Origin of the sequence: Streptosporangium nondiastaticum (assembly GCF_003011965.1) — a bacterium.
In the GTDB taxonomy this organism is placed as follows: domain Bacteria; phylum Actinomycetota; class Actinomycetes; order Streptomycetales; family Streptomycetaceae; genus Streptomyces; species Streptomyces nondiastaticus.
The window spans coordinates 1-89,419 of sequence record NZ_PXWG01000016.1; the positions used below are offsets into that span (position 1 = coordinate 1).

At 71.6% G+C, this 89,419-nt stretch carries 85 protein-coding genes; 44 read left to right on the top strand and 41 right to left on the bottom strand.

Features of this window, described 5'->3' with window-relative positions; all coding sequences use genetic code 11:
* Positions 1-736, top strand: a 736-nt coding sequence (locus tag B7P34_RS09660) for an XdhC family protein (RefSeq protein WP_189382629.1), incomplete at its 5' end; no start/stop codon positions are given.
* A gap of 86 nt (positions 737-822) precedes the next feature.
* Entirely contained in the window at positions 823-2,718 is a 1,896-nt protein-coding gene (locus B7P34_RS37405; protein WP_189382631.1) for a trypsin-like serine peptidase, read from the top strand.
* 71 nt (positions 2,719-2,789) lie between these two features.
* Here the strand turns inward: B7P34_RS37405 and B7P34_RS09670 are convergent, their stop codons facing one another.
* Positions 2,790-3,329 carry a GNAT family N-acetyltransferase gene (locus B7P34_RS09670; protein WP_106675420.1) on the bottom strand — a complete coding sequence of 180 codons (540 nt, stop codon included), beginning with the start codon at positions 3,327-3,329 and terminating at the stop codon, positions 2,790-2,792.
* 15 nt (positions 3,330-3,344) lie between these two features.
* Complete coding sequence (locus B7P34_RS09675) at positions 3,345-4,622, bottom strand: hypothetical protein (protein ID WP_146166782.1); 1,278 nt, start codon at positions 4,620-4,622, stop codon at positions 3,345-3,347.
* A 197-nt stretch (positions 4,623-4,819) separates the two neighbouring features.
* Here B7P34_RS09675 and B7P34_RS09680 point away from each other — a divergent pair, with 197 nt between their 5' ends.
* Positions 4,820-5,209 carry a DUF6415 family natural product biosynthesis protein gene (locus B7P34_RS09680; protein WP_106675422.1) on the top strand — a complete coding sequence of 130 codons (390 nt, stop codon included), beginning with the start codon at positions 4,820-4,822 and terminating at the stop codon, positions 5,207-5,209.
* 9 nt (positions 5,210-5,218) lie between these two features.
* Here B7P34_RS09680 and B7P34_RS09685 read toward each other — a convergent pair whose 3' ends face one another.
* A complete protein-coding gene (locus tag B7P34_RS09685) occupies positions 5,219-6,217 on the bottom strand; it encodes an endonuclease/exonuclease/phosphatase family protein (protein ID WP_106675423.1) in 999 nt (332 codons plus the stop codon).
* A 524-nt stretch (positions 6,218-6,741) separates the two neighbouring features.
* Here B7P34_RS09685 and mgtA point away from each other — a divergent pair.
* Complete coding sequence (gene mgtA, locus B7P34_RS09690; protein ID WP_106675424.1) at positions 6,742-9,528, top strand: magnesium-translocating P-type ATPase; 2,787 nt, start codon at positions 6,742-6,744, stop codon at positions 9,526-9,528.
* Between the two features lie 35 nt (positions 9,529-9,563).
* Entirely contained in the window at positions 9,564-10,358 is a 795-nt protein-coding gene (locus B7P34_RS09695; RefSeq protein ID WP_223267685.1) for an MgtC/SapB family protein, read from the top strand.
* A 24-nt stretch (positions 10,359-10,382) separates the two neighbouring features.
* On the opposite strand, the gene B7P34_RS09700 is transcribed toward B7P34_RS09695, so the two are convergent.
* Positions 10,383-11,276 (bottom strand): NAD(P)-dependent oxidoreductase, encoded by an 894-nt coding sequence (locus B7P34_RS09700; RefSeq protein ID WP_106675426.1) that lies wholly within the window; start codon positions 11,274-11,276, stop codon positions 10,383-10,385.
* A gap of 511 nt (positions 11,277-11,787) precedes the next feature.
* On the opposite strand from B7P34_RS09700, the gene B7P34_RS09705 reads away from it, so the two are divergent.
* The 4 genes from B7P34_RS09705 to B7P34_RS09720 all read left to right on the top strand — a co-directional run bounded on the left by B7P34_RS09705 (position 11,788) and on the right by B7P34_RS09720 (position 18,121).
* Positions 11,788-12,006 (top strand): hypothetical protein, encoded by a 219-nt coding sequence (locus B7P34_RS09705; protein ID WP_030367949.1) that lies wholly within the window; start codon positions 11,788-11,790, stop codon positions 12,004-12,006.
* Between the two features lie 166 nt (positions 12,007-12,172).
* Positions 12,173-12,979, top strand: coding sequence for an HlyD family efflux transporter periplasmic adaptor subunit (locus B7P34_RS09710; protein ID WP_106675427.1), 807 nt, complete (start codon positions 12,173-12,175; stop codon positions 12,977-12,979).
* A complete protein-coding gene (locus B7P34_RS09715; protein WP_223267686.1) occupies positions 12,976-15,210 on the top strand; it encodes an NHLP family bacteriocin export ABC transporter peptidase/permease/ATPase subunit in 2,235 nt (744 codons plus the stop codon). The genes B7P34_RS09710 and B7P34_RS09715 overlap by 4 nt, the downstream gene beginning before the upstream one ends.
* Before the next feature lies 1 nt (position 15,211).
* Positions 15,212-18,121: an NHLP bacteriocin export ABC transporter permease/ATPase subunit gene (locus B7P34_RS09720; RefSeq protein WP_106675428.1), complete on the top strand. Its 2,910-nt coding sequence runs from the start codon at positions 15,212-15,214 to the stop codon at positions 18,119-18,121.
* 69 nt (positions 18,122-18,190) lie between these two features.
* Here B7P34_RS09720 and B7P34_RS09725 read toward each other — a convergent pair whose 3' ends face one another.
* Together B7P34_RS09725 and B7P34_RS09730 are read right to left on the bottom strand one after the other, a co-directional pair.
* Positions 18,191-18,469 (bottom strand): DUF2180 family protein, encoded by a 279-nt coding sequence (locus tag B7P34_RS09725; RefSeq protein WP_106675429.1) that lies wholly within the window; start codon positions 18,467-18,469, stop codon positions 18,191-18,193.
* Between the two features lie 139 nt (positions 18,470-18,608).
* On the bottom strand, positions 18,609-19,709 hold the full coding sequence (locus B7P34_RS09730) for a LysR family transcriptional regulator (protein ID WP_353620239.1): 1,101 nt from the start codon (positions 19,707-19,709) through the stop codon (positions 18,609-18,611).
* Positions 19,710-20,029: 320 nt separating this feature from the next.
* On the opposite strand from B7P34_RS09730, the gene B7P34_RS09735 reads away from it, so the two are divergent.
* From B7P34_RS09735 to B7P34_RS09775, 9 genes are all read left to right on the top strand, one after another.
* A complete protein-coding gene (locus B7P34_RS09735; protein WP_106675431.1) occupies positions 20,030-20,950 on the top strand; it encodes a diiron oxygenase in 921 nt (306 codons plus the stop codon).
* On the top strand, positions 20,947-21,780 hold the full coding sequence (locus tag B7P34_RS09740) for a hypothetical protein (protein WP_106675432.1): 834 nt from the start codon (positions 20,947-20,949) through the stop codon (positions 21,778-21,780). Before B7P34_RS09735 ends, B7P34_RS09740 begins: the two co-directional genes overlap by 4 nt.
* Complete coding sequence (locus B7P34_RS09745) at positions 21,777-22,313, top strand: holo-ACP synthase (RefSeq protein WP_106675433.1); 537 nt, start codon at positions 21,777-21,779, stop codon at positions 22,311-22,313. The genes B7P34_RS09740 and B7P34_RS09745 overlap by 4 nt, the downstream gene beginning before the upstream one ends.
* Positions 22,285-22,524 (top strand): phosphopantetheine-binding protein, encoded by a 240-nt coding sequence (locus B7P34_RS09750; protein WP_106675434.1) that lies wholly within the window; start codon positions 22,285-22,287, stop codon positions 22,522-22,524. The genes B7P34_RS09745 and B7P34_RS09750 overlap by 29 nt, the downstream gene beginning before the upstream one ends.
* Positions 22,524-22,994: a MaoC family dehydratase gene (locus B7P34_RS09755; RefSeq protein WP_106675435.1), complete on the top strand. Its 471-nt coding sequence runs from the start codon at positions 22,524-22,526 to the stop codon at positions 22,992-22,994. The genes B7P34_RS09750 and B7P34_RS09755 overlap by 1 nt, the downstream gene beginning before the upstream one ends.
* A 35-nt stretch (positions 22,995-23,029) precedes the next feature.
* On the top strand, positions 23,030-23,848 hold the full coding sequence (locus B7P34_RS09760) for a class I SAM-dependent methyltransferase (RefSeq protein ID WP_106675436.1): 819 nt from the start codon (positions 23,030-23,032) through the stop codon (positions 23,846-23,848).
* A gap of 153 nt (positions 23,849-24,001) precedes the next feature.
* A complete protein-coding gene (locus tag B7P34_RS09765) occupies positions 24,002-25,459 on the top strand; it encodes a catalase (RefSeq protein ID WP_106675437.1) in 1,458 nt (485 codons plus the stop codon).
* 28 nt (positions 25,460-25,487) lie between these two features.
* Positions 25,488-26,273 carry an MBL fold metallo-hydrolase gene (locus B7P34_RS09770; protein ID WP_106675438.1) on the top strand — a complete coding sequence of 262 codons (786 nt, stop codon included), beginning with the start codon at positions 25,488-25,490 and terminating at the stop codon, positions 26,271-26,273.
* 41 nt (positions 26,274-26,314) lie between these two features.
* Entirely contained in the window at positions 26,315-27,568 is a 1,254-nt protein-coding gene (locus B7P34_RS09775; protein ID WP_146166784.1) for a CynX/NimT family MFS transporter, read from the top strand.
* 134 nt (positions 27,569-27,702) lie between these two features.
* Here B7P34_RS09775 and B7P34_RS09780 read toward each other — a convergent pair whose 3' ends face one another.
* From B7P34_RS09780 to B7P34_RS09815, 8 genes are all read right to left on the bottom strand, one after another.
* Positions 27,703-28,101 (bottom strand): PIN domain-containing protein, encoded by a 399-nt coding sequence (locus tag B7P34_RS09780; protein ID WP_106675440.1) that lies wholly within the window; start codon positions 28,099-28,101, stop codon positions 27,703-27,705.
* Positions 28,098-28,382, bottom strand: coding sequence for a hypothetical protein (locus B7P34_RS09785; RefSeq protein WP_106675441.1), 285 nt, complete (start codon positions 28,380-28,382; stop codon positions 28,098-28,100). The genes B7P34_RS09780 and B7P34_RS09785 overlap by 4 nt, the downstream gene beginning before the upstream one ends.
* 225 nt (positions 28,383-28,607) lie before the next feature.
* Positions 28,608-28,823, bottom strand: a complete 216-nt coding sequence (locus tag B7P34_RS09790; protein ID WP_106675442.1) for a DUF6243 family protein — start codon at positions 28,821-28,823, stop codon at positions 28,608-28,610.
* Between the two features lie 417 nt (positions 28,824-29,240).
* Positions 29,241-29,855: a restriction endonuclease gene (locus B7P34_RS09795; protein ID WP_223267687.1), complete on the bottom strand. Its 615-nt coding sequence runs from the start codon at positions 29,853-29,855 to the stop codon at positions 29,241-29,243.
* Positions 29,856-29,923: 68 nt separating this feature from the next.
* Complete coding sequence (locus B7P34_RS09800; protein ID WP_106675443.1) at positions 29,924-30,136, bottom strand: hypothetical protein; 213 nt, start codon at positions 30,134-30,136, stop codon at positions 29,924-29,926.
* A gap of 392 nt (positions 30,137-30,528) precedes the next feature.
* The gene (locus B7P34_RS09805) at positions 30,529-30,810 is read right to left on the bottom strand and encodes a CorA family divalent cation transporter (protein WP_353620240.1); all 282 of its coding nucleotides are present in this window, start codon (positions 30,808-30,810) and stop codon (positions 30,529-30,531) included.
* Between the two features lie 34 nt (positions 30,811-30,844).
* A complete protein-coding gene (locus B7P34_RS09810; RefSeq protein ID WP_058042407.1) occupies positions 30,845-31,111 on the bottom strand; it encodes a hypothetical protein in 267 nt (88 codons plus the stop codon).
* A gap of 68 nt (positions 31,112-31,179) precedes the next feature.
* The gene (locus tag B7P34_RS09815; protein WP_106675444.1) at positions 31,180-33,072 is read right to left on the bottom strand and encodes a hypothetical protein; all 1,893 of its coding nucleotides are present in this window, start codon (positions 33,070-33,072) and stop codon (positions 31,180-31,182) included.
* Positions 33,073-33,668: 596 nt separating this feature from the next.
* Here B7P34_RS09815 and B7P34_RS09820 point away from each other — a divergent pair.
* From B7P34_RS09820 to B7P34_RS09830, 3 genes are all read left to right on the top strand, one after another.
* Positions 33,669-35,255 carry a hypothetical protein gene (locus B7P34_RS09820; protein ID WP_223267688.1) on the top strand — a complete coding sequence of 529 codons (1,587 nt, stop codon included), beginning with the start codon at positions 33,669-33,671 and terminating at the stop codon, positions 35,253-35,255.
* Complete coding sequence (locus B7P34_RS09825) at positions 35,255-35,653, top strand: hypothetical protein (protein WP_106675446.1); 399 nt, start codon at positions 35,255-35,257, stop codon at positions 35,651-35,653. Before B7P34_RS09820 ends, B7P34_RS09825 begins: the two co-directional genes overlap by 1 nt.
* A 202-nt stretch (positions 35,654-35,855) precedes the next feature.
* On the top strand, positions 35,856-36,116 hold the full coding sequence (locus B7P34_RS09830; protein ID WP_106675447.1) for a tyrosine-type recombinase/integrase: 261 nt from the start codon (positions 35,856-35,858) through the stop codon (positions 36,114-36,116).
* Positions 36,117-36,186: 70 nt separating this feature from the next.
* Here B7P34_RS09830 and B7P34_RS38395 read toward each other — a convergent pair whose 3' ends face one another.
* The 14 genes from B7P34_RS38395 to B7P34_RS09905 form a co-directional block, all read right to left on the bottom strand.
* On the bottom strand, positions 36,187-36,507 hold the full coding sequence (locus B7P34_RS38395; protein ID WP_223267689.1) for a hypothetical protein: 321 nt from the start codon (positions 36,505-36,507) through the stop codon (positions 36,187-36,189).
* A 568-nt stretch (positions 36,508-37,075) separates the two neighbouring features.
* A complete protein-coding gene (locus B7P34_RS09840; protein ID WP_106675448.1) occupies positions 37,076-39,190 on the bottom strand; it encodes a hypothetical protein in 2,115 nt (704 codons plus the stop codon).
* 291 nt (positions 39,191-39,481) lie between these two features.
* Positions 39,482-41,572 (bottom strand): hypothetical protein, encoded by a 2,091-nt coding sequence (locus B7P34_RS09845; protein WP_146166785.1) that lies wholly within the window; start codon positions 41,570-41,572, stop codon positions 39,482-39,484.
* 500 nt (positions 41,573-42,072) lie between these two features.
* Positions 42,073-42,543 carry an NUDIX domain-containing protein gene (locus B7P34_RS09855; protein WP_106675451.1) on the bottom strand — a complete coding sequence of 157 codons (471 nt, stop codon included), beginning with the start codon at positions 42,541-42,543 and terminating at the stop codon, positions 42,073-42,075.
* The gene (locus B7P34_RS09860; protein ID WP_223267690.1) at positions 42,540-42,974 is read right to left on the bottom strand and encodes a MazG-like family protein; all 435 of its coding nucleotides are present in this window, start codon (positions 42,972-42,974) and stop codon (positions 42,540-42,542) included. Before B7P34_RS09860 ends, B7P34_RS09855 begins: the two co-directional genes overlap by 4 nt.
* Positions 42,975-43,028: 54 nt before the next feature.
* A complete protein-coding gene (locus B7P34_RS09865; RefSeq protein ID WP_106675452.1) occupies positions 43,029-44,351 on the bottom strand; it encodes a UDP-glucose dehydrogenase family protein in 1,323 nt (440 codons plus the stop codon).
* Positions 44,352-44,455: 104 nt separating this feature from the next.
* The gene (locus B7P34_RS09870; protein ID WP_106675453.1) at positions 44,456-45,688 is read right to left on the bottom strand and encodes a hypothetical protein; all 1,233 of its coding nucleotides are present in this window, start codon (positions 45,686-45,688) and stop codon (positions 44,456-44,458) included.
* Between the two features lie 249 nt (positions 45,689-45,937).
* The gene (locus tag B7P34_RS09875) at positions 45,938-46,141 is read right to left on the bottom strand and encodes a hypothetical protein (protein WP_106675454.1); all 204 of its coding nucleotides are present in this window, start codon (positions 46,139-46,141) and stop codon (positions 45,938-45,940) included.
* The gene (locus B7P34_RS38400; protein WP_223267691.1) at positions 46,141-46,581 is read right to left on the bottom strand and encodes a hypothetical protein; all 441 of its coding nucleotides are present in this window, start codon (positions 46,579-46,581) and stop codon (positions 46,141-46,143) included. The genes B7P34_RS09875 and B7P34_RS38400 overlap by 1 nt, the downstream gene beginning before the upstream one ends.
* 56 nt (positions 46,582-46,637) lie before the next feature.
* Entirely contained in the window at positions 46,638-47,867 is a 1,230-nt protein-coding gene (locus tag B7P34_RS09885; RefSeq protein ID WP_106675484.1) for a helix-turn-helix domain-containing protein, read from the bottom strand.
* Between the two features lie 211 nt (positions 47,868-48,078).
* Positions 48,079-49,257, bottom strand: coding sequence for a magnesium and cobalt transport protein CorA (locus B7P34_RS09890; protein ID WP_106675455.1), 1,179 nt, complete (start codon positions 49,255-49,257; stop codon positions 48,079-48,081).
* Positions 49,258-49,375: 118 nt separating this feature from the next.
* Positions 49,376-50,713, bottom strand: coding sequence for a diaminopimelate decarboxylase (gene lysA / locus B7P34_RS09895; RefSeq protein ID WP_106675485.1), 1,338 nt, complete (start codon positions 50,711-50,713; stop codon positions 49,376-49,378).
* A gap of 377 nt (positions 50,714-51,090) precedes the next feature.
* A complete protein-coding gene (locus B7P34_RS09900) occupies positions 51,091-51,489 on the bottom strand; it encodes an SAV_915 family protein (RefSeq protein WP_223267692.1) in 399 nt (132 codons plus the stop codon).
* A gap of 232 nt (positions 51,490-51,721) precedes the next feature.
* The gene (locus B7P34_RS09905) at positions 51,722-52,564 is read right to left on the bottom strand and encodes a helix-turn-helix transcriptional regulator (protein ID WP_106675456.1); all 843 of its coding nucleotides are present in this window, start codon (positions 52,562-52,564) and stop codon (positions 51,722-51,724) included.
* Between the two features lie 149 nt (positions 52,565-52,713).
* On the opposite strand from B7P34_RS09905, the gene B7P34_RS09910 reads away from it, so the two are divergent.
* Together B7P34_RS09910 and B7P34_RS09915 are read left to right on the top strand one after the other, a co-directional pair.
* The gene (locus B7P34_RS09910) at positions 52,714-54,459 is read left to right on the top strand and encodes an AMP-binding protein (protein ID WP_106675457.1); all 1,746 of its coding nucleotides are present in this window, start codon (positions 52,714-52,716) and stop codon (positions 54,457-54,459) included.
* A complete protein-coding gene (locus B7P34_RS09915) occupies positions 54,456-56,084 on the top strand; it encodes an AMP-binding protein (protein ID WP_106675458.1) in 1,629 nt (542 codons plus the stop codon). The genes B7P34_RS09910 and B7P34_RS09915 overlap by 4 nt, the downstream gene beginning before the upstream one ends.
* A 162-nt stretch (positions 56,085-56,246) precedes the next feature.
* On the opposite strand, the gene B7P34_RS09920 is transcribed toward B7P34_RS09915, so the two are convergent.
* The 4 genes from B7P34_RS09920 to B7P34_RS09935 form a co-directional block, all read right to left on the bottom strand.
* Positions 56,247-56,954: a hypothetical protein gene (locus B7P34_RS09920; protein ID WP_106675459.1), complete on the bottom strand. Its 708-nt coding sequence runs from the start codon at positions 56,952-56,954 to the stop codon at positions 56,247-56,249.
* Positions 56,955-57,107: 153 nt separating this feature from the next.
* Positions 57,108-58,829, bottom strand: coding sequence for a glyoxylate carboligase (gene gcl, locus B7P34_RS09925; protein ID WP_106675460.1), 1,722 nt, complete (start codon positions 58,827-58,829; stop codon positions 57,108-57,110).
* Positions 58,826-59,740 carry a 2-hydroxy-3-oxopropionate reductase gene (locus tag B7P34_RS09930; protein WP_106675461.1) on the bottom strand — a complete coding sequence of 305 codons (915 nt, stop codon included), beginning with the start codon at positions 59,738-59,740 and terminating at the stop codon, positions 58,826-58,828. Before B7P34_RS09930 ends, gcl begins: the two co-directional genes overlap by 4 nt.
* Before the next feature lie 9 nt (positions 59,741-59,749).
* Positions 59,750-60,637, bottom strand: a complete 888-nt coding sequence (locus B7P34_RS09935; protein WP_223267693.1) for a TIM barrel protein — start codon at positions 60,635-60,637, stop codon at positions 59,750-59,752.
* Between the two features lie 97 nt (positions 60,638-60,734).
* Here B7P34_RS09935 and B7P34_RS09940 point away from each other — a divergent pair, with 97 nt between their 5' ends.
* The 8 genes from B7P34_RS09940 (at position 60,735) to B7P34_RS09970 (ending at position 67,848) form a co-directional block, all read left to right on the top strand.
* Entirely contained in the window at positions 60,735-61,007 is a 273-nt protein-coding gene (locus tag B7P34_RS09940; RefSeq protein ID WP_106675462.1) for a hypothetical protein, read from the top strand.
* Positions 61,004-61,384 (top strand): helix-turn-helix domain-containing protein, encoded by a 381-nt coding sequence (locus B7P34_RS09945; protein ID WP_223267694.1) that lies wholly within the window; start codon positions 61,004-61,006, stop codon positions 61,382-61,384. The genes B7P34_RS09940 and B7P34_RS09945 overlap by 4 nt, the downstream gene beginning before the upstream one ends.
* Before the next feature lie 67 nt (positions 61,385-61,451).
* Positions 61,452-62,069, top strand: a complete 618-nt coding sequence (gene uraD / locus B7P34_RS37410) for a 2-oxo-4-hydroxy-4-carboxy-5-ureidoimidazoline decarboxylase (RefSeq protein WP_189382635.1) — start codon at positions 61,452-61,454, stop codon at positions 62,067-62,069.
* Positions 62,066-62,395: a hydroxyisourate hydrolase gene (gene uraH, locus B7P34_RS37415; protein ID WP_189382637.1), complete on the top strand. Its 330-nt coding sequence runs from the start codon at positions 62,066-62,068 to the stop codon at positions 62,393-62,395. Before uraD ends, uraH begins: the two co-directional genes overlap by 4 nt.
* Positions 62,396-62,403: 8 nt before the next feature.
* Positions 62,404-63,306, top strand: coding sequence for a factor-independent urate hydroxylase (gene pucL / locus B7P34_RS09955; RefSeq protein WP_106675463.1), 903 nt, complete (start codon positions 62,404-62,406; stop codon positions 63,304-63,306).
* Between the two features lie 56 nt (positions 63,307-63,362).
* On the top strand, positions 63,363-64,757 hold the full coding sequence (locus B7P34_RS09960; RefSeq protein WP_106675490.1) for an 8-oxoguanine deaminase: 1,395 nt from the start codon (positions 63,363-63,365) through the stop codon (positions 64,755-64,757).
* Between the two features lie 91 nt (positions 64,758-64,848).
* Positions 64,849-66,240, top strand: coding sequence for a nucleobase:cation symporter-2 family protein (locus tag B7P34_RS09965; RefSeq protein ID WP_223267695.1), 1,392 nt, complete (start codon positions 64,849-64,851; stop codon positions 66,238-66,240).
* Between the two features lie 69 nt (positions 66,241-66,309).
* Positions 66,310-67,848 carry a YfcC family protein gene (locus B7P34_RS09970; RefSeq protein ID WP_106675464.1) on the top strand — a complete coding sequence of 513 codons (1,539 nt, stop codon included), beginning with the start codon at positions 66,310-66,312 and terminating at the stop codon, positions 67,846-67,848.
* Here the strand turns inward: B7P34_RS09970 and aceB are convergent, their stop codons facing one another.
* Positions 67,849-69,468: a malate synthase A gene (aceB, locus tag B7P34_RS09975; protein WP_106675465.1), complete on the bottom strand. Its 1,620-nt coding sequence runs from the start codon at positions 69,466-69,468 to the stop codon at positions 67,849-67,851. It lies immediately after the preceding gene.
* A gap of 106 nt (positions 69,469-69,574) precedes the next feature.
* On the bottom strand, positions 69,575-70,225 hold the full coding sequence (locus tag B7P34_RS09980) for a nucleotidyltransferase family protein (protein ID WP_223267696.1): 651 nt from the start codon (positions 70,223-70,225) through the stop codon (positions 69,575-69,577).
* A 154-nt stretch (positions 70,226-70,379) separates the two neighbouring features.
* Between B7P34_RS09980 and B7P34_RS09985 the strand changes: the two genes are divergently transcribed.
* The gene (locus tag B7P34_RS09985; RefSeq protein ID WP_189382641.1) at positions 70,380-70,730 is read left to right on the top strand and encodes a DUF5955 family protein; all 351 of its coding nucleotides are present in this window, start codon (positions 70,380-70,382) and stop codon (positions 70,728-70,730) included.
* A gap of 352 nt (positions 70,731-71,082) precedes the next feature.
* Here B7P34_RS09985 and B7P34_RS09990 read toward each other — a convergent pair whose 3' ends face one another.
* Positions 71,083-71,790: an IclR family transcriptional regulator gene (locus B7P34_RS09990; RefSeq protein WP_435693956.1), complete on the bottom strand. Its 708-nt coding sequence runs from the start codon at positions 71,788-71,790 to the stop codon at positions 71,083-71,085.
* A 238-nt stretch (positions 71,791-72,028) separates the two neighbouring features.
* On the opposite strand from B7P34_RS09990, the gene allB reads away from it, so the two are divergent.
* Together allB and alc are read left to right on the top strand one after the other, a co-directional pair.
* On the top strand, positions 72,029-73,375 hold the full coding sequence (allB, locus tag B7P34_RS09995; protein WP_106675492.1) for an allantoinase AllB: 1,347 nt from the start codon (positions 72,029-72,031) through the stop codon (positions 73,373-73,375).
* Positions 73,372-74,523 (top strand): allantoicase, encoded by a 1,152-nt coding sequence (alc, locus tag B7P34_RS10000; RefSeq protein ID WP_106675469.1) that lies wholly within the window; start codon positions 73,372-73,374, stop codon positions 74,521-74,523. Before allB ends, alc begins: the two co-directional genes overlap by 4 nt.
* A gap of 36 nt (positions 74,524-74,559) precedes the next feature.
* Here alc and B7P34_RS10005 read toward each other — a convergent pair whose 3' ends face one another.
* The 4 genes from B7P34_RS10005 to B7P34_RS10015 all read right to left on the bottom strand — a co-directional run bounded on the left by B7P34_RS10005 (position 74,560) and on the right by B7P34_RS10015 (position 76,737).
* Entirely contained in the window at positions 74,560-75,117 is a 558-nt protein-coding gene (locus tag B7P34_RS10005; protein WP_106675470.1) for a GNAT family N-acetyltransferase, read from the bottom strand.
* A 4-nt stretch (positions 75,118-75,121) separates the two neighbouring features.
* A complete protein-coding gene (locus B7P34_RS10010; RefSeq protein ID WP_106675471.1) occupies positions 75,122-75,781 on the bottom strand; it encodes a transcriptional regulator in 660 nt (219 codons plus the stop codon).
* 159 nt (positions 75,782-75,940) lie between these two features.
* Positions 75,941-76,114: a DUF6126 family protein gene (locus tag B7P34_RS37420; protein WP_189382651.1), complete on the bottom strand. Its 174-nt coding sequence runs from the start codon at positions 76,112-76,114 to the stop codon at positions 75,941-75,943.
* A complete protein-coding gene (locus tag B7P34_RS10015; RefSeq protein ID WP_106675472.1) occupies positions 76,111-76,737 on the bottom strand; it encodes a helix-turn-helix domain-containing protein in 627 nt (208 codons plus the stop codon). Before B7P34_RS10015 ends, B7P34_RS37420 begins: the two co-directional genes overlap by 4 nt.
* 172 nt (positions 76,738-76,909) lie before the next feature.
* On the opposite strand from B7P34_RS10015, the gene B7P34_RS10020 reads away from it, so the two are divergent.
* From B7P34_RS10020 to B7P34_RS10030, 3 genes are all read left to right on the top strand, one after another.
* A complete protein-coding gene (locus B7P34_RS10020; RefSeq protein ID WP_106675493.1) occupies positions 76,910-77,359 on the top strand; it encodes a ribonuclease domain-containing protein in 450 nt (149 codons plus the stop codon).
* Between the two features lie 116 nt (positions 77,360-77,475).
* Entirely contained in the window at positions 77,476-79,272 is a 1,797-nt protein-coding gene (locus tag B7P34_RS10025; protein WP_106675473.1) for a coagulation factor 5/8 type domain-containing protein, read from the top strand.
* Positions 79,273-79,396: 124 nt separating this feature from the next.
* Positions 79,397-80,602 (top strand): cytochrome P450 family protein, encoded by a 1,206-nt coding sequence (locus tag B7P34_RS10030; RefSeq protein WP_106675474.1) that lies wholly within the window; start codon positions 79,397-79,399, stop codon positions 80,600-80,602.
* A 126-nt stretch (positions 80,603-80,728) separates the two neighbouring features.
* Here B7P34_RS10030 and B7P34_RS10035 read toward each other — a convergent pair whose 3' ends face one another.
* Positions 80,729-81,406 carry a DUF6875 domain-containing protein gene (locus tag B7P34_RS10035; RefSeq protein ID WP_106675475.1) on the bottom strand — a complete coding sequence of 226 codons (678 nt, stop codon included), beginning with the start codon at positions 81,404-81,406 and terminating at the stop codon, positions 80,729-80,731.
* A 125-nt stretch (positions 81,407-81,531) separates the two neighbouring features.
* Complete coding sequence (locus B7P34_RS10040) at positions 81,532-82,161, bottom strand: LysE family translocator (protein ID WP_189382643.1); 630 nt, start codon at positions 82,159-82,161, stop codon at positions 81,532-81,534.
* Positions 82,162-82,401: 240 nt separating this feature from the next.
* Between B7P34_RS10040 and B7P34_RS10045 the strand changes: the two genes are divergently transcribed.
* The 7 genes from B7P34_RS10045 to B7P34_RS39315 all read left to right on the top strand — a co-directional run.
* Positions 82,402-83,151: a GntR family transcriptional regulator gene (locus B7P34_RS10045; protein ID WP_223267697.1), complete on the top strand. Its 750-nt coding sequence runs from the start codon at positions 82,402-82,404 to the stop codon at positions 83,149-83,151.
* A 274-nt stretch (positions 83,152-83,425) separates the two neighbouring features.
* Positions 83,426-84,406 carry a sugar ABC transporter substrate-binding protein gene (locus B7P34_RS10050; protein WP_189382645.1) on the top strand — a complete coding sequence of 327 codons (981 nt, stop codon included), beginning with the start codon at positions 83,426-83,428 and terminating at the stop codon, positions 84,404-84,406.
* Positions 84,403-85,455 (top strand): ABC transporter permease, encoded by a 1,053-nt coding sequence (locus B7P34_RS10055; RefSeq protein ID WP_106675478.1) that lies wholly within the window; start codon positions 84,403-84,405, stop codon positions 85,453-85,455. The genes B7P34_RS10050 and B7P34_RS10055 overlap by 4 nt, the downstream gene beginning before the upstream one ends.
* Positions 85,452-86,315: an ATP-binding cassette domain-containing protein gene (locus B7P34_RS10060; protein WP_106675479.1), complete on the top strand. Its 864-nt coding sequence runs from the start codon at positions 85,452-85,454 to the stop codon at positions 86,313-86,315. Before B7P34_RS10055 ends, B7P34_RS10060 begins: the two co-directional genes overlap by 4 nt.
* 202 nt (positions 86,316-86,517) lie before the next feature.
* The gene (locus B7P34_RS10065) at positions 86,518-87,636 is read left to right on the top strand and encodes an ROK family glucokinase (RefSeq protein ID WP_030367897.1); all 1,119 of its coding nucleotides are present in this window, start codon (positions 86,518-86,520) and stop codon (positions 87,634-87,636) included.
* A complete protein-coding gene (locus B7P34_RS10070) occupies positions 87,636-88,211 on the top strand; it encodes a hypothetical protein (RefSeq protein WP_223267698.1) in 576 nt (191 codons plus the stop codon). Before B7P34_RS10065 ends, B7P34_RS10070 begins: the two co-directional genes overlap by 1 nt.
* A 34-nt stretch (positions 88,212-88,245) precedes the next feature.
* Positions 88,246-89,419, top strand: a 1,174-nt coding sequence (locus B7P34_RS39315) for an alpha/beta fold hydrolase (protein WP_146166786.1), incomplete at its 3' end; no start/stop codon positions are given.

Sequence of the window (89,419 nt, forward strand, 5' to 3'; positions counted from 1 at the left end):
CGGCGGCGGGGGTCCCGCCGGATCCGGGAAGGACGCCGGGACGGCCACGGGGCCCGGGCCGCTGGAGCGTGCGATCGCGGCCGAAGCCGCCGCCCTGCTGGCCGTCGGCCGGACCGGTTCCGTGTCGGTCGGCCTCGACGGGGCGCGCTGCGGCGACCCAGTGACGGTCCTCGTGGAGTCGTGCCTGCCGCCCCCGCGCATGATCGTCTTCGGGGCGGTGGACTTCGCCGCGGCGCTCGTACGGGCCGGCAAGTTCCTCGGCCACCACGTGACGGTGTGCGACGCGCGGCCCGTGTTCGCGACGCCGGGACGCTTCCCCGAAGCGGACGAGGTCGCCGTCGACTGGCCGCACCGCTACCTCGACGCCCAGGAGGCGGCGGGGGCGCTCGACGCCCGGACCGTCCTGTGCGTGCTGACCCACGACGCGAAGTTCGACGTGCCGCTGCTGACACGCGCCCTGCGGCTGCCCGTCGCCTACGTCGGCGCGATGGGCTCGCGCCGCACGCACGAGGCCCGGCTGGGGCGGCTGCGCGAGGCGGGCGTCGGCGAGCGCGCGCTGGGCCGGCTGCGCTCGCCGATCGGCCTCGACCTCGGGGCGCGGACCCCGGAGGAGACGGCCCTGTCCATCGCGGCGGAGATCGTCGCCGTCCGGCACGGAGGGACGGGCGCCCCGCTGACGGGTGCGCGCACGCCGATCCACCACGAGCCGCGGCGGGGGCTGGGGCCGGTGGCCTGACGCGCCGCTGTCAGGGGCCTCTGATAGAACATGAGTCGCATTTTTGAGCTGTTCATGTTCATGTCCCACCAGCACGATGAGGCCCTTTGTCTCCCTCGTCTCACTCCAGACGGATCTGGACCCTCGCCCTGGCCGTGGGTCTGACCACGTGCGGCACCGCCGCCACGGCGGTCGCCGCGCCTTCCCCGGCCGGACCGTCCCCCGCCCCCTCCGCGGCCGCCGCGGCCCGCTCCGCCGAGACGTACTGGACGGCCGAGCGCATGGCCGGGGCGAAGCCCCTCGACGCGGGCAAGGCCACGGCCGGCGCGGGGAAGACCCCGGCCGCCGGCAAGGCTCCGGCCCCGGCTCTGGTCGCGCCCCGTACGTCGGCGGCCTCGGGCCCGGCCCTGGTCGCGCCCCGTACGTCGGTCGCGTCGGTCGCCGCTCCGGCACCCGCCGGCACGCCCCAGGGCACGTACGGCGACGGCATACCCATGGTCGGCACGTTCTTCAGCAGCGACCCGACCGGGACCACGTACTGCACCGCGAGCGTCGTGCAGAGCCCCGGCCGCAACCTGGTCCTCACCGCCGGGCACTGCGCCCAGGGCCTCGCCGGGCGCACCCAGCAGATCTTCGTGCCGCAGTACCGCAAGGGCCTCGACGCGGCCCACCAGCCGTACGGCGTCTTCCCCGTCGAGCGGGTCTTCGGCGACCCGCGGTACACCCGCAACAGCACCGGCCCCGACTCCGACCTGGACGTCGGCTTCGCGCGCCTCGGCCCCAACTCCCGCGGCGAGCAGGCCGAGACCGTCACCGGCGGGCTCCGGCTGACCCCCACGCCCCGCTGGACGAGCACCGTCACCGTCGTCGGCTACCCCGGCTCGCACAACACCGACCAGCGGGCGCTCAGCTGCACCGTGCCGACCTCCCGGCTCTCCGGCCAGCACCAGCTCCAGATGAAGTGCGGCGGCTTCTACGGCGGCACGTCCGGCAGCCCGTGGATCGTGGGCTACGACGCCTCCGCCCGCACCGGCGACATCATCGGCAGCCTCGGCGGCTGGAACGGCGGCGGCACCCTCACCGGCGAGGACTGGATCAGCTACGCGCCCGTCTTCGGCAGCGAGGTCCGGGCCCTCTACCAGGACGCGATCGCCGACCGCACGCCCGTCCGCACGGCCTACCAGCGCCCCTCCGACAGCGCCCGCCTCCCCGGCGCCGCCTCCACCTGGACGCACGCCAAGCACCTCGTCTCCGCCGACTTCACCGGCGACGGGCGCGACGACCTCCTGACGATCTGGAGCGACGGCGAGGTCAGCCTCTACCCGGGCGACGGCCGCGGCGGCTTCGGCGCCGAGCAGCAGCTCGCGCGGTCCGACAGCTTCTGGAAGCGCGCCGTGACCGTCACGGCGGGCGAGTTCAGCGGCACCGGCAAGCCCGACCTCATGGTCCGCTGGGACACCGGCAAGCTCTCGTACTACGAGGACTTCCAGGCCGGCGGCTCCGGCCCCGAGTACACGCTCGGCGCGGGCGGCTCCTTCTGGAAGTACGCCTCCCAGATCACCGCCGGCCGTTACAACTCCACGGACAAGACGGCCGACCTGGCCGTGCGCTGGGTCGACGGCAGCCTCAGCGTGTACGCGGGCGCCGGCCCCTCCGGCCCCGGCACGGAGCGCCGCCTGATGGACGCCGGCTCGTACTGGAAGTACGCCACCGCCCTCAGCAGCCCCCGCCCGGCGGGCCAGGACCGCAGCACGCTCCTCGTCCGCTGGTCCGACGGCTCCCTCGGCTCGTACGCCACCACCGGCACGGACCTCGGCAAGGGAACCCGCCTCCAGGCCCCCGACCCGTCCTGGACGGACACCGCCATGACCACCGGCGACCTGAGCGGCTCGGGCCGCCCGGACGACCTCGTCGTCCGCTGGTCCGACGGCGAGACGTCCCTGTACGACGGGGTGGGCGGCGACGGACCGGGGGCGTGGACGCCGCTGGTGAACAACGGCTGAGACCCTTCAGCTTGCTGCTCGGCGGTTCGCGGCCCGGGGTCGCGGATCGCCGAGCGAGCCGGGCCGGCCGGTCAGATCCGCTTGACGAGCGACTCGAACACGGGGGAGTTGTCGAAGGGCTGGATATCGCCCAGCTTCTCCCAGCCCCACGCGTAGTAGGCGGAGCGGGCCGGGATGTTCTTCGGGTCGACCAGGATGGTCCCGAGCTCCTCAGCACGACTCGCGATCAGCCTGTCGTGCAGCAGACGGGCGATGCCCCGGCGGCGCCAAGCCGGCCGGACCATCAGCTCCGAGATCGCGAAGACCTTGCCCTGCCCGGTCAGACGGCGCACCTCTTCGGGGAGTTCCCCGCGGAAGCCGCCCCACCAGGACCCGGCGGGAGCGATGGCGAAGCCGAAGACGTACCCGACGAGTGCGCTGCCGTCCTCCGACGCCACCAGTTCGAAGCCCGGGCGCTGCACGTAGGCCGAGAGCCGGTCCAGGAAGGCCGGTCGTGAGCGGAAGGCGCCGTCCAGCTTCTCGGCGTAGGCCTCCTCGTAGACGTCGGCCAGCACCTCCCGCTCGCCGTCGGCTTCCTTTCCGCTCAGCCGGCGCAGCTTCAGGTCAGCCATGGCTCTCCTCTTCTCTCATGCCACGAGGGGCCGGGATTCCGTCAGGAAGTCCCGCACCGGAACGTCGTCCTTGTGCATGGCCACGCTGCTGCGGAACGCCGCGAGCCGGGCCGTGGTACGTGCCGAGGAGACATCCGCGATCAGCGGAAGCGCGCTCCGGGCCACCTCGCAGGCATCGTGGACATCGCCCTTCTGCACGTGCAACTCGGCCAGTACCACCGTGTACCAGGCCCGGTTGCGGCCGTACCTGTGGCTCATGGTCGCCAGCGTCCGCTCGGCCAGCCGCTGGGCCACGGCGGTTTCGCCGAGCTCGGCGTGGCACGTGGCGGCGAGCCCGTCCAGCTCCGCCAGCGAATAGAAGTCGATCCACGGAGGGTCTTCGTCCGAGGCGCCGTGGTCGAACGACCTGTACGCCCGCGCGAGCGCCGACCGGCACTCCTTGGAGTCCCCCAGCATGGCCCAGCCCCAGGCCTCGCGCAGCGTCAGGAGCGACATCAGCCGCGGCGGCACGTGGCGGGCGCTCACGCGCTGCCCCATCCTGGCCAGGTCCACGGCGTCACGAGGCATCCCGTTCCGCGCCGCGGCCATGGACATCTGTGCGTAGGCGTGGACTTCCACCTCGGGGTCTTCCGCCATGCGGGCCTGGTACAGCGACTGGTTGTAGTAGGCCCAGGCGTCCTCGACACGGCCGGCGTCATAGCTCAGCCACCCGGTGAGCACGGCCAAGTCGCCGTACACCGAGCGCAGTTTCCTGCCGGTCGACTCCGCATACCGGGCGGTGTTGATGAGCCGGTTGAGTGCCCCCAAGGCCCGGCGGGCGTCCACGCTGAGGTTGTCTCCGCCCATGCGTTCATCGAGCTGCTTGAGCTTGCGCACCGTCTGCCGGACGGTCCTCACCTCGGTCGATCCGATCTTCCGGGGCGTACCGCGCTCGGGGCAGAACCCCAGAGCCGCGAGCCCCGAGACGAAACTTCGCCGGTCCACTCCCTCCTCCTGGTCGTCGACCTGATCCGACGTGAAGACCGTACGCCGCACCGGGCTTCGCGGGGAAGAGAAGCCGAGGGCGAGGAGGCTCTCTCCGGTGAGCGCGGCCAGGATCCGCCGGTACACGGGGCGCGGGCAGCTCACATCACCGTCCTCCCACGTGGCGACTACGCGGGACGTGCATCCGGTGTTCTCGCCCATCCGTGCGCCCTGCTGGTTGACCAGGCGGGCGAACTCCGAGCGGCTCATATGGAACCGCTCCTCCCGGACAGCCCTGATCTTCGGGTTGGGCACCTTCTTACCGGCCATCCCCTCGCCCCCTGGCGTCGGTGACTGTTGCTCGCCGACCGTAGCGCCGACAGCCCGTCCTGGCGGTGCCGAACGGCCGACGAGATCTCCTGAGGCCGCGTAATTGCATCGGAGTTGCATCGCCGGGCCATCGAGCGTGCGCGCACGGCGCCCGTAGCGTCAGTGCCGCCTCAGCCACCCAGCACTCAGGGACTGCCATGCACACGAAGTCACCGGACGGCGACGTCAGCGCCTGCTCTCCTGCCGCGAGGCAGCCGGGCAGCCAGGAGATCGACGTGTCCCGGATCGGGCGCGACACCGAGCAGGCGTTCAACTGCCACGCCGTACTCCCCGCGCACCAGGACCTCGCCGTGCTGGAACAGCGACTGCGCGAGCACATCCGCCGCCTGACCCCCGTCGTCGAAGCGCAGGCCGCCGCCATGGACCCCGAGTGGGCCGGGCACGCCCTCCGCCGGTCCCTGCTCACCCGCGCGGAGCAGACGCTCGCGCAGGGGCCCGGCGACGGGCTGGTGTCCGCCGCGGAGCACGTGTGCGCGCTCGCGCGGGTGTGCCGGGCCCTGCTCGGTCACTGCTCCGGAAGCCCGTGACCCGGCCGCTCACCCGTGCAGCACCGCATCCACCACCAGCCCCCGGTGGTCCGTGCCCGCCAGGTCCAGGAAGCGGGCGTGGCGGGGTGCGAGGGCCGGGCTGAGGAGGACGTGGTCGATCTGGGCGCCCAGCGGGGGAGCGGTCAGGGACGGCCACGTGGGGGTGCGGGAGCGGCCCAGGGCGGCCGCGCTGTCGCGGACGCCCGTGTCCAGGACGGCCCGGAAGGCCGCGTGGTCCTGCGAGGCGTTGAAATCGCCCGCGATGACCGTGGGGGCCTCGCCGCGCGCCGCGGCCATGGCGCGGACGCGGCCCAGCTCCGTGCGCCACAGTTCCACCCCGCCCGCCACCGGCGGCATCGGGTGCACCACCTGGAACAGCAGCCGCGCTCCCGCCACCCGTACCAGCGCCCGGGGCATCGCCAGCGTCCCGGGCACGGACCCGTCCGGCTCCAGCGGGAACCGGCTGAGGAGCGCCGAGCCCTGCGCCCTGCCCCCGCCCACGACGATCCGGTACGGGTACGCGGCCCGCACCTGCGGGCGGTCCAGGGCCGGTGCGCACTCCTCCGGGGAGCACTCCTGCACCGAGACCAGGTCCGGCCGCTCGCGCCGCAGGGCCTCCAGCAGGGCCGGCGTGGCCTCGCCGAACTCCAGGTTCGCGGTCAGGATCCGCAGCCGGGCCACCTCCGGGCCGGTCGCCGCCGCGCCTCCCGCCGCGTACGGGGGCAGGAAGTACAGCGTCCCGAGCACCGCCGCCAGGCCCCACGCGCAGCCCGCCGCCCACCGCGTGCCCGCCGCGAGCACCAGCGCGGCCCCGGCGGGAGCGAGCAACCAGGGCAGGAACGCCAGCAGTTGGGGAACGGGCGTGACGCCGTCCACGTCGCAGGCGCGGCACAGCAGCGGCCCGCTGACCAGCGCCAGGAGCAGGCCCGCGGCCCAGCGGGCGGCCTTCCGGCGCACGCGCGGGGGCGGTCCGTCCGGGCCGGGCGGTGCCGGGATGGTCCCCTCCATGCTTTTGACCTTGGTATTACCTTCTGATTGCGGACGGCTTGACGTCATATGGCAAGCTAGACGCTGAAGGTGCCGCTCCGGCCGCATTTGGCGCGCTTTTCGCGCGGTGCCGCATCGTGTACGTACGAGCGAGGAGGTGATCGGGATGACCAGTCGGAGTCCCGAGGGAAGTCCTCGCCAGTGCGTATCCGCTCGCGCGGCGCTCTGATTCGCTGAGCACTCTGATTCGCTGAGCGGTCCGCCGAGCTGACCCATGGGGCCGTGCGCCCCGGCGCTGTGGCGAGCATTTCCCCCTTTTGCAGGCCTGTACCAGGCCTTTTCCCGGTCGCTGTCCGGGCTGTCCGCACCGCACCGTCGATTCCGGGCGTGCCCACGAGGCTTTCGCCTGCCCTGAGACAGCCGTAGCGACTCCATAGCGCCACCGAATAGCACCACCGACTTTTCCGTGCCCACGGCCCGGCCGCGCCGCCATGCCGCCATGCCGCTGCGCCGTCGCGCCGCCGTGCCCGGAGAGAGGTTCCGCCATGACCAACACCACCCTCACCCCCGGCAAGCTCGCCCCGCCGGGCCGCACCCGCCGCGAGCGCAAGGCCGCCGAGCTGGAGGCCCGTACGCGTGCCGCCGGCGACCGGCTGGCCCGGATCAGCGGCTGGCCGGCCGCGCAGGTCCTGCAGGACTCCCGCGCCACCCCGCACGGCCTGCGCCAGGACGACGCCGAGCTGCGGCTCGCCCGCGGCGGTGCGAACGTCGTCGCGCACGACACCGGCCCCCGCTGGTACGCGCAGCTCGCGAAGGCCTTCTGGAACCCGTTCATCGGCATCCTGGTCGCCCTCCTGGCGGTCATGTACGTGCAGTGGCTGCAGGCCGCCGATGAGGAGCCCTTCGACCCCAAGATCCCCATCATCGGAGCGATGGTGCTGGTCAGCGGCCTGCTGCGGTTCTGGCAGGAGCACCGCTCGGCGGGTGCCGCGGCCGCCCTGCGCGCCCTCGTGACCACGACCACCGCCGTCCAGCGCCGCGCCGACCGCAACGCGGCGCCGGCCACCGTCGAGATCCCCATGGACCGGGTCGTCGTGGGCGACATCGTCCGCCTCGCCGCGGGCGACCTCGCCCCGGCGGACCTGCGGCTGCTCACCGCCAAGGACCTGATGGTCAGTCAAGCTGCGCTGTCGGGCGAGTCGCTGCCCGTGGCCAAGGCCGACACCCGCACCCACGACTACGGCCAGTCGACGACCACGGACCCCGTAGAGGCCGACAACCTCTGCCTCATGGGCACCTCGGTGACCTCCGGCACGGCCACCGGCGTCGTCGTGGCCACCGGCGCGGACACCTACTTCGGTTCGATGGCGGGCTCGCTCGTGGGCGAGCGCCCGGAGACCAGCTTCGACGCGGGCGTGAAGAAGGTCAGCTTCCTGCTGATCCGGTTCATGCTCGTCATGGTGCCGCTCGTGTTCGCCGTCAACGGCTTCACCAAGGGCGACTGGGACGAGGCGTTCATGTTCGCCGTGGCCGTGGCCGTCGGCCTCACGCCCGAGATGCTGCCGATGGTCGTCACCACGAACCTCGCGCGCGGCGCCGTCGCCATGGCGAAGCGCAAGGTCGTCGTCAAGCGGCTCAACGCCATCCAGAACCTGGGCGCCATGGACGTGCTCTGCACGGACAAGACCGGCACGCTCACCGAGGACCGGATCGTCCTCGACCGCTACCTCGACGCGCACGGCCGGGAGGACACCGAGGTCCTCGAATACGCCTACCTCAACAGCCACTTCCAGACGGGGCTGCGCAACCTCATGGACCGGGCGGTCATCGACCGCGTGGCCGAGGCCGAGGAGGTTGTCGTCGACGCCCGCTTCACCAAGGTCGACGAGATCCCCTTCGACTTCGCCCGCCGCCGGATGTCGGTGGTCCTGAGCCGTAACGAGGTCGCCCGCAACGACGCCGGCGACACCGCCGCCACCACCGAGCACGTCCTCATCACCAAGGGCGCCGTCGAGGAAGTCCTCGCCCTGTGCACCCACATGACCGACAACGGCCGCCGCGTCCCGCTCGACGCCGCGCTGCGCCGCCGCGTGACCCGCACCGCCGAGGACAACAACCGGCAGGGCCTGCGCGTGCTGGCCGTCGCGACCCGCACCTTCCCCGCCGGCCTCCCCCATAGCCTGAACGGCATGGGCGGTACCCCCATCGCCTACACGGTCGCGGACGAGGACGGCCTGACCCTCGTCGGCTTCCTCGCCTTCCTCGACCCGCCGAAGGCGGACGCCGCGGCGGCCCTGCGGGCCCTCGCCGACAAGGGCGTGGCCGTCAAGGTCGTCACCGGCGACAACGAGCTCGTCGCGGCGCGCGTCTGCGCCGACGTCGGCATCGACGTGGGGGCCGTGGTCACCGGCGCCGAGGTCGACGCCCTGGACGACGGGGAGCTGCGCACCCTGGTCCGTGCCACCACGGTCTTCGCCAAGACCAACCCGGTCCAGAAGGCCCGCATCGTCCGGGCGCTCCGGGCCGAGGGGCACACGGTCGGCTTCCTGGGCGACGGCATCAACGACGCCGCCGCGCTGCGCGACGCCGACGTCGGCGTCTCCGTCGACACGGCCGTCGACATCGCCAAGGAGTCGGCCGACATCATCCTGCTGGAGAAGGACCTGATGGTCCTGGAGCAGGGCGTCGAGCAGGGCCGCACCACCTTCGGCAACACCATCAAGTACATCAAGATGACGGCGAGCTCGAACTTCGGGAACGTCTTCTCGGTCCTGGTGGCCAGCGCCTTCATCCCCTTCCAGCCGATGCTGGCGATCCACCTGCTGGTGCAGAACCTCGCCTACGACGTCTCGCAGCTCGCCACGCCCTGGGACCGGATGGACCCGGAGTACCTGCGGGGGCCGCGCACGTGGGACGCCAAGGGCATCGCCCGGTTCATGCTCTTCATCGGGCCGATCAGCTCGGTCTTCGACATCACCACCTTCCTCGTGCTGTGGAACGTGTTCGGGGCGGACAGCGACGCGAGCCAGACGCTGTTCCAGTCCGGGTGGTTCGTCGAGGGGCTGCTCTCCCAGACCCTCATCGTCCACATGATCCGCACCCGCAAGGTGCCGTTCATCGGCTCCCGGGCCTCGGCGCCGGTGATGGTGATGACCGCCGTGGTGATGGCGTTCGGCCTCCTCCTGCCGTTCTCGCCGCTGGCGCCGGCGCTGTCGATGGAGGCGCTGCCGATGAGCTACTTCCCGTGGCTGATCGCGATCCTGCTCGCGTACTGCGCCCTGACCCAGGCGGTGAAGACCTGGTACATCCGGCGATTCAACACCTGGCTGTGACCGGCCGATAGGGATACCGACGAGGAAGGTGGATCATGGTTGTGGTCAACGAGTGGCACATGGCGGGCAACATCGCGGCCGGCCTGGGCTTCGGTGCGGTCATCGGGCTGGAGCGGCAGTGGCGGGCCCGGATGGCGGGTCTGCGCACCAACGCGCTGGTCGCGGCCGGATCCGCCCTCTTCGTCCTGCTCTCGCAGTACGGTTTCGCCGCCGCGACGAGCACCACGGGCTACGACGGCTCCCGCGTCGCCGCGCAGATCGTCTCCGGCATCGGCTTCCTCGGCGCGGGCGTCATCATGCGGGACGGGCTGAGCGTGCGCGGCCTCAACACCGCGGCCACCCTGTGGTGCTCGGCCGCCGTCGGCGCCCTCGCCGGGACCGGGCTGTACGTGGTGGCCGGGCTCGGCACCGTGGGCGTCGTCGGCGCCAACACCCTCCTGCGGCCGCTGGCCCGCGGCCTCGACCGGGGCCCGCACGGCGGCGCGGAGGTGGCCACCGACTACCACTTCGAGGTCGTGTGCACCGAGCCCGAAGAGGCCCACGTCCGCACCCTCGTCGTCCAGGCCGTCGCCCGCCCCGGCTTCCGCCTGCGCTCGGTCTACAGCGCGGACGCCGAGGCCCCCGGCAAGGTCACCGTCTCGGCCGACCTCACCACGGAACGCCGCGACGACAGCCTGCTGGAGGAGGCCGTCAGCCGCCTGTCCCTCGAACCCGCCGTCTCCGCCGTCAGCTGGACGGTGCTGCAGGGCCCCGACGACGAGTCCGACGACGACTACACGGCCGAGCGCCGCAGCCGCCGCCGGGTCAGGGACTTCTTCACGGGGCGGTGAGCCCGGGCCGGCCGAGGACCACGGTCAGGCCGGAGCACCGGGCCGGCCGAGGACCTCGGTCAGGCGGGAGTAGCCGTCGGCGCCGTGGCCCTCCTCGACGGCGCGGCGGGCGGTGGCCCGGGCGGCCCTGAGGAGGGCGGCGTCGATCCCGTGGTGCTCGGCCGCCTCGATGACGTGGTCCATGCCGGCCGCGGCCGAGGCGATGCTGGAGACGTGGCCGGGGTAGGCGCCCGCGTCGACCTGCTCCGCGTAGTCGGACATCGTGCCGGCCAGCAGGTCGCCGATGCCGCGGGCGAACGGCGCCAGGTCCTTCGCCGCGATGTCCTCCGCCTTGGCGAGGGCGAAGGCGTGGGCGACGCCGCTCATCGCCGTCCAGAAGATGTCGAGCAGCGCCACGTCGTGGGCGGCGGCCCGGCCGGGGTCGGTGCCGAGGTGCACGCCGCTGCCGCCCAGGGCCGCCAGGGCGGGCCGGTGGTCGGCGTAGAGGGCCTCGGGGCCGCTGTAGAGCACGACGGCGGAGGGTCCGCCGATGCTGTAGGCCGGGGTCATGATCGCGCCGTCGAGGTAGCCGATGCCGTGCCCGGCGGCCCACGCGGCCGTCTCGCGCGCCTTCGCGGGGGTGTCGGCGGTGAGGTTCACCAGGGTCCGGCCCCGGAGGGCGTCCGCCGCCGGGCCGAGGATCGCGTGGACGGCGTCGTAGTCGATGACGCAGGCGACGACCAGGGGAGAGGCGGCGACGGCCTCGGCGGCTGTCGGGGCGAGCACGGCGCCCTGCTCCACCAGCCCGGTGGCCTTGCCGGCCGAGCGGTTCCAGACGGTCGTGGGGTGACCCGCCTTCAGGAAGGCGCCGGCCAGGGCCTGGCCCATGGGGCCCAGGCCTATGACGGTGACGGGTGTGCGTGCAGGGGTGCCGGTCATCGCGGTTCCGTTCGTTCGGGGTGGTCCTCACGAGCGTCGTCCGCGGACCGGGAGGTCCTCAAGTACGCACTTGGAAGTAAGTGGTTACCTGCAGGTCATCGCAGTCCGTGCCGTGTGCGTCACCCACCGTCGTTTCGGCAAATCTCCACAACCTCCGGGTACCCGCGGTAGCCCCTCCATGCGGCACCTCGATATGCCGGTTATGCCCGACGCGCTTGGTGGGCGTGTGTCCATTTATGTTCCGCGAGGATCTTGGTGCCCTTGTATCTGTTACTCGATCTTGTGAAGAACTTGTGATGATCCCGCGAAGGAATGAGAAAGCCGGCTCTTGTGAAAGGCGCCGGAGCGGCAACACGGTTGGCCCCACCACCCGTTCCCGTGCTTATATCTGCGGCACCGCGGCGGTTCTTTGAACGGTGGCCGGTGACGGCCGTGCCGGCGCGGAATGCCTGGGCGGCAATGCCGACGTGGCAATTGAGAAACATTCAGACGAACGAAGGGTGCGCACATCATGCGTGACAACCTCGAGACCCGTGAGATCGCCGACGCCGAGCTGGACGCCGTCTCCGGCGGTGTGAGCATTTCCGGTGGCCTGCTCGGCGCCGTGACCGGCGACGTTCACAACGTCCTCGGCACCGTGACCTCGCTGAACACCGTTCAGGCCGTCCCGGGCGTGGCCGGTCAGGTCGAGGGCATCGTCGGCGTGCACGCCGGCATCGCCGGTCTCTGAGGACCTCTGAGAATCTCCGAGATCCTCTGAGAATCTCCGACAACCTCTGAGAAATACGCCGCCTGTGAATCCCGGAACTCCTCCCCTGTTCCGGGGTTCACGGCTGCCCGCATTTCCGCGGCAGCTTTAGGTACTCGTTTCACGAGTGCAGTCGAAGGAATAGTCCGTGCAGTTCCGCCAGCAGGCGCTTTCCAAGCTGCAATCACCCGAAGAACTCGATCTGCCGGTACGGTTCGCGCGCCCGCAGGGGCGGCTCGTGCTGGCCGTCACCCTTGCCGTCGTCACCGCCGCGGCTTTCTGGGCGTTCACCGGTTCCGTGACGTCCAGGCTGACCGCGCCGGGCATGCTCACCCGCGCCGAGGGCAGTTATCTGCTGCAGAGCCCGTACGCGGGCCAGGTCACCGGAGTCCTCGCCCGGGAGGGCCAGCTGCTGGCCCCGGGCGCGCCCCTGCTGCGCGTCAGCACGGAGCGGGGCGAGCGGACCGTCAGCGTCGTGGCCGGGGGACGGGTGACGTCCCTGGTCGCCAGGACGGGCGCGGTCGTGACCACCGGCGCGGACGTGGCGACCGTGGAACGGGTGACGAACCCGGACGACCCGCTGGTGGCCATGCTGTACGTGCCGGGAGACAGCGGCGGCACGATCCCCGTGGGCGCCTCCGTCGACCTCAGCGTCGAATCCGTCCCCCGGGAGAAGTTCGGCGTGCTGCGCGGCCGCGTCCAGGCCGTCGGCCGGGCGCCCCAGTCCACGGCGCAGATCGCCGGCTTCCTCGGCGACAACAGGCTCGCCGACCGGTTCACCCGGCAGGGCAACCCCGTGGCCGTCCTCGTACGGCTGGAGCGCTCGTCCGCCACCGCGTCCGGCTACCGCTGGTCCGTCGCGAGCGGACCCCCGTACGCCGTCGACTCCCCGGCACCCGTCACCGGCGCCGTCCGCCTCGCCGACCAGCGGCCCGTCGACTGGCTGCTGCCGTGACCGCCGCGCGCCGCCGCCGGGCCGCGCCCGCACCCGCCGCCGGCCGCCGGAACGCCGCACGCGCCTCCAAGACGGCGCGCACGCCCAGGACCGTGCGCACCCCCACCGTCCTGCAGATGGAGGCCGTCGAGTGCGGCGCCGCCGCGCTCGCCATGGTGCTCGGCCACCACGGCCGCTTCGTCCCCCTCGAAGAGCTCCGCATCGCCTGCGGCGTCTCCCGCGACGGCTCCCGCGCCAGCAACCTCCTCAAGGCCGCCCGCAGCTACGGGCTGACGGCCAAGGGCATGCAGATGGACCTGGCCGCCCTCGCCGGGGTGCGCGCCCCGGCCGTGCTGTTCTGGGAGTTCAACCACTACGTCGTCTACGACGGCACGGGCCGCAGGTTCGGCCGCCGGGGCGTCTACGTCAATGACCCCGCCAAGGGCCGCCGGTTCGTCCCGATGGAGGAGTTCGACTCCGCCTTCACCGGCGTCGTCCTCACCTTCGAGCCCGGCCCGGACTTCCGCCGCGCCGGCCGCCGTCCCGGCGTCATGGGCGCGATGCCCTCCCGGCTGCGCGGCACGTCCGGCACCATGCTCGCCGCTGTCCTCTCCAGCCTCCTGCTGGTGGTCGTCGGGGCGGCCGTGCCCGCGCTCAGCCGCACGTACATCGACACGTTCCTGATCGGCGGCCGGACGTCGCTGCTGGGCGTGCTCTTCGCGTCGATGGCGACCGCCCTCGCGCTCACCGCCACGCTCACCGCACTGCAGCAGGCCAACCTGCTCCGCGGCCGCATCATCTCCTCCACCCTGGGCAGCGCCCACTTCCTGCGCCACCTGCTCAGGCTCCCGGTCACCTTTTACGCCCAGCGCAACCCGGCCGACCTGGTCCAGCGGCTGCGCTCCAACGACGCGGTCGCCGAGACCCTGGCACGCGACCTCGCCGCCGCGGGAGTCGACGCGGTCGTCGTCGTCCTCTACGCCGTGCTGCTGTGGACGTACGACCCGCAGCTCACCGTCGTCGGCATCGGCATCGCGCTGCTCAACGCCGTCGCCCTGCGCGTCGTGGTCCGCGTGCGGGCCACCGGCACCCAGAAGCTGCGCGCCGAGAGCGCCCGGCTCACCAACACCTCCTACAGCGGCCTGCAGCTCATCGAGACGATGAAGGCCACCGGTGGCGAGAACGGCTTCTTCCGCCGCTGGGCGGGCCGGCACGCCGTCACCCTCGACGTCCAGCAGCAACTCGGCGTGCCCAGCGCCTGGCTGGCCGTCGCCGCACCCGCCCTCGCCGCCCTCAACAGCGCGCTGATCCTCGCCATCGGCGGCCTGCGGGCCGTCGAGGGACACCTCTCCGTCGGCCTCCTCGTCGCCTTCCAGGCCCTCGTCACCGGCTTCACCGCACCGATCACCCGGCTCAACGGCGTGGCCGGCCGCATCCAGGACTTCGCCGCCGACGTCGCCCGCCTCAAGGACGTCGAGAACTTCCCCGTCGACCCGGTCCACGCGCGCCGCGACGGCGCCGCCACCCGCCGCCTCAAGGGCCACGTGGAGCTCGACGGCATCACCTTCGGCTACAGCCCCCTCGACGCCCCGCTGCTCAAGGACTTCTCGCTCTCCGCCGGCCCCGGGCAGCAGATCGCCCTCGTCGGCGGCTCCGGCAGCGGCAAGTCCACCGTCTCCCGGCTCATATCCGGCCTCTACGCCCCCTGGGAGGGCACCGTCCGCATCGACGGGATGCGCCTGGAGGACATCCCGCGCGGCGCGCTCGCCGCCTCCGTCTCCTTCGTCGACCAGGACGTCTTCCTCTTCGAGGGCACCGTCCGCGACAACGTCGCCCTGTGGGACCCCTCCGTCCCCGACGACGCCGTGGTCGCCGCCCTGAAGGACGCCGCCGTGTACGACGTGGTCGCCCGCCGCCCCGGCGGCATCCACAGCCGCGTCGAGCAGGACGGCCGCAACTTCTCCGGCGGCCAGCGCCAGCGCCTGGAGATCGCCCGCGCGCTGGTGCGCCGCCCCAGCGTCCTGGTCCTCGACGAGGTGACCAGCGCCCTCGACGCCGTCACCGAGCAGACCGTCATGGACAACCTGCGCCGCCGCGGCTGCGCCTGCGTCGTCATCGCCCACCGGCTGAGCACCGTGCGCGACAGCGACGAGATCCTCGTCCTCGACCGCGGCACGGTCGTCGAACGCGGGCGCCACGAGCACCTGGCCGCGGCGGGAGGCCCGTACGCCGAACTGGTCAGGGAGCACTGACGTGACCACCCCGTACCCCGTCTCCACCGTCACCGACCCGGTCGTGGCGGCCCTCGGCGCGCTCGGCACGGCCGTCGACTGCACGGGCCTGCGCAGCCTGGACCTGGAGGGCCCGCTCGTCCTGTGGCTCGTCGTGGACGGCGAGCTGGACCTGTTCGCCGTCGACGCCGCCCGGGCCGGGCACTGGCACTTCCTCGGCCGGCTTGCCCCGGGCACCCTGCTCCTCGGCCCGGCCGACGGCCCCGAGCACACCCTGCTCGGCCGGCCCCTGCAGGGCTGCGCGCTGCGCCGCATCGACCTGCACGAGCTGCACCGGCAGGAGCACGCGGGCACCTGGCACGGCGACACCTGGCAGCAGGACGACTCCTGGCAGTACGCGGACTCCTGGCGGCAGGATGACTCCTGGCAGTACGGCGAAGCGTGGCAGAACGCCGCCCCCGGCGCGGCGCTCGGCCCGCTGGAGAACGCCTTCGCCCTCGGCATCGGCCGCGGGCTGCGCGTCCTCTACCAGGCGCCCCTGGAGAACCGCGCGGCCCAGGGCCCGGGCGGGGCCGACGAGGACGTCCTGTGGATGCAGATCACCCCCGGCAGCGTGCAGTACGGCGCTCCGTACGAGGGCTGCACCGCCGGGAGCCTGCTCGTCGACCCGGCGATGTGGCAGGGCATGGTCGACCAGCAGTACCGGCTGCTGTACGCCCTCGACCGCTGGATCGAGCAGGCCGAGCGCGCCCACGAGGACCGCGCGACCGCCGGCATCGAGGCCGGTGAGGCCGCCCGCACCCGCGCGGACCAGGCGCTCCTGGCCTCCATCGGCCGCCCGGGCCGGGCACGGCGCCGCGGCGCGGAGGACGACGACGCGACGTTCGCCGCGTGCCGCCTGGTCGCCGAAGAGGCCCGCATCGCCCTGACCGAGCCGACCGGTCCGGGCCCGGCCGACGACCGGACGGACCCCGTCGAACGGATCGCGCTCGCCTCGCGCATCCGCACCCGCACCGTCGCGCTCAGCGGCCGCTGGTGGCGCGACAACAGCGGCCCCCTGATCGGCCGGCGGGCGGACGACGGGGCGCCCGTCGCGCTCCTGTGGCGGCGCGGACGCTACGAGGCCGTCGACCCCGCCACCGGCAGGCGCGAGCGCATCGGCAAGGACGGCGAGGACGCGTACGAACCGCGCGCCGTCATGCTCTACCGCCCCCTGCCCCCCGGGAAGCCGCGCCTGCTGCCCCTGCTGCGCTTCACCCTGCGCGGCACCGGTCAGGAGCTGCGCAGCCTCGCGCTGGGCGGGCTCGTCACGGTCGCCCTGGGCGCGCTCGTGCCCGTCGCCACCGGCAAGGTCCTCGGCCGGTACGTGCCCGAGGCCGAGAGCGGCCTCATCGTGCAGACGGCCGTGGCGCTCGTGGCCACGAGCGTCGTCTCGGCCGTCTTCATGCTGCTGCAGAACATCGCGATCCTGCGCCTGGAGGGCCGCATCGAGGCCACCCTGCAGCCCGCCGTGTGGGACCGGCTGCTGCGGCTGCCGGCGAAGTTCTTCACCGGCCGCTCCACGGGCGAACTGGCGGGCGCGGCCATGGGAGTCAGCGCCGTCCGCCGCGTCCTGTCCGGCACCGCCCCCGTGGTGCTGCAGGCGGGCACCGTCGGCGCCGTGAACCTGGTCCTGCTGCTCGTCTACAGCGTGCCCCTCGCCATGGCCGCGCTCGCCCTGCTGCTCGGCATCGCCGCGGTGTTCCTGGGCCTCGGGCTGTGGCAGCTGCGCTACCAGCGGCAGCTGGTCAGGCTCGGCAACAAGCTCGACAACCAGGCGTTCCAGACCCTGCGCGGGCTGCCCAAGCTGCGCGTCGCGGCGGCCGAGAGCTTCGCCTACGCCGCCTGGGCCCGGGAGTTCGCCCGCACGCGCGAACTGCAGCGGCGCATCGGCCGCATCAAGAACGTCGTCACCGTGCTCAACGCCGTCGCCCTGCCGCTGTGCACGCTCGTGATGTTCATGCTGCTGGCCGGGCCCGCCCGGGGCAGCATGTCCGCCGGCGACTTCCTCACCTTCAGCACCGCCGTGACGATGCTGCTGTCCTCCGTCACCCAGCTCACCGGCGCGCTCCTCTCGGCCGCCGCCGTGCAGCCGATGTTCGAACAGATCAAGCCGGTCCTGGAGGCCGCCCCGGAGGTGCGCGGCTCCGACGTCCAGCCGGGCGAACTCGGCGGCGCCGTCGAGGCCGCGGGCCTGTCCTACCGGTACGCCGACGACGGGCCGCTCGTCCTGGACGACGTGTCGTTCGCCGTGCGGCCGGGGGAGTTCGTCGCGGTCGTCGGAGCCAGCGGCTGCGGCAAGTCGACCCTGCTGCGCCTGCTCATCGGCTTCGACAAGCCGGCCTCCGGCAGCGTGCTCTACGACGGCCAGGACCTCGCGGCGCTCGACCAGGCGGCCGTCCGCCGGCAGTGCGGCGTCGTCCTGCAGAACGCCCAGCCGTTCTCCGGCTCCATCCTCGACTGCATCTGCGGCGCCGGGACCTTCACCCTGGAGGAGGCGTGGGAGGCCGCCGCCATGGCGGGCCTGGCCGAGGACATCAAGGCCATGCCCATGGGCATGCACACCATGCTGTCCGACGGCGGCGGCACCGTCTCCGGCGGCCAGCGCCAGCGGCTGATGATCGCCCAGGCCCTCGTCCGCAAGCCGCGCGTCCTCTTCCTGGACGAGGCCACCAGCGCGCTGGACAACGAGGCCCAGCGCGTGGTCATCGAGTCCACCCGCGCCCTGCGCGCCACCCGCATCGTGATCGCCCACCGGCTGTCCACCGTCATGGACGCCGACCGGGTGATCGTCATGACGGAGGGCCGGGTCGTGCAGCAGGGCCCGCCCGCCGCACTGCTCGCCGACACGGACGGGCTCTTCCACGACCTGGTCCGCCGCCAGATGAGGTGAACCGCCGGGTGAGGTGAAGCGCGCCGGCACCAGGTGAACCGCCCCGGCACCAGGCGATCCGGCGGCGGATCAGGTGACCGGGCTGCGCCGGGCCGTCCGTTCCGTCCGCTCCGCCCGCTCCGCCGACGGGGAGGGCAGGGCGACGCCCTGGGCGGCGGCGTGGCAGGTGGCGCACAGCACCTGCCGGGCCGGGGCGGGGCTGTGGGAGACACCCGTGCCGTTCACCCGGTGGACCACCGGGCGGGTGATGCGCAAGTGGCCCGGGCAGAGGCCGGAGTTGCAGCCGTGGCACACGGCGACGGCGGCGGTGTCCGCGCCTTCGGAGGCGTGGCAGTCGTAGCAGTTCATGCGGGTTCCCTTCGGGTCGGGGCGTGGCGGGCTGCTGCCCCGGACAGCGGGCTGCTGCACCAGAAGCGGGCTACTGCGTCACAAGGGCGGGTTGCTGCACCGGGTCGCAAGCGGGCTACGGCACGGGGTCACCAGCGGGCTACGGCACCAGGCAGCCGCATTCCGCTTCCATGCCGCCGGGTTGGCCGACCTCGCAGCACGCCGCGACGAACCGCGCCGCCAGGCCGGGGTCCTGGTCCTCGCGCCAGACCACGGCGACGTCCGTCCGCGGCCCGGGCACACCCAGCGGGCGCAAGCGCACGTCCAGGCTGAGGCTCATCCATTCGGCGATGTCGCGGTCCATGTACGACACGCCCGCGCCGGAGGCCACGGCAGCCGCCACGTTGATGTAGTCGGGCTCCTCCCACGCGACGTACGGGGACAGCCCCCGCGGGGACCGCTCCTGCCGGACGATGGTGAGGATCTTGTCGTGGAGCCCGGGGGCGTGCGTGCGCGGCCACATGATGAGCGGCAGGTCTCCGGCGCTCCGGTCCTCCGCCGTGCGGCCGGACGCGCCGTCGCCCGGGAGGCCGTCGCCCGGAAGGCCCTCGCCCGGGAGGAGTTCGACCAGCTCCACCTCTCCCACCACGGCCATCCGCAGGTCGTCCGCCTCGATGGGCGGTCTGACGAACGCGAAGTCGACCCGCCCGGCGCGCACTTGCTCGATGTTCCGCTCCGACCAGCCGGACTCGACGGAGACCGGGACGGCGTCGCGCGCGCGGAACTCCGCGACCATCTCCCGCTGGCGCAGGGCGTGTCCGGAGCGGCTGAACGCGACCCGCACCGGCCGGCCGGGGCCCGCTGCCGCCTCCTTGATCCGGGCCTTGATCGAGTACGTCCGCTGCAAGAGCTGCGGCGCCTCCTCCTGCAGGGCCCGGCCCGGCGGGGTCAGCGACATCCGGCGGCTGCCGCGGCTCAGCAACTGGGCCCCCAGCTCCTTTTCCAGCACCTTCAGCTGGTGCGAGAGGGTGGGCTGGCTCACCCCGCAACGCTGTGCCGCTCTTCCCAGATGGAGTTCGTCGGCCACGACGACGAAGTACTCCAGACGACGCAATAGACCGGAGAGGCTGAGTAAAGGCTCCTGGTCTCCCCGCACGTGTGACCTCCCGCCAGGGTTATTCCCATTACGAAAGTTTACTTTCCGGGTGCTTCGCGAGTGTAGCAACCTTAGACGAAGTCCAGTCAACGCCTCAGCAGGCACTTCGTCCGCCGGACACCCTCTCGGCCGACGGGCCGTCAAATAAAAGGCGGGCCATCCGGTTTGTGATCCGCGCCACGTCAAGGGGGGTATGGATCCCGTTTGACCTGCGGTGTTAGCGGTCGTCTATGCGTCCATAGATCAACTTTATTGGACGGCCGGGGTGGCGCATGGAAACGTCACTGTCGCAAACGGGCATCGAAAACCGGCGGGCGAATGCCGGCCAATTCGATGAGAGCAGTACTTCCTTTGTGTCCGGACTCTGAGCCGTCCTGTCCGTCCAGTCGCCCCCGGAGTGACCCCCCTCGGATGCAGGAGGTAGGATGATCAGCGAGCTGATCAGCAAGGACGATCGATTCCAGGAGATCCTGGAGCGCCTCAACCGCAAGTCGGTCGAGGACTACTACAACCCTTACCGGATGTTCGACTGGCCGGATTCCCTGCCGGAACACCGGTGGTGGATGAGCCCCGAGCTCACGACCACCTTCGGGACCGATATCGCCGCCGAACTGAGCGAGGAACAGCTCTACCGGCTCTCCCGGTTCGAGAGCATCAACTTCTACAGTCTGAATGTGGACGGCATTCGCGATCTCATTGTCGAAGTGACCCGGCGCATTCACACCCGGGGCTTCGAGGTACCGTCCGAGTTCTTCCACCACTTCATCGGTGAGGAGAACGAGCACATGTGGTTCTTCGCCGAGTTCTGCCTGCGGTACGGAAACAAGATCTACCGCCAGCTGGAGCCGGCCGGGGACGGGGAGACGTGGTCCGACGAGGCCGCGAGCTTCCTGGTGTTCCTCCGCATCCTCCTCTTCGAGGAGCTGGTCGACCACTTCAACAGCACGATGGCGGCCGACGAGCGGCTCCACGACACCATCCGGGCGGTCAACCGGATTCACCACCAGGACGAGTCCCGCCACATCGCCTTCGGCCGCGAACTGGTCTCCCTGCTCTTCCGGGACCTGACGGCCAACGGCTCGCAGGAGGAGCTCGAGCGGGTCCGCGCGTACATCAGGCGCTACCTGAACTACAGCTTCGAGTCCCTGTTCAACCCGCACGTCTACCGGGACGCCGGCATTCCCGAGCCGTTCGCCGTCCGGCGGCGCCTGCTCGCCCACCCGCGCAGCGCGGAGTTCCAGCAGCAGGTCTTCCGTAAGCCGCTCAACTACCTCGTCAAGACCGGGATCCTGCCCGACAGGGAGCTCGGTTTCGCCCGGACGCCCGTAGGACGGGGGAACGCGTGACCGCGACGCTCTCGACGGCCCAGGGCGGTGCGCTCACCATCCTCGGCCCCGACCAGACCGACCTGCTGCGCGACCTGGACCGCACCCTCACCGGCTGGGCCGCCGAGGCCGGCGCGCGGGAGATCATGCCGCCGCCCGTCTACCCGCTGCGCGACCTGGAGAAGTTCGACGTCTACGCCAACTTCCCGCACCTGCAGTTCGTCGGCGGCCCGCTGGACGTCACCGGAGCCCCGCCGGCCCCGGTGGGAGGCGCCTTCTCCAGCCGCGACGTCGACCCCCCGTTCCTCGGCCTGCCGCACTCCAGCTGCTACGGCGCCTACCTCTACTTCGAGGGGCAGTCGGTGGCGCCCGACACCACCATCACCCTCATCAACCGGTGCTTCCGCAACGAGCAGAAGTACGAGGGGCTGAGGCGGCTGCTCAGCTTCCAGATGCGCGAGATCGTGGCCATCGGAACGTACGAGCACACCCAGGACGTCATCGCCCGCTTCACCGACCGGATCGAGCACTTCGCCAAGGAACTCGGCCTGGAACTGCACAAGGAGGCGGCGTCCGACCCGTTCTTCGAACGGGACGGCGGCCGGGCCCTGCTGGCGCGGCTCAGCCCCGTCAAATACGAGTTCCAGGCCGACGGGCTGGCCATCGCCTCCGTCAACACCCACCGCAACTTCTTCGGCGAACGGTGCGCCATCACCGTCGGCGGCACCGGTGAGCACGCCTTCACCGGGTGCGTCGCCTTCGGCCTCGAACGGTGGCTGGCGGTCCTGGGCGACCGGTTCGGCGGCGACCTGCAGGAGGCCCGCGCCGCCGTCAACGCGGCCGCCGCGTGAGCGGGACCGCGATCCGGGTCGGCGTGGACCTCGTCCCCCTGACCCGGGTGCAGGCCATGACGGACGCCGGCGACGACGCCCGGCTGCACCGGATGCTCACCCCCGCGGAGATCGCCCTGAGCCGGTTCCCCTCCGGCTGGGACCTGCACGGAGTCGCCGGCCGGCTCGCCGCGAAGGAAGCGGTGTTCAAGCTGCTCCACGTCCCCGGCCGGCCGCTGCCCTGGCAGTCCATCGAGATCCTCAAGAGCCCCGGCGAGTGGCCCTGCGTCCGGCTCAGCGGGCCCGCGCACCGCTGGGCCGCCGACGCCGGCATCGAGGCCGTCGACGTCAGCATCTCCCACGAAGAACTCTTCGCCGTCGCCGTCGCAGCCACGGCGGCGGCACGCCCCGGGCACCCGCACATGCCCACGCACGCGCACGCGCATACGCACAAGTCCGTGCCCGTGCCCGTGCACACGCACACGCACACGAACCCGCACATGCACCCGCACAAGGAGGAAACCCATGCCGAGCACCACCTCGTCCAACCTTGACACCGTGCGGAACTGGCTGCTGGCCAAGCACCCCGAGCGCACCTCCATCGCCGCGGACGAGGACCTCATCAAGGCCCGTCTCGTCGACTCGCTCTCCTTCGTCGAGTTCGTCCTGACGGTCGAGGAGGCCAGCGGCGTGGAGATCGACCACGAGACCATCGACCTCGAGGACTTCCGCACCCTGGAGGCCATCGAGCGGAAGTACTTCTGATGGGCCGTCTGGTCCACGCCGAGGACTACACGATCGGCAGCACGTTCGACCTCGGGTCGCACAAGGTGACGGCCGAGGAGATCACCGCCTTCGGCCGCACCTACGACCCGCAGCCGTACCACCTCGACGAGGAGGCGGGGCGCGCCTCCGCCTTCGGCGGCCTCATCGCCAGCGGCTGGAACACCGCCGCGATCTGGATGCGCCTGTACGTGACGACGCTGCTGCCCGACGCCGCGGCCGAGGGCACGGTCGAGGGCTCCCCCGGCGTCGACGAGGTGCGCTTCCTGCAGCCGGTCCGCCCGGGCGACGTGCTCACCGGCACGTGCGAGATCGCCGGCGTCCTCCCCTCCCTCTCCGCGCCCGACTTCCGCATCGTCCGCAACCGCGGGCGGCTGGTGAACGCGGCCGGGGACGAGGTCCTGACGCTGATCCTCAACGCCCGCTTCCGGTGCCGGCCCAAGCACGCCTGACCAGACCCTTCCCGATCCCGAGAACGGAGCCCGTCATGGAGACCGTGTCCTACACGTCGCAGTGGACCGCGGCCGCCCGCGCCCTGGAGAGCGAGCGGAGCGACGCCCTCTTCGTCGACCCGCTGGCCCGCGCGCTCGCCGAACCCAAGGGGTTCGAGCTGCTCGACCACTACGGCGGCGGCGGACTCGTCGAGTTCGTGGCCGTCCGCACCCGCTACCTCGACGACGCCATCGGCGACGCGGTGCAAAAGGGCATCCGGCAGGTCGTGCTGATCGCGGCCGGCATGGACACCCGCGCCTACCGGCTGTCCCTCCCCGACGACGTCCGGGTGTACGAGGTCGATCACCAGGCCCTGATCGACGAGAAGGAGAAGCGCCTGGCCCAGCTGGGCTCCCCGGCGCCGACCGTGAACCTGCAGCGGGTCGGGGCGGACCTCGCCGGGGACTGGTCCGCGGCGCTGCGCGCCACCGACTTCGACCCCGCGCAGCCCACCCTGTGGATCCCCGAGGCCCTGCTCTTCTTCCTGACCGAGGAGCAGTCCGCCACGCTGATGCGCACCTTCGCGGCCAACTCCGTCCCCGGCAGCCAGGTAGCGGTGGACATCCTCAGCAAGGCGCTCCTGCGCAGCCCGGCCACCCAGATCTTCCTGTCCTCCCTCAACGAGGACGGGATCCCCTGGCTCTTCGGGACCGACGAGCCCGAGGAGTTCATGGCCGGCACCGGCTGGACCGTGCGCGAGCTCAAGGAGCCGGGCGAGCCCGGCGCCGGCGAGGGCCGCTGGCCGTACGCCGTCCAGCCCCGCGAGGTCAAGGGAGCGGCCCGCAACTGGCTGCTCCGCGCCGAACTCGCCTAGTCACGACGAGCGAAGCGGCACGGCCCCGGCGGGCCGTGCCGCTCTGCGGCGTCGTGCCGGTCCACCCGGCGTCGGACCGTCCGGCGTTTCCGATCCCCGGCCGTCCGGACCGCCCGTCGTCGTCCCATCACCCGTCAACGAAGGGAACGTGCCATGACCGACAGTCGTCCCGTGACGACCACGGACAGCGGTATCCCGGTACCGAGCGACGAGTTCTCCCAGTCCGTGGGGGCCGACGGCCCGCTGCTGCTGCAGGACCACTACCTCATCCAGAAGCTCGCGCACTTCGACCGCGAGCGCGTGCCCGAGCGGGTCGTGCACGCCAAGGGCGGCGGCGCCTACGGGACCCTGGAGATCACCGAGGACGTCAGCCAGTTCACCAAGGCCGACGTCTTCCGGCGCGGCAAGCGCACCGAGCTGTTCCTGCGCTTCTCCACCGTCGCCGGCGAGCTCGGCTTCGCGGACACCGCCCGCGACCCGCGCGGCTTCGCGGTCAAGCTCTACACCGAAGAGGGCAACTACGACATCGTCGGGAACAACACCCCGATCTTCTTCATCCGCGACCCGCAGAAGTTCCCCGACTTCATCCACTCGCAGAAGCGGCGCGCCGACAACCACCTGCACGACAACAACATGCAGTGGGACTTCTGGACGCTCTCGCCCGAGTCGGCGCACCAGGTCACGATCCTGATGTCGGACCGCGGCACCCCGTACTCCTGGCGGCACATGAACGGCTACGGCAGCCACACCTTCCTGTGGTACAACGCCGCCCGCGAGAAGTTCTGGGTGAAGTACCACTTCAAGACCGACCAGGGCATCAGGAACTTCACCGGGACCGAGGCCGCGGCCGCGGGCGCCGAGGACCCCGACTTCCACATCCGCGACCTCCACGAGGCGATCCGGAAGGGCGACCACCCGACCTGGACCCTCCAGGTGCAGGTCATGCCCTTCGAGGACGCGGCGGACTACCGCTTCAACCCGTTCGACCTGACCAAGATCTGGCCGCACGAGGACTACCCGCCCATCGACATCGGCACCCTCACCCTCAGCCGCAACCCGGAGAACTACTTCGCCGAGGTCGAGCAGGCCGCCTTCGAGCCGTCGAACCTCGTCCCGGGCGTCGGAGCCTCCCCGGACAAGATGCTGCAGGGGCGGCTGTTCAGCTACCCCGACACCCACCGCTACCGCATCGGTGCCAACTACCTGCAACTGCCGGTCAACCGGCCCAAGAACGCGGTCCACTCGTACAACCGCGACGGCTCCATGCGCTACGACAACCCCGGCGACCCCGTCTACGCGCCCAACAGCTTCGCCGGCCCGGTCGCCGACCCGCTCCTGCTCGCCGGCGAGCACTACGAGGTCACCGGCGAGATCGTGCGCAGCGCCCACCGGCTGCACGCCGAGGACGACGACTTCGGCCAGGCCCGCGCCCTGTGGGAGAAGGTCATGGCCGACACCGACCGCGATCACCTGGTGGCCAACATCGTCGCGCACGCCTCGGCGCCCGAGGTGCGCACGGAGACCAAGGAGCGCGTCGTCGACTACTGGCGCAGCGTCCACAAGGACCTGGGTGACCGGGTCTCCCGCGGCCTGGGCGTCACCGGGCAGTGACCACCGACAGCGGCACGAGGAGCACACCATGAGTTCGGCCGAGACCGTCACCCTGCGGCGTCTCGCCTGGGCCGGCGTCGAAGTGGCCTCCGGAGACGACCGGATCGTCATCGACGCCCTCAAGAACCCCGCGGACCTCGCGGGGTTCCAGGGCATGCCCCGGCGGCCCCTCCCCAGCATCGAGGCGTCCCCGGGCGTACGGACCCACGCCTTCGTCACCCACCTCCACCCCGACCACTGCGACCGGCTGCTGCTCGCGGAGTACGCCGCCACCGAGGGCTGCACCGTGGGCTGCCACACCCCGATCGTGGATGTCCTCGGCGGGATGGGGATCACCGCCGTCGCGCAGGACATGGGGGAGCGGCGGAAGATCGGGCCGTTCACCACCATCCCCGTGCCCTCCCACGACTGGCGCGGCGACGACCAGGTCGCGTGGATCGTGGAGGCGCCCGGGCTGCGCGTCATCCACTTCGGCGACACCATCTGGCACGGCAAGTGGTGGGAGATCGCGCGCGAATACGGGCCCTTCGACGTGGCGTTCCTGCCCATCGCCGGGGTGATGGCCCGCCGCGAGGGCATCACGCCCACCAACCAGCCCGCCACGCTCACCCCGGAGCAGGCCGTCGAGGCGGCGGTCGTGCTGGGGGCGTCGACCGCCTGCGCGATCCACTACGACCTCTTCAACAACCCGCCCTACTACACCGAACAGCACGACGTGCGCGGGCGATTCCTGCGGGCCGCCGAGGCCCGGGGCATCAACGGCATCGCCCCCGGCGACGGGAAGCCCGTGCCGTTCGCGGCCGCCGCTGCCTGACCGCGGCCGCCGCTGCCCGACCAGAACCGGAAGGATGGTTCGTGACCCCACCCCCTGAATCGGAGACCACGGTTTCACCGCCCCGCGGGACGGCGGCCGAGCCGGGGCCCGGTCCCGCCCGCAGCGCTCCGGGGAATCGCCGCCTGCTCTGGTACGCGCTGGCGGTGCTGCTGGTCGGGATCAACATGCGGCCCGCCATCGTTGCCGTCTCGCCGCTGCTGGACGAGATCCGGCACGTCACCGGCCTCTCCAACGGCGGCGCCGGCGCGCTGTCGACGCTGCCCCTGATCTGCTTCGGCATCTTCGCCCCGCTCGCGCCCCGGCTGGCCCGCCGCTGGGGCATGGAGCGGACCCTGGTCGCGGTGCTGGCGGTGCTGCTCGCCGGCAGCGCCGTGCGGCTCGTCCCGGAGCTGTTCCCGCTGTTCGCCGGGACGTTCCTGGTCGGCACCGCGGTGGCGATCGCCAACGTGGTCATCACCGCACTGATCAAACGGGACTTCCCGCAGCAGGTCGGGCTGATGTCCGGCCTGCACACCACCATGCTCGTCGGCGGCGGCGCCGTCACGGCCGCGGCCACCGTGCCGCTGCGCGACGCGCTGTCGCTCACCTGGGCCGGCGGCCTGGCCGTCTGGGGCGTCCTCGCCCTCGCGGCACTGCTGGTCTGGGCACCGAAGCTGCGCCGGGACCGTGCGCAGCCCCCGGTGGCGGCACAGGCGGGCGGCTCGATCTGGCGGAGCCGCCTGGCCTGGGCGGTCGCCCTCTTCTACGCCTTCCAGTCGCTGCTCTACTACACCGCGACCACCTGGCTGCCGTCGTTCTACATCGACCACGGCTGGAGCGAGGGCGGCGCCGGCGTCCTGCTCGCGGTCTGCATGGGCTCCGCCATGGTCACCTCACTGCTGGTCCCGGTATGGGCGCAGCGGTCCCGGAAGCAGAGCTACCTGGCGGTCATCGGCACCGTACTGTGCATGGCCGCCTTCGCCGGCCTGATCGCGGCCCCGACCGGGGCGGCGGTGCTGTGGGCCGCCGTCCTGGGCCTCGGCCTGGGCGCGGTGCTCTCCCTGGGCATCGCCTACATGTCCATGTGCGCCCGCACCACTCACGACGCGGGCCTGCTGTCCGCGATGTCCCAGTGCGTGGGCTACCTGCTGGCGGCCCTGGGCCCCACGGCCTTCGGCGCCGCCCGCGACCTGACCGGCGCCTGGACCACGGGCCTGATCGCCCTGGTGATCCTGGCGATCCCGATGGGCGTCACCGGCGCCCTGGCCGGCCGCGGCGGCCAGGTCACCCGCTAGGAACGGCGGGGTGCGGCGCGCCGCACCCCGCCGCTTGAAGATGAAGTACGGGCTCGTACACACCACGGCCATCAGCAGCATGGAGAACCGTAGATCGTGCCGACGAGGGTGGCCGTCCGGAGTGAGGGCGTGGATCAGATCTTCTCGACGGCCACACGGATGTGAGGGGCAGTGAGCATGGCGATGTCCTCCACATCGGACGTCAGGATCGTCACCCGGCCTGGCTGAGCCAGGGCCGTGGCGCAAAGCATCGCGTCGATGGCGTACTTGTGGCCGTGCAGCCCGGCCGTGCGGAGCAGGGTGGCGGCGGACTGGGCGACGGCCTGGGTGACCGGCTCGACCCGCAGCCGGGACAGCGTCCACTTCAGAGCGGCGTCGTTGATCCGGGGGTGGACCACCTCGACGAGAACCGCGGCCGAGGTGATCACGGGAAGGTCGGCGTCACGGGCGGCGGTGAGCCATTCGTGGACCTCGCGGTCGCGCTGCACGGCCTTGGCCAGGCCCTCGCTGTCCAGAATGAGCGCGCCACTCACGCCGCTGCCCCGGCCCCGGAGGAGGGGCCGCCGGTGAGCTTGGCCCGCTTGGCAGCCACGGCCTCCGGGTCGGCGGGGCCGTGGGTCTTGTCGAAGTCGGCGATCAGCTCGTCCAGGTTGTCGCGCTCGATCTGCCGCTGGGCGGCCCTCTCCAGGTACGCGGACACGCCACGCTTGCCGACCCGCTCGCGGATCGCTTGCAGGGTGCCGGCGGTCAGGGAGACGGAGATGCCGCTGCTGGGACCGTCGCCGGGTGGGAAGTCGGTGTCGTCGTCAGCCATGACAGGAGTATGGCATTTTGAATGCCATACGGTGAGCCTTGCCGACCGGAGGGCGTGCGGTAGGCACTGCCGGTGGTTACTCACTGTGATGTGAAGCGTCCTACTCCGCTGAGCGGGACCAGCTGCCCGGTGCGGCAGCGGAGCCCCGATACGGCGGCAGGGCCCGGACCGTGCGCCGCGGTCCGGGCCCTGCCTCGTGGGGTGCCGCCCTGCGGCGGCCGTGCGTCAGCTCTGTGCGGTGTCGTCGCTCGCCTGCCCGGCGGCCTCGGCTGCACGTGCCTTTTCGCGCATCTTGCGCACCAGCTCCGCCTTCTGGGCGGCGGCGTTCTGGCGGTCGAGGTTGCGGTGCGGACCGTTGTTCTGCCGCTCGGCGCGGGACAGCTTCTTGCGCTGGCCGCCGCCCTGGCCCACGGGGTTGTTGATGTTCTTGCTGTCGGTCACGGGTTCTCCCGGTGGTGATGTGAAGTGATCTACGGATTCATCGGTGGGGGACGGGCGCGGCGACATCGGGGGACGTCAGCGGGGGCCCGTCACGCTCTCACTCGTAAATCGGCGTCTGGAAGAACATGACAAGGACGTTACCTGGTTCCGTCCGCCCCGCGCACCAAACTTTTCGCCGCCCCGACGCCGGCCGGACCTTCGGCGAGCGCCCGGGGCCGCCTTCCCTCCAGGAATCTCGGCACTGCCCGCACCCGCTGATGGCCGCCGCACGCCCGGGACAGGCCCAGTCGTTCCCATGCGGGAGAAGGGGAAGCGCTGGAAGGCGTCCCGCAAGGACGGCCTGGTCGCGGCCTGAGGAACGGGTGGCACAGCGCATGCTGTGCCACCCGTTCTCGTTGGCGCGTCGCGGCGCATGTGTCACGCCGCTCGACGCCACGGCAAGCGGGAGCCTCTGGTGGGCAGCGAGAGCAGTTCGTGCAAGGGCCTGCCCTTGTGGGCCCAGCGGTCCAGCCGGTCGCGGTCCACCCACCGCACACCGTAACGGTCGCCCCAAGCCATGGCGTCGCGAGTGAACGAGCCGTTGGTAACGACGACCGCGTGGTCCGCCCTGTGCGCGGGACCTGCCGTGCCTTTCACCTGGTACATCACTGATGAGCCGACCTTGCCGCCGACGCGGGTGTGTTTTGCCTGCACCACGATCCGCCCGAGGGGTATTCGGACGCCGATCACGTCCGCGGCCTGGTCCCCGCCACGGCCCACCTTCCTGGCCGCCCAGCCGTCGCGGACGAGGAGGTCGCGCAGCGCGTGCTCGAACTGCTCGTCGTCCATCGCATCGAACTCCGCCAGGGTGATGCGCAGACGAGCCAGCCGTTCACTGTCCGCGCGATCCCGGCGGCGGCCCCGTATCCGGAGGCCGGCCACGGCGACGGCCGAGGCGAAGACGGTCAAGACCAGCAGCGGCCAGGCCGCAGCGGCCCTCGCGATCAGGTTCGATACGGCCTGCGCCAGGGCGACCATGACCGCGAGGGCCACGGCTGCCGCACCCAGGGCGTCCCCGGTGCTGCGCGGTCGCCACTGGAGCCTTCGCCGCGATCGGGCTGTCACTGCCCGCCCGCCGACGCGGAGACGGCAGGCTTCGGGGCGGGCTGCTGCTCGGCGTCGCTGTCGCCGAACCCGAAGATCTGACCCCAGAGCCATACCACCGCACACAAGCCGGCCACGGCCCAGACGCTCAGCCCCTTGGCGGACTTCGGCGTCGGCTTGCGGCGGAGGTGGCTTCGTACGCGCACGTATCCGTCCGGAACCTTCGGCATGCTGCATCCCCTCCCTATCGGTCCGCGCTGCGCAGACCTCCAGTTCGGTTGTAGCGGTGGCCACTGACAGAACCTGATGCCCCGTCATGATCGTGCGGGAGGCAAGAGTGCAAGTCGGCCATGCCTTCGCGAGTTTCTACCGACCCTCACGGTCCTCTGGCCTGCGCGGAGGCTTTCCGGCTGGGTGCCGTGCTACGGAATCGCAAGGCGTTCCGAATGGCCAGTTCTTGCGGAGTGCGGCGAGCAGCGCCTGCGCCGGGCGCCGCCTCTCAATGAGGTGGAGACACTGAACCCCGGGTCGGCCCGCTGGCGTGCGTTCTCCCCAGGGGGCCGGGAGTCGTCCTCGGTTTCTTTCGCGCACTGAAGTTGATCAGGGGGTCGTGCCCTCGCTGCTACAGCCAGTCGCGCCGCTTGAAGATGAAGTACAGGCTTGTGCACACCGCTGCCATCAGCAGGATCGCGAAGGGGTAGCCGAAGGCCCAGTGCAGCTCCGGCATGCGGTCGAAGTTCATGCCGTAGATCGTTCCCACCAGCGTGGGGGCAAACAGGATGGCCGCCCACGACGAGATCTTCTTGAAGTCGTCGCCCTTGGGGCGCTGACCTGCGGAGATCGAGTGGATAGGTGCCCTGACCTGCGGCGATCCGTCTTTCCGGCCCTTTCGTCGTGCTGCCACTTTGTGCGGCTGCCTCTCCCCAGCCAGGGTCGGCTCAGCCTATTCCCTCGCGTGCGGCCTTCAGGTCGTCCACGAAGAACACGTCTTGACGCCACTCCCCGGGCCATGCAGCGAGTACGAGATCTTTCGGTCCCGCCTGCGCCAGCAGGGCCCGCTTGTCAGTGATGCGGGTTGCTTGGGAGACGACCCCTTGGGCATCGATCCGGATCAGGGTCACGGTCTGTCCGCGCCAGGGGAACCCGGCTTCTACAGAGCTGGTGCGGCGGAGGCTCGAAGCGTTGAACTCGGCAAATCTCGGCATGATGTGCAGCTTACTGTTGCCGTTGAGGGGGTACGGGTTTTTGCGTACACCAGTGCGCGGCTCGCAGCTCATGCAGCAGGCCAGACATCGAACGTCTCGCTCGCGGGAATGCCTGAGAGCCATCGCGCGGCCCAGGTGTCGGCGCTGTCTCGTCTCTTGGCGTGCGCTGTTGCCTGGGACTCGCCTTCGAGCAGCGCACTGAGGCTGTCCATGAGGCCGGTGCCCGCCAGGAAATGGGCGAGCGGTGCGACCGACGCAGCCGCCTCAAGTGTGACGGGGCCGCCATGCGCGAGTGAATTACGTACAGATCTCAAGCGATTGAGGGCACGTGACCAGCGGTCATTGCACGCCTCGTACCAAGCGTGCATGCCTTCACCTCCCGCTACTCGCCTCGCCAGGCTCTCCGCACGCCGGCGCTGCTTGCTGTGTGTGGGGTAGACCAGCACAAGGTCTGGCAACCTGGAGATGACCTTGTGTATGTCGGTGCGGAAACCCATACCCTCGTACTGCACCATCTCCCTGCGCAGCGCCTCGGCGGCCTGGCCGACGTCCGGCGTGAAGTGCCCCAGGTCATCGCGGGCGTGCCAGGCCACACGCATCAGTGCGTGGGCGATCTGATGCTGGATCCAGGCGTTCTTATGGAAGTTGTCCAAGTAGACGTACCACTCCTGGCCCGAGACCCTGCTGGCGAGCAGTTCGAGGATCCTCACGTCCAGGACGACCGCCGGCAGGGAAGGCTGTGCGCTGGAGGCTTTCCACCAGCCGACCGCGTCGATGACATCGGACAGGTCCGAGCTTGCTCCGGGGAGATGCGGAGCAACACGAGGGGCCATACGGTTCAAGCGCTTTGCCGTGGCATCCATTTGGAGGTGTGGTGTCGCAAAGTCTTCCTCGGTCAGGCGGAATGCCTCGTTGGAAGTGCAGATGCCGTTGACAGCATGAATGTACCCCTCGTACATCTCCCAGCCGCGGAAGTCCTCCGGGAATGTCGCGGCTAGGACCATGGACCGTGCCTGTAGACGAGAGACGGCTGGAGCGTCTGCGGCTGCTACGACGCCGAGATCGACGCGTACGAGGACTACGTGAGGTCCCTCCGGAAGCCAGTCCGTGGGGAAGAAGGACTCGGCTCCGGTCACCTCGTGCGGCAGTTGGTCTCGGTGAGGGCCATCCCCGGTCGCATTGCCATGAAACCAGTCCCGGTCATACAGGGTGATAGATCCGAACGTCTGCACCATGCCCGCGATCCGCGCCTTCGCGAAGGCGTGCCACACTACGTGATGGGCCCGACGCGGAGGAATTGTCAGCAGTCGCACAGAGAGGTCGAGCCGGGCCTCTTCGGACAGGCCGGCTGATGCCTTGGCATCCTGACGCGGCAGCGTGCTCAGGTCCGCGATGTCCCCCAGACTGAGGTGAGCTACCCGCACGTCTATCGGCCGGTCGAGTAGGACCCCGGTGATGGAGCGCATCACTTCTGCGGATCCTCGCTGAGAACGCTTCAGGAGGGCGAGGAGCAAGCCAGTACGCATGCGGATGACCTCGTAGTCCTGGCCGCCTCTGACAGCGGATACGACGTCCCGCCAAGCGCGGATCAACTGGCCGTCTGAGCAGGCTTCCCGGGCGAGGGAGAGTAGCAGCTGACTCGCCCGTGCCACGTGCTCTTCGGCCCCTGCCGCAGGCAGGCCCTCCATTGCGGAACGGAAAGTGTCCACCTGGACGGTCAGCCCCTGTCTGTACTCCGGTCCCAGACGGCTGACGCCGTCGTCGAAGTCGTTCATGGCGGCCTGCCAGTAGAACCGGTGCCGCCTTTCGAAGTCGCGCGAGTCGTCAAGCCAAGACCGGAGCTGGTCCAGCGTCGCGGGGAACGTCAGGTCCACCTCTTCCTTCTCATACCAACGGTCGCGGAGGGCCTCCGCCAGCTCGAAGCTCCACGATGGGTCGACTACGACATCCCCGAAGAACATGTGCTTCAGTTTGCCCCCTTACAGCCCGGGCCGGTCGCACAGGCGGCTGACACGCAGCTGGAGGTTGCTGCACTCATGCCCGGAGCGGGACCTGCGTCGAGGGTGGACGAGTGTATGGACCACGTCGACGGCCTCATCTCCGCGCTCTACGCTGCGTCACCTCCGGGATGTGCAAGCACCTCGGGTCTTGCGTCGTAAGGATGCCGTGCCTTGAGGTACTGGAGCATGCCGAGAGATTCAGCCCTGAGGACTTCCGTGACGCCAAGGGCCGACCTTCATGCCAGGTAAGCCGGAGGCGGTTTCGGCCATTCCCGAGCCAACCAGCGCACTTGCGCACATTGTCGTGTTTGCGGTCTGGCGGTTCTTGCTGTCCGCAGTGAAGATGCCCGCTTGTCGGCGAACGGGGGAGTGGGATGGCAGTTGGGTGGGGCGTGCGCGCTCGGGGAAAGGGGCGTTCAGAGGAGGCCGAGTGGCCTGCGGTCCCGATTCACGCGAACCATGCTGCTCATGGGGCCAACCGACCTGCGGAGGTGGACCCTGCATCGTCCGAAGTGACGAGGTTGCTGTGTCAGGCAGTCTACGCGCGACCCGACCGGGTGAAGATGGTGAAGGCGTCGTGGCGCAAGATCCGGGGTAAAGGGGGGAAGGCCAAGAAGCCTCGGCGTAGTACCAGGCGGCCAATCTATCTGGAGGGCAGCGATGACTGTCCGCCCCTGGGTGAGCCGACTGCGCAGTGGGTTGTCGACCATGTGTTGCACGGTCCGCCGCTGCCTGTGCCGTCGTACGGATTCGATCTTGTTCCGGTGACGGCGCACAGCCTTCGTGCGCGGCGCCGCCGGTGGGCACGGCGCGCTTGCATCCTGATCCTCTGTGGGCTGGTCCCCTATGCGGTGCCGTGGGCTTTCACGATCTGGGCAGCGGCCGTCATCGTCGCTCTATTCCTACGGTGGGCTGCCTTCCGTGCGATCCGCAAGGACGGCCGGACGAGGTGGGCGCCTTCGCGGCGCGTGGCGTATGCGGTGCTTCTCATTCCGTGGTTGCTCGCACTCATACCGTACGGACCCGCTGGCGGCGACGTGCTCGAACTGCGACTCGAACTGGCCTTACTCCCCTTCGGGCTGGCAGCCATCGTCGCACTGGCGTACGTGGCTGACCGGCTTGTGGCACGGGCTGCGCTGGGCGCCCTGGCTCGGGAGGGTGTGTCGTCCGATGGCTTGCCGTGGGCCGCTGCGAAGGCCAGACACAGGATGGCGGAGATCGGCAAGGCCCAGTCACAGCTGGCGCTGCCTTACGACGCCTTGGAGCGGTTCGTCGGCGCCGGACGCGATGTCTGGGGACCTGCTCGCATCAGCATCCCCCTGCAGCCCAAGGACGCCGAGGAGTCGGTCAGGCCGTTCGGGGAGGCGGAACTCCTCCGGCGCGTGGGTATCGCCCTCAAGGAACTGGGCCGTGGCGCTCGGGAAATCACGGATCCACTCCCCGGTTTCTCGATGGAGCGCATACTCGGCCTTCCAGCGGCCCGATGGCTGCAGCGCACCCGCGAGACGAACGTGGAGCATTCTGACCTGACCGGTCTGGGGCGTAGGTCCCCTTCAGGCGTGCCGGACCGGCTGTATCTGCGAGCTCAGTGCATCAGCTGGGACGGACAAATCGTGGTGAGCGTCTTCGTGCATGCCGCGCTGGAGGCCGGAGAACTGCGCTTGACTATTCGCCCGCATGTGATTACGCCGCCCTACAACGAGCTGCGGGTAGCTGACTTACCGGCCCGGACACGCGGGGCTCGTCTACTCAGGTGGCTTGCTGCCCAGTCGCTCCTGGACACAGTCATGGGCCCTTTGGCCGTGTGGCGACTGGTCGCCCGCCTCGGTGAGAAAGCCGAGGGTCGTGTGGAGGAGGAAGACCCGGTGAGCCTGCGTGACCGGTACTCCACCGAGGAAGTCACCGACATGCACCAGGGCGACGATGCCAAGCGGCACGTTGTTCTGATGCAGTCTTGCGTATTCCGGACTGTGGCCGAGTACCTGAATGAGCAGGGAATCGACCTGGCTGCGTACGAACGGCAGGTTGCCACCGTGACCAACAACATCCTCGTATACGGAGACAACAACGCGCCCATCCAGAACGTCGCCGGCAGCGGGATCAGTGGCATCGGCCAGGACAACAAGAATCAGGGAGATAAATAATGGTTGTGAGCCGGCGTCGCCCCGATCCGGACCCGGGACATGGCTCGGGCATCAGCATCGGCGGTAACAACAACGCACCGTTGCAGAACGTGGTGGGACAGAACATCGCCAACATCCATCAGTCTGCCTCGTTGCAGGGCATGGTTGACGTCGATGCTGTGCGCGGTCTCCTTACCGCCTTCCGTTCGGACGTGGACCACAACGCGGCGGACCTGCAGAACGCGATGGTGCTGCGTGCGATGGCGGACACCGTTGACGCCTCGCTCGTGACCCCCGATGCGCCGCAGGTCGGAACACTGCGTGGAATCGCACAGGCGTTGCCTGCGCTTGTGGCGGGCACCGTTGTGCAGCAAGGAGGCGAAGCGCTCGCCAACGCCATCAGTGGACTGGTGAGCTAAATAGACGGCGCTCCGTGCTGGCAACGTCAATTGTGCTCTTCTACGGCAGCCCTCCGGGTCGAATTGCCGTGGGGGCGGGCCGGATCCGGGGCGGGAGAGGGGGACGTTCCCGCTCGTCCTGACGACGTACGGGAACGCGCTGCGGGCGAACAGCTTCAACTCGAGGTCTGAGGTCTGATTCACTGCAGCCGAGGTTATCCCCATGTGGGAGAAGGGGAAGCGCCGGAAGGCTTCCTGTAAGGACGGCTTCCACTTCCTCCGGCACACCTACGCCTCGATCATCCTCGAAGCCGGCGAATCCGTCGTCACCCTCGCCCGATGGCTCGGCCACTCCAGCCCGACCATCACCCTCGACCGCTACGCCCGCTTCATGCCGGAAGCTGGTGGCAAGGGGCGTGTGGCCGTCGACGCCCTGCTCGGTGCGGTCCCCAAGCGCATCCCAGACAACCTCGCCAGCGTGTAAAGGAACGGGTGGTACAGCACATGCTGTGCCACCCGTTTCGCTGCGCGGACTCCGTGGCGAGCTGCCGGGGTCACCTCGTGAGGCTCTTGCGGCGAACACACAGTGAGTACTTCTTCCTTCCCCCAGGGTTACCGCTGCTGCCCCAGCCGCCGCTGGTGGCTACGTCCCAACCCTGCTGTTCCTTCATCTGAGCAGCGAAGGTACGCAGGTCGTGAATCTCGCAGCCGCAGTCCAGCGTGATGTCGACACTGATGTAGGGGCTTCGAGGGCTGTCGTTCGCGTAGGGAGCCGGCTCCCATCGCACGTTGTAGACGTGCTCCTTGAGGCCGGTGCGCTCCTCGTCGTGCATGATCCCGTGCACCTTCGCGTACTCGTCCAGGTCGTCGATCACGAACAAGTGGTTCGACCACTCACCCGGGCCAGACCGCGAAGAGACGGGACTTGCCAGCCACGGCCCGTCCGTGGCAGCGCGGTCGTTTCCGTGCGTCACCGTGCCGTCCTCGTGAACCTCGATGTAGCAGGTCATACGTGCGGTGCAGGGGAAGTCCTTCCCTGTTGCCGCGGCATTCCTTGGTTCCAGTCAGCCCTCCTGGTGTGAGACTTCTCTGACTGCCCAGCCAACACTCTTAGTGATGCTCCGGAGGGGAATCGGTAGAACTGGGACGGTCGCGGGGCGTGGAACGACTGGTGACACGGGTGATGCCCTGCTCCCCAGCGTCGCGCGTTCTCCCTAGATCCTCCCCAGGGGGTCGGGGGTCGTTCTCGGTGTCATTCGCGTACGCGAAGTTAATCAAGGGGCCTCGCCCTCGTCTGCCATCAGCAGAATTGCGAACGGTATCCACCCGCCCAGTGCAGCTCCGGCATGTTGTCGAAGTTCATGCCGTGCGGAGGCTGTCTCCGAAGACAGATCACCACTGGCCAGGAGTGCGATAGCCGGAGCAACCCGGACTGATTCTGCCTCACTCCCGTGTGGTCAGGTCGACTGCTCTCAGACGTGCGTAAAAGGAGCCGGCTAGCCCTACGAGCAGGCACCCTCCCAGGATCCCGAGCAACGTACCTTCGGCGCGGAGCTCCCAGGGTGAGCCGAGAGCAGCGGGTGCCGGGGATGAGTACAGGGCCATGCATCCTAAACCGGCAATCCCCAGGTACCAGCGCGCTCGTACTGGGTAGCCAGCCGCTGATGCGCAGGCGATGATCAGCAGCCCGATGCCCATGGGCATGAGGAAGGGGTAGCCCTGCCAGATGCGAGTGTCCCCGTACTCGCGGGCGGCCAGGAAGTACCGGATCGTGCCGTACACGGCGAGCATCCCCCCGGTTGCTGCCGCAATCGTCGGCAGGAGTCGGGGCCTGGGTGGCACGATCCGCACACGCCAGCGCGTGCGCGGCGAAGGCGCGGCTCCTGACAGGGAAGCCGTGAAGTGGCGGGCCGCCTTGTGCGCCGACTGATGGGCCAACAGGCTGAACAGAACAGTGAGACTGAGCAGCAGGAGGGAGAGCGGTAGCCATGCGTGCAGGTAGGCGAGGAGTACGGAGGGCCTGTCAAAGAGCTGGGGTGCTGCGAGTAACGTGGCGAAGGTGCCGATCAACAGGCCATGGAGAGCACGTCGGCGTGCTCCGTGACGACGCCGGACGTCATCGAGCCAGGTGACGGCCTGGTCCCAGTCGTCCGCCTGACACTCTAGTCCGAGATCGCCCAGCAGATCCGCCGCGAGGCGGCGGGGGAGGACACCTGTGCGATGGAAGTACATCGTATGGTCGCTGAGAGGTTGACCGACGGGGGCGATCCATGGCTGTTCGACCTTGTCGGGAAGGTTGGGACCGAGCATCCGACCGACCATGTCGTGGGGGCTGCTGTACTCGCGCCACTCGATGCGGCAGCGGTGGTGGTCGAGCCCAAGGGGGTGTGGGGGGTGGGCTTGCAAGGCTGCACGGATCAGCCGAATGTGCAGGGAGGCTATGGCGATAGATGCGACAACGGCAACCTCGTGAGCGAGATCGAGATGCAGACTGGGGACGGTAGCGAGGGTCCGATGCCATTCTGTGGCAAAGGCTCCACGATAGAGCTCCGCGACGTGTGCGTCATCGAAGGCGCTCAACGGCGTCACCGTCATCTGCAGGACTAGGTATAGCCAGCGTAGGACGGTCTGAACCAGCCACCCTAAGGGCTGCCAAATCCAAGGGCCGAGCCCCCACAGTCCCGCGGGGGCGGTACCTATGAGGCCCCACAGGCTGGGTCTGATACCGCTGTCGTCGAAGGTCTTGAGCAGGCTGATCGGCTTGAGGCCGGAGCCCACCCCGATGAACCTTCGGACCTTCGGGTGCCGACGGTCAGCAGTGCGGGATAGTAATCGGTGCATGAGATAGCCGCCCTGCGAGTGGGCTACGACTATGACCTCGTCGCAGTGGCGTTCCATCCATTCCACCTTCTGGTGGAGGTGCATGAGGAGGCGCTGCGTACGGTCCTTGTCGATGGCGGCGACTCGGACATGCCAGAGGAGATTGCGGCGGGAGCGGACGAACCAAGCCAGCAGGGCCAGGAGGAGTACTGATACCAGCATATTGCGTGTTGCCAGCAGGATGCCGTAGACGAGTGCGGTCGAGATGACCGCCAAGGTGAGGAGCCGCCACAGCAGCCTCATTTGGGCAAGCCGAGCTTCCCCGCGGTCTCGAAGACCGCGGGAAGGAGAGAAGAGAACCTGTAGATCGCGCTGGTCCGGACCGACCACCCAAAATAGGAGAGGAATGTTCGCTACGAGGAACGTCAGAGTCCGACGGATGGATGGTCGCCCCAGTGCGGTGAACTTGTCGGCCCAGAGAGCCTCGGCGAACAGGGTGCGGTGGTGCGCGCCTCCGAGGGAGACGACGACTTCGGCGTGCCGGTTCGTGGCATCCTCGGGCGAGGCCGTCAGTGGCTGGTCCTTCCAGGAGACAGCTCGCTCACCGTATACGTCACGGAGAGCGTCGAAGATGCTCCTACCCCACTCAAGAGTGGTACCCGGCTTTTGGTTGCCAATGCCGTGCACGAAGAGGTACCCGATGCGCCAGTGGGCCTTGCGCTGCTTGCTCTTGGCCAATGAAGACAACCTCTCGATCAGTTGACAGACGTCGTGTCAGCCTTTGCCTCGCCAATTGACTACGACTAGTGCCTAAACCGTTTTTCCACAGCTCAGTGAGGGTTCGTCAGCACTGTCGGTGACCGCCCTGCACCGCTCAGAAGGGCACAGCTGAGGAACGCACCTGTCGCACACTGGAATGGGAGACAGCTTGGCGTAGCCTCGCCACGCTTCTGCGGCGCTCGTCGGGTGTTCTCGATAGCGTATTGTGGGCGGAAGCATCGTCGTGTCAGTCTCGGGTGGGCCTGTGGCCTAGCCCTTTGGTTCCTGGCTGGTGTCGCCTCCTGCGCGCATTCGATGGTGGATTTCCGCGGCTGCTGTCCACTGATGCCCGAGAGCGCGAATGCGCTGCCCGGCGGTATGGACACCAGCGATGCAGCGGTATCCCTGATCAGAGCGATCGAGAACGCCGATGCGTCTTGAGGCAAGAAAATCGAGGGTTTCCATGACTTCGTCCCCCGCGACGCGGTACCCAAGGGTCCGGAGCTCGCGTCGAACCGAGGTGAGATCGAGCCAGCCACCCTCCTCTAATGGATCTTCCGCTTCCACGTTCAGGATGTCGACGAGGGCGTACTCGAGCTCGCCACGGACCTCCTGATTCCGCCAGTGTCCGCGGATTGCGTCTCCGCGTTGTGCCGCGCGCAGCGCCGGGTCGACGAGGGGTGCCAGCTGGGCCGGCGTGAGCGGGGTTCTTTCCTGGCGCCGGATGACCTCGGCCAGCAGTCCGGTCTCGATGACGGCGATCGCCGGGTCGTCGTCGGCCTCCTTGAGCATGCTTGGCCTGAATCCCGGGCCGATGAGAAGGGTGACCTCGGCCCCGATCTGCGCCCTGTGTCCTGCCAGATTGAACAACGTCTGATCGACAACCTGCCCCGAGGCTGCGGTCTTTGTCTCGACGGCCAGGACTCGTGAGTCCGCACCGACGCCGAAGCGTACGCGACCGTCCACTGCTTGATTACCACCTACGTGTTCGCCAGGCATGCCAAGGTACGCCAGCGCAGCGACGGCGGCCTTCTCCAGGCGCTCGGGGGTTGCGCTGGCGAGTGCGGAGCTTTCCAGCTCTGCTGCGATGTCCGCCCCGAGCGAGTCCTGTGGCAGCGTGCTGCCCAGAGCATCGGCGGGGTGACCTTCGCTGGCGCCATGGGATGAGCCATCGTCGACGGTGAGACAGGGCACAGAGTGCTTGAACGCCCGGCCGAGAGCAGTCGTACGGTAGGCGGTCTGGGACAGACGCGTGACCAGTCCGCAGACCTCAAGCAGGTTGAGGCGGGTATTGACGGCGCTCCGGCTCAGCGGCTTGTCACGGTTGGGAAGATACCGCGAGCTGCGCTCCGCAAGCATGCCGGACGCGGGGCAGGCGGTTTCGTCGAGCACGCCCAACATCTCACCGAAGAAAGCGATCGAGGCATGAACGGTGCGTGCGAGGTCCAAGGGTTCGCCTGACTCGACCCAGAAAATAGCGGCTGGAGTGGCGCTCCAGGTCTTGGATGACGTCTGCCGGATGAGTCCCAGAGCCTTGAGAGTGTCCTTGGCGGTGCGTGCTGTGGCCGTGGTTTGGGCCTTGGGGAAGGTGTCCTTCACGAATTGCCTGAAGTCCGCTTCCGTGATCGACGGCATGGCGGCCTCGACGAGCACCTGAAGTGCGTCCATCGTGCCGCCGTTCGCGGAGGTTCCGGGAATGTAGAGATTGGCGCCGTCCGCTCTGGCCCTTAGTCCCGCTTCGTCGAGCTGCTCGATAAGCTGCGCGACGGCGCCCACAGCTGGGGTCAGTTGCGCGGTCGTGACGGTGTCGTCGGGTTCGGGCCTCCCCATCACGATGCGCGCCAGGGCGTCGCGGCCGGCGTCCGTAAGGTGGACACGACCGTCGAAGAGATCGACCATGCCCGTGACTGTGAGCCACGTCGTCCGGTCGCGCACCGGCCCCGAAGTCTCCCACGGTAGGTCGAAGTATTCACGTGCCAGGTCCAAGAGTTGATCGTGCGTCCGGGGTCCAGAGGCGAGCGCATCCATGACTTCGCCGACGAACCTCACATTGTGGTGGAACGTCTCCACCAGCAAGACCGGGTTGCCCTTTTGGCGCCAGATGAGGGCGGCGGCGCTGGGAAGGAACGTCCGGCCCTCTCGCGAGAGCAGTCCGGCCCGGACAAGGCGCTGCAGCTGATGTCGGTTGAGCCCACCGGCTTGCGGCAGCGATTCCTGATCGCTGAGCTCTCGGTCCTGATGGGCGGAAAGCTCATCGATCAGGGCTTGCAGAGTACCGATCCATGAGGCTCGTGGGCCCGGCAAGACCGGCATACCAGGTGACCGTTCGCCCCAGGCGCGAGGCTGTGCGAGTTCTCCCATGGCTCGCACACTAGCGGTGCATATGGCGCTGGTGCTGCTCTCTCTGGGAAGATTCCCTAAAGGTATGGCAGAAGTAGTTTCTTGTGTCGCGACGTACCTCTGAGCGGTATATCCAGCCAGACTTGGCAAGCGTCGTGCCTTTACGACCGACTGGCGGGCTGAGTGCCTCGCAACGCCATCCCTTCAGTCCGCAAGGGTGCAAGGCCGGAGCAAGGTGGCATTCGGTAGCGGCCGCGAGGTCGCCTTCGGCCGCCAGGGTTGGGTAGATCCTTGCTCACGTGCCTGCTGCGACGTTGGTCCAACTCCATTTCGGGGCCTTGATCTCGCTCTCGGACAGGTGCGTGCAGCCGGGGATGTGCGCGTACTGCGTGAGTGGCACAAGGATGGTGTTCGGTTCCCAGCTTCCCCAGTCGGGATGGGTATCTTGCGCTGAGGCGGCTGCGGAGAGCAGGCGCAGTCTGCCCCGGTGATCAGGTCGCAATGGTCGCAACGGCTGGCGGTCATGGGCTGGTGTCCTCCGAAGCGGGGAGGCTCGTCCGTGCGTTCTGGTGGAGGGCGATCGCCTCTCGGCACCACGGGGGTACGCGGAGTCGTGGGAGCACCGAGGCCGGGAACCAGTGGAGCATGATGCCTTCGGTGAGAGGGAGGGCGTGGGCGTCGCCGTCCCAGTTGCCGGTGTAGATGGCGATCGGGCCCTTGCCGAGGTGTTCGGCGTTTCTCTGCTGGACGGTGGTGAACTCCTTCAGCGGGATGGTGAGTCCGGTCTCCTCCGCTACTTCGCGCGCGACGGTGTCGGCCAGTGATTCGCCCGGTTCGGGGCGTCCGCCGACAGGTGTCCAGTAGCCGGGCCAGCAGATGCCTTCGATGTCGTCGCGGAGGTGGAGCAGGTATTCGCCCTGGCTGTTCGTGATCAGCGCGGATACCCCTGTGCCGGCCTCAATCGCTTCCGCTTCGAGCTCGGTGTCGGTCATCCCGCCATCGTCCACCCCGCGGGTGGGGGTGGCGCGTCTGCGACACAAGTCGGCGGTCGCGTCCTGAGGGGACACGACCGCCGGAGCGGGGGAGGGAGTGGACAGGCGGTAGTAGCGGCTTCGCGGCCCCTGCGGGTCCGGCGGTGGAAGATCTCCTCGAAGGTTGCGCGGACGCCTTCGGGGTCGATGTAGTGCATGGCCAGCAGGGCGGCGATGACGGAGCCGACCAGGTCGTTCTGGACCTCGGACCAGCTGTGGGCGTCGCCGCAGGTGGTCAGGCCCTTCAGGTCGTGGAGGGCATGCATGGCCTCGCCGGCCTCCTCGGCGACCTTGCCTACCTGGAGGGCCTTGAGCTCCTCGTCGGGGAGGTGTTCACCGGCCTTGCGGCAGACGGTGGAGAGCTTGGTGATGTCGTCCCACAGGTCGTCCATGACAGATCTCCCATCCGTGTATCCCGGCCCCGGGGTGGGGCCGGGCCTGGGGTTCTAAGGTTGTGCGGGCCGTCCGAGCTGGCGCACGGTCCATCCGGCTGTGCGCCACGCGTCGGCGTTCAGGAGGTTGCGGAGGTCCACGAGGAGCGGTTGGTCGACCAGACTGGACAGAGCCTTGGGGTCGGTGTCGCGGAACTGGGGCCACTCGGTGGCCAGGACGATCAGCTCCGCGCCCTTGACCGACTCTTCCAAGTCTTCCGCGTAGTCGAGTTCGGGGTGGCGTACGAGTGCGGTGGGAACGGCGTGGGGGTCGTGGACCGTGACGGTCGCGCCACGCTGGTGCATGAGGGCGGCGACGGCGAGGGCCGGAGACTCCCGCACGTCGTCGGTGCCGGCCTTGAAGGAGGCGCCCCACACAGTGACGCGTGACCCTGCCACTGGTCGGCCGAGGGTTTGCTCGATCAGAGCGAGGGCGGCGGTGGGGCGGGATTCGTTGACCTGTTCGGCGGCTCGCAGCAGGGTTGCCGCGTCGAGGGCGCCGAGGCTCTGTGCGGAGGCGGTGAACGCGCGTACGTCCTTGGGCAGGCAGCCTCCGCCGTAGCCGGGTCCGGCGTTCAGGCCGCCGCGGCCGATGCGCGGGTCGAGGCCGATGGCCTCCGTGAGCTGGTGGACATCGGCGCCGGCGGCAGTGCACATGTCGGCGACGCCGTTGATGAAGGAGATCTTCATGCCGAGGTAGGCGTTGGCGGCGCCCTTGATCAGTTCGGCGGTGGCGGGGTCGGTGACGAACAGGGGGATCTGGTTGTGCAGCAGCGGGGCGTAGACCTCGCGGACGACGTCCTCGGCGTGCGGGGAGGGGACGCCGACGACGATGCGGTCGGGGCGGAGGGTGTCCTCGATGGCGTGGCCTTCGCGTAGGAACTCGGGGTTCCAGACGACCTCGACGTCGGTGCCCGCGGGGGCGAGGCGGGCGAGGAGGGCGGCCAGGTCGCGGGTGGTGCCGACGGTGACCGTGGACTTGCCGATGATCACGCATGGGCGGGTCAGGTGCGGGGCGAGCGCGCGGGCCGCGCCGAAGACCTGGCCGGTGTCGTAGCTGCGGCCGTCGGCGTCGATCGGTGTGCCGACGGCGAGGAAGTGGACGTCGGCGAAGGCCGCGGCCTCGGCCAGGTCGGTGGTGAAGCGGAGTCGGCCGGACGCGGTGTGGGTGGCCAGCAGGGCCGGCAGGCCCTCTTCGTAGATGGGGCATTCGCCGGCGTTGAGCCGGTTGATCTTCGCCTGGTCGAGGTCCACGCCGATGACCTCGTGGCCGATCTCGGCCATGGCCGCGGCGTGCGGGATGCCCAGGTGGCCGCAGCCGATGACGGATACGCGCATGGTGCCGGCGCTCCTTTCCCTGTCTCGCCCGCCCGGTGGTCCGGGCCGGTCAGGGGCGACACGCTAGCGCCACTGTCCGGCCCGGACCTGATCGTGCAGGTGGGTCAGTTGGTGGGCTTAGCGAGGAGGTTGACGAGTTCCGGCAGACCCTCCGCGGCCGGCTTCCGGCAGACCAGGTCGTCGTCCTGGGGGCTTTCCAGCGGGTAGGGCTTGAACTGGCCGTCGTGCCAGAAGCCCTCGGGGTCGAGGTAGACGACCTTCAGACCGCGCTCGCGGGCGCGGGCCTGGACCTTGCGCCGGTCGGCGTGCAGACCGACGACGAGCAGGGCCTTCGCGCCGTCCACCCACTCGACGTCCGGTACGGCCTGGTCGTAGCGGCGCATGAAGCACTCCTCCAGGCCGGCGCGGGCTGCCAGCACGTCGAAGTTGTTGGTGATCACGGGCCCGACCAGGTGTCCGGCGTCGTGAAGCTCCTTCAGCGCGTGCATGGCGGGTGTCGGCTCGGCCAAGAAGCACGCCTTGAACATCTCGGTGAACTCGGCCGTCTTCTCCTCCGGCTCGGTGAGCACCTCGTGCAGAAGCGGGTCGGAGACGGGGGAGAGGGTGAAGCGGTGTTCGCGAGGGTCGTCGCCCTGGCGGTCGGTGACGCGGTAGATCTCGTGGAGGCGGTGCAGGGGCGGGATGCCGGCCTCCACGGAGGTGCCGCAGCCGATCTCGACCTGGAAGGGCAGGTGATCGGCGAGGACGGACAGGTCCGGGACGAGGGTGGGTGTGCCGCGCTGGTCCTTGATCCGGATGCCGGAGGCCAGCACGTCCCAGGGCCGTTGCCGCACGGCCGGCGGCGGGGCGTACTGGGCGGAGGTGATCTGGACGTCGAGGCTGCGGTAGTTCTGCGGGAGCTTGCGGCGGGCCACGGCGTCCTGGGGGTGCGACACGTACTGGGTGATCTTGCACTTGAGGTCGCGGCGCATCCACAAGGCTCCGCCGGAGGTGCGCTTCCATCCCCCGACCGCGAGCGCGGTCCTCACCGCGTCCTCGTGGGCGGTGATCTCGTCGGCGGGCGCGGTCACGGAGTGGTAGAGGTACAGGTCGGTCAGGCCGATCGCGGGGGCGGCCGTGGTCGACACCAGGCCGTACCGGTAGCGGTAGTGGATGAGTCGGCGACGGGCGTCGTCGCCCCCGCTCCAGCCCGACTGGTCGGCAGTGGCCTCCTCCTGGGTGCGGCGCCAGATGCCCTCCTCGATGTAGCGGGGGCGGTCGGCGTCGCCGAAATGGGTGTTCCATACCTGCTGCTGTGACGGGGTGAGCTGGTCGACGACGATGTACGGGATCTCCACGGGCTTCCCTCCCTGGTGATGGTCCGCCCGCCCACAGCGATGGGCGGCCGATCGGATGCCGTACGACATGTGCCGGGTCGAGCGCCGTTCCGCCCGGCGGAGCCGAGCCGCTGGCTTCCACCAGGCGGAACGGGTTGTGCTGCGGGGCAGCCCGCCGTAGCTCGGGCGCCCCCTCACCGCACCTCCTCCAGGGCGGTGTCCGGTGCTCCGGCACCCGGGGGCAGGCCCCAGGCCGGGGGCCGGAGCGGTCTAGGGGTCCGGCTCGGTGATGTCCGGCATGGAGACGGCCGTGGGCCGCTCGGTGGGGAGAAGATCGGCGGCCTGGCCGCGCAGAATCCACGCAGGTCCGGCTAGGCCGAGCAGGGCCAGGACGGTCAGGGCGATGCCGCCGGATTCGCGGTGAGTCGGGCTGCTCGGACCGTGGTCCGGCGCGCGGTGCCGTCCCTCGGGCATCACGGCGCCCCGCCGCGAGAGTGCTCGTGGTCGGCGAGTATGCGTCCGGTCTGGGCGTGCAGGCGCTCAAGGTCGGTCGGCGTGAGAATCAGCGCGGCCTCGCTGCGGCCGCCGTCTTCGTGGTGCACGAGGATGGCCACCGAGCCCTGCTTGGCACGAGGGTCGTAGACCGCGTCGGTGACGAGCAGGGTCGCGTGTGTCGGCCTGGCGGGCACCGGCTCCAACGTGCTGGCGTCGGCCGGCGCGGAGCATGCCGGACCACCGCCCGGTGGGCGCAGGTGGTACGTCGCGGCGCCTTCGCCGGGGAGGGCGACGACGACGCCGACCCGGCCGTTCCGGGCGGTGTCGGCGGCGAGGTCGCCGAGCTGGGGAAGGAACGGGGCCGTTGTGCCTAACTCGGCCCCCTGCGCAGGCAGATGGGGAGTTGGTCGTCCGCTCATGCCCCTGACGCTAGGAACGGGTCAGGGGCCGAATATGAGCCCGAGGAATACGACCCTCATCCGTCCAGGTGGAAGCGGTCGGACATGTGCCGCAACTTCTCCCGTGTTGCCGCTCGCTCGGCGTAGACGATGCTGCGAAGGGTGGAGCGGGCGATGGGGTGGTTACGGATGAGCTGGGGGGCGATCCGCTCCGCCCTCTCCAGTTCGCCCAGTGCCTTGTCGCGGCGCCCATCCCATAGCCAGGCTCGCGCGAGGTCCATGTGGTGGTGTCCCTGACGCGAGTTGGGCAGGGAAACGACCAGCTCCGGGCTGGTGCGGTGGTTTATCGTCAGGGCCTTTCGCTGCTGCCCCATCTCCAGAGCCACGCTGATGGCGTGGATCTGGACGTTGCCGGGCGAGAACGTCAGCGAGTGCCTGTCGTACACCGGAGGCCCGGCGTACTCGCCCATGCGGTCGGCCGCCGTCCTGGCGAGATCGATGCGGTCTTCCGCCTCCGCTGCCCGGCCGCCTCGTGCTGCGGAGACCGCAGCACGGAGCTGTAGGGTGCCCCATGCCCGCAGGGCCAACGGCTCGCCGCGCTCGTAGTCCTGCTGAAGAGTGCTGATGGCCTTGTCGGACAGGACGATGGCGTCTTCCCAGTCCGCGCTCGCCCACATGTCCCAGACCCGCATCCAGTCGGCGACCGCGGGCAAGACCGGGTCGCCGGACAGCCGTGCGGACCAGGCGGCCCGCTCGCAGGCCATGGCGACCAGCTCGGGGTGGCCCAGAGCGTGGGCGGCGGTGTGCGCGAACTTGCAGCACACCGCGTAGATCGCGTAGGCCTCCTCCCGCTCGTGGCCGGTGGTCACCTCGGCGAGGGCGCGTGACTCGCGGAGCAGGTCCGGCAGGACGCGCAGGATGGCCACGTTCGCGGCGGCGTCCCGCAGCCGGTGCAGGCGCGTCATCTCCCGCCACAGCTTCGCCGCCGGACGCGGGGTGCCGTCGAACACGGGGGCGAGGTCGTAGCGACGCAGTTCCCGCAGGATCGAGGACGCGGCAACCTGCCACTGGTTCTCGTCGGGGGAGCTGGTGTACGGGCGGCCGATCAGATCGTTGGGGTGGACGTGCAACTCGGCCGCCAGCAGGTTCAGGACGCCGACCCTGTCCAGTTCGATCAGGCCGCGCTCCATCTTCGAGACCCAGCCCTGAGACTTGCCCAGAGCGGAGGCAAGGTCGGCCTGCGGCATGCCCAGGCGGAGGCGGGCACGACGGGCGCGGCGACCGATCTCCTCGGCTTCCTCCAGCATCACCGCACCCCCGACCTGTTGACGGGTCGGCTCGGCTCAGGCGTTCGGCAGGGCATGGTGCCTCCGTCCGTTCAGGCGTCTCCATCAGAACGGTACCTATGCCAGGGCGGAGGCGAACTCATCAGGGTCAAGCCTGGAGCCACCGAGGTCGGCGCGGCGTCGCCGCGAAGGAATGCCGGTGCCAAGTCGATCATTGGTGCGCGGTGAGTGGCTACAGCCAGTCGCGCCGCTTGAAGATGAAGTACAGGCTTGTGCACACCGCTGCCATCAGCAGGATCGCGAAGGGGTAGCCGAAGGCCCAGTGCAGCTCGGGCATGGCGTCGAAGTTCATGCCGTAGATCGTTCCCACCAGCGTGGGGGCGAACAGGATGGCCGCCCACGACGAGATCTTCTTGATCTCCTCGTTCTGCTCGAAGCCCGCTTCCGCCAGGGCGCGCATTTCCGCGTTCTGCTGCTGGGTGACGAGGGTGGCGTTGACCTGGAGGATGTCCGCCAGGGCCGAACGGAAGCCGTCTACGCGCTCGCTGGTGTGGGTGACGTGGTCGGCGACGTCGCGGAGGTAGCGCTGGAGCTCGTCGTCGGTGCCGTACTTGGCGAAGCCGGCCATCAGGCCGTGCAGCATGCCGACCAGGGGGCGGGTCGCGCGCTGGAACTCGACCATCTCGCGGGCGAGTTCGTAGATGCGGCGGGAGACGGCCGGGTCGCCGCTGAAGACCTCGGTCTCGATCTCGTCGATGTCGTTCTGCACGCCCGCCACGACGGGGGCGTAGCCGTCGACGACGGCGTCGAGGATCGCGTACAGCACCGCCTCCGGGCCCAGGGACAGCAGCTCCGGGGTGGCCTCCATGCGGCTGCGCACCGCCGAGAGGTCGGGGGCCGCGCCGTGCCGGACGGTGATCACGAAGTCGGGGCCCACGAAGACGTGGAGCTCGCCGAAGTCGACCTCTTCCGGGGCGTCCAGGTAGCGGGCCGCCCGCAGGACCACGAACAGGGTGTCGCCGTAGCGCTCCAGCTTCGGGCGCTGGTGGGCCTCCAGGGCGTCCTCCACCGCGAGCTGGTGCAGCCCGAACTCCTCGGCCAGGGAGAGGAGTTCGCTCTCGCTCGGGCGCTGGAGGCCGATCCAGGCCATGCCCTCGGGCTGCTCGCGCAGCCGGCGGTACGTGTCCGCGAGGGAGTCCGGCGTCGCGACGCGCAGGCCGTCGCGGTAGACCGCGGCGTGCACGATGCTGCCCGCGCCGTCCCCGGGCCCGGCCGCCGGCGGGGCGGGCGGGGTGGCGGCGTCGCCGTCCGTGCGGCCGTTCGCCGGGCGGAGCCAGGAGTGTTTCCGGGGAGTGCCGCCGGGGGTGTTCCTGGGCGTGGGGCGCTGGCGGCGCGGAGGGTTTTCGGACACGGGTGGAACTCCCTCTCGCGCTCTTCGCTGGACCAGCGAACAGGATATACATGCCGAATTCGGTCGCGAGACGGTCCTGCCGTCCGAGCTTATAGTCGTGCGCGTCGTCCGTCCCGTCTCACTCCCCGACATCCCGGCTGCGCAGGTCCGCCAGTGTCTCGCGGCGGACGAGCAGCCGCGCGCGGCCCCCGGACACCGCGGCCACGGGCGGCCGCCCCACCATGTTGTACGACGAGGCCATCGACAGGTGGTACGCGCCCGACGCCGGTACGGCCAGGACGTCGCCCGGCCGCAGGTCGGCGGGCAGCTCCACGTCGTCGGCGAGCACGTCGCCCGCTTCGCAGTGCCGTCCCACGACCGTCACGGCGCGGCCGGGCGCGGTCGAGGAGCGGCCCGCGAGGCGGACCGTGTAGCGCACCCCGTACAGCGCCGGGCGCGGGTTGTCGCTCATGCCGCCGTCGACGGCAACGAACGTCCGGCCGCCGGTCGACTTCACCGACAGGACCCGGTACAGCGCGACGCCCGCCGGCCCGGCTATCCACCGGCCCGGCTCCACCGTCAGCCGGGGCAGCGGCAGCCCGAAGCGGGCGCACTCCAGGGCCAGTTCGCCCGTGACCCGCTCGGCATACGTGCGCGGGTCCACGGCCGGGTCGCCCGCGCGGTAGGCGATGGCGAAGCCGCCGCCCAGGTCCAGTTCGGGGAAGGTCACCCCGTGCCGGTCGCGGATCCGGGCCAGCAGCGGGACGAGCCGGCGCACGGCCGTCACGTACGGGCCGAGGCCCGCGATCTGCGAGCCGAGGTGGCAGTGCAGGCCCACCAGCTCCAGCCTGGGCTGGCCGAGGAGCCGCGCCACCGCCTCCTCCGCCTCGCCGCCCGCGACCGACAGGCCGAACTTCTGGCCGTCCATCCCGGTCCGCACCGCCGCGTGCGCGCCCGCCGTCACCCCCGGCACGACCCGCAGCAGCACCCGCTGGCGGGCGCCCGGCGGCACGAGGGCGGCGAGCCGGGCGATCTCGCCCGTGCCGTCGATCACGATCCGGCCCACGCCCAGGCGCAGCGCGGCCCGCACGTCGTCGGGGCTCTTGGCGTTGCCGTGCAGCACGATCCGCTCGGCGGGGAAGCCGCTGTGCACGGCGAGCTCCAGCTCGCCCGCGGAGCAGACGTCCAGGGACAGGCCCTCCTCCTCGATCCAGCGGATCATGGCGCGGGAGAGGAACGCCTTGCCGGCGTAGGCGACGTCGGCGCCGGGCAGGGCGGCGCGCCAGGCGCGGGCGCGGGCCCGCACCTCGTCCTCGTCCATGACGTAGACGGGCGTGCCGAACCGGTCGGCGACCTCGGCCAGCGGCACCCCGCCGACGGCGAGCCCGCCACCGGGCACCTCCTGAGCGGACGCGGGCCATACGGGCGCCGCCGGCGCGTCCTGCGGACGGGGCGGGGATACGGGGGCGGTCGGCATGGCCACGGGGTCTCCTTCGGAGGGATTGCTGCGGGGTGGCATGGGCCGGGTCTCGGCACCGCCGGGTCGCGCCGCGGGCGTTGTTCGCCGTTGCGGCGGGATTTCCTTGCCTGCGGCAAGGGGAAAAGGGGAAGGGTTTTGCCGGCGGCGCCGGGGCCCGGGTCGGTTCCGGCTCCGCCGGGGCCGGTGGTGCCGAGGCCCCGGGCCGGGTTCGGCACCACCGGTTTGCGTCGTTGTGGCTGATCGCCGTTGCGGCGGGTTCTTCTGTCAGGGACAGCTGAGCCGGACTGTTCGGAGGGAACGGGTATGCCTTGCCGACAGGCGAGATCTCTCCGCCGGGACGGCGGACAACCCCCGCGGGGCGGTCCGGCGCCCCCTCAGCCCGCCAACGCCGTCAGCGGAGGATCCGCCCGGTCGGGGCGGACCGGCGGGGCCGTCAGCTGGGGGTCTACCGACACGAGGTCGACACCGAGGGGCGAGGCCAGGGCCCGTACCGCGGGGAGGGCCAGGCGGATGGCGGGCTGATCGGGGCCCAGAACGTCCGAAAGCCGCCGCTCCGTGGTGAAAGCGACGGCGGTCCGCGTGCCGAGGGGCGAACGGAAGACCCGCAGGGCGAAGCCGCACGCGCAGCGCCGTACGGGGACGTACAGCGGCTCGGCGGGGGCCTGCCCCGAGGGATGTGAGGGTTCGGAGGGTTCGGCGGGTTCCTCGCCGCCGGTCGCGCTCTCGACGGCTGCGACTGCGGCGGCCTCGGCGGGGGTACGGCTCAGGTGCATGACGGTCCTCAGGAAGCTCGGGAGGTGTCGGATGGGAGCGTCGCTGACGGCGCCGTGGCGCCGCCGTTCACGCTATGCCCGCACCGAACCCCGCCGAGCTCCCCCTTGACAGCCTGTTGACCCTCAGTGCCACTCCTTTGACGCCTCGTTGACGGACCCGTGAACGGCCCGCGGGGGACACCGCGCCGGCCCCGCAGCGGTCACCGCACCGCCCCCGCAAGAGCCACCGCCCTCACGGCAGCAGCCCCGCCCGCCGCGCCGCGACCACGGCCTCCAGGCGCGTGTGCACGCCCAGTTTCCGCATGCTCGACCGGAGGTAGCTCTTGACCGTTTCCGGGCGCAGGCCCAGCCGTTCCGCCGCGGTGGCGTTCGTCGCGCCGGAGGCCACGCACGCGAGGACGTCCACCTCGCGCGGGGACAGGCCGACGTCCGGGCCCGCGCGCCGGGCCGCGGGGTCGGCGGAGGACGCGGCGGCGAGGCGCCCGCACGCGGCGAGGAGCTCCTGCCGGAGCAGGGGGTCGGTGACACGCTGTGCCAGGGCGCGTAACTCGAAGTGCGCCTCGCGGACCTCCTCCCACATCGCCGGGTCGGCGGTGGTCGGCTGATGGGCCACCGACAGCAGCCGCTGGACCTCGTCCTGGACGGCGAGGGCCTGTTCGAGCTCGCGCGCCGCGTCGACGGCGGCGGTCAGGGAGCGGTCCCCGAGGGTGAGCGGGCGCCGCAGGGCGCCGTAGAGCACGCCGCGCACCCGGCCCCGTACGACGACGGGCACCGCGAGCACGGAGCGCAGGCCCTCGGCGGCCACCGCCGCGTCGTACTCGTGCGTGATGACGTGCGAGGACTGGTAGTCGGTCACGGACAGCGGCCTGGTCAGGGCGGCCGCCTTGCCGCCCAGCCCGCTGCCCGTGCGGATGGCCAGCCCGCGCAGGACCGGCGTCGTCGTTCCCGTCATGTCCGATATTCGGAACTGCCGGGCGCCCGTGAGCAGACCGCCGAAGGCGACCGGCAACCCGGCCCCCTTCCGCATCCGCATCAGCGCCGCCCGTACCTCGGCCGTTCCGTCCGGGTCTCCCATCGCTGCCTCCCCGTCCCGGATCCGGAGGTGGAATCTCCGTATCCCTGAAATGCGGCCACCCCCGTTCGGGGGTGGTGAGACTCAGATCACCGTCGCACGATGCTAACCATGCGGGTCGGCGACGCGCCCCGCAATCTGGAGGACTAGTGATGTCATCGAAGCCGCCGGCCGCAGGAGAAACAGGTGCAACGCCCGGTCCCGCCGCCGCATTCCGCGCGGCCCGGGATTTCCTCCTCGCGCACCGCGAGGACTGGCGGGCGGCCCGCGAGGGCTTCGTCTGGCCCCGCCCGGCGGAGTTCAACTGGGCGCTGGACTGGTTCGACACCATCGCCGAGGGCAACGACCGCACCGCCCTGCGGATCGCCGAGGAGGACGGCACCGAGGCCGCGTACTCCTTCGACGCCCTGCGCCGCCGCTCGAACAAGGTCGCCAACTGGCTGCGCGAGCACGGCGTGCGCCCCGGGGACCGCGTCGTCGTCATGCTCGGCAACCAGGCCGAGCTGTGGGAGACCGCCCTCGCCGCGATGAAGCTGCGCGCCGTGGTCATCCCGGCCACCCCGCTGCTCGGCACGGCCGACCTGGCCGACCGCGTGGAGCGCGGCCGGGCGGCCCATGTCGTCGTGCGGGCCGGGGACACCGGCAAGTTCGACGGCGTTCCCGGCGCCTACACGCGGATCGCGGTGGGGGAGCGCACGGAGCCCGCGTCCGGGCCGGACCGCACCCCCGGCTGGCTCTGTTACGCGGACTCCGCCCACGCCGCCGACACCTTCACCCCCGACGGCCCCACCCGCGCCGACGACCCCCTGCTGCTCTACTTCACCTCCGGCACCACCGCCCGGCCCAAGCTCGTCGAGCACACCCACACCTCGTACCCCGTCGGCCATCTGACGACCATGTACTGGATCGGGCTCCGGCCGGGCGACGTCCACCTCAACATCTCCTCGCCGGGCTGGGCCAAGCACGCCTGGTCCAGCCTCTTCGCCCCGTGGAACGCCGAGGCTACCGTCTTCGTGCACAACTACACCCGCTTCGACGCCGCCCGCCTCATGGCCGGGATGGACCGGGCGGGTGTGACGAGCTTCTGCGCGCCGCCCACCGTGTGGCGCATGCTCATCCAGGCCGACCTGCGGGCCCTGCGCACCCCGCCCCGCGAGGCCGTCGCCGCGGGCGAGCCCCTCAATCCCGAGGTCATCGAGACCGTCCGGCGGGCGTGGGGCGTGACGATCCGCGACGGCTTCGGGCAGACCGAGACCACCGTGCAGATCGCCAACCCGCCCGGCCAGCCGGTGAAGACGGGCTCCATGGGCCGCCCGGGCCCCGGCTACACCGTCGTCCTCCTCGACCCCGTCACGGGCGAGCCGGCCGACGAGGGCGAGATCGCCCTCGACCTCTCCGAGCGTCCCGTCGGCGTCATGACGGGCTACGCGGGCGACCCCGAGCGCACGGCGGAGGCCATGGCCGGCGGCTACTACCGCACCGGCGACATCGCCTCCCGCGACGCCGACGGCTACCTCACCTACGTGGGCCGGAGCGACGACGTCTTCAAGTCCAGCGACTACAAGGTGAGCCCGTTCGAGCTGGAGAGCGCCCTGCTCGAACACGAGGCCGTGGCCGAGGCGGCCGTCGTCCCCGCCCCCGACCCGCTGCGGCTGGCCGTGCCCAAGGCGTACGTCGTCCTCGCGGAGGGCTGGGAGCCCGGCCCCGGCACCGCGAAGGCCCTCTTCGCCCACTCGCGGGCCGCCCTCGCCCCCTTCAAGCGCATCCGGCGCCTGGAGTTCGCCGAGCTGCCCAAGACCGTGTCCGGCAAGATCCGCCGCATCGAGCTGCGCGAACGCACCGCGCGCGGCGAGCTGTCGGGCGGCGGAGACGAGTACCGAGAGGAAGACCACCGGTGACCACACCCTCGTACGAGGCCGGAAGCACCTCCGTCCCGCTGATCGACGACACCATCGGCGCCGACCTCGCGTTCACCGTGGAGCGCTTCGGCGACCGCGACGCCCTCGTCGACGTCCCCAGCGGCCGCCGCTGGACCTACGCCGAGTTCGGCCGGGCCGTGGAGGAGATCGCGCTGGGCCTGCTGGCCAAGGGGGTGGCCAAGGGCGACAGGGTGGGCATCTGGGCGGTCAACTGCCCCGAGTGGGTCATGGTCCAGTACGCCACCGCCCGCATCGGCGCGATCATGGTCAACATCAACCCGGCCTACCGCGTCCACGAACTCCGCTACGTGCTGCGCCAGGCGGGCGTCGCCCTGCTCGTCGCCTCCGCCGCGCACAAGACCAGCGACTACCGGAGCATGGTCGAACAGGTCCGCGCCGACTGCCCGGCGCTGCGCGACGTCGTCCACATCGGCGACCCCACGTGGGACGGCCTCGTCGCGGCCGGGGAGGGCGTGCCCCGCGAGCGGCTCGCCGAGCGCGAGGCGGGGCTGAGCTGCCACGACCCGGTGAACATCCAGTACACGTCGGGGACCACGGGCTTCGCCAAGGGCGCCACCCTCTCCCACCACAACATCCTCAACAATGGCTACTTCGTGGGGGAGACGCTGGGCTACACCGAGGCCGACCGGGTCTGCCTGCCCGTGCCCTTCTACCACTGCTTCGGCATGGTCATGGGCAACCTCGCCGTCACCAGCCACGGCGCCTGCGCCGTCATCCCGGCCCCGGCCTTCGACCCCACCGCCACGCTGCACGCCGTCGAGCGCGAGCGCTGCACCTCCCTCTACGGCGTGCCCACCATGTTCATCGCCGAGCTGGAGCTGCCGGACTTCGCCACGTACGACCTCTCCTCGCTGCGGACGGGCATCATGGCGGGCTCGCCGTGCCCGACCGAGGTGATGAAGCGGGTCATGGGCGAGATGCACATGTCCGAGGTCTCCATCTGCTACGGGATGACGGAGACGTCGCCGGTCTCCACCCAGACCCGGCGCGACGACGACGTCGGCCGGCGCACGGGCACCGTCGGCCGGGTGCTGCCGCACATCGAGGTGAAGGTCGTCGACCCCGGGACGGGGGAGACCGTGGGCCGCGGCGAGCCCGGCGAGCTGTGCACGCGCGGCTATTCGGTGATGCTCGGCTACTGGGACGAGCCGGAGCGCACGGCCGAGGCCGTCGACGGCGAGCGCTGGATGCACACCGGTGACCTCGCGGTGATGGACGACGACGGCTACGTCCGCATCGTCGGCCGCATCAAGGACATGATCATCAGGGGTGGGGAGAACGTCTACCCGCGGGAGATCGAGGAGTTCCTCTACAGCCACCCCAAGATCTCCGACGTGCAGGTCATCGGGGTGCCCGACGAGAAGTACGGCGAGGAGATCATGGCCTGCGTCATCCTCCGCGACCCTGACGGGGCGCTCAGCGTCGACGAGCTCGCCCGCTTCTGCCGCGGCCGCCTCGCGCACTACAAGATCCCGCGTCACCTGCGGATCCTGGACGCCTTCCCCATGACCGTCAGCGGCAAGGTGCGGAAGGTGGAGCTGCGGGACATGGCCACGGGCTCCGGGGCCGTGCCGGCGGGCTGAGCGGAGCACCGCCGGCCGGCCACACCCCCCCTGGGCTGGAGGGCCCGCGATCCCCCGTGTCCGACTCGCGGGCCCGGTACGAAGTCTCCGCCCGTCCACCCCCAACTCGCCATCGTCCGGGCGTGGTTCAGAGGAAAAATTGAGCTTGGCGGTGCGGGCGGCTCACACGGGCCCCCGCTCGACGAGCTCGTCCGCCGGGGCGTTCAGCGGCTGCGGAGTACCGGTGAGGTCCATCACGAACAGCGGAACCCGCAGGTCGTCCGCGCGGGAGCGGGCCTCGCGCGCGTACCCGGCGAGGGAGAAGAACGCCCCGCACGCACCGTCCGCCATCCCGTGCAGCCACAGGCACTCCACGTCCCGCAGCGAGGCCGGCACGGTGGACGGGTCCACCCGGGCGACGAGCCCGGCCGCTCGCAGGTCGACGCCCTCCTCCCGGGGATCGCCGGGCCGGGACACGCCCGCGTACCCCAGCCACGTCAGATAGCGCTCGGCGGCCACCACCGCGTCGCCCGCGGTGCGGATGGCGACCGGCCGGAAGGCGGGGCGCAGCGCCCGGCCGGGCCCGTCCCCGGGGCCGTCCCCTCCCTCCCCGGATGCGGACCCGGACTCGGGAGGCGGGACGGGCAGCCGCATCACCGTGCCGCACGAGCAGCCGAACTCCGGCCGCGGCCACTGGTCCTGACGGTCGCACGACGGGCAGCGCACGGCCACCCACGCGTCGCGCCAGGTGCGGTGCGCCACGGGTTCGGGGGAGGCGTCCGCCTGCACCGGCAGCGTGAGCGGCGTACCGCACGCGCAGGGGAAGGTGGGCGGGGTGAAGTTGTGCTCGCGACGGCACGTCGGGCAGTGAACCGGCACGCTCTTGGCCATATTCGGCTCCAGCAACGGGTCCGTGAGGTAGGAGTACGGGCCCATCGTCCACGATGCGGGAGCGCCGGGGGAGTGAATGCCGAAGAGGGCGGGTGCGCCCCCCGCGCCTCTCGTGTCGCCGCCGAGCGCGAGGGCGCACGCGCCCGTCGTGCGCTAGCGCTCCGGTACGGGTTCGGTCTCGCGGACGGCGTCGATGTCCGGGCCGTGCGGGGTGTCCGCCTCGCGCTCGATCAGCACCTCCACCAGCACCGGCCGCGAGGTCGCCGCGGCCTCCTTGCGCGCCCACTCGATCGCGGGCCGGATGTCCGAGGGCTCCGCCACGCGCCTTCCCGAACAGCCGTACGCCTCCATGAGCTTGACGTTGTCCGTGCCGGTCTCGTCGTAGTGGATGTCCACCTGGTAGTTCATGCCGTAGCCGGCCGAGGCCTGCCGGATCAGCCCCAGGTACTCGTTGTTCAGCATGATCAGTACGAAGGGGACGTCGTACTGCGCGGCGACCGCGAGCTCCTCGGCCGTGAACTGGAAGCCGTAGTCGCCGACCACGCCGACCACCTCCTCCGCGCCCCGCCCCATGCCCTGCAGCGCCTTCTTGACGCCGATCGCGGCCGGCACCTCCCAGCCGAGCGGCCCGGCCTGCCCGCAGACCTGGTAATGGCGGGGCTTGTGGGCCTTCTGGTGCTGGCCTCCCCAGATCTGGTACAGGCCGATGGCCGTGACGAACCACGTGTCCGCCCCGAAGGCCTCGTTGATCTCCCGGTAGACGCGGGGCGCCTTGACGGGCACGGCGTCGTAGTCGTCGCGCCGCGTGAGGGACCTCTTGAGGCCGCGGCAGCGGGCGGCCCACGCGCCGTGCCGGGGGCGGGCGCCCCGCGCCTTCGCCGCCGCCAGCAGCGCGGCCAGGAACAGCCGCGCGTCGGAGACGACGCCCAGGTCCGGCTCGAAGACCCGGCCCAGCTGCGACGGTTCGACGTCGACGTGCACGAAGACCCGCCGCCCCCGGTAGACGGAGAGGTCCGCCCCCGTGTGCCGGTCGCCGAAGCGGGCGCCGACGGCGAGGACGAAGTCCGACTCCAGGAAGGAGGCGTTGGCGTAGCGCTGCGAGGTCTGGATGCCGGTGGTGCCCATGTGGAGGCCGTGGTCGTCCTCGACGGCTCCCTTGCCCATGAGCGTCACCTGGAACGGCACCTCCAGCAGCTCCACCAGCTCCCGCAGTTCGGCCTCCGCCCCGGAGAGGACCACCCCGCCGCCGGCCAGCACGAGCGGCCGCTCGGCGGCGAGGAGAAGGTCCAGCGCGGCCTCCACGCGCGGCGGGTGCGGGGCGGCGACGGACACCGGCAGCGCCGCGTCCAGGGCCGGGTCGTAGCGGATCTCGCGGCGCGCGACGTCGACGGGGATGTCGATCAGCACCGGCCCCGGGCGGCCCGACCGCGCGATCCGGAACGCCTCCCGGAACGCCCACGGTATCTGCGCCGCCTCCTTGATCTGCACGGCCCACTTGGTCACCGGCCGGACGATCTCCACGATGTCGACGGCCTGGAACGCCTCCTGGTGCAGCTTGGTGGAGACCGCCTGCCCGGTGACGCACAGCATCGGCACGGAGTCCGCGTACGCGGTGTAGAGGCCGGTGACGAAGTTGGTGCCGCCCGGGCCCGAGGTGGCGATGGCGACGCCGGTCCTGCCGTTCGTCCGGGCCCAGCCGTCGGCCATGTGCGCGGCCCCCGCCTCGTGCCGGACGATCAGGTGCTCGATGCCGCCGACCGCCCGCAGCGCCTCGTAGAGCGGCAGGACCGCGGCGCCGGGGCAGCCGAAGGCGATGTCGACGCCCTCGTCCTTGAGGATGTGCACGGCGGCGTGCATGGCGGGCATCGTCGTCATCGCCGCGCCCTCCCGGCCTCGATGCCGGACAGCCGCTCCACGCCGCGCAGCAGGGCCGAGTGGTCGAGCCCGCCGTCGCCCTGGGCGCGGGCCGCGGCGACCAGGCTCGCGACGAGGGCGCCCACGGGCACGGCCGCACCGACCGCGCGGGCGGCCTCCGTGACGATGCCCATGTCCTTGTGGTGCAGGTCGATGCGGAAGCCCGGGGGGTAGTGCCGGGAGAGGAAGTTGTGCCGTTTGCGGCTGAGGACGGCGGAGCCCGCGAGCCCGCCGCCGAGCACGTCGAGGGCGGCCTCCAGGTCCACGCCGGACTTCTCCAGGAAGACCACGGCCTCGGCGCACGCCTGGATGTTCGCGGCCACGATCAGCTGGTTGGCGGCCTTCACGGTCTGGCCGGCGCCGTGCGGGCCGCAGTGCACGACCGTCGTGCCGAGCGCCCCGAAGAGCGGCCGGGCCCGCTCGAAGTCGGCCCGTTCCCCGCCCACCATGACCGACAGGACGCCTTCGACGGCACCGGCCTCGCCGCCGGAGACGGGCGCGTCCAGGACGCGGATGCCCTTGCGGGCGGCGGCTTCTGAGAGTTCGACGGACGTACGGGGGGTGATGGACGACATGTCGACGAAGAGCGTGCCGGGCGCGGCGTGCGCGAGGACGCCGCGCTCGCCGTACGCGACGGCCTCCACGTCGGGCGAGGCGGGGACCATGGTGACGACGACGTCCGCCCCGCGGACGGCGGCGGCGACGGAGGGGGCGGGCGTGCCGCCCGCGGCGGCCAGCCGGTCGAGGCCGTCCTGTTCGAGGGTGTGACCGGTGACGTCGTACCCGGCCTTGACCAGGTTCGAGGCCATGGGCAGCCCCATGATCCCGAGCCCGATCCAGGCGACGCGGGGGAGGGGAGGGGGTGTGGGCATGAGGGGTCCTTACGTCGTGGACGGGTCGTCGTGGGCGGGGCGTCGCGGCTGGTCCAGCCAGTCGAAGGCCCCCGCGCCGGAGGCGGCCCGGTACTCCAGGCCCACCCACCCGCCGTACCCGGCCCGTTCGAGCCGCTCCAGCAGGTCAGGGACGTCCAGGACGCCGGAGCCGGGCGCGCCGCGCCCCGGCGCGTCCGCCAGTTGGACGTGGCCGCACGTCTTCCCGTACGCGGTGATCGCCGCGGCCACGTCCTCGCCCGCCACCGCCAGGTGGTAGAGGTCCATCAGGAAGCGGGCGTTGCCGAGCCCGGTGGCCTCGTTGACCCGCTCCGCCAGGGCGACGGCCGCTGCCGAACCGGTCAGCGGGTACGCGGGGGACTCGACGGGGTTGAGCGCCTCGATCAGCACCTGCGCGCCCACGCGGTCCGCCGCCTCCGCGGCCCGTACGAGGTTCTCCAGGGCGAGCGCGTCCTGGGCGCGCGGATCGGCGCCCGCGATCCGGTTGCCGTACAGGGCGTTGAGCGCCGTGCACCCCAGGGAGGCCGCGAACCCGGTCGCCACGTCGAGGTTGGCGCGGAAGCGGGCGGACTCCGCGCCGGGCACGGAGAGGGCGCCCCGGTCGGGCCCGGGAAGCTGCCCGGCGTAGAAGTTCAGGCCCACCAGCCGCGTGCCGGCGTCGTCCAAGGCCCGCCGCAGGGCGTCGAGTTCACGGTCCGGCGGAGTCGGTGTCGCAGGCCAGGGCCACCACATCTCGACGGCGTCGAAGCCCGCTGCCGCCGCCGCGGCGGGCCGTTCCAGGAGCGGCAGTCCGGTGAAGAGCATCGACAGGTTGACGGCGAAGCGGTGCCGGGGGAAGGGCGTTCCGTGAGGTGTCCCGTGGGGCATCGGGTGGGGCATCGCGTCCACTCTCCTTCCGTATAACGGAAAGTGCATTCTGCTGTACGGAAGCGTGCTGCCGTTCCCGCCGCCTGTCAAGGCGGGTAGGTTGACCGTCGTGCGATTGCGAGTGGAGTTCACGACCGAACCGTTCGACCTCGACCGGATGCCGCCCCATGCAGAGGCCGCCCGGGACGCCCTGCAGGGCGCCGCCCTCGACGCCGTGGATGTCGGCCCCTTCGGGAACGCCGCGGAGGGCGCCGGCGCCGCCGTGCTCGACGCCGTGCAGCAGGTGCTGAGCGCCTCGCTCGAAGCCGGCGCCACCCGGGTGTCGCTGCAGGTCAGCGTGGTCGGCGAGGACGCTCCGGCGGCGGCGGAGGAGGCGCCGTGACCGGGGAAGCGGCCGCCCACCCCTTCCGTACGGCGGTCGCGCCCCTCGTCGACGCCATGGGCGGCGAGCTGATCGACCCGGAGCGCGCCGAGGACGGCGACGTGGTGCTGTCCTGGGAGGGCCGCGAGGTCGTCGCCGTACGGCTGCCGCGCCTGTCGGCCTCGCTCGGCCACATGCTGGCCGACCTGGAGCGCCGCCACGGCAGGCCCCTGGCCGAACTCGACCGCAGGACCAAGCAGTCGGTCGTGCGCGGGCTGGAGGAGCGCGGCGCCTTCTCCCTGCGGCACGGCGTGGAGACCGTCGCCGCGGCGCTCGGCGTCAGCCGGTTCACGATCTACAACTACCTCAACCGGACGGACGGTTCGGAAAGTTCCTGACGTTCCCGGGCGACTTCGGCGACTTCTTCAACAAACTGTTGACGCGGCGTTCGCCGGGGCGTTAGCTATGCGCAGTCATCAGCTCGCGCAGCCCGTCCCCGCAGCCCCGTCATGGGGGCAGCCCGCCATGCAGCCCGTCACCGCCACCACGGAGGCGCCCGTGACTCCGAGCTCGCCGCCGGGACTCACCCGGTTCAACACCGCCGAGGACGGCGCGGCCCGCGCCGCGCTGCACGCGATCTGCGGCAGCCGCGCGTGGGCGGACGCGCTCCTCGCCCGGCGCCCCTACCCCGCCGCCGAAGCCCTCCTCGCCGCGAGCGACGCCGCCACGGCCGCCCTCTCCGCGGCCGCCCTGACCGAGGCCATGGCGGCGCACCCGCCCATCGGGCGCCCGGAACCCGGCGACCCGGCCTCCGCGCGCGAGCAGCGCGGCATGGCGCAGGCCCCGTCCGCGCTCCGGGCCGAGATGCTCGAACTCAACCTGGCCTACGAGCAGAAGTTCGGGCACGTCTTCCTGATCTGCGCCACCGGGCTCGACGCGACCCGGATGCTCGACGCGATCCGGCACCGGCTCGGCAACACGCCGGAACGCGAAAGGGAGAACGTGCGCACGGAACTCGGCAAGATCAACCGCATCAGGCTGGCCCGGCTGCTGGAGGCCCCGCAGGAAGGCGCCCGCCCGTGAAACCCACCGCCACCGTGTCCACGCACGTCCTGGACACCGCCGCCGGCCGCCCGGCCGAGGGCGTCGCCGTCGAACTCGCGGCGCGCAGCGGAGACGACGCGCCCTGGTCGGTGTGCGGCACGGCCGTGACGGACGCGGACGGGCGGTGCGCCGGGCTCCCGGCGACGCCGGAGGGGACGGCGCACGTCCGGCTCCGGTTCGGCGTCGAGAAGCACACCGCGTTCTTCCCGGAGGTGGCCGTGGCCTTCGCGGTCGTCCCCGGCGAGCACCACCACGTACCGCTGCTGCTCAGTCCGTTCGGCTATTCCGTGTACCGAGGGAGCTAGCACCCACCATGCCCACCGTTCTCGGCCAGAACCAGTACGGCAAAGCCGAAACCCGCGTCGTCCGGGTCACCCGCGAAGGCCCCGTCCACCACATCAGGGACCTCAACGTCTCCATCGCCCTCTCCGGCGCCATGGACGACGTCCACACGCGGGGCTCCAACGCCGGCGTCCTGCCGACGGACACCACCAAGAACACCGTGTTCGCCTTCGCCAAGGAGTACGGCATAGCGTCCGCCGAGGAGTTCGCCGTGCGGCTGGCGCGCCACTTCGTCTCCCAGCAGGAGACGATCCACACCGCCCGGATCCGGGTCGAGGAGTACGGCTGGGACCGGATACCGGCCACCGGCGGCGCCGCGCACTCCTTCGTCCGCCGCGGTCAGGAGACCCGCACCGCACAGGTCACCTACGACGGGGACGGCGAGTCGTGGCAGGTCCTCTCCGGCCTCAAGGGCCTCGTCGTCATGAACACCACCGACTCCGAGTTCCACGGCTACGTGAAGGACCGCTACACCACCCTCCCCGAGACCCGCGACCGGATCCTCGCCACCGAGGTCAACGCCTTCTGGCGGCACGCCGGCCGGCCCGAGGGCGAGAAGCCGGACTGGGACGCGTCCTACGAGCGGACGCGCGGCCACCTGCTGGCCGCCTTCGCCGGCACGTACTCCCTCTCCCTCCAGCAAACCCTCTACGCCATGGGCTCCCGCGTCGTCGACCAGGAGCCCGGCATCGACGAGATCCGCCTCTCCCTCCCCAACAAACACCACTTCCTGGCCGACCTCCGGCCCTTCGGGCTCGACAACGACAACGAGGTGTACTTCGCGGCCGACCGCCCGTACGGCCTCATCGAGGCCACCGTCCTGCGCGACGGCGCCACGGCGGCCGTCCCGGTGGACCTGACCAACCTTCCCTGAATCTGAACCTGAATCTGAATCTGAACCTGGACCTGGACCGACAGCGAGGAATGACCGTGGCCGCCGCACCCCCCACCGCCAGCACCGAACGCCTCGTCATCGAGAACTGCGCGATCGCCACCGTCGACGCGGACGACACCGAGCACGCCTCGGGCCACGTCGTCGTCGCCGGCAACCGCATCGAATCCGTCGGCCCCGGGCCCGCGCCCGCCGGGCTCGAAGGCGTCCTCCGGCGCGTCGACGGCACCGGCCACCTGGCCACCCCCGGCCTGGTCAACACCCACCACCACTTCTACCAGTGGATCACCCGCGGCCTCGCCCAGGACCACAACCTCTTCGACTGGCTCGTCGCCCTCTACCCCACCTGGGCCCGCATCGACGAACCCATGGTGTACGAGGCGGCGCGCGGCTCCCTCGCGATGATGGCCCGCGGCGGCGTCACCACCGCCATGGACCACCACTACGTCTTCCCCGAGGGCTCGGGCGACCTCCTCGGCGCCGAGATCCGCGCCGCCCGCGAGCTGGGCGTCCGCTTCCACCCCACGCGCGGCTCGATGGACCTCGGGGAGTCCGCCGGCGGCCTGCCGCCGGACTTCGCGGTCGAGAGCACCGACGCCGCGCTCGCCGCCACCGAAGAGGCCGTCGACACCCACCACGACCCGGCCTTCGACTCCATGCTGCGCATCGGCGTCGCGCCCTGCTCGCCCTTCTCCGTCACCACCGAGCTGCTGCGCGAGGCCGCGGCGCTGGCCCGCCGCAAGGGCGTGCGCCTGCACACGCACGGCGCCGAGACCGTCGACGAGGAGCGGTACTGCAAGGAGAAGTTCGGCATGGGCCCCACGGACTACTTCGAGTCCACGGGCTGGCTCGGCGACGACGTGTGGATGGCCCACTGCATCCACATGGCCGACGCCGACATCGCCGCCTTCGCCCGCACGGGCACGGGCGTCGCCCACTGCCCCTCCTCCAACGCCCGGATCGCCGCCGGCACCGCCCGCGTGCCCGACCTGCTCCGGGCCGGCGTCCCCGTCGGCCTCGGCGTCGACGGCACCGCGTCCAACGAGTCCGGCGAGCTCCACACCGAGCTGCGCAACGCGCTCCTCGTCCACCGGCTGGCCGGCGGCGAGAAGGCGCTGAACGTACGTCAGGCACTGCGGCTCGGCACGTACGGCGGCGCGCAGGTGCTCGGGCGGACGGACGGCATCGGCTCGCTGGAGCCCGGCAAACTCGCCGACCTGGTGCTGTGGAAGCTCGACGGCCTCGGCCACTCCACGATCGCCGACCCGGTCGCCGCGCTCGTCCTGGGTCCGCCCGCGCCCGTCACCCTCTCCCTGGTCAACGGCCGCCCCGTCGTCGAGCACGGCCGGCTCGTCACCGCCGACGAGGACGACATCGCCCGCGCCGCGCGCGCGGAGGCGCAGCGCCTGGCCCGCCTGGCCGAAGGCGCCTGAAACGCCGGCCGAGGGGGACGGCCCTCGGCCGGTCCCGGTCCGCGGGGGCTGATCGCCGTCGCGGCGGCTTCAGAAGCGAAGGAGGCACGCCGTGGCCGCAGACGACGTCGAAGCCACCCGCACCGCCCGTACCGCCGCCACCGCCGCCCTCGGCGCCCCGCACCCCGTCGACGAGATGCTCCGGCCGGGCCGGCTCCTGGCCGGCGGGCTGCAGCACGTCGCCGCGAGCTACGCCGGCGTCGTCGCGCCGCCGCTGGTCCTCGCCGCGGTCGTCGGCCTGCCGCCGGCGGAGACGGCCTTCCTCGTCGGCGCGGCCCTCTTCACGGCGGGCATCGCGACCCTGCTCCAGACGATCGGGTTCTGGAAGGTGGGGGCGCGGATGCCGTTCGTCAACGGCGTGTCCTTCGCGGGGGTCGCGCCGATGACCGCGGTCGCCGCCACGCAGGCCGACAAGAGGGACGCCCTCCCCGTGATCTTCGGCGCCGTGATGGTCGCCGGGGCCTTGGGCTTCCTCCTCGCGCCCTGGTTCTGCAGACTCGTCCGTTTCTTCCCGCCGCTGGTGAGCGGCACCGTCATCACCCTGATAGGCCTCACGCTGCTGCCGGTGGCGTTCGGCTGGATACAGGGCGGCGCCCCGGGCCGCCCGGCCTCGCCGACGAGCCTGGCCCTGGCGGCGGCCACGTTCGCGATCGTGCTCGTCCTGCGCCGCGTCCTGCGAGGCTTCCTGCGGCAGATCGCGATCCTGCTGGGCCTGGTCGCCGGCACCCTGATCGCGATACCGGCCGGGGCGGTCGACCTCGGCCCGGTCGAGCACGCGGACCCCGTCGGCTTCCCGACGCCGTTCCACTTCGGCGCCCCGCACTTCACGCTGTCCGCGATCGTGTCGATGTGCGTGCTGATGCTGGTCTGCATGACGGAGAGCACCGCCGACATGCTCGCGCTCGGGCAGGTCGTCGGCCGCCCGGCGGACGAGCGGACCATCGCGGCGGGCCTGCGCGCCGACACGCTCGGCACGGCCGTCAGCCCGTTCTTCAACGGCTTCGCCAACAGCGCCTTCGCGCAGAACATCGGCCTGGTGGCGATCACCCGGGTGCGCAGCCGCTACGTGGTGGCCGCGTGCGGCGGGATGTTCGTCGTGCTCGGCCTGAGCCCCGCGTTCGCCTCCCTCATCGCGGTCGTGCCGCGGCCGGTGCTCGGCGGGGCGGGCATCGTGCTGTTCGGGACGGTGGCGGCCAGCGGCATCCAGGTGCTGCTGGGGGCGGGCCTGGACCGGGGCGACAACCTGCTGGTGGCGGCGGCCTCGCTGGGCGTCGGCATGATCCCGGTGATCTCGCGGACGTTCTACGACGGCGCGGGCGTCCCCGAGACGCTGCGGACGCTCCTGGACTCGGGGGTGAGCGCGGGCTGCCTGACGGCGGTGCTGCTGAACCTCGCGTTCAACCACGTGGGCAGGGGCCGCGGCAGCCAGAGGCGTGGCGGCTAGGGAGCATCTGAGTATTTCGCAACAATAGGGGCAAAGTGACTCACCCTCAGCGCGGAGAGGGGCCCCGTCGTGGACGCCGAAGCCGAGAGAGCAGCAGCCGGCGGCCCCGGAGCGCCGGGCGGGCGCCGCCGCTTCGTCTTCCCCAGCGCGCTGACCGTCCTCGCGGCCGTCACCGTCGCCGTCTGGATCCTCACCTTCGTCATCCCCTCCGGCGCGTACGAACGCAGCGCCGACGGCCGCCCCCTGCAGGGCACCTACCACCGCGAGCCTGCGCCCGGCGGCTTCGTGCACCGGCTCGGCGACCTCTTCCTCGCCCCCGTCAACGGCCTCTACGGAGTGCGCGACACGGCCACCGGCGAGGTGACGCCCGACGCGACCGGCGCCCTCTACGGCGCCGCCGCCGTCTTCCTCTTCGTCCTCGCGATCGGCGCGTTCATCACGGTCGTCTTCGCCACCGGTGCCCTGGACCGCGGCATCGAGCGCCTCGCCCACCGGCTGCGCACCCGCGGCGCCCTGCTGATCGCGGGCGTCATGACCGTCTTCTCACTGCTCGGCACCGTCGAGGGCTTCGCCGAGGAGACCCTGGGCTTCTACGGGCTGATCGTGCCCCTCATGCTCGCCCTCGGCTACGACCGCCTGGTCGCCACCGGCGCGATCATCCTCGGCGCGGGCGTCGGCGTGCTCGCCTCGACCGTGAACCCCTTCGCCACGGGCGTGGCCTCCGCGGCCGCCGGCATCTCGCTGGGGGACGGCATCGCGCTGCGCTTCGTGATGTGGATCGTCCTCACGGCCGTCACCATCGGCTACGTGCTGCGGTACGCGGGCCGGGTGCGCACCGACCCGGCCCGCTCCCTGACCAGTTTCCTGCCGGGGGACCGGGAGCTGGCGGCGGAGGCCGCCGCGGAGCCCCCGGAGCTGACGCGGCTGCAGAAGACCGTGCTCGTGGCGGTGGCCCTGGTCTTCGCCTTCATGATCTTCTCGGTCATCCCGTGGGCGAGCGCGCTCACCGGCAGGGCCGACGCCACGCCGTACGGCTGGGAGCTGGGCTGGTCCTTCGCCCAGCTCGCGGCGCTGTTCATCGTCGCCGCCGTGCTCATCGGGCTGCTGGCCCGGCTGGGGGAGCAGCGGCTGAGCGCCACGCTCGTGCAGGGCGCGGCGGACTTCATCGCCCCCGCGCTGGTGATCGTCCTCGCCCGCGGGGTCACCGTCATCATGACCAACGCGAAGATCATCGACACGGTGCTGCACGCCGTGGAGAGCACGGTGTCGGGCACGCCGGCCGCGGTCTTCGCGATCCTCGTTTACGTCGTCAACCTGCCGCTGGCCTTTCTGATCCCCTCGACCTCCGGCCACGCCACGCTCGCCATGCCCGTCCTGGCCCCGCTCGCGGGCTTCGCGGGCGTGCCGCGCGCCGTGGTGGTCACGGCCTGGCAGTCCGCGAGCGGGGTGATGAACCTGTGGGTGCCGACGACCGCCGTCGTCATGGGCGGCGTGGCGCTCGCGAAGATCGGCTACGACAAGTACTTGCGCTTCGTCTGGCCGCTGCTGGTGCTCCTGTCGGTGCTGATCTGCGGCTTCGTGGCGCTGGGCGCGGTGGCCGGGAGCTAGCTAGTCGCCAAGCAGGTCGTAGGCGGGCAGGGTGAGGAACTCGGCGTAGTCCTCGTCCAGAGCGACCTTCAGCAGCAGGTCGTGGGCCTGCTGCCAGCGGCCCGCCGCGTAGGCCTCCTCGCCCAGCTCGGAGCGGATCGCGGCGAGTTCCTCGGCGGCGACAGCGCGCACGAGCTCCGCCGTGACCTTCTCGCCGTTGTCGAGGACGACGCCGGCGGCGGTCCACTGCCAGATCTGCGAGCGGGAGATCTCGGCGGTCGCCGCGTCCTCCATCAGGTTGAAGATGGCCACCGCGCCCAGGCCGCGCAGCCACGCCTCGATGTAACGGGTGGCGACGGCCACGGCGTTGCGCAGCCCGGCGAAGGTCGGGCGGGCCTCCAGCGAGTCCACGGCGGTGAGCTGGTCCGCCGTCACGCGGACGTCCTCGCGCAGCCGGTCCTTCTGGTGCGGGCGGTCGCCGAGGACCGCGTCGAAGGAGGCGCGGGCGACGGGCACGAGGTCGGGGTGGGCGACCCAGGAGCCGTCGAAGCCGTCCCGCGCCTCCCGGTCCTTGTCCGCCTTGACCTTCTCGAAGGCCGCCTCGTTGACCGCGGGGTCCTTGCGGGAGGGGATGAACGCGGCCATCCCGCCGATCGCGTGCGCACCGCGCTTGTGGCAGGTGCGCACCAGCAGCTCGGTGTAGGCGCGCATGAACGGCGCCGTCATCGTCACGGCGTTGCGGTCGGGCAGGACGAAGCGGGGGCCGCCGTCGCGGAAGTTCTTGATGATCGAGAAGAGGTAGTCCCAGCGGCCCGCGTTGAGGCCCGAGGCGTGCTCGCGGAGCTCGTGGAGGATCTCCTCCATCTCGTACGCGGCGGTGATCGTCTCGATCAGCACGGTGGCGCGGACGGTGCCCCGCGGCAGGCCCGCGTACTCCTGCGCGAAGACGAAGACGTCGTTCCAGAGGCGGGCCTCCAGGTGCGACTCGGTCTTGGGGAGGTAGAAGTACGGGCCCTTGCCGAGGGCGATCAGCCGGTGGGCGTTGTGGAAGAAGTACAGGCCGAAGTCGACCAGCGCGCCGGGCACGGCACGGCCGTCCACGGTCACGTGGCGTTCGTCCAGGTGCCAGCCGCGGGGGCGGACGACGACGGTCGCGAGCTCCTCGGCGGGCCGCAGGGCGTAGCGCTTGCCCCGGGCGTCGGTGAAGTCGATGCGCCGCTCGAACGCGTCGATCAGGTTCAGCTGGCCCAGGACGACGTTCTCCCAGGTGGGCGCGGAGGCGTCCTCGAAGTCCGCGAGCCAGACGCGGGCGCCGGAGTTGAGGGCGTTGACGGTCATCTTGCGGTCCGTCGGCCCGGTGATCTCCACCCGGCGGTCCTCCAGGGCGGGCGGGGCCGGTGCGACGCGCCAGGAGGGGTCCTCGCGGACGGCGGCCGTCTCCGGCAGGAAGTCCAGCCGGCCCGTTCGGGCGATCTCGGCCCTGCGCCCGGCCCGGCGGGCGAGGAGCTCGTCGCGGCGGGGAGTGAACCGGCGGTGCAGCTCGGCGACGAACGCGAGCGCGGGCCGTGTGAGGACCTCCTCCTGCCGCTCCAGCGGCCGGGCGGTGACGGTGGCCGGCGAGGACGGAGCGGGTGCGGACATGGGCGTCACTCCCTCGGGGCGACGGCACGGGGTGCCGTGACGATGGTCTTTTTCGGAGAGTAGTTTCCTTATCGCGGAAGTTCAATGGGGTGGGCGGCCCGCAGTGTCAGTCCGGCCGGCCCGGCGACCCGCTCAGCAGTCCGAGATCCTCCGGGACGTCGACGTCCCGTGGATCGGCGACGTCCGCACACTCCACGAGCGTGACGGCGGAGGCGTGCGCCCGGAGATACGCGCGGGCGCCGCGGTCGCCCGCGGCCGCCCGGGCCACGCCCTCCCAGTGCTCGCGCGCGAACAGCACCGGGTGGCCGCGCTCACCCCCGTACGAGGCCGCGGCCAGCCCGGCGCCCGCGCGGTGGGCCGCCAGCAGGCGGGACACCGCGGCGGCGCCGACGCCCGGCTGGTCGACGAGCGAGACGACGACCGCCCCGGCGTCCGTCGCCTCGAGCGCCGCGAGGCCCGCGCGCAGGGACGAACCCATGCCGTCCGGCCAGCGGGGGTTGTCCACCAAGGTGCAGTGGGCGAGATCGGCGTGTACGCGCACCTCCGCGGCGGCCGCGCCCAGCACCACGCACACCGGCGCGCAGCCGCCCTCGGACAGGGCCCGCGCCGCGTGCTCCACGAGCGGGCGGCCGCGGAAGCCGAGCAGGGCCTTGGGGCGCCCGCCCAGGCGCCTTCCGCCGCCCGCGGCGAGCAGCAGGCCCGCGACGGGCGGGTGCGGAACCGGCATGTCCGGCGCGCTGTCCGTGGTAGGTGTCATGGCCCCTGCATATCGCATCGCTGACGACGGTGGAGCGGGCGGTGGCCCATCACCCGTGCGTGCGACGCCCGGACCTCATTTCGCTGAGCGTATGGCGCTCTGTACGGATAGTGGCGTTAACTGATCCGCGCGAGCGCGTGGGAGGGGGAGTGTCGTGGCGGAAGGCGCCGTAGTGGTGGACGAGCAGCGGGCGGGCCGCGTGGCCGAGGATCCGAGGGTGAGCGAGCTGCGGGAAGCGGTCTCCCGCCTGCGCCGGGCGCTCGCGGGCCACCCCGCGCCCTTACCCGACCGCGACGCGGCCGAGGAGGAGCTCGCGGCGCTCGACGCGATGGCCCGCGCGGGCGACCCCGAGCTCTCGCGCCTGCGACGGTCCTTGCTGCTGGTCGCCGGCGCCGTGGGATCGGTGAGCGCCCTGTCCCCGTCCCTGACGGCCGTCCACCAGGCGGTGGACAACTTCGCACCCCCGGCGGACGACTCCGTCCCGCCACCGAGGGAGGGCGAGTAGCGGCACGGCGCGATGCCAGGCCGTTCCCTCCGCCGCGGCGGAGGCGGGGCGCAGCGCCGTACCGCCGTCCGGTCGGAACCGCTGCGCGGGGACGTGCCGGGCCGGCCGGGCCGGCATATCCCTTCCGCCGCGGCGGTGATCAGCCACTGTCGGCCGTTTCGGCGGTGCCGTACTGCGGTGGTCCCGGCACCGCCGGGCTGCGCCGCGGTGGTGGCGCGCCGTGGCGGCGGAAGAAGGCGGCGCGGCGCACGCGGGCACATGCGCGGCGCTGTATCGCCGCCCGGGCGGTGCCGCTGGCGGAGGAGGAGTGCGGTGCCGGAACCGAGAAGAACCCCGGACCGGGCCCGAAGCCTCAGGCGGAGCCGGCCGCCGCGCCGGCGAGGTCCGCCGAGAGGGCCGCGGCGACCTCCTTCAGGAGGGGGACGATCCGCTCCGTGGCCGCGTCCGTGACCCGGCCCGCGGGGCCGGAGATGGAGATGGCCGCCACGGTGGGCGAGTCCGGCACCGGCACCGCCAGGCACCGCACCCCGATCTCCTGCTCGTTGTCGTCCACCGCGTAGCCGTGCTCGCGCACGCGCCCCAGCGCCTCCAGGAAGCCCTCGGGCGTGGTGATGGTCTTCTCGGTCGCGGCGGGCATCCCCGTACGGGCGAGGATGGAGCGCACCTCGTCGTCGGGGCTCTGCGCCAGCAGCGCCTTGCCCACGCCGGTGGTGTGCGGCAGCACCCGCCGCCCCACCTCGGTGAACATCCGCACGGAGTGCCGCGAGGGCACCTGGGCGACGTAGACGACCTCGTCGCCGTCGAGCAGCGCCATGTTCGCCGTCTCGCCGGTCTCCTCGACCAGCCGCGCCAGGTGCGGGCGGGCCCACGTGCCCAGCAGCCGGGACGCGCTCTCGCCGAGGCGGATCAGCCGCGGCCCGAGCGCGTACCGCCGGTTGGGCTGCTGGCGGACGTACCCGCAGGCGACGAGCGTGCGCATGAGCCGGTGGATCGTCGGCAGCGGCAGCCCGCTGCTCGTGGCGAGCTCGCTCAGCCCGACCTCGCCGCCCGCGTCGGCCATCCGCTCCAGCAGGTCGAAGGCGCGCTCCAGGGACTGGACGCCTCCACTGGGGGAGGGGGTGCGGGGCTCGGCGGACGGGGGCACGGCGGGTCCTTTCGGGTACGGGGTGGGAGCAGCCTACCGGGCTCCCACCGCGCCGCTCCGCCGCCGGAGGTCTTGACGGGTGAGGGGAGCGACAGAAGACTGCCCCCACGCTGTTCAACAGAACGTTGAATTTCCGGGAGGGGGCGTGTCCGGCATGTCCACGGGAACGCTGGTCCTGCGTTCGGCACGCGTCGTCACCCCCGAGGGCATCCGCCCCGCCGCCGTCACCGTCACGGGCGGCACGATCACGGCCGTCCGCCCGTACGAGGAGGCCCCGCCGCCCGGCGCGGCCGTGACGGACTTGGGCGACGACGCCCTGCTCCCCGGCCTCGTGGACACCCACGTGCACGTGAACGACCCGGGCCGCACCGCCTGGGAAGGCTTCCGCACGGCGACGCGCGCCGCCGCGGCCGGCGGCGTCACCACGCTCCTCGACATGCCGCTCAACAGCATCCCGCCCACCACCACCGTCGCCCACCTGCGGGTGAAGCAGGGCGTGGCCCGCCCCGCGGCCCACGTCGACGTCGGCTTCTGGGGCGGCGCCCTGCCCTCGAACACGGCGGACCTGCGCCCCCTGCACGACGCGGGCGTCTTCGGCTTCAAGGCGTTCCTGTCGCCGTCGGGCGTCGACGAGTTCCCCGCCCTCGCCCCGGGCGACCTGGAGGCGGCCGCGGCCCGCATCGCGGAGCTGGACGGCCTGCTGATCGTGCACGCCGAGGACCCCGCCCGCCTGGAGCGCGCCCCGCAGCGCGGCGGCCCCCGCTACGCCGACTTCCTCGCCTCCCGCCCCCGCGCCGCCGAGAACGAGGCCGTGGACCGGCTCGTCTCCGTGTCGCGGCGCCTGGGCACCCGCGTGCACATCCTGCACCTGTCCTCCTCGGACGCCCTCCCCGCGATCGCCGCGGCGAAGGCGGACGGCGTGCCCGTCACCGCGGAGACCTGCCCGCACTTCCTGACGCTGACCGCCGAGGAAGTCCCGGACGGGGCCACCGAGTTCAAGTGCTGCCCGCCCATCCGGGAGGCCGCCAACCAGGACGCCCTGTGGGCGGCCCTGGCCGACGGGACCCTCGACTGCGTCGTCTCCGACCACTCGCCCTGCACCACCGACCTCAAGGTCCCCGACTTCGGCGCCGCCTGGGGCGGCATCTCGTCCCTCCAGCTCGGCCTCCCGGCGGTCTGGACCGCGGCCCGCCGCCGCGGGCACACCCTCGCCGACGTCGCCCGGTGGATGTCCACCGGCCCCGCCGCCCTCGCGGGCCTGCGCCGCAAGGGCGCCGTCGAGCCCGGCCGCGACGCCGACTTCACCGTCCTCGACCCCGAGGCGGCCTTCACCGTCGACCCGGCCGCCCTCCACCACCGCAACCACGTCACCGCCTACGCCGGCCGCACCTTCCGCGGCGTCGTACGGTCCACCTGGCTGCGCGGCCGCAGGATCGCCCACGACGGCGCCCTCACCGAACCGCCCGCCGGCCTCCTCCTCGAAAGGCAGCGCAGCGCATGACCAGCACCCTGAACGACAGCCCCGGCGGCATAACCCCCGTGCCGTCCTTCACGGGCGGCGCCGCACCGTACGCGGGCGGCGATCCGTATGCCGACTACCGCTCCGCAAACCTCCCCTTCGCCGATCTCCCCGACCTCGCCGACCGCCGCCTCGGCGGCAGCGTCGTCGCCGCCAACGACGAGTTCTTCGCCGACCGCGAGAATCTCCTCACTCCTGCCCCCGCGCACTTCGACCCCCACCTGTTCGGCCACAAGGGCAAGGTCATGGACGGCTGGGAGACGCGCCGTCGGCGCGGTGCGGACGCCGCTCACCCGCATCCGTCCGACGGCGATCACGACTGGGCGCTCATCCGCCTCGGCGCCCCGGGAGTGATCCGCGGCGTCGTGGTCGACACCGCCCACTTCCGCGGCAACCACCCGCAGTCCGTGTCCGTCGAGGCCGCCTGCCTGCCGGGCACGCCCTCGCCCGGGGAACTGCTCGCCGACGGGGTGAAGTGGACGGTCCTCGTGCCGCGCACCCCCGTCGGCGGCCACGCCGCCAACGGCTTCGCCGTGCACGCGGAGGAGCGCTTCACCCATCTGAGGCTGTGCCAGTACCCCGACGGGGGCATCGCCCGGCTGAGGGTGCACGGCGAGGTGCGCCCCGACCCGGCCTGGCTCGCCGCCGTCGGCACCTTCGACCTCGCGGCGCTGGAGAACGGCGGCCGCCCCGAGGACGCCTCGGACCGCTTCTACTCGTCCCCGCTCAACAGCGTCCTGCCGGGGCGGTCGCAGAAGATGGACGAGGGCTGGGAGACGCGCCGCCGCCGCGACGACGGGCACGACTGGGTCCGCTACCGCCTCACCGGCCAGGCCGTCCTGCGCGCCCTGGAGATCGACACCGGCTGCTACAAGGGCAACGCCGCGGGCTGGGCCGAGGTCTCCGTCCTGGACGCCGCCACGGGCGCCGACCCGGCCGGTCCCGAAACGGGCTGGACGGTGGTCCTGCCCCGCACCCGCCTCCAGCCCGACACCGTGCACCGGTTCCCCCTGGAGGGCGCCCCGGTGGCGACGCACGTGCGCGTCGACATCCACCCGGACGGTGGCGTGGCCCGGCTGCACGTGCACGGCTCGCTGACGGAGGCCGGGGCGCGGAGCCTGGAGGCGTGAAGCCTCAGGGAGGCGTGAAGCCTCAGAGCGTACGGCTCATGAAAGCGGACGGCTCATGAACAGGGCGGTCTCGCCCTCGGACGCCGTCCCCCGGTAGAGGGACGTGTCCAGGCCGCACAGCGCGAACCCCATGCGGCGGTAGACCCGTACGGCCGGTGCGTTGACGTTCGTGACCTCCAGCCAGGCCGTGCGGGCGCCGAGCTCCCGGCCGTGGGCCAGGGCGCGCTCCATGAGGGCGGGTCCGATGCCGCGGCCGCGATGCCCGGGCGCCACCCGGAGGTCGGCGATCACCAGCCGGCGGTTCCACTCCGAGCGGGTGAGGCTGATGGCGCCGCACAGCTCGTCCCCGGCGCGGGCCACGATGACGAGGGCGTCCTCGTCGCCTTCCTCGACTCCCTCTTCTTCGTCCTCCGGGAACACCTTGCGCAGGGGCGGGTCCACGGCCGTCTCCCGGAGCCGGAACCCCTCGTCCGACGAGGTCACTTCGAGGACGGTCGCCGTCGTGAAGGAGTTGTCGATCGCCTCGGCCGCGGCGTGCTCACCGGGGAGCGCGGGGCGGTAGACGACGGCTGCGGGCTGTGCGGCGGGAGGCATGGTTTTACCGTACAGCGAGGCCGTCCCAGAACATCAACTCGTAGGCCTGGAGCAGCCGTCCGTAGCGGTGGGCCAGTGATTCGGACAGCCGCCCGTTCGCCAGGCCGGCCTCCACGGCTTCGACGGACCGCTCCTCCACCTCGGGCGCGGGCCCGGCGAAGAAGTCGAAGAAGCCGCAGGCGGGGTTGTCGAAGCCGTAGTGCTCGCGCAGGGCCGCGCCGACCGTGGCGCAGTAGCCGCCCCATGCCGCGAAGTTGGCGGCCAGGGCGACCGTGACGTCCACGGGCTCGGCGTTGAGCGCGAGCCGGGCCACGTACGACGGGTAGGCCTGGCAGGCCGGGCGCGGCTCGTGGGCGCGGAGGGCCTCCTCGTCCAGCCCGCACGCGAGCGCCAGCGGCTCCAGCAGGGGCAGGGCCAGGTCCTCCCCCTGGGTGAGGGACTCGAAGAACCGGGCCGCGGCCGGATCGCCCGCCGCGCGCCCGGCGAGGTGCGCGAAGCTGCGGCGGTCGCTCGTGATGACCTGGTGCTGCTCCAGCGCGAACGCGGCGAACACCTCCCGCGGGGCCTCGCCGGCGGCGATCCGCGGGACGAGCCGGTTGGCGCCCTCGGCGGGCGCGAGGCCCCGCACCGCGTCCGCCAGCACTTCCTGGGCCGTACGGGTCATGGCTCCGCCTTCCCGGCCCGGGACGGGCCCCTGTGCCGACACCCACCGCGATCGTAGCGTCGGAGAACGCCCGGATTCCGCAGGAATCGGCACATGGCGGGACGGAGGGGTGGCCTCCAGCGTGGGCCGGCCCCCAACGGGAGCCGGCCCCGGCGGGAGTCAGCCTCCGGCGAGGAAGAAGAGGAGGAACAGGAAGGCCGCGAAGAAGTGGACGGCCACGAGGTAGATGACGACGCGGACGGTCATCCCCATCGGGGCCCGGTCCTCCTCGTCCATGGGCTTGGCGGCGCGTGCGGGCGCGTCGTTCACGGGGTGGTGCAGGGCGTCGTTCACGGCATTCCCCTCCGGGTGGGTGCGGCGCCGCCGAGGCACAGCTCGGTCGCGCCGCTCTGCAGCAGCGTGTGCATGAACAGCAGGTCGGCCCCGCCGCGCGACGCGGCGGCGATGCGGTGCGGGGTGAGCGAGTCGAAGTGGGCGGCGTCGCCGGGCTCCAGGAGGTGCGTGCTCCCGCCCAGCGTGAGGCGCAGCCGCCCGCCCGTGACGTACAGCCACTCCTCGCCCGGGTGGACGCGGACCAGCTCGGCCTGGCCGCCCGCCTCCGGCGGCACGTGCAGCCGCAGGGCCTGCATGGCGCGGCCCGAGCCGCCGGCCCGCCAGTACGTCCAGCCCCCGGCGAGCTGCGGCTCCATGTGGCTCGCGCGCACGATGGGGTCACGCTCCGGCGCCGCCTCGCCCAGCAGGTCGGATACCGTCGTTCCGTAGGTGCGGGCCAGGGCCAGCAGCATCGGCAGCGACGGCGTCCGCCGGCCGGTCTCCAGCCGGGACAGGTGGGCGGGGGACAGGCCGACGCGGGCGGCGGCGGCCTCCAGGGTCAGCCCGCTGCGCGTGCGCAGGTCACGCAGGCGGGGGGCCACCGTGGGCAGGTCGGCCGCGGGCTCGTCGGGCAGCGGTGTCATGCTTCCGGTATAGGACCGTTCCTGCCCTGAAGGCAAAAGTTTTGCCTATGAGGCAAAGAGGCCCGTTGAGGCAAAGATTCCGCCAGGCCGGACGGCGCCTCCGGTTAACACGAGGAAAACACTCAGGGTTGTCATTGACATGACATGCGCTACGCGCGTCATGCTGGGCGTCATGAAGTCAACCCCCCATCGCACCTCCCGTTTTGCCCGTACGGCCGTCCTCGCCGCGCTGGCCTCGGCCCTGTTCGCCGGCGGCACGGCCGTCGCCGCGCCCCTCACCCCCCAGGCGGCGCCCGCCGCCACCACCGCCCACGCCCCGGCCGTCGTGAAGAAGGCCGCCGGCAGCGTCTGCAAGTCCGGTCTGCCCTCCCAGGCCGACGACACCCTGCGCCTGATCGAAGAGGGCGGCCCCTTCCCGTACCCGAAGGACGGCACCGTCTTCTCCAACCGCGAGGGCGTCCTGCCCAAGCAGTCCGCGGGCTACTACCACGAGTACACGGTCGTCACCCCCGGCTCGCCCGACCGCGGCGCCCGCCGCATCGTCGCCGGTCAGCAGGACCACGAGGACTACTACACCGGCGACCACTACGCGACGTTCAACCTGATCGACTTCACCTGCTGATCAGTCGTCACCCAAGCTCCATCCGGGCGGAATCCGTCCGCAAAGCGTCTCCTCACGCTCGGAAACGAGTTGATCCGGTCACCGGGCAGCCGACCGACGCGTGAGGAGACCGGCCCTTGTCCAGAAACCGGCCCTCGCCGGAAACCCGGCCCGCGGGGTGCCGAGCCCGTCTCGGCACCGCCGCCCTCGCCGCCGCGGCCACCGTCTGCCTCGCCCTCGGCTGCGCCCCGGGGCGACCGCCCGCACCGCTCGCCGCCCCTGCCGCACCCGGCGCCCCCGACCTCGGACCGGGGGTCCACGTCTTCGACCCGTCGATGCCCCGGCAGCGGATCCAGCGCACGCTCGACGAGGTCTTCCGGCGCCAGGAGAGCGCCCAGTTCGGCCCCGGCCGCGAGGCGCTGCTGTTCAAACCGGGCACCTACGACGCGGACGTCAACGTCGGCTTCTACACCCAGGTCGCGGGCCTGGGCCTGCGCCCCGACGACGTCACCATCAAGGGCGCGGTGCACGCCGAGGCCGACTGGCTGCGGGGCAACGCGACGCAGAACTTCTGGCGCGCGGCCGAGAACCTCTCCGTGACCCCCGCCTCCGGCGCCGACCGCTGGGCCGTCTCGCAGGCCGCCCCGTACCGCCGCGTGCACCTGCGCGGCGACCTCCGCCTGGACGACGGCGGCTGGTCCAGCGGCGGCTTCACCGCCGACTCGCTGATCGACGGGAAGGTGCTCTCCGGAACCCAGCAGCAGTGGCTCACCCGGAACAGCGAGCTCCGCGGGGGCTGGTCGGGCGCCACCTGGAACATGGTGTTCGCCGGGGTCCGCAACGCCCCGCCGACGACCTTCCCCGACCCGCCCCGCACCAGTGTCGACCGCACCCCCGTCGTGCGCGAGAAGCCCTTCCTGTACGTCGACCGGTCGGGCGCCTACCGCGTCTTCGTCCCCGCCCTCCGCAGGGCCGCGGAGGGCACCACGTGGTCCGGCGGGGCCGTGCCGCCCGGCAGCTCCCGCCCGCTCGGCCGCTTCTACGTCGTCCGGCCCGGCACCGCCGCCGCCCGCGTCAACGAGGCGCTCGCGGCCGGCAAGGACCTGCTGATCACGCCCGGGGTGCACCACCTGGACCGGCCGCTGCGCGTCACCCGACCCGGCACCGTCGTCCTCGGCCTGGGGCTCGCGACGCTCGTCCCCGACCGCGGCACCGCCGCCCTGACCGTCGCCGACGTCGACGGCGTGCGCATCGCGGGCCTGCTGGCCGACGCGGGCCCGGCGGCCTCGCCCGCGCTGATGGAGATCGGCCCGCCCGGCGCCCGCCGGCGCCACGCCGCCGACCCCGTCTCGCTGCACGACGTCTTCTTCCGCGTGGGCGGCGCCGGCCCCGCACGGGCCGCCAGGAGCCTCGTGGTGCACAGCTCGGACGTCATCGGCGACGACCTGTGGCTGTGGCGCGCCGACCACGGCAGCGGCGTCGGATGGGCCGTCAACCCCGCGGCCGAAGGGCTCGTCGTCGACGGCCGGGACGTCACCATGTACGGGCTGTTCGTGGAGCACTACCAACGGGACCAGGTCCGCTGGAACGGCGACGGCGGCCGCACGTACTTCTTCCAGAACGAGCTGCCCTACGACCCGCCCGGCCGCGCCGCCTGGAGCGAGCGCGGCGGCGACGGCCCGCCCGCCTACCGGGTCGCCCCGTCCGTGACCCGGCACGAGGCCTGGGGCCTGGGCAGCTACTGCCACTTCATGTCCGCGACCGGCCTCGCGACCGCCCGCGCCTTCGAGGCGCCGCGGCGGCCCGGCGTGCGGCTGCACAGCATGGTCGCGGTCTCGCTCGGCGGCGACTGCTCCTACCGCCACGTCGCCGGCGGCAGCGGGGGCCCGGCCGACGCCGGGACCAGGGTCGCCGCGCTCCGTTCCTGGCCCTGACCGACGACGGGCACGGCCAACCCGAACTGCCGCCCGTCCGACCCGAACTGCTGTCTGAAAATCGCCCTTGAGTCGATCACTCTCCGTCAACGATGATGATCGTTCCGGAGCGAGGGGGAACGTCATGGCAGTGGCCGGCGCAGGGGCAGTCGTCGATCTCATGGCAATGGGGGAGGAGTTCACCCGCCACCCGCACCGCGTCTACGCCGGGCTGCGCGCGAGAGGCCCCGTGCACCGGGTGCGCATGCCGGAGGGCGCCGAAGCCTGGCTCGTCGTCGGCTACGACGAGGTGCGCGCCGCGCTCAACGACCCCCGGCTGACGAAGGACTGGGCCAAGTCCTCCTCCGACATCAGCCTGATCCGGGCCTCCGCCGGGCCGAACATGCTGGTCCTGGACGCACCGGACCACACCCGCCTGCGCAAGCTCGTCGCCAAGGAGTTCACGCCGCGGCGCGTCGAGGAGATGGCGCCCCGGATGCGGCGGATGACGGACGAGCTGCTCGACGCCATGCTGGCCGCGCCCGGCCGCCGCGCCGACCTGGTGGAGGCCCTGTCCTTCCCGCTGCCCATGAGCGTCATCTGCGACCTGCTCGGCGTGCCGTCCCTCGACCGCGCGGCCTTCCGCCACTGGTCGAACACCAGCCTGGGCGCGGGGCCGGCCGAGGAGAAGGTGGTCGTGTCCCGCGAGGTCACCGCCTACCTGAGCGCGCTCATCGCCGCCAAGCGGCAGGAGCCGGGCGACGATCTGATGAGCGCCCTGATCAGCACCGCGGACGAGGACGGCGACCGGCTCTCGCCCGAGGAGCTCCTGGGCACGGCGTGGCTGCTCCTCGTCGCCGGCCACGAGACGACCGTGAACCTGATCTCGAACGGCGTCCTCGCCCTCCTGCAGCACCCCGACCAGCTGGCCGCCCTGCGCGCCGACCCCGGCCTGCTGGACAACGCCGTCGAGGAGATGCTGCGCTACGACGGGCCGCTGGAGACCCCCACGTACCGCTTCACCACCGAGCCCGTCGAGATCGGCGGCACGCTCATACCCGGCGGGGGCGAGCTCGTGCTGCCCGTGCTGGCCGACGCCGACCGCGATCCGGCCCGCTTCCCGGACGCCGGGCGGTTCGACATCCGGCGCGACGCCCGCGGTCACGTGGCCTTCGGCCACGGCATCCATTACTGCCTCGGCGCGCCGCTGGCCAGGCTGGAGGCCCGGATCGCCATCAGCTCCCTGCTGGAGCGCTGCCCGGAGCTCGCCCTGGACGTCCACCCGGACGCCCTCACCTGGCGCGACGGCCTCCTCATCCGGGGCCCGCACCGGCTGCCGGTCCGCTTCTGAGCCGGTCCGCTTCTGAGCCGGACCGGCTCTCGCCCGGTGCCGGGAGACCGCCCCCGGTGCCGGAAGACCGCCGGCAGGCTCCGGTCCGGCTGCCGGGGTCCGCGGGCCCCGCACCTTCCGGGCGGCTCACTCCGGTGACGGGTGCCCCAGCTCGTCGCGGGCGTGTTCGAGCTCGGCGCGGGCCCGCTCCCTGGTGACGGTGCTCGCGCCCGTCTGGTGCCGCAGGAAGGACTCGACGAAGCCCGCGCGCCGGGCGGGCGGGTAGCGCCGCTCGGCGAGGAACGGCAGGTCGTTGCCGACCATGCTGCGGGCGACGAGCAGCGGGACGTCGCTGTGCAGCGGGCGGAAGCCGGGGTTGTGCAGCCCCGGCCCCGGGTGCCCGGGGTAGAACTCCCCGAGCATCAGCCCGTCGGCCACGAACTCCGGCTTGAGGCGGTCGTGGACGCGGACGACGCTCGCCGCGGCGATCCCGGGCAGGGCGAGGACGATGGTCTTGTCGATGGTGTGCTGGCCGCTGAGCGGCTCCATGGCCAGCCAGTGCGCCTTGAGCGCGGCGACGGCGGCCACGAGCTCCTCCTCGTCACGCACGGGCGGCTCGGCGAGGGCGAAGCGGACCAGCCCGAGCCGCTGCGCGAGCGGGACGAACGGGCAGACCGCGCCGCGGCGGCCGAGGTCGGGGTGGGGCCGGGCGACGTGCCCGGATATCCAGTCGGCGACGGGCCGGAGCAGCTCATGGGCGGCGGCCTCCTGCTGGTCGTACAGCCGGATGCGGTCGAGGTCCGCCGGTGCCTTTCCGTGGTTCATGGGTGGTCCCCCCGGTCACGGTGTCTGATGACCGGAAGAACCGCAGGGGCCGTGAGTGAGGTTGAGGGAAAAACGCAAAATACCTTGATTGTGGCGTTACCGGACAGTCGTCGTGACCAGAACGGCTACGCCATCAGCGCCGAGCCGAACTCCGCGAGGAGGAGGGCGGAGGCCGCCAGCAGCAGTACGCCGGCGCCGCCGAGCAGCATCCGGTAGCCGCGGGTGCTGATCCGGTGCCGGGCCCGGGAGACCACGACCGCGAGCGCGGCCTTACTGCCGACCAGCAGCCCGTAGAAGCCGAGGAGGAAGCCGCCCGCGCCGGGCGGGCTGTCGCGCCAGGCGGCCACGAGCAGGGGTGCCCCCGTCGTGAGCCAGAACATCCAAGGGTGCGGGCTGAGCAGGTTGACCAGCGCGCCCTGCCACAGCGTCCGCCGGGCCCGGAGCCGGGCCTCCGCGCCGCCGCCCGCCTCGGGCACCTCGGCCGTCCGGGCCTCGCGCAGCGTCGTGAGGGCCAGCCAGACGAGGAAGAGCCCGCCCAGCACGCCGCCCGCCGCGATCGCCCGCTCGGGCAGCACGGCGAGCACGGTCACGGACAGCACGATCACGGGCAGGTCGGTGAGCAGCGGGACGGCCGCCACCCGCAGCCCGACGCCGAGCCCCCCGCGCAGGGTCCCGGACAGCACCAGCGCGAGCAGCGGGCCCGGGCTGATCCCCGCGCTGAAGCCGAGCGCCACCCCCAGAGCCAGCTCTTCCACGGCGCCGCCCATCTCCCCTCACCCGCCCGTACGAAGGCATGGGTGAAATCAGTGGATATGTAAATCAGTGGATATGTTGGGATGTCGGTCCTGTCATCTGTATTGCACAGACGCATGCCGGGGCCACGGGGTTGACGGTGCGGTCACTCGTATCGGTAATGGCGGATACGCACCGTTATATGTCCGGACAACCTGACCTACGAACTTCCCGTCATCCGGTCCCGGGGCTAGGCTCCCTGCGTGGCGAACCATCCAGCCCTCCAGTTCAGCCTGGACCGCAGCAGTCCCGTCCCCCTCTACTACCAGTTGTCCCAGCAGCTGGAGGCGGCGATCGAACAGGGCAGGCTCGCCCCCGGCAGCCTGCTCGGCAACGAGATCGACCTCGCCGCGCGGCTCGGCCTGTCCCGGCCCACCGTCCGGCAGGCCATCCAGTCGCTGGTGGACAAGGGCCTGCTCGTCCGCCGCCGCGGCGTCGGTACCCAGGTGCTGCACAGCCAGGTCAGGCGCCCGCTGGAGCTCAGCAGCCTCTACGACGACCTCGAAGCGGCCGGCCAGCACCCCGCCACCCGGGTGCTGCACCACGCGACCGAGCCCGCCACGGCCCGGGTCGCCGCTGCCCTCGGCGTGCCCGAGGGCAGCGAGGTGCTGTTCGTCGAGCGCCTGCGCCTCGCGCACGGCGAGCCCATGGCCCACCTGCGCAACCACCTCCCCGTGGGCCTCATCGACGCCGACCCGGCACGTCTTGAGGAGACCGGCCTCTACCGGCTCATCCGCGCCGCGGGCATCACGCTGCACAGCGCCCGCCAGACGGTCGGCGCCCGCGCCGCCACCCCCGAGGAGGGCGCGCGGCTGGCCGAGCCCGAGGGCGCGCCGCTGCTGACGATGGAGCGGACGACGTACGACGACACGGGGCGCGCCGTCGAGTTCGGCTCGCACGTCTACCGGGCGTCGCGTTACTCCTTCGAGTTCCAGCTGCTGGTCCGCCCGTAGGGAACCGGTCCGCCCGCGGGAAAGGCGTAGGGGCGCTCGTACGTCAGGCCGTCAGAATGTTCGGACAAAGCCTTGACGGGGTGGGGCGCCCGCCACTAGAACTCCACCCACATGCAGCAGCCCTCGGCGGGACCCCCGAAGCCCCCGCGGTCGGCGGTGACGGATGGTGACGGATACTTGGGCGGCCGGGCCCGTGGAACGGACCCGGCCGCACCGTGACAGACAGTGAGAAGGGCAACTCCTCGTGGCAAGGGTTCGGACAGGCGTACGTGCGGTGAGCGCCGTGCTGGCAGCGGTGCTCGGCGCCACCTTGGCGGGATGCAGCGCTACCGGCGGCAAGCGCGCGGAGGAGCGGGCCGCCAAGGCCGCCCAGGGGCGCGCCGCGGTCGACACGCCGCGCTGGACCTTCGCGATGGTCACCCACTCGGGCGATGGCGACACCTTCTGGGACATCGTCCAGAGCGGTGCCAAGCAGGCGGCCGCGAAGGACAACATCAAATTCCTCTACGCCCATGACGTCGAGGGCAACAAGCAGGCGCAGAACGTCCAGGCCATGATCGACCAGAAGGTCGACGGCCTGATCGTCACGCTCGCCAAGCCCGACGCCATGAAGGACGTGGTCGAGAAGGCGCGCAAGGCCGGCATCCCGGTGATCACCGTGAACTCGGGCTCCGACAAGTCCAAGGAGTTCGGCGCCCTCACCCACATCGGCCAGGACGAGGTCATCGCCGGCGAGGCCGTCGGCGAGCAGCTCAACGAGCGCGGGAAGAAGAAGGCGGTCTGCGTCCTGCACGAGCAGGGCAACGTCGGCCACGAGCAGCGCTGCGACGGCGTGAAGAAGTCCTTCAAGGGCGAGGTGCAGAACCTCTACGTCGAGGGCACCAACATGCCCAACGTGCAGTCCTCGATCGAGGCGAAGCTGCAGTCCGACAAGGACATCGACGCCGTCGTGACCCTCGGCGCCCCCTTCGCGCCCACCGCGGTCAAGGCCGCCGAGCAGGCCGGCAGCAAGGCCGAGGTCGACACCTTCGACCTCAACGCCAAGGTCGCCGAGGCCCTGCAGGCCGGCAAGCTCGGCTTCGCCGTCGACCAGGACCCGTACCTCCAGGGCTACGAGGCCGTCGACCTGCTGTGGCTCTACCGCTACAACCGCGACATGCTCGGCGGCGGCCGCCCGGTCCTGACCGGCCCGCAGATCGTCACCAAGGACGACGCCAAGACGCTCGCCGAGTACACCAAGCGGGGCACCCGATGAGCGCCCCCGCAACGGCCCCCGTCCAGGACGCCCCCGACGAACGGCTGGTGCACCGCTCGTACCTGCGCCGCCTCCTCGGCCGCCCCGAGCTGGGCGCGGTCGTCGGCGCGGCCGCCGTCTTCGTCTTCTTCTCGTTCGTCGCCGACAGCTTCCTGCAGGCCTCCAGCCTGTCCACGGTGCTCTACGCGTCCTCCACGATCGGCATCATGGCGGTGCCGGTGGCGCTGCTGATGATCGGCGGCGAGTTCGACCTGTCGGCCGGCGTCATGGTCACCACCTCGGCGCTGGTCTCGTCGATGTTCAGCTACCAGATGACGGCGAACGTCTGGGTGGGCGTGGGGGTGTCGCTCCTGGCCACCCTGGCGGTCGGCTTCTTCAACGGCTTCGTCTTCACCCGGACCAAGCTCCCCAGCTTCATCATCACGCTCGCCACGTTCCTGATGCTCACCGGGCTCAACCTCGGCTTCACCAAGCTCATCAGCGGCACCGTCTCCACCAAGACGATCGGTGACATGGAGGGCTTCGAGTCGGCCCGGGCGGTCTTCGCCTCCCACTTCACCATCGGCGGCGTCGACGTCCAGGTCACCATCCTGTGGTGGCTCGGCCTCGTGGCCCTGGCCACCTGGGTCCTGCTCCGCACCCGCGTGGGCAACTGGATCTTCGCGGTCGGCGGCGGCGCGGACGCGGCCCGCGCCGTCGGCGTCCCCGTCCGGCGCACCAAGATCGGCCTCTATATGGCCGTGGCGTTCTGCGCCTGGATCTCGGGCCAGCACCTGCTGATGTCGTACGACGTGGTGCAGTCCGGCGAGGGCGTCGGCAACGAGCTCCTCTACATCATCGCGGCCGTCATCGGCGGCTGCCTGATGACCGGCGGCTACGGGTCGGCCATCGGCTCCGCGGTCGGCGCGTTCATCTTCGGCATGGCCAGCAAGGGCATCGTCTACGCGCAGTGGAACCCGGACTGGTTCAAGTTCTTCCTGGGCGCGATGCTGCTGCTCGCGACGCTGCTCAACGCCTGGGTCCGTAAGCGTGCGGAGGCCAGCAAGTGAGTGCGAGTGCTAAGGCCGGGCAGGAAGCCGGCCAGGAGGCGGCCGCCCTGGTCCGGCTGACCGACGTCAGCAAGTTCTACGGGAACATCCGCGCCCTCGAAGGGGTCTCCCTCGAGGTCCACGCGGGCGAGATCACCTGCGTCCTGGGCGACAACGGCGCCGGCAAGTCCACCCTCATCAAGATCATCGCCGGGCTGCACCAGCACGATGCCGGCACCTTCGAGATCGAGGGCGAGGAGACGAAGCTGGCCTCCCCCCGCGAGGCCCTCGACCGCGGCATCGCCACGGTCTACCAGGACCTCGCGGTCGTGCCCCTGATGCCGGTCTGGCGGAACTTCTTCCTCGGCTCCGAGCCGACGAAGGGCGCCGGCCCCTTCAAGCGCCTCGACGTCGAGCGGATGCGCGAGACCACGCGCAGCGAGCTGCTGCGCATGGGCATCGACCTGCGCGACGTCGACCAGCCCATCGGCACGCTCTCCGGCGGCGAGCGGCAGTGCGTCGCCATCGCCCGGGCCGTCCACTTCGGCGCGAAGGTGCTCGTCCTGGACGAGCCGACCGCGGCGCTCGGCGTCAAGCAGTCCGGCGTCGTCCTGAAGTACGTGGCGGCCGCGCGCGACGCCGGCCTGGGCGTGGTGTTGATCACCCACAATCCGCACCACGCGTATCTGGTCGGTGACCGCTTCGTCCTGCTGAAGCGCGGCGCGATGGCCGGCAGCCACGCCAAGTCGGAGATCGCCCTGGACGAGCTCACCCGCCAGATGGCGGGCGGCAGCGAGCTCGACCAGCTCAGCCACGAGCTGGAGCGGGCGCCCGTACCGGACGTGATCGGCGGCAAGCACGTCGGCTCCGGCGGGGAGTGACGGAGATCTCAACAGGCGGGCCCGCCAGGGCTGGGCCCGCCGCCGGCGATGCGGTACGGAACGCTTCCTTGAGGCACAATCGGCCACGACCGTATCCACGAGGCGGACGCCTCCCGAGACCACCGCAGGGACGACGACTCTTGCGAGCACGCAGCCGGAGCGACCGTACATCCGCCCAGCTCCACGCCGTGGCGGTGGCGTCATGAGCATGTACCGCGAGCTCCACCGGGGCGCCGCCAGAGCCACCGTGCTGCGCACCGTCGGCACGCGCGAGCGCCGCTCGCACCTGACCGCCCCGCGGGTCCCGACCGTCGGCATCGACATCGGCGGCACCAAGGTCATGGCGGGCGTCGTGGACGCCGACGGCAACATCCTGGAGAAGCTCCGCACGGAGACCCCGGACAAGTCCAAGAGCCCCAAGGTCGTCGAGGACACCATCGTCGAGCTCGTCCTCGATCTCTCCGACCGGCACGACGTGCACGCCGTGGGCATCGGCGCGGCCGGCTGGGTCGACGCCGACCGCAACCGCGTCCTGTTCGCCCCGCACCTGTCCTGGCGCAACGAGCCGCTGCGCGACCGCCTCGCCGGCCGCCTCGCCGTCCCCGTCATGGTCGACAACGACGCCAACACCGCCGCCTGGGCGGAGTGGCGCTTCGGCGCCGGCCGCGGCGAGGACCACCTCGTGATGATCACCCTCGGCACGGGCATCGGCGGCGCGATCCTGGAGGACGGCCAGGTCAAGCGCGGCAAGTTCGGCGTCGCCGGCGAGTTCGGCCACATGCAGGTCGTGCCCGGCGGCCACCGCTGCCCCTGCGGCAACCGCGGCTGCTGGGAGCAGTACAGCTCCGGCAACGCCCTCGTGCGCGAGGCCCGCGAGCTGGCCGCCGCCGAGTCCCCCGTCGCGTACGGGATCATCGACCGCGTCGGCGGCAACATCCACGAGATCACCGGCCCCCTCATCACCGAGCTGGCCCGCTCCGGCGACGCCATGTGCGTCGAACTGCTGCAGGACATCGGCCAGTGGCTCGGCGTCGGCATCGCCAACCTCGCCGCGGCCCTCGACCCCTCCTGCTTCGTCATCGGCGGCGGCGTCAGCGCCGCCGACGACCTGCTGATCGCCCCCGCCCGGGACGCCTTCCGCCGCCACCTCACCGGCCGCGGCTACCGCCCCGAGGCCCGCATCGTCAAGGCCCAGCTCGGCCCCGAGGCCGGCATGGTCGGCGCCGCGGACCTGGCCCGGCTCGTCGCCCGCCGCTTCCGCCGCGCCAACCGGCGCCGCGTCGAGCGCTACGAGCGCTACGCGAGGGCGGGCCGCGCTTGATGACCACCACGGAGCACCCCGCCGAGCGCACGGCACTGCCGCCCGGCCCCCCGGCGACGGGCGACGGCTTCCGCCGCCGCTGCCTCAAGGCCGTCATCGTCTTCCTGCTGATCGCCATCCCCGCCGGCTACCTCTACATCTCCGCGATGCAGAGCCGCGGCGGCAGCGAGTCCAAGAAGGAGCAGGCCGCCGCCTCCGGCCTGGAGGAGGGCTGGCCCACCCGGCTCCAGCGCCGCCTCTACGAGGTGACCGTCCCGCCCTACGCGGAGGACGTCGCCTCCTACGAGACCAACGCGTGGAAGGCGAGCTCGCTCTTCCTGCAGTTCACCACCACGCGCGAGAAGTTCGACAAGTGGCTCTCCGACGTCGGCTCCGGCCCCGCCGAGCTGGAGGCCGGCGAGGTCACCATCGACGAGGACGAGGCCGCCGAGGTCGGCTGGGACCTGGGCGAGGGCCACCACTGGGCGGGCACCACCGTCCGGCAGGACAAGCCCAAGCCCAACCTGGAGATCACCGCCAACCTCGACGACCCGAAGTACCCCCGGGTCTTTGTGGTGTCCACGACCACGCCCTGATGGGTGTGCCACGCAGTCGGATAGCGTGGCGCGCGTGAGCGAGAAGCAGAACCCGCAGCCGCAGCCCCTCCAGTACCGGACCGACGGCCCCGAGGACGGCCCCGTCCTCGTCGTCGGACCCGCCCTCGGGACCACCTGGCACATGTGGGACCGCCAGATCCCCGAGCTGACCCGGCACTGGCGGGTGGTCCGCTTCGACCTGCCCGGACACGGCGGCGCCCCCGCCGCGCCCGCCGCCTCCGTCGACGACCTCGGCGACCGGCTCGTCGCCACCCTCGACTCGCTCGGCGTCGACCGCTTCGGCTACGCCGGCTGCTCCCTCAGCGCCGCCGTCGGCATCGACCTCGCCCTCCGCCACCCGCACCGGCTCGCCTCCCTCGCCCTCGTCGCCGCCTCCCCCCGCTACGGCACGCCCGACTCCTGGCGGCAGCGCGGTGAGACCGTCCGCCGCGAGGGCCTCGACCCCGTCGCCCGCTCCGCGCCCGAGCGGTGGTTCACCGCGAACTTCTCCGGCGCCCAGCCGGCCATCGTGGACTGGGCCGTCCAGATGGTCGGCACCACCGACACGTACGCGTACGTCGCCGCGTGCGACGCGCTCGCCGCGTTCGACGTCCGTGCCGAGCTGGCCCGGATCAGCGTCCCGACGCTGGTCATCGTCGGCGCCGAGGACACGACCACGCCGCCCGCGGACGCGCGCGTCCTCGTCGCGGGCATCCACGACGCGAAGCTGGCCGTCGTCCCCGGCGCGTCCCACCTCACCCCGGTCGAGCAGCCGGCAGCGGTGACGGACCTGCTGGTCCGCCACTTCACGACGGCCTGGCAGCTGTCGACCCAGCAGGGTCTGTCGGTGCTTCCCGGTCAGGGGACGGGCGGGGGCCGCGGCGGTCCCGCGGCGGACGGCCCGGCTGCTGCGGCCTTCCCGGCCGGGCCCGACTCCGGAGCGACGTCCTCCGGAACCGGTGCCCGGGCGGGCGATGCCCCGCACGCGGCCGTCGCCGGTCCGGCCCAGGGCGGCTTCGGCGCGCCCGGTACGGGCTTCGGGGCGCCCGGCTCCGGCATGCCGGGACCGGATTTCGGCACTCCGCCGGGCGGCACCGGTGGGCCGGCCTCCGGACCGGTGTCCGGCGCCGCCCCTGTCTCCGCCACGACGCCCGGCTCCGGCATACCCGGCCCGGCCGGCACCCCGGCCCCGGCCCCGGCCCCGGGCC

Coding starts and splice junctions, on each gene's coding strand:
- B7P34_RS09935 (WP_223267693.1), bottom strand. CDS start 60,637: ATGCCCCACCCGATGCCCCACGGGACACCTCACGGAACGCCCTTCCCC.
- B7P34_RS09770 (WP_106675438.1), top strand. CDS start 25,488: ATGAGTTCGGCCGAGACCGTCACCCTGCGGCGTCTCGCCTGGGCCGGC.
- B7P34_RS09735 (WP_106675431.1), top strand. CDS start 20,030: ATGATCAGCGAGCTGATCAGCAAGGACGATCGATTCCAGGAGATCCTG.
- B7P34_RS09905 (WP_106675456.1), bottom strand. CDS start 52,564: ATGGGAGACCCGGACGGAACGGCCGAGGTACGGGCGGCGCTGATGCGG.
- B7P34_RS09675 (WP_146166782.1), bottom strand. CDS start 4,622: ATGGCCGGTAAGAAGGTGCCCAACCCGAAGATCAGGGCTGTCCGGGAG.
- allB (WP_106675492.1), top strand. CDS start 72,029: ATGTCCACGGGAACGCTGGTCCTGCGTTCGGCACGCGTCGTCACCCCC.
- B7P34_RS09695 (WP_223267685.1), top strand. CDS start 9,564: ATGGTTGTGGTCAACGAGTGGCACATGGCGGGCAACATCGCGGCCGGC.
- B7P34_RS09825 (WP_106675446.1), top strand. CDS start 35,255: ATGGTTGTGAGCCGGCGTCGCCCCGATCCGGACCCGGGACATGGCTCG.
- B7P34_RS09980 (WP_223267696.1), bottom strand. CDS start 70,225: ATGACACCTACCACGGACAGCGCGCCGGACATGCCGGTTCCGCACCCG.
- B7P34_RS10065 (WP_030367897.1), top strand. CDS start 86,518: ATGAGCATGTACCGCGAGCTCCACCGGGGCGCCGCCAGAGCCACCGTG.
- B7P34_RS09700 (WP_106675426.1), bottom strand. CDS start 11,276: ATGACCGGCACCCCTGCACGCACACCCGTCACCGTCATAGGCCTGGGC.
- alc (WP_106675469.1), top strand. CDS start 73,372: ATGACCAGCACCCTGAACGACAGCCCCGGCGGCATAACCCCCGTGCCG.
- B7P34_RS10035 (WP_106675475.1), bottom strand. CDS start 81,406: ATGAACCACGGAAAGGCACCGGCGGACCTCGACCGCATCCGGCTGTAC.
- B7P34_RS09860 (WP_223267690.1), bottom strand. CDS start 42,974: ATGGACGACCTGTGGGACGACATCACCAAGCTCTCCACCGTCTGCCGC.
- B7P34_RS09800 (WP_106675443.1), bottom strand. CDS start 30,136: ATGCCGAAGGTTCCGGACGGATACGTGCGCGTACGAAGCCACCTCCGC.
- B7P34_RS10005 (WP_106675470.1), bottom strand. CDS start 75,117: ATGCCTCCCGCCGCACAGCCCGCAGCCGTCGTCTACCGCCCCGCGCTC.
- lysA (WP_106675485.1), bottom strand. CDS start 50,713: ATGCCGACCGCCCCCGTATCCCCGCCCCGTCCGCAGGACGCGCCGGCG.
- B7P34_RS09910 (WP_106675457.1), top strand. CDS start 52,714: ATGTCATCGAAGCCGCCGGCCGCAGGAGAAACAGGTGCAACGCCCGGT.
- B7P34_RS09855 (WP_106675451.1), bottom strand. CDS start 42,543: ATGACCGACACCGAGCTCGAAGCGGAAGCGATTGAGGCCGGCACAGGG.
- mgtA (WP_106675424.1), top strand. CDS start 6,742: ATGACCAACACCACCCTCACCCCCGGCAAGCTCGCCCCGCCGGGCCGC.
- B7P34_RS09785 (WP_106675441.1), bottom strand. CDS start 28,382: ATGGCTGACGACGACACCGACTTCCCACCCGGCGACGGTCCCAGCAGC.
- B7P34_RS10020 (WP_106675493.1), top strand. CDS start 76,910: ATGAAGTCAACCCCCCATCGCACCTCCCGTTTTGCCCGTACGGCCGTC.
- B7P34_RS09685 (WP_106675423.1), bottom strand. CDS start 6,217: ATGGAGGGGACCATCCCGGCACCGCCCGGCCCGGACGGACCGCCCCCG.
- B7P34_RS09865 (WP_106675452.1), bottom strand. CDS start 44,351: ATGCGCGTATCCGTCATCGGCTGCGGCCACCTGGGCATCCCGCACGCC.
- gcl (WP_106675460.1), bottom strand. CDS start 58,829: ATGACGACGATGCCCGCCATGCACGCCGCCGTGCACATCCTCAAGGAC.
- B7P34_RS09830 (WP_106675447.1), top strand. CDS start 35,856: ATGTGGGAGAAGGGGAAGCGCCGGAAGGCTTCCTGTAAGGACGGCTTC.
- uraD (WP_189382635.1), top strand. CDS start 61,452: ATGCGCAGTCATCAGCTCGCGCAGCCCGTCCCCGCAGCCCCGTCATGG.
- B7P34_RS09885 (WP_106675484.1), bottom strand. CDS start 47,867: ATGCTGGAGGAAGCCGAGGAGATCGGTCGCCGCGCCCGTCGTGCCCGC.
- B7P34_RS09670 (WP_106675420.1), bottom strand. CDS start 3,329: ATGGCTGACCTGAAGCTGCGCCGGCTGAGCGGAAAGGAAGCCGACGGC.
- B7P34_RS09875 (WP_106675454.1), bottom strand. CDS start 46,141: ATGCCCGAGGGACGGCACCGCGCGCCGGACCACGGTCCGAGCAGCCCG.
- B7P34_RS10070 (WP_223267698.1), top strand. CDS start 87,636: ATGACCACCACGGAGCACCCCGCCGAGCGCACGGCACTGCCGCCCGGC.
- B7P34_RS09900 (WP_223267692.1), bottom strand. CDS start 51,489: ATGCACCTGAGCCGTACCCCCGCCGAGGCCGCCGCAGTCGCAGCCGTC.
- B7P34_RS09755 (WP_106675435.1), top strand. CDS start 22,524: ATGGGCCGTCTGGTCCACGCCGAGGACTACACGATCGGCAGCACGTTC.
- B7P34_RS10010 (WP_106675471.1), bottom strand. CDS start 75,781: ATGACCCGTACGGCCCAGGAAGTGCTGGCGGACGCGGTGCGGGGCCTC.
- B7P34_RS09990 (WP_435693956.1), bottom strand. CDS start 71,790: ATGGCCGACGCGGGCGGCGAGGTCGGGCTGAGCGAGCTCGCCACGAGC.
- B7P34_RS38400 (WP_223267691.1), bottom strand. CDS start 46,581: ATGAGCGGACGACCAACTCCCCATCTGCCTGCGCAGGGGGCCGAGTTA.
- B7P34_RS09765 (WP_106675437.1), top strand. CDS start 24,002: ATGACCGACAGTCGTCCCGTGACGACCACGGACAGCGGTATCCCGGTA.
- B7P34_RS09725 (WP_106675429.1), bottom strand. CDS start 18,469: ATGAACTGCTACGACTGCCACGCCTCCGAAGGCGCGGACACCGCCGCC.
- B7P34_RS09750 (WP_106675434.1), top strand. CDS start 22,285: ATGCCGAGCACCACCTCGTCCAACCTTGACACCGTGCGGAACTGGCTG.
- B7P34_RS09930 (WP_106675461.1), bottom strand. CDS start 59,740: ATGCCCACACCCCCTCCCCTCCCCCGCGTCGCCTGGATCGGGCTCGGG.
- B7P34_RS09810 (WP_058042407.1), bottom strand. CDS start 31,111: ATGCCGAGATTTGCCGAGTTCAACGCTTCGAGCCTCCGCCGCACCAGC.
- B7P34_RS09845 (WP_146166785.1), bottom strand. CDS start 41,572: ATGGGAGAACTCGCACAGCCTCGCGCCTGGGGCGAACGGTCACCTGGT.
- B7P34_RS10055 (WP_106675478.1), top strand. CDS start 84,403: ATGAGCGCCCCCGCAACGGCCCCCGTCCAGGACGCCCCCGACGAACGG.
- aceB (WP_106675465.1), bottom strand. CDS start 69,468: ATGTCCGCACCCGCTCCGTCCTCGCCGGCCACCGTCACCGCCCGGCCG.
- B7P34_RS09760 (WP_106675436.1), top strand. CDS start 23,030: ATGGAGACCGTGTCCTACACGTCGCAGTGGACCGCGGCCGCCCGCGCC.
- B7P34_RS10015 (WP_106675472.1), bottom strand. CDS start 76,737: ATGACACCGCTGCCCGACGAGCCCGCGGCCGACCTGCCCACGGTGGCC.
- B7P34_RS09815 (WP_106675444.1), bottom strand. CDS start 33,072: ATGTTCTTCGGGGATGTCGTAGTCGACCCATCGTGGAGCTTCGAGCTG.
- B7P34_RS10030 (WP_106675474.1), top strand. CDS start 79,397: ATGGCAGTGGCCGGCGCAGGGGCAGTCGTCGATCTCATGGCAATGGGG.
- B7P34_RS09920 (WP_106675459.1), bottom strand. CDS start 56,954: ATGGCCAAGAGCGTGCCGGTTCACTGCCCGACGTGCCGTCGCGAGCAC.
- pucL (WP_106675463.1), top strand. CDS start 62,404: ATGCCCACCGTTCTCGGCCAGAACCAGTACGGCAAAGCCGAAACCCGC.
- B7P34_RS09680 (WP_106675422.1), top strand. CDS start 4,820: ATGCACACGAAGTCACCGGACGGCGACGTCAGCGCCTGCTCTCCTGCC.
- B7P34_RS09705 (WP_030367949.1), top strand. CDS start 11,788: ATGCGTGACAACCTCGAGACCCGTGAGATCGCCGACGCCGAGCTGGAC.